Genomic DNA, 112,822 nt, shown 5'->3' on the forward strand with positions numbered 1-112,822 from the left:
CGCCAAGGTCTTCATCGTGGCTACCTTACCTCGAGGCCAACCGCGCGACAGCCATGGGCGCCCGCTTCCTCGCGGTGCGGGGCCGGGTGCAGCGCTCCGGGTCCGTCGTGCACTTGCTGGCGGAGCGGTTGGCCTCGAACACGTCGCGCCAGACGATGACGTTGGCGATGCCGGTCTCGTCCGCGCGGATGGCGGGCAAGCCAGGCGCGGACTCGCGGGTGTTTGTGACTGCCATAGTTGTCCAGGAGGACGTGGACGGGCTTAGCGGCAGGTACGGGGGTCTGGACGGGGTGGACGAGACGGATGAACGCGCCGTGGGGAGTAGGTTGCATGAAGCGGCCGAGCACGTTGCAGTCCAGTGCGTTGAGGGCCGCGAACACGGTCGAGGTGTCGTGCCGAGTATAGTCGTGGGTCTGAGCGGCTCGGTGGCCTGGACCGAGGGGATGGTCGGGGCGGGTGCGCTCCAGGGCCTGGATCTGGCTCTTCTCGTCGATGGACAGCACCACGGGGTGGGCGGGTCGGTGACCCGGTGGGGGCGGATGAGGGCGAGGAGGTAGTGCTTCGGGTCAGGTGGCGCCGGATGGGGGAGTTCCGCCAGGAAGGACTGGATCGGGAGGGCGGGCGGGAGGTGCGAGACCCACCTTCGCGGGCGGGGTCGACGGGCAGGTCGCCATCAATCGCTACATGGCCGGGCACAACCGTAGCCCAAGGCCCGTCAGCTGGACTAAACCCGCCTCTGCAATCTTCGACGCCCTCAGCCGAGCTCCTGAACCATCCGTCTGAGTCAGAGCACTAGGAACATATCGATTGATATGACTGACTTATGATTTAAGCGGAGTCTTATCAGAGCCTTTGCTGATGTGGACGACAGCGAACCGTGGTGGCTACGACCGGAACGTACTGCGGCACGAGAGCGACCTGACGGATGCGGAGGTGAACCTGAGCGCAGGAATCATCGACAGTCAGAGTGTCAAGGGCGTGGAAGAGATGGCGCTCGATCGATCTTCCCGGTTATGATACGGACAAAAAAGAGATGCACGCCTTGGTACATGGGACCGGCGTGCTGGACAGAGACGGCCAAGTCTTCGTGATCGCTACCCAGTTCGGGCTGTACCCCTTCCTGCGCAAGCTTTACACGACGCCGGATACCAAGAACCAGACTTCAAGCCGGACTGTGCCGCGCCTGCAGATGGATCCGAGTGGAGATCGTCAGGCGATCCGATGGCCCCATCAAAGGGCTTCACCGTCCTGCCCAACTGCTGCCAGCACCTCGCCAGGAAATGAAAATACCAGAGGTGAAAGACCTCCGCCTTCCTTTTATTGGACTTTCGTCCATCTTATGATCCAGGATCTATATAAATCCAGAAAATTAGCCTGAAGAGATACTAAGAAGTATCCCAAGCAGAATTTTACGAATTATGGGTTCTGCAAACTCTGGGCAAAATAATATGATACAAATATAGTTTTCCTATAATAGATTAGGATTTGATGATATTCCATTTAATAATCGCTGAAAGAATTTCTGAGCATAGATCAATGTAGCTATTTCTGGGATTTCGCTATTTGGAAACCTAGGAGCCATGGCAATTCTCTGATAATCTTCCTCATTTGACAAGAGAAACCGCATGTATTCAGATAATTCTTGTACCCCAGAGAATTTATCAACCTGAATAAAACACTCACTATTAATATCTTCTAATACACGTTCATTTCCCCAATACAACGGAATACTTGTAGAAAGCAAGGGCTCGATTAATTTTTCGGTGGTGTATCCGTCGTCCTTGGAATTTTCAAATGCTATTGTAAAGTTGAATCCTGATAGAAATTTTGCTTTCCCTTGAAATCCTGCGGGAACGCTGTCGGATGTATTGTGTAAACTGATTCCTGGACAAACAACCTCAAAATACTCCATCATTTCCAATGCAAACTTTTCACGATGCGGCACTTGATGAGAGTACAGAAAGTTGCAATCTCGCCGGTCAGCAATCGGCGGCACTAAATTGTCCTGCGATCTTGCAAGGTCATCTCCCGTCAATCCATTACCTCGTAAAGCAGCGACCCAGTAGGGTAATCTAAGGTGATTAGAGTGCGAGCAATACGAATGAGTGATCGCGTAATCACATAATGCCATATCCGGTAAAACGTTTTCGCCGCTCCAAAACAAATAGGCTTTACCTGGCAATCGCTCTATGGGCGGCATTACATGAAATCGACCAACAGCATAATCTTCCGAACTTGGACCTACTCCTGGAATATCATGCCAGACACTGAACACAACAAGCTCAGCATCGGATTCAGATGTTACCTCGACCATTTCAGAAAGAAATGGAAACAGCTGGAAGAAATAAGAAGAACTAAAGTTTGGAAAAAAATACTTGAATGCAACCTTCGTGCGTTGGGCAGGCGTTGTCATCTGTTTCTCCATACGCAAGCCAGGTATGTCGCCTGCAACGGTGGACCGTTGAGATAGCCGCCCTGAGCGCAGGCTGCAGCCAAAAATTTCGCGTTAGAATACGAAAATTGAATGGCTTTTGGCCGACCTCTGGATAAGCAAGGCACCTCTTGCCAGCCAGCCTCCCAATGTCAAGACCACCTCTTAAGTTTGGTTTGCTCGGCCCAAGCGAATGAAATTCGAACGCCTGCTATTCATCATAGTCACCGCCAAGCGAGTTCCAACGTAAAAAATCGGCGCTAATATATGTCGTTATATATGTCATTGCGAGCAGTAGGAGATCGGAAATTCCTCGTCGAATTTGAGCTGTTGGTCAGCGTAGTGTGGTTGCTTTTATATTATCCTGCCGAGTCGAATCGTAGAACGAGAGGGTGATCGATGTATTCTACGATGAAATTGATCTCTGCGGTCAGCACTGAATGCAAAATAGATCGACCTTAAATTGTCTCGAGATCGTTTCCTTTGTAGACTATTTTAGAACCACCCTAGAAATTTAGATGCATTTCATGACCGTTATAAGTATATAAATTTCGAAAGACGATCTGTTTATCTATTTGTGACATCACGGTCACGGTCAAAAATATCTGGCAAATCTCTATGATTTGATATTTATCTATTGACTAAATCAATTTTATATGAGTATACTACAGTAGTTGTAGTACGTATAGCAGCGCACACATCCTCACTATAGGCGAAACCATGAGTAAGATGATTACAATATGGGGGCACAGTCACATAGCAGCTATTTCTGCAGCATTGCAGTTAGTTGATCAGAAAAACCTTCGCTTACAATACCGGATTAAGAGTGGATTTGATTTCCGTTCTGATGGCTGGATTGTAGAACCAATTGATGGAAATTTCGAGACATATTGGTTAAATACAGAAATCGCGCAATGGCTTCGTAATAACGTAAATGAGGGTATCTTGGTCATTCAGATATCTGGAAGCGATTATCTTCCTTACGGAATTAGTGCGGCGCAGGCATTCGACGTCATTCTACCATTCGATAAGACAATTGATCAGTTGCCTAGTCTAACAATGATTCCGTATTTAGAATTAAAAAGCAAAATTAAAAATGTAATCCGGCATATCTTGCTTGGTATCCCACTTATTAAACAAGAAATTAACGTGCCGGTTATTTATTTAGAAACTCCGCCTCCAATCGGAGACAATGAATATATTCGGGCACACCCTAGCTGGGCTGCAGGGCTTATGAACGAGGGTATCGCAGATCCTCTTGTTCGTTACAAGCTCTGGCGCATACATTCTCAGTTGATCCAAGAAGCATGCGAAAAACATGGAGTCAGATTTATCTCGTTGCCTTCATCAGTTCTTGACGAGAGAGGATTTCTACACCCGTCTGCATACGACGGCGATGTGATGCATGCCAATGCATGGTATGGACACCAATTACTATCCCATCTTGATAGTGTTTTATAGTAATTCTTTGAAAATTACTATTCTAACTTGTTACATAAACATTGCTGAAATCGGTGATGTAGAATCTCTATAGATTAGAAAAAGGAGTAGTCAATTGTCTCATCCATTCAAGAAGGCACCGGACCGTAGTTTTTGGTCGCGCGCCGTCTCAGGACGTAGACTTGGTCCGAAGGATGATATCTCAAGAAGTTCGTTTAAAATTGCCCCATCAGATCGTGTCGCTACTGCTGGGAGTTGTTTCGCACAGCACGTCTCTCGATATCTTTCGACAATCGGTATTCAGCCATTTAGAACTGAAAGGCCACACCAATTAGTGGCAGACCAAGCTGATAGTTATCTTTACAACGTCTATCCTGCACGATTTGGAAACATTTATACTGCTCGGCAGTTAAAACAGTTATTGTTGAGGGCTTATGGTAATTTTAAGCCTGCCGAAAATATCTGGGTTAGTCCTGCTGGTCTTTATACTGACCCTTACCGACCGGGAATTCCAGAGGGATTTACAAGCGAAGAAGAGCTTTTACGAGATCAAGAACAGCATTTTCGATCCGTTCGAAAGATGTTTGAAGATCTTAACGTATTCGTTTTTACTTTGGGACTAACTGAGGGATGGATCTCACGAAAAGATGGAGCATGTTTCCCGTCTTGCCCTGGTACTATGGCCGGCCAGTTTAACGAAGACGAGCATGCCTTTATCAACTTTAGCGTAATAGAGGTTATCGAAGATCTTAAAGATTTCATTGACCGACTAAGAGATATAAATCCGGAGTGTCGCATTATTCTGACGGTTTCACCAGTGGCCCTGGTTGCAACTGCTACCGGCGAGCATGTTCTTGTCGCCAATACTTACTCGAAATCTGTGCTTCGCGTTGCCGCGCAGGAAATCTGTTTAAAATATAACCGAGTCGATTATTTTCCTTCTTTTGAAATCATAAATAATCCTTCAGCGCGTGGAGCTTATTTTACATCCGACAGCCGAGGAGTTACTGATGAAGGCGTGGCAGTTGTTATGTCCACGTTTAGTCACAGCTATGGTTTAGACTCAATCGACTTACCCCTACAAGAAGTACCATTTGGGAGCGATGCCATCAAGGCCCAAGACGAAATCGCGGAGGCCTCTCTTCAGATGAATATTGTTTGTGAGGAACTCAATAACGACTCCAATTTTGACTCAAAACCATAATAACAAGAGTTTTTATGTCGATATGTATCTATGTACAAATGATTGTTGAAAAACGACTCCGCTTGCACCAGTGACCTTGCACCATGGATTCCCCTGGTTGCGAAGCGAGGGCGCTGACTCAGACGGATGATTCAGGGGTACGGTTGAGGGCGTCGAGGATCGCGGCGGCGGGTTTGGTCCAGAGGAAGAGTCGGGCGCTGCGGCGTTTGATGGCAGACCGAAAGTCGGTGTCCGCCGGCCCGCGGTCTGGCGCTGGCCGCAGCGCTTTGCCGAGCCACTTTCTGCACGTTCAGGCGCTCGGCCCAAGGCAGGACGATCCGAATGGACAGGCTGTGCTTGAGAGGGTGGGATCGGTCAGCACCGATCCCAGAGCTGTGACGGCCGGGCGTCATCGCAGCGGACACAACCCCTCCGGTCGGGTCAGTGCAAGAGCGAACGTTTTCGGCCCGATCTACGTGAGCAATCCTGCTCCGGGCTGCTTAGGCAAAGGCTCGAATTCTCCGGCGAAGCCTGTATGGTCGCTTCAGCGCAGACCAGTTGGACGATCTGACTACGGGTTTTGGATCAATAGGGTGGATCTCTGGGACATCGTAAGCTCCTTGGGGGGAACGCACGAAGGGCACTACGAAAGTTAGATGGCATCGGTACTCATGACAGCCTCGCACGAGGCCAAACCCTTCATGCCCCCTCTCGCCCCGCGGAAGATTTGCTGTCCACGAGCCTGGGCCATTCCCTGATGTGTTCGGACATTCTTTCTGCAGAAATGCCCTCAATTTGCATACCTCCCTAAAATATAATAATCTTGGCAAATATAAATCACAGTATTTCAGGGAAGGATTTGCCTATGAGTATCGATAACAAAACCAATAGGTATCAAATCGTATCTGAATTATATAAATCTATCCTTTTTCGAGTTCCCGATCAAAACGAGATTGAACCGCATGTTGCGTTTCTAGATCAGGGGGGAGATTTCTATGAGCTATTTACGTCTATTTTTTACAGTATCGAAGCCGACAATGTCCGCAATAGTCCTGTCCATAGGACAAGTTTCGGTCCTCGCGACTTTATCACATTGCTTTACGAAGCAAAACTTGGAAGATGTCCAAGCGAACAAGAACTTGAATCTTGGCTCGATTCGGAAGGGAACGGTGATAAATTTACAAGCCTATATGACGCGATTTCTCGAAGCTCGGAAGCTGTAATATTTGCGAAAAGCAAAGACAATACCAATTTTATTACTTGCGGTGAGTCCTCTTCTGTTCATGAAGATATGTCGCAAGCAATAAAGAATTTGTATGTCGGCATTCTTAAAAGAACTCCAAAAATTGACGAAGTAAGTGCTTGGGCTAAAGCTATTGATAATGGTATGTCTATCGCCGATGTCATTTCAGAGCTCGTTCATTCCGATGAGGTTAAAATAAATCAGCAAACAAATTCGCTTCTGGATTTTCTATCCGATGGTGTTTTCATACAGAATGTTTATGAGATAATACTGGGTCGCGGAATAAGTAGCTTGGAACTGTCTATTCTAGAACAGAAAATCAGAGCACATGAAATCTCAAGAGACCAGATTGTTAAAAATTGTTTCCTCGAGAAATACAATATTGAAGCTACCAAAGCTCCCTACAACAACCCAAACGAAGTCACAATCCTTGGATCAAGGAGGACATCAAATCTTTCTGATTGGAATTCTCGCAAATCAAATGATTTAGAACAAAAATTCGAGCCCAATTATAATTGTCTCCCACTCAAAGCAAATATAAATCCTCGCGTCAGCGTGATAGTAAGTATGTATAATGGCTTACCATACATGGAAAGCTTTTTGAACAATATGTTAAGTCAGACCATATTCGAAGAATGCGAGATCATCATTATCGACGCGTGCTCACCTCAAGGAGAGTACGATAGTTTCCATCACATAATAGAGAAGCATAAAAACATCAAATATAACAGATTGAAATCACGAATTGGTATTTATGAGGCTTGGAATATAGGGATCGATATCGCGACTGCACCTTATATCACAAATGCAAACTTGGATGACCAAAGACATTCAAAGTCATTTCAAATCCAAGCGTCGATACTTGATAATATCCCGTTCGTAGACGTTGTATATCAGGATTTCTACTATACTTTTGAGCCTAATATAGATTTCAGGACAATTGCTAGGATTGGAATCAAGAGTCATCTTCCGATCATATCGAAAAACAACATCATGTCATTCAATTCACCTCATAATGCGCCTATGTGGCGACGCAATATCCATTTTGACATCGGAATGTTCGATGCGTCGTTCAAGTCCGCGGGAGATTATGATTTCTGGATCAGATGCCTCAACGCTGGTAAGACGTTCTATAAGATCAATGATCCTCACGTCGCTTATTACGTAAATCCTCTCGGGCTTTCTACCAGTCCAGATACCGTTGGCGTCAAAGAAGCAAATGTGATAAGCAAAAGAATGAATAAGCTTATTACATCTGAATATCAGACAATGCCGATAGAAGATTTTATCAAAATCCTTTCGAGAATTTCTGGTTTTGAATTAGATGGATATTCACGGGCTGATCAAAGATATAATTACGCACAAAATGTTATATCTAAGCTTTCGACGAAGTTAAAATGAACAGGAATTGCGAATGATTTTGGTTGTCGACGGGATTGCCTTCCAGTTGGGACATGGAGCCATTGTACGTCTCTGGCAATCACTGCTTCATGACCTTCAGTATAAAAAGGATTTAAAGATTATCGCGCTTGACCGAGGTAATTTACCGAAACTAGATAATGTCTTTGTGATACCTTTCCCGTCTTATACGCACACGATGACAGCAAATGACTCGATTTTGATACAAAAAATATGCGACCTGTATGAAGCAGATATGTTTGTTTCAACTTATTATACATCTCCGTTGACAACGCCGTCAGTCCTGAATTTGTATGATATATCGTCTGAAATATTTCAATTTGATTCGGATTACCGTATCTGGATGGAAAAGACTGTAGCCATTACTTGTGCTCAGCGATATATCTGCATATCTAAAGGTACAAAAGATGATCTACTAAATTCTTATCCGGCAATCGATGCGTCCAAGGTCACATATTCATATTATAGACCTGACATCGATGATTTCTACTGCAACAACAGCAATGGTTTGCATCTATTTTCAAATAATAAGACCGAAAAAAGCTATATCTTAATAAACGAACTGATCATCAATCAAAAATCTCCAATTTTCTATAAAAAATTCTTTGAGGTAATTTCGCACTTGAAGAATTTTGATTTTGACATCATTTGTTGTAATTCAGGCTTGCAGCAAATCGTCGAAGCAAAAGGACTTTTTGAGACGGATACAAATATCAAATTTGTTACTTGTTCAAATAAGGAGCTTGGCGATTATTATAGGGGTGCGTTTGCACTGCTTTGCCATGCCCCATCCGAAGATTATGCTATTTCTATTATTGAAGCTATGGCTTGTGGGTGCCCAATCATATCTTCCGACGCTAGATATATCTCCGAAATTTGCGGAGACGCTGCATATTATCTATCGGATCTTAGCAACAAAGAAATCGAAATCGCTATTCATCGATTGAATGATGAAAAAACGCGTTCCGCAATGAAGAGTTCGGGTTTGATACAGGCACACAAATTCCGAAATGTGGATTTGTCCGACGCATTGATTTCGTTGTTAAATTCCGGACTCATAGACTCTCAAAATGAAAGTAATATCGAATTCAGGAGTATTTTTTCATCGCTCAGAATTATCCAAAGCGATGTCGATACAGACGTATTTGTTGAATAATGTCATTTGACGGCCATTGTCTCATCCCTCCAGGCCGAGGCAATGACCACGGCGCTGATGGAAAGCTTTCACGCCGCAGGCAGCAGGGTCACCGGAAGCCGCACCTGCGTGCGCGGTGCTTCTCCCTCCCGACCGAGCAGCCGGAATCGTCCGCCTGCGGCGCGAACTCGAGGGGCCGGATCGCGGCAGCCGCTCCATCACCCCCGGGCACGCCGAACGGAACGCGAGTTGAACACCGGTCCGTGAAATCGGCGGAGGATCACATCGTAACCCGACAAACCGATGGAGAGGGCTCGTATGACATGGCCTCTCCACCGAAGGCTTACGCCGCGTCGATGATCGTTTGGATCTCGGTCAGGCGCGCCTGGTACCGCCTGCCGATGGCCGCGATGCTGAAGGCATCCTGGACGTTTCGGAACGCCGCGTCCGCGCGCGCCTTCGCCCCCTGGGGGTTTGAATAAACCTCCCGCAGCGCGGAGGCTGCCGAGGCCGTGGACGGGTCCGCCCAGCGGCTCCCACGTTCGACGAAGATGTACTCGTGAGGCATGGGTGCGACCAGTTCGTACTCCACGAGGAACGCGGTCTGGGCCGAACAGAAGTCCATGTTCCCGGAATAGCCGGTGGTCACAACCGGCAGGTTCAACTGCATGGCCTCGATCATGCCGAAACCCCAACCCTCGGAGCGGTGAAGCGAGACGTAGCAATCGCACGCACGCTTGAAGCCGAGCAGGTCACGGTAGCTCAGGGTCTGGTCGATGACGCGGATCCGCGGGTCGCGCGCGAGCACGTCGTCGATCGTCTGCCAGATCCGGACCTGATGCGGATCGCCGACCCGCGTCCGGTTCTGCGTCTTGAGGATCAGCGCGACGTTCTCGCTCGATCCGAGCGGGAAGGCCGCCTGGAACGCCGCCAGGACGCCCAGGGGGTTCTTGCGCTCGACGAAGGAGAACGAGTCGAAGGTCGATAGGAAGACGAAGGCGTCCTCCGCGATCCCCAGCTGCTGGCGCGACAACGGCGCCGCCTCGGGCAAAGGCTCGACGGCCATGCCGACGTTGTGCACGGGGATCTTTGCGAACCGCGAATAGATCTCACGATTGTACTCGGACGACACCCAGATCTCATCGAGCATATCAAGAGCAAGACGATGACACTTCGGTATCTCGTCGAGTTCCCAGAAAAAGTACCCGATATTATAGGATCTGCGATGCACCTCGTGATCGATGAAGGCAAAAGCGAGGGGGATCGACTCGGCGTTCAGGTGGATCAGATTGATCTGACGCGGAACACGCAGAGCTTTCGTCTTGTTCGATGTGGTGAAGCCGATCGGTGCCGGGTTGTCGAGCCCGAAATCATAGACCACGGGGTCCCGTTCGATATGCTTCAGGACGTCCACGGAGAGGCGTGTCGCCTGCCCCAATCCGGAGGTGGCGCGGGTCGGACCGATGATCGCGATGCCCTGCTCGAGACCTCGCGCGATCTGAGGATCACGATGGAGGCTCAAAGCGATGTTTCCCGCATGGGCACTGTTCGTGCTGCGGGTGGAACTCACGAAGGAAAAGCCGGAGGTCTTCAGATGGGCCTCGAGGCGGAGGCGAAGCTCGAGAGCCTCGCGATCCCCGATGGCTTTTGCCAAGATCTGCTCAAAGTTGCTCCTTTCGCCCGGGCGAGCCGACAGCAGTTCCGCCACAGAGGCTCGGGGCAGGAATTGCGCATAGAACGGCGTGTCGACACAACGCAGCATCAGGATGCAGACGAGTACCGCCCGGTCCAGGGCAGCCTCAAGATTGAGTTGTCGAAGGGAATCGTCCAGTTCCCAGGTTCGACGCGCAAAGTAGTTCAGTGGAAACTTACGACCGATGTCGCGATGATCGGTGTAGGTCAGGGCCCTGATCTGTGGGGGCGTAACCAATTCTCCATGGGGCGCGATCTTCGGCGCCCGCTGGATGCACCACCAGTATAGACTCTCGCGCAGGACGCTGTCGTCTTGAAGATTACGATTTAAACCTAGCTCGTTGGTGATGAAGCTGAAAGCCGCTATGCTGACGTCGAGCCCGAGACCGATGATCGGAACAGGTGCATTGAGGAAGTCGATCTGCTGTTTCGAAAGCGGCAGCGGTAAATTTCGGTGCGGACCGTACCCGGCAAGATACCAATGCAGAACCTTGAGACGTTCTGTCAGATTTCCGTTGATCGCAAACGAAAGATCCTGCTTGAACCGATAGAACTCGAACTCCAGATATCGGTTTACTAGACCTTCCGGATCGATATCCGGATTTGCGGCATCGAAAAGCTTTTGTAATTGCGCGCGCGTCCGGTACGCTTTGACGTTCCCGCTCATTGCTTCTTGATTCCTTTGAGCGCGAGAAAGGCGATCAGGGCTTCAGATTTCAGGCATTCCAGAACCTTTTCCTGGCTCGCATGCGTGATGAGCCCGATCATGTCCACCTGAGCCGGAGAACCGGCTAGGTCGAGTCCTGTCGCCACCACTTTGATATGCACGACGTCGCTCAGGTTCGACGTCGTGTTGAACCTCACCTCGAAGCCATGGCGGCCGTCGCCCTTGCCCGCATCGATGAGGTCTTGCCGCTCGATATTGGCGACCGTAACTTCGACCATGCTTCCTGAAGAGACCTGGATGAGCAGCCGGCGTCCGGGCGAAGCGGCGTCATAGGCCCAGCCGGCGACGCGCTCTCCGTCGATCAGGTCGACTTGCCCCTCGATGTCTCCCGGCTTCTCCGTGCCCCAACCAGGAAACTCCGCATCGGACAAGGGGGCATGAGCCGGGTCATTCTCGGCCGAGCCGGGTTGCATCTCGGGATCTTGGGGGGGAGGTACCATGGCTAGCCCTGTTCCGTTATGGCCAAAATTCTGGATCTGGCGTCGTCGAGCACGCTGGTGATCGAGTCGTCCCAAGAGACTTTTGGCCGCCAGCCGATCGCCGCGGTCAGGGCCGACGCATCCCCGCTCGCGGTGGGGATCTCGGACGGCCGCAGGCGGTCCCCGGCGATCCGGACCTGGAAGGGAACCCGCGCCTTCGACGTCAGGTAATCGAGGATGTCGGAGATGGGCCTCGCGAGGCCGGAGGCGATATTGAAGGTCGATCGATCCGGGAGGCCGTCCGACGCCTGCACCAGAGCGACGTAGGCCGCAACCACATCGGAGACGTCGAGGAAGTCGCGCTTGGCCGACAGGTCTCCGACCTCCACGACGGGGGGACTGAGGCCCGCCTCGATGCGCGCGACCTGACCGGCGAAGGATGGAACGACGAAGCGCTCGTCCTGGCCGGGGCCGATGTGGTTGAAGGGCCGGAGCGTCACCAGTTTGACGTCTGCCGACGCGAGTGTATCGACGAGCAAGTCCTCGCCGACGAGCTTCGTGCGGGAATAGGTGTTGGTGGGCCACGGCCGCGTGGTCTCGTCGACGGGCACGCCACAGAGAAAGGCCCGGCCGTAGACCTCTCCCGAGCTGACGAACAGAAACGTCGCGTCCTTCGCATGCGCCGCCACGGCTTCGGCGAGGTTCAGGAGCCCGAGGACGTTGGATCGCCAGGTCTCGACGGCAGATCCGATCGATTGCTGAACGGATGACAGCGCGGCGAGGTGGAGAATGTGCGTGGGGCGGAAATCGGCGATGAAGTTCGCGGTGGCCGAACCGTCAAGGAGATTGATGCGGCACAAGGCAACCTGGGCCTGAGAAGCCGGCGACAGGGAACTGCCGATACCGGCCAGCGCATCGCCCGGGCCGAGGCTCTGCGTGAAGGCGGCCATGGCATGACGCCCGACAAAGCCACCAGCTCCCGTGATGAGAATGCGAGGCACGGCGAGTGAGACAACCTTCTCTGATCAGGGGAGAACACTGCCTCGGCGAGGGTCGAAGCCACCGCTCGCCGTGCGCTGACAGCTGTGGAGCGGGCGCTAGGCCCGGCTCTTGAGCCGCGCGAGGTCCGCGTCGACCATCTCCTGGATCAGAGATTCCAGGCTGATCTCCGTCTTCCAGCCGAACGACGCCTCGGCCTTCGCCGGGTTGCCGAGCAGCACCTCGACCTCGGCCGGACGGAACAGCTTCTCGTCGATGATCAGATGGTCGCCGGACGACAGGCCGACATGCTTGAAGGCGATCTCGCACATGTCGCGCACGGTCACGGTGCGGCCCGTCGCAATGACGTAGTCGTCCGGCACGTCCTGCTGGAGCATCATCCACATGGCGCGGACATAGTCCTTCGCATGACCCCAGTCACGCTTGGCATCGATGTTGCCGAGCCTCAGCTCCTTGGCGAGACCGAGTTTGATCCGGGCCACGCCGTCTGTGACTTTCCGGGTGACGAACTCGACCCCACGGAGCGGGCTCTCGTGATTGAACAGGATCCCGTTCGATGCGTGCAGCCCGAAGCTCTCACGATAGTTGATGGTCATCCAATGGGCGTAGAGCTTGGCCACGCCGTAGGGAGAACGCGGATAGAAGGGCGTCGTCTCGCTCTGCACCTGCTCCTGAATCAGGCCGAACATCTCGGACGACGACGCCTGATAGTAGCGCGCATCGGGACGCAAGGTGCGCATGCATTCGAGAAGATTGACCGCTCCAATGCCTGTGACCTGTCCGGTCAGGATAGGCTGCTGCCACGACGCCGTCACGAAGGATTGAGCCGCGAGGTTGTAGATCTCGTCGGGCTGCACATCTTGAACAATGCGGGCAAGACTTGACAGATCGATCAAATTTCCATCAAACAGTGTTACTTGATCGGCAATGCCGAGCCACTTGAGGCGGTGATCGAAAACACCGGCATGGCTTGATCGGCGTACGACACCTGCGACTTCGTACCCCTTGTTCAGTAGCAACTGAGCAAGATAGGCGCCATCTTGTCCTGTGATGCCAGTGATAAGTGCGCGCTTGCTGCTCATATATAGCTCCGAAAGCGTCAATGTCTATTTGATAGGGATGAGGCTAAATTCATATATTCGCTATTGTCGCACCTTGTGACGCGACAGGCGCGTTAAGTCAATCCATGCAGAATTCAAAAAGTAACCACTCTGCTCCATGATGGCAGGGTTCAGGCGTCGACAGTTTCGAGGATGGCGCCAAGGCGGCACGCGCCTATGCCAACTCGGACAGTTCGTCTAATCCTGACGGTAACGACCGGGGCTGGTTGCGATTGTCCAGGACGTCTCTCGGGGGCATGTGGAGACCATGACGTCCGATCCTCGGTCGAGGGATCTGTCGCAAACGCGATCGGACCGACGTCGACTATACGGGCCGCATGGCGCCGCCTGAAACGGTAAGCCGCCCATCATCCTGTCCGCCATCGCCGCCAAGCCGCTCCAGTTCGATCCGACTCATATCCTGCGGCAGCGAAGCAGTCGGCGCCCCTGCGCAGCCATGCCTCGCGTTTGGAGAAGGCCATCCCGATGGGGGTGAAGTCCGGCCTGTCGGGCAGGAGGAACAGGAGCCCCACGCCTCGATCGCGGCCCCTTCTGGCTGCCGAGGCTGTCCATGCCGACGATGTCACCGGGAATGAGTCCGGGCATCAGAACGCGCTCGACGTAAGTCCCGAAGGCCGCGCGGTTGATCGGCCTGTCGAGCACGACGGGCACAGGGCCGCCACCAGGGTCGTGGGGCTCGCCGTGGGGAGCTCGTCCGCGCCGGCGGGCCATGTTGGCCGACGGAACACAGGGCGCACGGCCTTACGGGCGAACCGCCATCGTCCCGGTCGTCTCGTGAGCGCGGCTACCCGATCGAGGTCGCGATGCCGCCCCCCAAGCGCACCGCCGCTCGCCGACCACGAGGTCGTTGCGCCGGCGCCCTCAACCCGCTCGTTACGCTCGAAAACATCGATCGGCCCCGAGAGAACGACGTCGGACGCCGAAGGTGAGCGGCTTGTTTTACAATCCGAACTCATGCTCCAGTTGCTTTTCAATAACCGTTACATCGATGATGATCCTATTCCCCATATGAGGCGAGTGATCGCCTGTCACACAGATGTCAATATCTGGCTCTTGATCACAATCACCGGGAACAAATAGATTTACGCCGTTCGAACCGATGAGAACTCGAGAAAACTGATCATTGCCAATACTGATTGATGCCTCGAAAGGCGCTTTCAGTCGATCATTGATCGTTACTCTATATAGACGAAAATCCTCTTCGATAGATTTCCGTAATCTGATGCTGACGACATCACCTTCCACATTTACCGAAGAGACAAGTCCGTGGTGCAGCGTCTCACTCGACAAGAACTTCAAACCAAGTTCATCTGAGTCAAAAGCATATTCCCGATCGAATCCGACCTGATCTATTTCAATCCCTGCTTGACTGATGATCTTATCAAGATCGCTATGGTACTGCTGGATATCAAGCAAGTTTTCCGCAAGCAATTGTACCTTGCTTCTCACCATTTCGCGATATTGAGAGTCTTCAATGACGCGTCTGAGTTCTGTAGCGAATTCGACGTCGCTGTCAGCAAGATTCAAAAAATCGGCAGCTCTCGGCATTCCAGCAAAAGCTTTACGAGTCGCAACAACAGCAGAATGAGCCAGTACTGCGTCTAAACTTTTAATCGGAAGACCGGTCCCCTCGACGATAGGCAAGATTACAGCAGAAGCATGCTGCAATATCGGCAGCAGATGCGGGATGCGGCCGAAAAATTCGACGCCTGGAATCCCTTCGGGATAGGACTCGCCAATCGAGCCAAAGACGATAAATTCAAAAGCATTCTCAGAAAAATGCCTGACTAAAACTTCGCGTATGAACCAGTCTAAGGAGATTAAGTTCGAGAGGTGAGAAGACCCTCCCACAAAAACGATCCTGGGAACCGAACCGTTATCGTCCATGAATTGACTGAGCCGTTCGCGCTTTTCAGCGGGCACGGAATGAAAATTCTCCAACTTAAGCCTACTCATGTTGCTATGGTAAGTTTCTTTCTTTTGATAAGAACAAACAGGAAATGTCGTTATATTATTGCGAGACGACGGATTTTCTTGTTCGAATAGAACTTTTTCCGCTTCGTTGATGAAAATTATGCCGTCCGCACGCTTCATCCAAGCGAGTTCTGTATCCAACTCATTGTTTCCGCTCTGCTTTACACCAGATTCGATATCATACTGATGCGATCGCACGTCGAGTGAATCAAGAATGACCTTGCTGCCATTCGTTAAGCTAGCGAATGGCATATTGAACGCATAGTTGATCAGACTAAAGCAAACAGATGCGTTCGCGATAATCCTTGCCAGCAAATTGGGAACATTCGAGTCCAGCAACCACCGCGCCTCTTGGGCAAAGGATGGGACATTATGTCCTTCAGCGACGTGACTCGATTGCTCATTCAAACCGATCGAAAGCTCTCTTTGAAGATGGAAAGTGAAAAACGTGCTGTGATCGGAGGTACCATTAAATAATTTCTTGTAAAAATCTACTTCAGCCTCATTCGAAGACTCGGATGTGCCGACGACGATATCGATCACCCGAAATCCCCGGCTGACAAGATAATCCGTGTGGGCCCGGAAGACGTGTGATCCACCTTGGCCGAACCAATTCGGGAAAACGTGAAGGACTGTTTTTGGAACAGGCGATCGATCGCGCAGATCATATAGCTGAAGAATTTTTGATATAACCTCAGTCGGTTTACATGAGCGAGACCACTGCAACGAAGCTCTATATGATTCTGATTTCAATTGATCTTGATTTTGAAAAGCAAAAATAAATTGCTCGGAAACCGGTTTCTTATCGTCCCACGTCACCATGCCTGGCAGATCGGCTTCTTGTTCCATGGAAGTTCCGCGACGAACAAGGAAAGGCTTCGCTGACAGCACGGCATCATTAAAAACTGCTGACCCACGCAGTCCATATGATGCTGGATCGTGTAGCAGCACTATAAAGTCGGAGTATTCTATAAGATCTCTGTACTTTTCTGGCGAGAGGTGCGATTTGTGATATACGACTTTAGTCGATCCACCAATTGTATCTATTTCACTGTTGACTGAACTTACAAAGCTTTTTTCGGCTGGATCTATGGCGTTGGTGGCACATTGAACATTCAGCTCCACAGCTGTAAAAGCACTTAGATTATTCAGTCCTTTAAGGATCTGGGGAAGTAAATCGTAACCTTTCTCACGTCTTGCTTCACCTAAGAAAGTCACTTTAAACGGTTCGTTTTTAGCCGACGCTTTTCTTGCTGGTCCTGTCTGCGTCGCAAAGGCCGTGGCATGATGGAGCTGCGTAACAGGTAGACCGAGCCATCCGGAAAGGTACGACTCCATTGCCCGGGTCTCCGAGCAGAGAATTATCTTTCGCCCGACAAACCCTGAGTTCCGGAGTTTCTTGTACAACTGATCGATATACCATGCAGGGTAAGGGAACCCGCTCGGATCTGCCGCATACATAACTCTCACGAGAAAGCACGGTGTCTCTTCCTCCGGCTCTGCGAGCAGATAATCAATGATGTCGTTCAGCATACTCAGACTAGCAGAATGAAAAAACACCACCGTGCTGTTGCTGAATCGCGGCGAAATCGAAATCAAATCCCTGCTCAGAGTGGATATTGTTGGTCCCATGGCAGGACTCGCGGAGCGTCTCAGCCACCGAGGAGGGTCGTACGGTGAAAACGTAAAAGCTGGAATGGTCGGTAGACCGTAGTTGGATTCCCGGAAAAGCCGATGCGTCAGGATATGACACTCGATCCCCAGTTCGAGCGCACCATGACAAAGGTTGTTCGACAGGTCGGCGTTATGTCCGCGCGGTGACATAAAGCCGGGATCGGCAATGAACAAACGCTTCATTGATTCATTCACTATAAAGTTCGATCGAGAAGGATTCCATGAGCAATGTGAGCTCACGGGGCTCATTTGGTGGGACTTCACGTACCAAGGACGAAGATATTTCTAGCCGCCGATCCCCTCGAAAACTATTTTTTATCTCAAAATTTAGCTCAGTTCTATTATTTTCGATACCTCGAATTATCGGAACGACCAGCTTTTCATCAAGCTTGAATTTGACGTTGCCATCGATAGGAACGCTATGCGGGAATATGATTAATTTAAGTGTCCCTCTTAGGTAACCAGGAAACCGGATACTCGCATTTCGTGACATCCATCTCGCATCTGTTCCTGAAATTAACTCCAGATCATAAAATCCGAGCCAATATTCTTCCTGTGCAGCGCTAAATCGAACCCGTTCAGGACTTCTGGTCGATCGCTTCAGTGAAGCGGCCGTTAGCGTCAGGTGCCTACGACGAGCATAGTGAGACAAATACAAACTTATCGTATGAGGCAGCTTTAGATTCTGGGATTCAATTCCAGAAAATATTAGACCAGGACCCCGATCATCAATAGGAGACATAAGATTGTTATCCAATCTTAAGGCAATGTCTGCCTTCGAAGGTGACGAATTTTCTATTGATGTGTCTTGAATGTGAAGTACAATTTCTTCATTCGGCAAATTCAAAGGTGCCAGATCTAATCTGAAAATATCTGGCAGGTGAGCCTTTCTATCGAAAGGCCGTCTGACAAAGTTCAATAAATTGCGTTCCCCATGATCTTGCAAATCTGCCCCCCAAAGTCGCATCTTGGTCACATAGACAGATACCTCTCTTGCATCATTGGGAGCAGCTGGACGTTCAGGTACATTCGTATTTACGCAAACCCTGATAAGATTGGTATGCTCTTGTGGTACATCGATCTCGACGAAAAGACGTGCCCGCCCTATTTGACGATCCAACTCGATGACTTGCCAATATAGCGTGCTAATATCAGCTTCGATCGAGGAAATTAACGACTTCTCATCTAATAACAATATATTATATAGGTCGATTTCTAGAAAGTTTCGATATCCTGAGAGGCGTTTTTTGTCGATAGTAATCTGGAACTTCTGTTTTGCCCACCAATAAAATCCATCGCCAACTTGTTCAAGTTGATGATGACCGTAGTCAGTTGAATATGTACCTGGTATTAGATCGCCAACAAAGTATGGGCTTGCCTGTGGACCAAGCAAATTCGTAAGCCATTCATTGGATAGATCTTGATGCAATGACACCTTGATCGATTTTTCCACGCCGACCATGCTCACATGGCCGCTCCTGAAAAGAACCTTCAGGTCAACCGAAATCCTTCGTCCCCTTGTAAGTTGGACGAGATCGAATACTTTTACTTGATATTTTTGATTTCCTATTGACCTGACTTGAATATCGATTCCATCAAAACTTATCAGACAATCCGATACTTCCGGTATTTGAGATAAATCAAATCTAATGATCGTCGCGTCACTGAGTTCTGATGCATTCGGGAAAATTACGCTCGCGGAAAATACGTCGGCGGCCGAAGCGTTTTGAGTTCGATCTCGTGGAATTACGACAAATCTGTTTGAATATAATTCTCCTTGTTTATAAATATGATTGCTTTTGACAAGCCGATGATCATTTTTGCTCGTCAAACGTGGATTTTTATTGTAAAAATAAGGCCTTACGGCAGAAAATATGCTTTGTACGAGATCGGAATGATTGCTGGTGCCCTCATTGATCACGGACAACATATTGTAGTGGATCGATGGGGGCGGTACGTAGTCTTCTATTTTGCGCGAGGACAACCATTCATAAGCTGAGTAGGATTTTGTAGCTTCTTTTACATTACCACTTAAGATGCACGCGTATGCGTAAAAAGCTTGAAAAGATGCCGATAGCGGATCGATTGTTAAGGATGAATGGAGGTACGGTAAGGCTTCCTTGAACAGACCAGCTTCGAGCGAAATCAGCGCTAATTTTACAAATTTATCTCTGCTTTCGAGCGGATTAAATATATTATTTATATCGTCAAATATATTAATAGAACTTATGTCGACAGGTTTGATTTGTGATTTATCTATTCCGCTGGCAAATATAGGTTGATGATTATTTTCAATATCTCTAAAGAAAGTGTCCAATGATTGCGTTGATGTGCGCTCGAGATCCTCAAATGATCGACATGATTTGCTTGCAAGCTCCTCTATATCGACGTCGCCCCTAGCAACTTGCCATAGGGCAGCAACGAATGACTCTTCGTCTGTTAATTTGTGGAATTTGCAATCCGAGCGGATGCCCTCGAATCCGGCTTTACCCGAAATGATCGGCATTCCATGACGGATCGCGTCAATCGACTTGATCTTCGTTCCCGTCCCGATAAAGACCGGATTTATGAAAACGAAACCCTGTTGGGCCAATTTGGAAATATCGTTGATATAAGAAATCGTCTCTACATTCAGATCTGTGTTTCTAACATATTGACTACTTGACCCGACAACGACAAAGGACGCTGAGCCAGCAAATTCAGGTGCAATCCTGCGGATAAAGTTTACACTTTCTTCGTTCAGTGAGTTTGCCGATCCAAGAAAAACAAAAACAGTCTTGGATTGAGGAGTAAAGCAAAAATTTTTATCACCGACATGTGGTATAAAGTCGACTCTACGACCCGTAAGAGCTCTAAAATAGACTTGCTCTTTTTCAGTAATAGCCAATAATATGTCCGCACGCTCTGCTCCAATCCCTTCCTGGCGAAGGGATATATTGACCCATGTCGGGTCAATTCCACCAAGCTTGAGGAGACTGTGACGTTCCGCGAAGCGATCATGTGCATCGATGACCTTCACCGTACCTGTAGGCACAGCCTCGAAAACGGCCGACATCCATACATAATTCACCAGTACGACCGACGGCTTGAATTTGGCGCAGGCTTCTGAAACAGCGTCGATCATATCCTTCGTGATCAGCTTGCCATCGTCAATTTCTGCATAGTCCAGCGGTTCACTTGGCGCATTGACAAGCTGGAAATAATCCCAGTACGAACGCATTTCTTCAATTGATGACGCAGAACAATTTTCTAAATTGAGGCATATAAATACTATAGTATACCCCTTCTCTCGGAAACGGCGCCCTATTTCCAAGACTCGAGCACGATTTCCTGCAGTTGTTGGGTGTGACGGTGAGGGTGTTACGATTACAAGAGACTTGCTCATTTTGACCCGCTAAGTTTTATTTCAAGCTCTTTAGCCTAGCTCCGGGGCTTCGGCAAGGATTGCGTCACCCGACTCTGTCAGGATGTTGGGTCGTGCCATCGAGGCGTTATTTCATAGTCGTGTCACTTTTTGAGGCGGAATCCCTCGTTGAAGATGTCGAGTTGACCGGTATTTCGGTCCGAGCCAGTCCAGAGGCTACTTCATGGTAGCGGCCATGGGTAGCCAGAAGACCAGATCCAGGAATCGGCACTACCTGCCACGCGCCCGACCTCCGACCTCGCTTCATATCCAACTCCTCCGGTCCTGGCTGATCCGCTCAGTCAAAGCCGCCAGCCACGCGGTGACGCGAGCTTCAAGACGCTGGTCGATGCCGAGGATTCGTCTTGGCGCTGGCTGTCGTGCCGGCCAATGCGCGGGAGCGTGACACGCTGCCGGCCCTCGACGATGGCGAGACGGCGTCTTCACGGCCGAATGCTGCCAGCAATGGTTTCACCGCATCGTCGAGACCTCGCTGGATCATAACGGCTTCGTCGTGCTGTAGCGGCGCCGATTGGCCGAGCGGACCTTCGGCGGGCTCAGCCACAGGGGCGGCCTGCAGCGCGGGCGCGCGGGTCGCATCGCCAGGGCCAGCAACGTCCCGCCCGGGATGAGAGGCTCAAACAGGCTCCGAGCCGTGCACCAGAACAGGCTCACCGACCAACACTGAACAGTCGTGTCTATCGGACTGCGCGACTGGGCCTATCGGTCACGAACAGCGCGCGTTCGTATCAGACCGTTCCGCGGCGCAGGCCCTCGGCGAGCTGGAGGGCTTCGAGGACCGCCTTGCCGATCCGGTCCGCCTCGTCCTCCCCCGCCGCGTTCGCGAGGACGACGGCGACCTGGCGGGGAACGGACAAAGCGTCCGCGCTCACCGTGACCTGCAACTCGTCGCCATGGGGCGCCTCGATGCGGCGCAAGCCCACGCGCAGGCCGGCGACATCCCCGAACACGTGCTCCAGGCCGGCCAGGGCCTCGCGGCCGTTGCGAAAATCGCCGTTGATCACATCCGCCATCGGTCTACCGCCACGCGTCCACCCGCTCCGGCGCGGACCTCGCTCCCGGGCGCGAACCGGCCAGACTGATCTTCCTTACGGAGGTCGGGCGGGTTTCGCCATGGGTCGGCGGCGCGTAGCTTCGGCGCGACTGGGCATGGATGGCTTCCCCGAGGGGACCTTCGGCCGTCCGGAGGGCCGCGATCGTGCAGGCCGCCGCCACCTTCAGACCGAGTTCGTGCGTGTGGCTGCGGCCATAGAGGTAGGCCGCCAGGCGCGCCCGCCTCCGCTCCGGGATGTCGGCGATCAGGCGCGACAGCGTGTCGGCATCGGCTCGGTAGACCCGGCCGAGCAGGTCCAGGGGAACGGGGCAGGCCTCGGCCTCGAGGTCGATCGAACGATCCGTGATCACGATGATACCTGCTTCCCGCAAAAGACAGGCTGGTCAGGATATGGTTAACCGATCGTGCACGCCTCCGGCGCCCGAACCTGGCATGAACCGTCAAGCTATATCCCCTCCCCCTGCCCCGAGACGGTATGCATCCGAAGGCTCAATCGCCGCTCGATCGAAGCTGATCGACAGGATTGCAACCATGTGGTGTGGCAATTCAAGGCCGATGCGATCGGATTCTTTCTCTCGATGACGTAGCGATTTCGTTTACATCGGCCTGCGATGCTGGGCGTATGTTCGGGACGTTTCCCACTTCATCGATCGTTGCTCGCCTCGGGAACGACGAGCGCGGCGGCGTCGCGGTCATCTTCGCACTGACGCTGATTCCGCTCCTCACCCTCTCCGGCATGGCGATCGACCTCAGCGCCAACACCAACGCCCGCCGCAAAGCTCAGAACGCGGTCGACGCGGCCGCTCTCTCGCTCGCCAAGCTTCCCTCCGGGCTGACGGACGCGGACCTCGCCGACCGCGCCAAGCATCAGGTGACGGCCGCGATGGCGGGGAGCCAGGCGCTCGGCGTCGACGTCGCCACGCTCCGCTCGGGGGACACCATCCGGGTGACCCTGACCGGCAGGACGCCGACGACGCTGGCGCGCGTGGCGGGCTTCGACAGCCTGGCCTTGAACGTGTCCGGAACCGCGAAGCGCGGATCGGGCAACCTCGAAGTGGCCCTCGTCCTCGACAACACAGGCTCGATGGCCGGCGCCAAGCTCGTCAACCTGAAGGCGGCGGCCACCGACCTCGTCAACAACCTCTTCGAGGAGGTCGATCCGGCCAAGCCGAACGCCCTGAAGGTCGCCGTCGTCCCGTTCTCGATGACGGTGAATGTCGGGGCGGGCCGCGCCGGGGACGCCTTCATCGACAAGGACGGCTTGGCCTCCTACCATTCCCAGATCTTCGCCGCGAAGGCCAACCGCCTGACCCTCTTCACGAAGATGGGCGTCGCCTGGGGCGGATGCGTCGAGAGCCGGCCCGCGCCCTACGACGTCGACGACACCCCCGCGAGCCAGGGCACCCCCGACAGCCTGTTCGTGCCCTACTTCGCCCCGGACGAGTCGGACAAGGACGGCAACGCGGCGAACGACTACCTCGACGACTACAGCGATTTCCTCAGCCTGTACTTCGTCACCGGCGACCGCAAGCGCCAGGGTCAGACGGCCAAGTACGGCACCAGCTGGAAGGTTTCGCGGTCGGACAGGGGCGGGGCCGGCTACCTCTACGGCCCGAACGCGGGCTGCGAGCTCCAGCCCATCACCCCGCTGACCACCTCGAAGGCCACGGTCACCGCAGCCATCGCGAGCATGAGCGTGATCGGGGACACTAACGTCGCCCTCGGGCTCGCCTGGGGCTGGCACGTGCTCTCGCCGACGGGCCCCCTGGTCAGGGGCGCGCCCTACACGGACACCACCACGCGCAAGTTCGCCGTGGTGATGACGGACGGGCAGAACACCAGCGGCTACCGGAACAACAGCAACGAGTCGGTCTATTCGGGCATCGGCTACATCTGGGCCAATCGCCTCGGCACGACGTCGTCGGATACCGCGATCCGCACCCGCGCCATCGACGGGCGGCTCGCCCTGCTCTGCTCCAACATGAAGAGCGCCGGCATCCAGATCTTCGCGGTCCGGGTCGAGGTCAGCGACGGCACGAGCGACCTGCTGCGCAACTGCGCCAGCAACCCGTCCATGTTCTACGACGTGTCCGATTCCGGAAACCTGACGGCCACCTTCCGGGCGATCGGGGCCCAGATCAGCGAATTGAGGATTTCGCGGTGACGCGCGCCGTCACGGGGCGCCGTTTGCGTGGCGCCGTGCGCCGCTTCCGGTCACACCAGGACGGGGCCACCGCCGTGGAGTTCGCCATGGTGGGAATGCCCTTCTTCGCTCTCGTCTGCGCCCTGTTCGAGGCCGGCCTCCTGCTGCTCTCCCAGCAGACCCTCGACAACGCCCTCGACTATGCCGCCCGGACCGTGTTCACGGGCGCCTTCCAGGAGGGCTACGACGGAACACCGGCGGCGGACCGGCTGCGCAGGGCCGTCTGCTCCCAGGTCACGATCTTTCCCTGCGCGGATGTCCTGATCGACGTCGCGACCGCGTCGAGCTTCTCGGCCCGCTCCGTCGCCGGCCCCTACGATGCCGCGACGAAGAGCGTCGCGGCCGGCTTCGGGAAGACGTTCCAATGCCCATCGGGCAACGACGTCGTCACGGTGCGGGCGGCCGTCGTGGTGCCGCGCTATTTCGGGTTCCTCGACCCCGACGCCATGGCCATCGGCACGGCCGCGCGCCTCGTGGTCTCGACGGTGATCTTCCGGGCCGAGCCCTATGCCACAGGCCGGTGCTGAGCGTGGGCGAGGGCTAATCCCATGCGCATCCCGCTCCAGCGCCTCCGCAATGCGGACGGCATCGCCGCCGTCGAGTTCGCCCTTGTGGCGCCGTTCCTCATCCTGCTCCTCATGGGGACCGTCGAGTTTCCCCGCGCCTACGGCATCAGCCAGGGCCTGGAGAAAGCCGCGCGGACCATGGCGGACCTGATCTCGCGCGGCAGCCTCAACAGCGTGGACGACGTCTACGCCGCCGGCGCCGCCGTGACCTTCCCGTACGACACCTCGGCCGCCCGGATCGTCCTCACGGCCGTCGGCGTCTACGCCAAGGGCCAGGGCCTCGTGGCCCGCGTCTGCTCGACGGCCGCCCGGAACGACACGGCCGCCGCCGTGGATTCCGAACTCGGCGATCCGATCCCCTCCGAGGCCAAGGCGGGTGCGCGCTACGTTACGGCCCGGATCAGCTATCGCTACGTTCCCGCCTTCGGCATCTTCCCCGGGCTGGATCAGCTCACCTTCACCAAGACGGTCTCCTGGCCGGTGCGGGGCACCGGCGCCAATAGCCTCGCCGAGACGGTCCTGCCGGGCGGGAAGGCCTGCAAGGCCACCTGACGGAGGTAACCCCGCATTGTCGTAGTGGAGGACCGCATCCCCATAATGCTTTTGTGCTGTAGCATTGTAACATTATAGGATGAGCGATTCTCCGTAAGCCTCGTGCTTCATGACGGAATTTGCCGCGCGCCGGCAGGCGGTCCGGTCACCGGCGATCGAAGATCGGCGACCTCACCGCCGATGGGCATCGATGCCTGCAGCAGATCGGCACACACGCGATGATGATTGCTCCCGCCCGGAACCGGGACCGGGAGCGGAGGTTCTGGTTTCATGGCGCGACGCCGTGAAAGGCCTGCTGTGATGACCAAGCTTCTCCTCGGTACGACCCTGACCCTCGGTCTCATGCTGAGCATCAGCACGGCGACGATGGCGGCCCCCGGCGACGGTCTCGACCGTGATGCGGCCCGGACGGGCAACAGCAACATGGGCGAGATGCACCGCAACGCGGCGGGCGGCAGCATGATGGGCCGTTCCATGCGGAGCACCCGGATGATGAAGCACCGGCGTCATCATCGCCATCACCGCTGATCGCCCGCACGAGGAGGTACCGAGCGGCGCGAATGCGCGCTCGGATTGACGAAGATGGCGCCTCGGACCGCTTGGCGGCCGGGGTCTCGAGCGTCTGCGGGATGCCGTTCCGGTATGCGATCCCTCCGGGAGGTCGGATTGGCTGCGGAGCCCCTACTCGATGGAACAGCACGGCACGTCCCTCTTATTCGACAGCGAGCGGAGAGGCTCCTTCGGCCCTAAAACATTCTCCCCTCAGAATTTTTCGGACATAGCAGCATGAAAGCACTTTAGTGCCGCAATGTTTTAGTGCTACACCATCGTAGCTCCTAAGCGCTGTAGCGCTACAACGCTCTAACGTCACACCATGACAGTGTCTTCACACTGTCGTGCTTTCCCGCTACAGCAGGGCAGCACGACAGGATCGCGATGCGCACCATCACGCTTGTCACCCAGAAGGGTGGCGCCGGGAAAACCACGATTGCCGCCTCCCTGGCCGTCGCCGCCGCACAGGCCGGTGAAAGGGTGATCGCCCTCGACCTCGACCCGCAGGGGTCCCTCGCCGCCTGGGGCGATACGCGTTCCGCCGAAGAACCGGCCGTCGACCGGATCGGGCCGGACAACCTCGCGAACCTGGCGGCGATCCTGAAGGCCCTCGCGGCCGAGGGCTACACCCTGGCGATCCTCGACACGGCCGGTATCGCCTCGACCAGCGGCAACCTGGCGATGCAGGCGGCAGACCTGGCCCTGATCCCGGCGCGCCCGTCCCGGCTCGATCTTCAGGCCACCATGCCGACCATCGAGGCCCTGATGCGTCTGGAAATGCGCGAGCGCTTCGCCTTCATCCTGAATCAGTGCCCGGCCGGGCGCAGCTCCCGCGCCACGGAAGCCGCGAACGGTCTTGCGATGTTCGGCGTGCTGGCGGAACCGATGCTGACTCAGCGGGCCGATCACCAGGATGCCCTCGCGGCCGGGCAGGGCGTCACCGAGTATGCCCGCGACGGCAAGGCCGCCGACGAGATCCGAGCCCTTTGGGCCTGGGCCGCACGCAAGATGAAGGGCACCAAAGCATGATGGGCTTGCAGGCATGACCAAGCGTCCGTCCATCATCGGCGGCCTGAATCTTCCCGGAACCGAAGCCCGTGCGGCGATTGCCGACCGGGCTCCGGAGGCGGCGCCCGCCGCGACGCCGGCGTCGCGCAAGGCCCGGCCCGATATCGTCCATACTTCCGTCTACCTGCCCCGGGAGGTCCACCGCCGCCTGCGGGAGATCGCATTCACCCGCGATGTGAAGATCCACGACGTCATTATGGAGGGGATCGACGCCGCGCTACGGAAGCACGGACACCCCACCGTCGAGGCCCTCAAGGTCGGACGCAAGGCAGGGGACTAGGCCGCAGCGCTGCGGTGCAGTCGTGCTTTAGTGCTACAGCATGACAGTATTATAATCCGGTAACATGACGGTATTGTCATGCTGTCGTGCTAATATAAGCCTTTGCGGAAACACAGCTTTCTTGTTGGTCAGAGGCCCCCATAGGAGCGGTAGGGTCGAGCAGACAGTCGTCGTGAATGGGTCGCGCGGCTCCCACATCGTGCGCAGAGGCCTATCGCGCTTATCCGGCACCGGCACCAGGTCCGCGAAGACAGCGCTTGTCAGTCTCCCCGATACGATCACCCGCTCGCCTGACATGCTCGACTTCGTGAGCCACTTGCCGCCGTGCACGTGGCCTCGCGTCTCCGAAAACGCAGGAAAGACCGTCCTCTTCTTGAGCGAGCATCCACCCCGACAGCCAAAATCCCGAACAAGGCAGCGCATCAAACGCTCACGTGCATGCAGCTGCATGGCCTCAAATAAAATTCTAACCTCCGATAAGCGTTCTTCTCGAAAGTTTGACGGCTCCGAGGTCGCTCGTGTCTGAGGGCTTGGATGTTTCGGTTAGTGAGAGGAGGGGAGGCATGCGAACCACACCCGCAGCGTCGTCGCGGCCGGAAATCCGGCTGCGCAGTGCCGTGTTTCCCCGCTCTCCCGCCGCGCCGCCGGCACGTTAAAAGATCTGTTAAACAGTTAAAGACGCGCGCGCGTTGTTAAGGTTTTGCAAACCCCTGATTTGTCTGGCGAAATTCGGGGTGTTTATCCGCGGAGTGACGAAGTGCGTTATCCGCGGAGTGACGAATCTTTATCCGTAGAGTGACGAATCCAACATCCGCGGAGTGACGAATCCGGGTGCCCTGGAGCCGTCAATTATCCGCGGAGTGACGAATCCGCATCGGGAGTGGCTGCAAAACACCGGCTTGCCTGTCAAGAACGAACTGCTCAGTTCGAGTCCTGTTCCGTGAAAGTCGTTCGACGACAAGGCTTTGCGGTGATTTATCCGCGGAGTGACGAATCAATCGCCCTTCGTGACGGGTCGACGCACGGATTTGCGGCGCGTTCCTTTCGGCTTGAGCTTGGGAAGCGTCACCAGGTCGCTTTCCATGACTGCGAGCCCCCCTTCGCTGCGGCCGTAGAAGACCACGGAATCGTCGCTGTGCAGGAAGACGAGATGGTAGCCGGGCAGGGACCCCGCCTCGCCGATGCCGCGCACGGTCGCCCGGAACTTGAACAGGGGCTGGCGGCTGCCGACCTTCTTCTGCAGCAGATCGAGGCCGACCTTCCAGCGTCCCTGGTCACCGCAATGCTTCCGGGCGAGCTCGTACAACCGCTTCTCGGTGGCCTTCCGGAGCTTGAAGTAGTCCTGGTCGATGCTCAGCACCTCCAGCGCCATGGCGGCGTCGAAGGTGAACGCGCTGAGCGTGATGCGCAGCTCCTCGAGGCGGTTGTTCGGCCCCCGGGTGATCGTCTCCCAGGCATCGATCAGGCCAAAACCCTTGGTACGGCGCCGGGCCGGCTTACCCGTCGCGATCGAGGTCTTTATGCGGGTGCCGACGAGCCGCTCCAGGGCCTGCTCCAAAAGGTCGTAGCCGCGCCCCGACGTGCTGCGGTTGGTGAAGGTCAGGACGTCGTGCGCCTTGATGCTGACCGTGCGGGACACCGGTTCGCCGCGGTTCACGGCGTCGACCACCTTGGACACGCAGGTGAGGACGATGTCCTTGTCGTGGATGGTCGCCCGGCCCTTCACGGAGGGCGTCACCTCCAGGGTCACGCCGTTGTGCTCATAGGTCAGGATGCGCTGGTCGCCGTCCTCGATCGCGTAGACCGGGTGTTCCATGGTCGCCAGCTCGTCCTTGGGCGCCGCGGCCCGTCCGGTGGCGATGAACAGGTCGATCTGCTGCGTGAGGGCCTGGCTTGGGCCCTCAGGCGCGCCGGATTGGCCGCTGGCGGCCTTCGGCGCCGTCTCGAGGGGCTCGGCCTGGATCTGGGCTGCCGCCCCTCCTGAGGCGTCCTGACGCTTCCGTGCGCCCGTCCCGGCCTGGTCCGCCGAGGCCTGCTGGCGCTCGGCATCCGCCAGGACCTGCCTGCCGAGGCCCTCGAAGGCTTTGGCGAGGTTCGGATCGAGGTCGCCCAGGAGGTCGCCGAGCTGCTTTGGCTTGCCGCTCATCCCGCAATCTCCGGATGCCGGTCGAGCGCATCGCCAGACCCTGGAAGGCGCGCTTCGCGGTCGACGGGTGCGAGGTCCGGCGCGCATTCGGCCGGTGGACGGGACGGTGTCATGAATGGTTCTTACCCGCTCTTCCCGTCAAAACCGATGGGCACGCCGTGGTTCGAACCCGGCGCAGGCCTTGCCCGATGCCCCCGCCCCGGATTGCGCTGGCCGCTGCGCCGCGCCATTCTGGGACAGAGCCCGAGCCCGGCACGGAGATCGCGTGACCACCGCAACGATCTTTTCGCCGACCGCGGGGGGCGGGCCTCTCCCCGAACCCGGCACCGACCTCCCTTCCGAACTTGCCGCGGTCGTTCGGGCCTACCAGCGCGCGAGCAAGGCGGAGGCGACTTTGCGAGCCTATCGCGGTGACGCGGTGCTGTTCCAGGACTGGTGCGCCCTGTACGGGTTCGCCGCCCTGCCGGCCTCGCCCCGGGCCGTGGCCGGGTTCCTGACGCACGAGGCGGAGAGGGGACGAGCGGCCTCGACCATCGGCCGGCGCTGCGCCGCGATCCGCTACGCGCACAAGCTCGCCGGCCTGCCGGACCCGACCGACGACGCGGAGGTGCGGGCGACCATGAAGGGCATCCGGCGCACCATCGGCACGGCGCCGGTGCAGAAGGCCGCCGCCACCGTCGAGGTGCTCGCCGCTATGCTGATGCGCACCCCCGACACGATGACCGGCAAGCGGGATCGTGCCCTGCTCGGCCTCGGCTTCGCGGGGGCCTTCCGCCGCTCGGAGCTGGTCGCCCTCGATGTCGCCGACCTGCGCGAGGACCGGGACGGCCTGCGGGTCCGGGTGCGGCGCTCGAAGACGGATCAGGAGGGCCGCGGCTTCGAGAAGGCCATCCCGCACGGGCGCTTCATTCGGCCGGTTTTCCTGGTGAAGGACTGGCTCGCGGCCGGCGGGATCACGGAGGGGCCGGTGTTCCGCCCCGTCTCGCGGGCGGGGCGGGTGCGGGCCGGCGCGCCGCGCCTCACCACCCAGGCGGTGGCCGACATCGTCAAGCGCTACACCGGGGCCGCCGGCCTCGACGCCGCGACCTTCGCCGCCCACTCCCTGCGGGCCGGGTATATCACCACGGCCGCCGAGCGCGGCGCGGATCTGGCCCGGATCATGGACCAGTCGGGCCACCGCGATCCCCGCACGGTAGTGGGCTACATCCGCCGCGCCAACGCCTTCAAGGATCACTCGGGAAGCGGGTTCCTGTAGGGGCCGCCTCAAACGAGAACGGCCGGGGTTTCCCCCGGCCGCCCGTCGTCGTGAAGGCCGATCCGCTCAGCGGAGCAGTTGCAGGATGCCCTGCTGGGCCTGGTTGGCCAGCGAGAGGGCCGAGGTGGCGATGGAGTTGCGGGTCGACAGGGCCTGCGAGTTGGCGGCTTCCTCGTTGAGGTCCGCGTTCACGAGGTTGGCCGAGCCGATGTCGAGGATGTTGATCAGATTCTTCGAGAAGTCCTGACGGTTCTGCACCACCGAAAGGTTGGAGCCGAAGGTCGAGGATTGCGTACGGAGGTTGCTGGTTGCGGTGGTCAGCTTCTCGATGACGCTGTTGATCTCGGCGTCCGTCTGGAAGTTCCCGGACACTTCGTTCAGGCCGAGGCCCTCCGCATCGAACTTGACGCCCTGGATGTCGAGCGCCGACGAGTTCTTCTCGTTGAACGCGATATGCAGCGTGTTGTCCGCGACATTGCTGCTGGTCCGGTAGAGAAGGTTGACGCCGTTGTAGCTCGAGTCCTTGGCCTGCTGGGTAATCTGGGACAGCAGCGTATTGAACTGCTTGGCCAGGTTCTCGCGCACTGAGCTCGACCCCTTGCTACCGCCCACATCGGTACCGGTGCTCGTGATGAGCGCCGAGCTTGACGTACCAAAGCCGATGTTGTCGGTTCCGCTGGCCTGGATCGCGAGCTTCTGGTCGGCGCCAGCCGCCGTGGTCGAGATCTGCAGCTTGCCGTTGGTGAAGCTGGCCTTCACCTTCCCCGAGAGGCCAGTATCCGCTTCGATTTGGTCATTGATGGTCTTGACCAAGGTTGCGGCGGTAATGGTCGTGTTGGCGGCGGTGTTGACGTTGATCGTTTTGGCGTTGCCGGCACCGAGCTTGATACTGAACGACGCGTTGGTGGCTGCGACACCACCCAGGGCGGTGGTGGCACTGAGGGTTGTGGTACCTGCGACCAGGGCGGTGGACGAACCGTCGGTGGCGTCGGTGCCCGAGGAGGTGACGGGGGCGGCCACGCCCGTTGCAGTGCCGGCCACAGAGGTGCCGTTCACGGAGGCGGTTACACCGAGGCCAAGACCAGCGGTATCCTTGCTCGCAGTCAAGACCGCAGCGGCCCCGACACCGACGGCGTTCGAGGAAACGGTCAGCTTGTTACCGACGAAGGAGACCTTCGCGTTCACTGCCGCGGGCGTGGTGCCGTCGGCCGCGACACCAGCGCCAGCGCCGGTCCCGGTGCCCGTGCCGGTGGCGCGGAGCTTCTGATTGATCGCCTCGGCGATCTTGGCCTGCGTTGCGTTCTCGCCGATCGCGACGTTGTTGGCGTCCAAGCTCAGGGCGTTGATCGTGACGGCGGCGGTGTTGGTGCCGTCCCCGACGGTGAACTGGCTCGACTTTCCACCGGACAGATCGACGATCGGAGCGGCAGACCCGGCACCGGCAGCGGTCGCCCGCGTGCCGAAGCCGAGGCCGATGGTATCGGTCGTCGACGAGAAAGTCGGAGCCGCCGTGGCCGTGTTGACCCCGACGAAGGTGAGATGGTTGGTGCCATCGACGTAGGCCGAGACACCGGGGTTGGTGGTGGCGAGCTGCTTGTTGATCGCCTCCAGCACCTGCTTCTGGTTCGGGTTGGTGCCGATGGCGACGTTGGACGCGTCAGTGCTCGCAGCGCTCAGGGTGATCGCCGTGCCGCCGTTGACCTGGAACGAAGCGGATTGGCCGCTGCTCAGGTCGAACGAGGGCCCGAGTGTAGCGCCCAGCTGAGTTTTTGCGGGGGTACCGAAGAGGCCAATCTGGTCGCTGTTTCCAGCACCGGACGTCGTCACGACGGGAGAGGCCGTACCGGTGAAGGTCAGGACGCCGCCGGGCGCCGTCGCGGTCACGCCGGCATCGAGCTGCTCGTTCAGGGCATCGAGCAAGGCAGCTTGGTTGAATGACGAGGTGAGCTTGGTCCCGTCCGATTTCAGGGTATCAGCGTTGATGGTAACCTTCTGTCCACCGACATCGAACGTGGTCTGCTGTCCCTGACCCAGGGTGAAGGGGCCGGCTACCGTCGCCCCGGTGACTGCCGTGGTGGTTGCCGTCGGAGCCGTCGTCGCCGCGATCGTACCGGCCGTCGGCGTCGTACTGGCGGCGGGGGCGGCGCTGATAGTGTTGGCCGTGGCCGTGAAGGTGTTGAAGCCGATGCCAGTGGCGCCGCCGGCGGTGTTCGTGCCCGCGACGACGGAGAGCTGGGCATCGGGGCCGAGATCCGTCGAGGTGAAGACGAGGCTGCCAGTAGCGCCGCCCGAGAGGCTGACGCTGGCAGAAGAACCGTTGTCCTTTAACTGCTTGTTGATGGCGTCGCGAATGGCGGCCGGGGTCGCCGAGGTACCGAGGGTTCCGCCGAGGGTGTCGGTGGCCGAATCCTTGTTGAGGGTCACCACGACCGACTTCGCGCCATCCCCAACCGTAAGGCTGGTCGTCGCGTTGTTGGTGAAATCCGTGTTGGCGGAAAGGGCCGCCGAGGCGGTGACCGTCGCAGCGGTCCGGGCGGTCGAGGCGCCGAAGCCGATGTTGATGCCAGCATTGGCCGAGCCGGAGACCTGGACCTGCGCGGCCGAGCCCGTCGCGGTGGTCGAGAAGGTGATGCGGCCATCGGGGCTCGCGGCGGCCGTGAGCTTTCCGGCGAGGTTGCTGCTGCCGCTGATCTGGCCGTTGATGGCCGAGATGATCTGATCGGAAGTGACCTTGGTCAGGTCCGATGCCGAGGAGGCCAGCGTGGTAGAATCGAGGCGGATGGTCGTCTTGGTCAGTCCACCGTCGAGAGAGATGTCGAGGGAGGCATCCTTCGCGGGGTTCGACAGGTCGAAGGTGGTGACACCGTTCGCGGTCGTTCCGAGCGATGCGAGGGGCGCGGTGCCGGTGACCTTCGCCGCAACGGCCGCCGAGCCGCCAAGCACGCCGCCGCCGCCGCCGGTCTTGTCGGCGAGGGCCTGGCTGGCCGTGGACTTGGCGGTGTCGAGGAGCTTGGTGATCGAGGTGATGCCCTGGTTGGCGGCCTGGATCGTTTGGACACCGTTCGAGATGCCGTCGAGGAGCGCGCTCAGGTCACCCGAGCGAGCGGACAGGTTCTGAGAGGTGAAGAAATTCGTCGGGTTGTCGAGCGCGGAATTGACCTTTTTACCCGTCGACAGGCGGTTCTGCGTCGTGGAGAGCAGGTTGGCCGTATCCTGGAGGGACAGGAGGTTCTGGCGGGTTGCCGACGAGAGGGTAATGCCGGACGACATGACGGTTGATCCTTCTGATCAAGAACCCTCCTGTTTTCGAGGGCCCGTCACCCAAGGGCCGCAACCGCTAAGCGCCCGTTAAATCATTCCGGCCCAACCCCCTCCCCGTGCGGATTTTGTTCGTATGGTTGATGAAGCGTTAAGGGACGGGTGAAGCGAACGCTTCGGATCTCACGACGCCCGTCATCAACCCGTCCCGGAGGACGGCGCCGGGGACAGATCCCCTTCGAGGGGCCGAGACGGGGCGATCACGCGCGGGCGAACAACGTCGTTGCTGCTGGTATACCTCGTTTCGGACCAGGACTTTGAACGATCTGATCACTGGATTTCGTCAGAAAATCCGACAAAGCTGCGTCCGGTGCGGTCCTTAATCCCGCTCACCGTGTGTCGTGCGACACGTCGAGAATGAAAACGGCTTTCTATCTTTAGTTCAGACAGACAGAAACGGACCAGCCACTTGGTTCGTACGGAACTGGAGAGAAAAAGCCCTCATGAAGACCCGTATCGCCGCTCTTGCCACCGCCCTTGTCCTTGGCGTTGCTCCGATCTCGTCCGCGATGGCTTACGACAGCCCCTCCCGCTACACCGGCTTCGCGCCCTACGACGTCGAGACCACGGGCTCCTTCGAGCCCCGCCGCGCCGCCCCCCTGCGCAACCCCTACAGCTGCCCGATGAGCTCGGCCTCAGAGGGCAACGCCAACCAGCAGAACTTCCCCGTCCAGCAATACGGCCAGACCTCGGGCGGTAACCGCTGCTGATCGGACGGGAGACGGATTACCCGATGCTGCTGAAGGGCTTCTCCTACGCGATGATCGCCGCCTTCGCGGGCGGCCTCGCCTTCACGGTCCTGGGCTCGGCCAGCACCTTCTTCAGCCTGTAGGAACCGCAGACTCCGCCTCGGACCCGCCCGGCCCCCGGCCGCGGCGGGTCTTCTCGTGAGGGTTGCGGGCGTGCCGTAGGTACTGCTCACCAGGGATACCGAATCAAGACGTCTTCTGCGGCGGCGGCGCGAAACTTATTGAAGATCTTGGCCTCAACCTGGACGAGCGCCCGGACACATCCTCGATGCCCCTGGAAGGCCGACGCGAGATCTACACGGCCCATCTCTACACAGAATCCGAATTGCGCAGCGAGAGCCTGACCTTCGCGGCCGGCGATGAGACCGAAGCCCGCCGCGTCGCCGAGGACTGGGCGGCGGTCACGCAGCGGTCCCGATCCTTCTCGAACCTGGATCTGTACTTGGCGGAGACCCTGATCTATCGGCGCCCGCTGACGGGCGATCGCGATCCGTCCTGAGCCCGTTCGAGCGCATCGGCCGCCCACGGCATCGGAGAAACATGGATCGCCGGACGTGCGCCGTCCCTCTCCCGCCCTATGTCGTCGCGATGAGACGATGGCTCGCACACAGGCTCACGCGCACGGCGCTTCTGGGCACCCTCATCCTGGCCGCCCCGGCGGGCGTGCCGGCGGCCGAGGCGCCGTCCCGCATCCTGGTCGGCCTCGACGGTAAGACCTTCTTCGATCCGGAGGGCGGCCGGAACGGGCCGAACGGGCACGATGCGGTCGGGATCCTCGACGTCGGCGACGAGGCGCGCCCGCGCCTCGTCCACACCCTTCCCCTCGACAACTCGGTCTACGGGCCGCCGACCAACCTGCGCGTCACGCCGGACGGCCGCCTCGGGCTCGTGGCCAGTTCGGTCCTGATGCGCCCGGAGGGCACGGCCTGGTACGCGCAGCCCGACAACCGGCTCCACGTCATCGATCTCGCCGCCGAGCCGCCGCGCCTCGTCGAGACCCTGACGGTGGGGTCGCAGCCCTCCGGCCTCGCCATCAACCGGGCCGGTGACCTCGCCCTCGTCGCCAACCGCGAGGGGCGCAGCGTCACCGCCCTGACCATCCGCGGCACCGTCGTGCGCCCCATCGCGACGGTGGAGGTCGGCGACGAGGCCGCCGCGGTGGCGTTCGCGCCCGACGGCAAACGGGCCTTCGTCGCCAAGAACAAAGCCGGCCGGATCGGCGTCCTCGCCATCGACGGCACGGCCCTGCGCTACGATCCCGGCCTCGACATGCCGGTGGGGCCGGGGGTCTACGGGCTCGACGTGACGCCGGACGGACGCCTCGCCCTCACGGGCAATACCGGACCGGAACCGAGCGACGGCCATGCCGACACCGTGAGCGTGATCCGGGCCGATGCGGCCCGCCCGGTCGTGGTCGACCATCTGGGGATCGGCGACACGCCGGAGGCCCTGGCGATCGCGCCGGACGGCCGCCACGCGGCGGTCTCGGTGGTGCGGGGAGCGAGCGCGCCACGGAGCAGCCCGGGCTACACGCCGACCGGCGCGGTGGCGCTCCTGGCCATCGGGCCGGACGGCGTCCGGCGGGTTGCCGAGGCCGAGGCCGGGGCGGTGACCCAGGGCATCGTGTTCAGTCCCTCGGGAGCTTACGTCTATGTCGGCAATTATGTCGACCGGACCCTGGGCGTGTACCGCGTCGAGGGCGACGGCCTCGCCGACACCGGCTACCGCCTGCCGCTGCCGGGACAGCCCGCCTCCCTCGGTGGGCGGTGATCCCTTCGGAAGGATGCTCAGCCGAGATCGGCCTCGCCCATCCGGTCGTCATGCGCGGCAACGACCTGCCTCAGCAGGCGGATGAGGTGGGCCTGGTCCGCCTCGGAGAGGGCCTCCACCGTCCGGGCGTGCGCCTCCCGGGCCGCCGCCTCCATCGCCCCGTGAAGCGCCTCGCCCGCCGCCGTCAGGCGGCAGATCTGCGCGCGGCGATCGGTGGGCGAGGTCGCGCGGTCGACGAGTCCCCGCGCCGCCAGCCGCTTCAGGGCGCCCGTCGTCGTCGTGCGGTCGAGGGCGACGGCTTCGGCGATCGTGGTCTGGTCGGCTTGCCCTAGCTGCCGCAGCAGCGAGAGCAGGCTGTACTGCAGCGGCGTGACGCGAAAATCGGCACACCGCTCAGCAAAAAGGCTGACGTGGATCTGGTGCATCCGTCGCGCCAGAAATCCGGGCCGCTCCGAGAGCGGCCAAGGCGCTGCGCACTCTGGCCCGGCCCCCCGCTCCGGCGGTCCCTCCACGATACTCTCCGAGACCTGCTCCATCGACGCGTTTCCCAGAATGGCTCCGGACTTGGCACGCCCCGTGCAAAGCCGAGATACGAAGCATGCTTCGCTTTTGGTCGGGCAATTTTTGGCAAGAACGGGGCCGGGACCGACCGGCCGGGATCACGAGGTCGAGTGATGGTCGAATCCAACCCTGATCCGCGCCGCTACGATCTGCTCCTGCGCGGGGGCCGCGTCATCTGCCCCGCCTCCGGCATCGATGGCCTCCGCGACGTGGCGATCCGCGACGGGCGCATCGCCGCGGTGGAAGCGACGATCCTGCCCTCTTCCGCCGCCGAGACCGTGGACGTCTCGGGCAAGCTCGTGCTGCCGGGCATGATCGACACCCACGCCCACGTCTACCAGTACGTCACCGGCCGCTTCGGCCTGAACCCCGACATGGTCGGGGTGCGCTCGGGCGTCACCACCGTGGTGGACCAGGGCGGCCCGTCCTGCATGACCCTGCCGGGCTTCCGCCACTTCATCGCCGAGCGCGCCGACACGCAGGCGCTGGCTTTCCTGTCGGCCTACCTCGTCGGCGGCCTCGAGGGGCACTTCTACCCGAACCTCTACAGCCCGGACGGCGTCGACATCGACGCCACGGTGAAGTCGGCCACCGAGAACCGCGACCTCGTACGCGGCATCAAGGGCCATGCCGAGATCGGCGGTTTCGCCCGCTGGGGCATCCGCGTCATGGAGATGGCCGCCGAGATCAGCCGCCAGGCCGATCTCCCGCTCTACGTGCATTTCGGCCAGCTCTGGGGCCTGCCGGAATCCGGCGCCAACGGCGAGGACGCCGACACCATCGTCGAACGGGTGATTCCGCTGCTGCGCCCCGGCGACGTGCTGGCCCATCCCTTCACCCGCCATCCCGGCGGCTTCATCAACGAAGCCGGCGAGGTCCACCACATCATCCGCCGGGCGATGGATGCGGGGCTCAAGGTCGATGTCGGCCACGGCAGCCACTTCTCCTACCGGGTCGCCCGCGCCTCGCTGCCGGCCGGTGTGATCCCCTACACGCTCGGCGCCGACATGCACGGCTACAACACCGAGGTGCCCCAACCCGCCGGCACCCCGGACGAGCACCACGACGACGAGAACCACCCCTTCCTCGGCCAGGCCCGCTTCAGCCTCACCCAGGCGATGAGCTCGATGATGGCGCTGGGCATCCCGCTGGAGGAGGTGGTGCCGATGGTGACCTCGCACCCGGCCGAGATGCTGCGCATGAGCGACCGCATCGGCGCCCTGACGGTGGGGTTCGCGGCCGACGTCTCGGTGCTGCACGACGATCGCGGACGCTTCCTCCTGCGGGACAACGAGGACACCCGCGTCGTCGCCGACCGGCTCCTGCGCCCCGCCTTCTGCCTGCGGGCGGGCCGGCGCTTCGAGGCCGACTCGCCGATCCTGCCCCAGGCGATCGCGGCCTGAGGGAGTGTCCATGACCGCCTTCCGCCTCGACGACCCGACGCCCGCCGACCCGCGCCGCCGCTGGGGCGACCTCGACCGGGCGGCGCGCGGCGCCTGTTACGACAACAACGCGGGCGTGCCCGACTCCGCCGCGCAGGTCGCTGCCCGCAACGCCGCCTCGGCGGCCTACCGGGCGGCGCATGCCCGGCACCTCGACATCCCCTATGCGCAGGGCGAGCGCACCGCCTTCGACCTCTACCCGGCCGCGCAAGCCGGCGCGCCCTGCCTCGTCTTCGTCCATGGCGGCTACTGGCAGCGCAACGCGCGGGCCGACTTCGCCTGCTTCGCGGAAGGGCTCAACGCGGCCGGCTGGTCGGTGGCGATGCCGGGTTACACCCTGGCCCCGGAATCCAGTCTCGCGGGGATCGTCACCGAGATCGGCGCGGCCCTCGACTGGCTCGCCGCGCAGGGGGGCACGCACGGGATCGCCGGGCCCCTCGTCCTGTCCGGCTGGTCGGCCGGCGCCCAGCTCGCCGCGATGCAACTCGGCCACCCGGCCGTGGCGGCGGGCCTCGCGATCTCCGGCGTCTACGACCTCGCCCCGATCCGCGAGACCTACCTCGACGAGAAGCTCGGGCTCACGGATGCGGAAATCGAGACGCTCTCGCCCCTGCGGCGCCCCGTCGTCGACAAGCCCCTGACGATCGCCTACGGCAGCCGCGAGTTGCCCGCCCTCGTCCACGACGCGCGCAACCTCCACGCCCTGCGCGCCGCCGCGCACGCGCCCGGCGCCCTGCTGCCGGTGCCCGGCGCCGACCACTTCTCGATCCTCAACGAGTTCCGCCGGCCCGACGGCCTGCTGGTGCGCGCCGCGCAGGACCTCCTCGGAGGCGCCCGATGAGTGGCGCGGGCGCCAGCGCGGTTCCGCCGCGCCAGGAGGGCGTGGGCGCCCCCCTCCCCCGCAAGGAGGACGACCGGCTGATGCGCGGGCGCGGGCAGTTCGTCGGCGACATCCGTCTACCCGGGATGCAGGACGTGGCCTTCGTCCGCAGCCCCCTGGCGCATGCCCGCATCCGGGCCATCCACGTGCCGGAGGCCTATCGCGACCGCGTCTTCACGGCCGCCGACCTCGACGGCGTGCAGCCGATCCGGGCGGTCTCGGGCCTGCCGGGCTTCAAGGCCTCGGAGCAGCCGGTGCTCGCGACGGGCAAGGTCCGGCAGGTGGGCGAACTGGTCGCGATGTGCATCGCCCCGACCCGGGCCGAGGCCGAGGACATCGCCGCCGCCATCGTTCTCGATCTCGAGGAGTTGCCGGCGATCCACGACATGCTGGCCGCGCGCGAGCCCGGCTCCGCCCTCGTACACGAACACTGGGGCGACAACGTCTACCTGGAGACCCTGGTCGACATCGACATCGCCTCCGCGCTCGACGCGCCGATCAAGGTCAGCCGCACCATCGCGACGGGGCGCCAGTGCATGGCACCGATCGAGGGACGCGGCACCGTGGTGCATCTCGATCACCGCCTCGACCAGGTCGTCGTCCATACCGCGAGTCAGATGCCCCACATCGTGCGCAACGGGCTGGCGGAATGCTTGGGGCTCGAGCAGGGCCGCATCCGCATCGTTTCGCCCGACGTCGGCGGCGGCTTCGGCTACAAGGCGATCCTGCTCGCCGAGGACGTGGCGCTGACCTGGCTGGCGCTGCGCCTCGGCCATCCGGTGCGGTGGCTGGAGGACCGGCGCGAGCACCTCACGGCCAACGCCAATTGCCGCGAGCACCACTATCGCATCACCGCCTATGCGGAGCGCGACGGCAGGTTGCGGGGCATCGACTGCGAGGCGACCGTCGATTCCGGCGCCTACTCGGCCTATCCGTTCTCGGCCTGCCTGGAGGCAGCACAGGTCGCCAGCATCCTGCCGGGCCCCTACGATTTCCCGAGCTATCGCTGCCGCACCTGGTCGGTGGCCACCAACAAGTGCCCGATCCTGCCCTACCGGGGGGTCGCCCGCACCGGCGTCTGCTTCGCCCTCGAACTCGTGCTCGACGCGGTCGCCCGTGAAGCGGGCATCGCGCCCGAGGTCGTGCGTGAAAAAAATCTCGTCCGGCCCGAGCAGATGCCGTTCGAGAACATCACCCGAAAGCACTTCGACAGCGGCGACTATCCGCAGGCGCTCGCCCGCGCGCTGAGGGCCATCGACGTGGAGGGCGTCCGCGCCCGCCAACGCGCGTCCGAACCGGACGGGCGCCGGATCGGACTCGGCCTGTCGATCTACTGCGAGCAGGCGGCCCACGGCACCTCGGTCTATTCCGGCTGGGGCATTCCGATGGTGCCGGGCCACGAGCAGGCCTCCGCCCGGCTGACGCCGGATGGCGGCCTCGAACTCCGCATCGGCGCGCATTCCCACGGCCAGGGCCTGGAGACGACGCTGGCCCAGGTCGCGCACGAGATCCTGGGCGTGCCGGTGGCGCGCACCCGCCTCGTCCACGGCGACACCGCGATGACGCCGTACTCCACCGGCTCCTGGGGTTCGCGCGTGATGGTGATGGCCGGCGGCGCGGTGGCTGCGGCCTGCGAGACCCTGCGCGATCGGGCGGTGCGGATCGGCGCCTACCTGCTCCAGGCAAGCCCCGAGGCATGCCACTTCGCGGGCGGCCACGTGGTCGGTCCTTCCGGCGACATCTCCCTGGAGGCCATCGCCCGCACCTGGTACCGGCGCCCGCAGGACCTCGGCCCCGACACCGATCCGGGCGGCCTCGAGGTCACCGCCGGCTACAAGCCGCAGCGCGATTCCGGCACCTTCTCCTACGCGGCCCACGCGGTCGTGGTGGCGGTCGACCCCGATCTCGGCGCGGTCGAGATCCTCGATTACGTCATCGTCGAGGATGGCGGCACCCTGGTGAACCCCCTCGTGGTCGACGGCCAGATCTACGGCGGCCTCGCCCAGGGCATCGGCACCGCCCTCTACGAGGAGATGCGCTTTGACGCCCGCGGCCAGCCGCTAGCCTCGACGTTTGCCGACTACCTGCTGCCCGGCGCCGCCGAGGTGCCGATGGCCCGCATCGACCACATGGAGACCCCCTCGCCCTACACGCGCTTCGGCCAGAAGGGCATCGGCGAGGGCGGCGCCATCGCGCCGCCGGCCGCGCTCGCCAACGCGATCAACGACGCGCTGGCCCCACTCGGCGTCGAGATGCTGCATTCCCCCGTCACGCCCCGACGGATCGTGGAGGCGGTGCTGGCCGCCCGCACCGGCGCCGAGCCCGCACGGGAGGCCGCATGAAGCCCAGCCCCTTCGCCTGGGAGCGCCCGGCGAGCCTCGCCGCCCTGCTCGACCGCCTCGCGACGGCGCAGGGCGGCGTGAAGCTGATCGCGGGCGGACAGTCGCTGGGGCCGATGCTGGCCTTGCGCCTGGTCGAACCGGACCTGATCCTCGACATCACGGGGATCGACGAACTGCGTCAGGCCCGCGTCGCGGGCGAGACCCTCGTGCTCGGCGCCTGCGTGACCCACGCCGACATCGAGGACGGGCGCGTGCCCGACCTCACGGGGGGCGCCCTGCAGCGGGTGGCCTCGGCCATCGCCTACCGGCCCGTGCGCAACCGGGGCACCATCGGCGGCAGCCTCGTTCACGCCGACCCGGCCGCCGACTGGGTGAACGCGCTGATGGCGCTCGGCGCCGAGGTCGAGATCGCGGGGCCCACGGGCCGCCGCACCCTGCCGGTGGAGCGCTTCGTCACCGGCGCGCTCGAAGTCGCCCTGGGGCCGGCCGAGATCCTGATGGCGGTGCGCGTGCCGGCGCTGCCGCCGGGCGCGGCCTGGGGCTACGTCAAGCACTGCGCCAAGATCGGCGAGTTCGCCCACGCCATCGGGGCCGTGCGCCTGGAGCCGGGGGCCGGCCGGGGACGCGCGGTGATCGGCGCCGTCGAGGGGGCACCCGTGCTCCTCGCCGATGCCCGCCCGCTCTTCGGCGGCCGCATCGGTCCCGATTTCGCGGAGCGCTTCGAGCCCGGCGCGGCGCAGGCCGCCCTCGCCGCCGCCGGCATGGCGGACCCGGTCGAGCGCCACGTCCACGTCACGGTGCTGGCCCGCGCGGTGGCGCAGGCCGGAAAGCTCCCGCTCTCGCATGTCCCGGAGGCCGCATGAGCGCCGGATTGGCCGAGCCGGCCACGGGCCAGATCGCCCTCGGGCTGACGGTGAACGGGCGGTTCCTGCGCATCGAGGCCGAGCCGCGCAGCCATCTCGGCGACGTGCTGCGCGAGACCCTGAACCTGACGGGCACGCATCTCGGCTGCGAGCACGGCGTCTGCGGTGCCTGCACCGTGCTCCTCGACGGCGAACCGGCGCGCGCCTGCCTGACCTTCGCGGGCGCCTGCGTGGGGGCCGCCGTGACCACCATCGAGGGCCTGGACGACGACCCGGTCGCCACCGCGCTGCGCGCCGCCTTCAATCGCGAGCACGCGCTCCAGTGCGGCTACTGCACCCCCGGCATGCTGGTGGCCGCGCGCGACCTCGTCCTGCGCCTGCCCGAGGCCGACGAGCGGCGGATCCGAGTCGGCCTCTCGGGCAACCTCTGCCGCTGCACCGGCTACGCCGGCATCGTGCGGGCAGTGATGGCCGTCATCGCCGAGCGCCGCGCCCAAGGCATCCGGCCCGAGACCGGCGCCGCCCGCGCCCTCGGCCCCGTCGGCGCCCGCATCGGCGAGGCGGTTGCGGCCCGCCCGCAGGCCACGCGGACCACGGAGAACCGGATCGCGCCCGCCCGGGCTCCGACGCCGGCGACGACCTTCGCGCCCGCCCACCGCTTCACGCACTTCATCGACCTGTCCCATCCGCCGGACGCCGTCTTCGCCCTGCTGGGGGATATCGAGGCCGTGGCCGCCTGCCTGCCCGGCGCCGTCCTCACGGGCCGCCCGGAGCCCGACACGGTGGAGGGCGGCCTTCAGGTCCGGATCGGGCCGATCGCCGCGACCTTCCGGGGCAGCGCCCGCATCGCGCGGGACCCTGCCGCGCTCGCCGGTTCGGTCCGGGGTGCCGGCAGCGACGCGGGCGGGCGCTCGGCCACCGAGGGCGAACTGCGCTACCGGGTCGAGCCCGGTCCGGCGCCGGGCACGGCCCGGGTCACCCTGGAGGTCGGCTACACCCTGACCGGCCCCCTCGCGCAGTTCGGCCGTCCCGGCCTCGTGCGCGACCTCGCCGGCCGCATCGCGGGCGATTTCGCCCGCGCGGTCGATGGCCGCCTCTCCGGCGCCGAGGCCCCGGCGCCGGCCGGGCTCAACCCCTTGCGCCTCCTCCTCGGCCTTGCTCGGGCGCGCCTCGCGGCCTGGCTCGGCCGCGCCTGATCTGATTTCACCCCAGCCCCCCGCACCGGAGATACGCGCATGCGAAGCAGGTTCACCGTCACGACCGCGATTCTGCTGGCGCTGGCCGCCACGGGGGCGCGGGCGGACACGATCCGCATCGGTGTCAACGAGCCGCTGACCGGCCCCTTCGCGGCCTCCGGCACCTACGTGGTCAACGGCGCGAAGATCGCCGCCGACGAGATCAACGCCCGGGGCGGATTGCTGGGCAAAAAGATCGAGCTGATCGTCGAGGACAACAAGAGCAACCCGACGGAAGCGGCGGCGGTGGCGGAGAAGCTGATCACCAGCGACAAGACCCCGGTGTTGATGGGCGCCTGGGGCTCGAGCCTGACGCTGGCGGTGATGCCCAAGCTCATCGACTACGCGGTGCCGATGCTGGTCGAGACCTCCTCGTCCGGCAAGATCACCACCGCGGGCAATCCCTTCGTCTTCCGCATCTCGCCGCCCTCGGCCCTCGAGGCGGAGACCTTCGCCCCGATGGTGGCCAAGCTCGGCATGAAGAAGGCCGACTTCCTCGTGCTCAACAACGATTTCGGACGCGGAGCCGCCGCCGATTTCGGCAAGATGCTGAAGGACAAGGGCGTCCAGGTCGGCCTCGTCGAGACCATGGACCAGGGCGCGCAGGACATGAGCGCCCAGCTCTCCAAGCTCAAGGCCTCCGACAGCGACACCATCATGATCACGAGTGCGGTGGACCAGCTCGTGCTCCTGTTCAAGCAGATGGCGGCGCTCGGCCTCAAGAAGCGGGTCATCACCACCGGCGGCTCGCAGAACCCCGACCAGATCATCGCGCAGGCCGGCTCGGCCGCCGACGGCACGATGCACCTGACCACCTTCCTGCCCTGGCTGCCCGAGAAGACCCCGGACCCGAAGGCGACGGAGCGCTTCATCGCCGAGTGGAAGAAGCGCGGCTTCGCCTTCGCGGGCGTCACCGAGAGCTTCCGGGGCTACGACGGCATCCGGGCGATCGCCCACGCCATCGAGAAGGCGGGCTCCGCCGAGCCGGCGGCGATCACCAAGGCATTCTGGTCCGTCGACTTCACGGGGCTCAACGGCCCGATCCGCTTCGCCAAGACCGGCCCCGCCAGCAAGGAGAGCGGCCAGAGCAAGCCCGACGTCTACCTCATCGAGATCAAGGACGGCCGCGTCGTCGTGCCGACGCTCTGACACCCTCAAGGCCCTCCCGCGTGCGGGAGGGCGAACCCAAAAGCCGATCCACGATCATCCCGGGGCCGCCCATGGACCAGCTGATCCAGCACCTCGTCAACACGCTCATCCTGGGCGGCACCTACGCCCTCCTGGGGATCGGGCTGACCCTGATCTTCGGCATCATGAACGTGGTGAACTTCACCCACGGCGCGCTCTACACGGTGGGCGCCTACCTGATGTACCTCGCGGTTGCGGCCCTCGGGCTGAACTTCTTCCTGGCGCTGCCCGTGGCGATCCTCGGCGGACTCGTGTTCGGGGCGGCCATCGAGCGGCTGCTGCTGCGGCCCTTCCGGGGGGCCGACATCGACACCACCATGCTGGTGATGATCGGGGCCGGCATCGCCCTGCAATCGGCGACCCTGTGGATCTTCGGCGGGGTCGCCAAGGCGATCCCCTCCCCGTTTCCCGAGGCGCCGCTCCAGATCGGCCCGGTCTCGGTCTCCTGGCTGCGCCTGTTCGTGCTCGGGTCGGCGCTGGGCCTGATCGCGCTCACCTACGCGCTGATCAACGGCACGAAGCTCGGGCTCGCCATGCGGGCCGCCTTCCAGGACGCCGACACGGCGGCCCTGATGGGGGTCAACGTGCGCCTGATCGACACCGCCACCTTCGCGCTGGGTTCCTCCCTCGCGGCGGCGGCCGGTGCCCTGCTCGGGCCGGTCTACGTCGTGTTCCCGCAGATGGGGGGCCTGGCCGAACTCAAAGCCTTCGCCATCGTCATCCTGGGCGGGCTCGGCAACGTCACCGGGGCGGCCATCGGCGGCTTCATCCTGGCGCTCGCCGAGGAACTCGGCGCCGGCTACATCTCCTCCGGCTACCGGGACGCCATGGGCTTCCTCATCATCATCGCGGTGCTGCTGGTGAAGCCGACGGGCCTGTTCGCCAAGGCGGAGCGCATCGGATGAGCCGGCTGCTTCCCTTCGCGCTGCTCGCGGGCCTCGTCGTCCTGCCGCTGGGGCTGAGCGCGAGCCCCTACCTGCTCAACGCGCTGATCACCACGGGCATCCTGACCATCGGGGCCATGAGCCTGAACCTGCTGCTCGGCTTCACCGGGCAGCTCAGCCTCGGCCACATCGCCTTCTTCGGCATCGGCGCCTACGTGAGCGCGCTCACCAGCCTCGGCTTCGACGTGGAGGTCGGCTTCGGCACCCGCGTGGTCCACGAGCCCTGGCCGCCGGTCGTGGGCTTTCTGCTGGCGATCCTGGCGGCCGGCGCCTGCGGCTGGCTGATCGGGCGCCTCTCCTTCCGGGTGCGGGGCGCCTACTTCGTCATCGTGACGATCTCGTTCGCCGAGGTGGTGCGGCTGGTCGCCCTCAACTGGGTGGAGCTGACGCAAGGGCCTCTGGCGCTCACCGGCATTCCGGCGATCAGCCTCGGCCTGCCCGGCCTCGGCACTTGGACCCTGCGGACGAAGCTGCAGAACTACTACCTCGTGCTCGCCGTCGGCACCTTCTGCTACCTCGTCGTCGCCCGCCTCGTCGCCTCGCGCTTCGGCCGGACGATGCGGGGCCTGAAAGAGAACGAATCCCTGGCGCTCTCGGTAGGCATCAACGCCACCCGTACGCTGACCATCGCGACCGTCATCTCGGCCGCCATGGCGGGCGCGGCGGGCAGCCTCTACGCGCATTACCTGCGCATCATCGATCCCGACGTGTTCCTGTTCTCCACCACCGTCAGCATGGTCATCATGGTGGTGGCGGGCGGCAAGGGCACGCTGATGGGCCCGGTGATCGGCGGCCTGATCTTCGGCCTTCTGCCCGTGGGCCTGCGCCCCGTGATGGCGCCGGAAGCGCAGTGGATCGTCTACGGGATCGTGCTGATCGTGATCCTCTACGTGATGCCGCGCGGGATCGTGCCGGGACTGGCTAAGCTCTTCACCCGCGTCCGACCGGCCCGCCCCGTTCCCGTCCTCGACGCCAGCCCCATGGTGCCGCGATGAGCGCGATCCTCTCCGTCGACCATGTCGGCGTGCGCTTCGGCGGTCTCGTGGCCATCGCGGACCTGCACTTCGACGTGCAGGAGGGCGAGATCGTCAGCCTGATCGGCCCGAACGGGGCGGGCAAGACCACCGCCTTCAACGTGATGACGGGCTTCCTCAAGCCGAGCCAGGGCGAGGTCCGGTTCCGGGGCACCGGCCTGGCGGGCCTGCCGCCGCACGCGATCACGCGCCTCGGACTCGCCCGCACCTTCCAGCGCACCAGCGTCTTTCCCGACGACACGGTGTTCGACAACGTCATGATCGGCCTGCACCGCCAGGGGGCGGCCGCGCCGCGCGCGCGCCTCCTCGACACGCTGATCGGCCGCGCAGGCGCCGGCGAGCGGCGCCTGCGGGCGCGCGCCGAGGCGCTCCTCGACTGGGTCGGCCTCGCGGGACGCGCGCAGGAGAAGGCCGGGGCGCTGGCCTACGGCGAGCAGCGCCTCGTCGGGGTGGCGCTGGCACTCGCCACCGAGCCCGCCATGCTCCTCCTCGACGAGCCGGTCTCGGGCATGAACGCCTCGGAGACCCGGGTCTTCGTGCGCCTGATCCGGCAGATCCGGGAGCGCGGCGTCACCCTCCTGCTGGTCGAGCACGACATGCCGATGGTGATGGAGGTCTCCGACCGCATCGTCGTCCTCAATTACGGCCGGCTGATCGCCGAGGGGCCGCCCGAGGCGATCCGCAGCGACCCGGCCGTGATCGAGGCCTATCTCGGCCAGGGCAGCGCCGCCCGCCGGGCGATCGCCGAGGCCCAGCAATCGGCGGAGACTCGGGAGGCCGCGCATGCTTGAGATCCGCGACCTCGTCTGCGGCTATGGCCACGTCACCGCCCTGAAAGGGCTCACCATCGACGTGCGCGAAGGCCAGCTCGTGGCCCTGGTGGGCGCGAACGGCGCCGGCAAGTCGACCACCCTGCGGGCGATCTCGGGGCTGGTGCCGGCCCGCTCCGGCGCCATCCGGCTCGACGGACGCGACATCACGGGGGCCGAGCCCCGGCGTATCCTGGAGGCGGGCATCGCCCATTGCCCGGAGGGACGACGCGTCTTCCCGCAGATGAATGTCGCCGAGAACCTCGCCATGGGCGCCTATCTGCGCCGGGACCGCGCCGGCATCGCGGCGGACCTTCAGCGCATCTACGGCGAGTTCCCGCGCCTCGCCGAGCGCCGCCAGCAGGCCGCCGGCACCCTCTCGGGCGGGGAGCAGCAGATGCTGGCCATCGGTCGGGCCCTGATGGCGCGCCCGCGCCTCGTGCTCTTCGACGAGCCCTCCCTGGGGCTCGCCCCCAACATCGTCGAGCGGATGTTCGCCGTCATCCGCTCGATCTGCGACGCGGGCACCACCGTGCTGCTGGTGGAGCAGAACGCCTTCGCGGCCCTCGAACTCTGCGACCACGCCTACCTCCTGGAGACCGGCCGCATCGTCCTCGAGGGCACGGGCGAGGCCCTCATCGCCGACCCGCACGTGCGGGAAGCCTATCTGGGTGGCTGAGGCGCGGCCGGGCCCGACCTATCTGGGACCGGTGAGCCTCCTGACCGGCCGTGCCCTCATCCCGATCCGGGTCGGTGGGCGGCAGCTGATCCTGGTGCGGGACGGGACGCGGATCGTGGCCGCCGAGCGAGCCTGCCCGCACGAGGGGGCGGACCTGTCCCTCGGCCGCTGCGCGGCGGGCCGGCTGCACTGCCCCCGGCACCAGGCCTCCTTCGACCTCCGGGACGGCTCGGTCTCGCCGGGCTGGTCGTTTCGCGCGCTGCGCCTGTCGCCCGTCGCGGTGAGGCCGGACGGGCTCTGGCTTTGGCCGGAGTAAGGGGGGCGTCAAACGTCTTCCGGGCGATGGCTTCGGTCAGCCTGCGCGGGCCCGGTCCTCTTGGTCCCGCGAGCCCCGCGCCGAGATCCCGACCCGGGCCGACGCCGCCCCGGTAGCCGACAGGCGCCGGCTCGCGGAGAAGGGGGTGACCTACGGCACCACCCTGCAGGCCGAACCTCCGGCCTGAGGGCCGTGGCGGTCGTCGTCAGGCCGCGATCTTGCGGCACTCGGCGGTGCAGGTCTGGCAGGCCGACCGGCAGGCGCGGCAATCCGCGATCTCGGGGAATTTGGCGCACTCGGCCTCGCAGGCGGTGCAGATCTCGCCCACCGCCTTGGCCAGGACGCGCGTGTGCGGGGAATTGACCGCCGCGAGCGTCTCCAGGGCCACGCAGGCATGGACGAGGTCGTAGACCGACTTCATGCAGGCGACCATGCGGGTGTCGCTCATCGCCAGCATGCCGAAGCAGTGCCGCAGGCAATCGTTGCCGGTCGAGACGCAGCGCGCGCTGGACTCCTTGAGCGCGGCGAACTGGGGCGGATGGTCGTGGTCCCCATGCGCGTGTGCCCCGTGATCCTGCGTCCCGTGGCCTTCCCCGTGCGCGTGCGACGGTTCGGCGCCCTGCGCCAGGGCCGGCGTGGCGGCGGAGAGCGCGATGGCGGCTCCAAGCCCGGCGAAGAAGTCGCGGCGTTCCATGCTGATGCTCCCGCTCAGTCCGACCGCGTGTCCGGTCGTCGCCTCTGTCCGATGGCGGCCTCGCCCTGGCAATGGGGCCTGCGTGAAATTGATCGGAATCGCGTGGGCGCCTGCGGCACTTTGCCGATGAGCGGCACCGGTCACGGGCGTCCCGGCGCAGCGGAGGTGCGCGAACGAATAATGCGTCAAGTCTTGACCGGAACCTTGGCCGGTCGTCCGGCAGCATCGCGAACGATCTGAAGTAGACGCTGGCGCTCCTGAGGATCCGCGATGCTGGTAAACGCCGCGAACAGGGCCGAGCAGTCCCGGCTCATCGCGAAGGCTTCGCCCTGCGTTGATTCCAGCGCATCGGGTCCGCTCGGTCGGATGGTGTCCGCCTGATGAAACGCCGTCACGGGCAGCCCGAGAGTCTCGGCGATCTGCGCCTGAAGTTGCAGACTTCGCCGCCGCAAGTTGCTTGCTTCTTGCGAGCCATGGCGCGGCTCGCGATCATTTGATGGCTCGATGCCGGGTAGTCTCATCTTGAAGATCATTCCAATACTTGGCGTCAACGACGCGTCTCGAATTTTCCTTGAATTGTATCTAATCACATGTCGCAGGAAATCTCACCTTCCGGCGTTGTTTTCATTCCAGCACCTCGGTATTGCTCGCGTCGAAGGTTTCGAAGGCGCCAGGAACGTGCATGGGAGCGTATCGCGTGCGTGAGGCCGATGTCTCGCCACAAATGCTGCAAGAGGCGATCGATGCCACGGATGTGATCGGCCGGTGGGAATACGACGTTCCGAACGATCGGGTCTATACGGATACCCTCGTGGCCCTCGTGTTCAACGTCGATCCCGCCCTGGCGGAATCGGGCGCGCCGCTCGACGTCTTCCTCGCCGGTGTTCACCCCGAGGATCGCGCGAGAACCGCGCAGGAGATCCGGCGCAGCGCCGAGACGGGGCTCTGCTGCACGATCGAGTACCGCGTCTGCTCGGCGGACGGCGTCGTGCGGTGGGTGCTGGATCGCGGTCGGACCGTCCTCGACGAAGCCGGGCGTCCCCGGCGCGGGAGCGGCGTGGTGATCGACATGACCCGGACGCGGTGCCAGCGTGACGCCAGTCCACCGGATGGCCACGATCCGGACCGGAATCCCCTGGAGAACGCGGCCGAGCATTGTCTCGCGGCCCATAACGCCCTCCAGGCCGTTCCCGAGCCGCTGCTCCAGCGGATGAGCGACATGCTGCTGCTGGAAGTCGGGCGCTCCCTCGCCAGGCTCGTCGACGAACGCCGTCGCAGGGGCGTGGAGGCTGGCCGAGCCAGTCATTGACGCCTCCCGGCGGGGCCGGGATACATTCGGGCCGGCTCGGATCCGCGGGTCGCGGAGGAGCGGACATGCCGGACGGATTCCCGACCCCGTCCATCCTGAACCGCCTGGACCTCAAGACCCTGCGGTTGTTCGCGGCCATCTGCGAGGAGGGCACGCTGAACGGCGCGGCCCGGCGGGCGGCCATCGCGCCCTCGGCCGTCAGCAAGCGCCTCGCCGAACTGGAAGGCGCCCTGGGCTGCGCGCTCCTCACCCGCGAACCGCGTGGGATGCGCCCGACGCCGGCCGGGGAAACGCTGCTCCACCACACCCGCCGGATGCTGGCCAGCGCCGAGCAGATCAGCCTCGAACTCGCCGAACATGCTCGCGGCGTGCGCGGCTTCGTGCGGGTGCTCGCCAATCTCTCGGCGATCGTGCAGTTCCTGCCCGAGGATCTCCAGGCCTTCCTGGCCGTCCAGCCCGGAATCCGGGTCGATCTGGAGGAGCGGCCGAGCGGCGGGGTGGTGGCCGGCGTCGAGGAGGGCGTCGCCGATCTCGGCCTCTGCGCCGGCGGCACCGATGCCCGCTCCCTGCGCAGCTACCCCTATCGCCGCGACCGCCTCGTCCTCGTCATGCCCGCCGACCATCCGCTGGCCCGGCGCGAGGCGGTCGCCTTCGTCGAGACCCTCGCGCACGACCATGTCGGGATGCACCGCGAAAGCTCGATCTACATGACCCTGCGCGACGAGGCGCGTCGCCTCGGGCAGCCCCTGCGCCTGCGCATCCACGTGCCGAGCTTCGACGCGATCTGCCGGATGGCGCAGGCCGGCATGGGGCTCGGCGTGGTGCCCGCCCACGTTCATGCCCTTCTCGGCCCCCAGATGCACCTCGTGGCGGTGCCGCTCACGGATGCCTGGTCCCACCGCACTTTGAGCCTCGTGGTGCGGCCGGGCGCCCTGCCCCCGGCCGCCGGCCTGCTCCTTGAGCACCTGCGCACCGGCCTCTGATTTCAGCGTTCGTGTGAGGAGAACGCACGCTCGCGCATGACGTTTGGACTTCGGGCATTCGGCACAATATCGCTACCTCCAAGAACAATGGAGGAAACGCCAATGCCAAGCTCAGCCAAAGCTTCGGCCACCGGCCCGCTCAGTGGAATCAGAGTTCTCGAACTCGGCCAGCTCATCGCCGCGCCGTTCGCGACCAAGATCATGGCCGAGTTCGGCGCAGAGGTGATCAAGGTCGAGACGCCCGGCGACGGCGATCCCTTGCGCAAGTGGCGCAAGATGCACGAGGGCACCTCGCTCTGGTGGTACCTGCAGTCCCGCAACAAGAAGTCGATCGCGATCAATCTGAAGACGCCCGAGGGCCTGGAGATCGTCAAGGATCTCGCCCGCAGCGCCGACGTGGTGGTGGAGAACTTCCGGCCCGGCGGCCTGGAGAAGCTGGGCCTCGGCTGGGACGTGCTCTCGGCCCTCAACCCCAGCCTCGTGATGGTCCGCATCTCGGGCTACGGCCAGACCGGGCCCTACCGCGACCGGCCCGGTTTCGGCGCCATCGGCGAGTCGATGGGCGGCATCCGCTTCACCACCGGCAGCCCGGACAGCCCGCCCGCCCGCGTCGGCGTCAGCATCGGCGACACGCTGGCCTCGCTGCACGGTGTCATCGGCGCCCTCATGGCCCTCCTGCACGTCAAGACGAACGCCGGCGCGGGCCAGGTCATCGACGTCTCCCTCGTGGAGAGCGTGTTCAACGTCATGGAGAGCCTCGTGCCGGAATACGACCTCCTCGGCGAGGTCCGCACCCGCACGGGCGGCGCCCTGCCGGGCATCACGCCCTCCAACACCTATCCGACGAAGGACGGCGGTTTCGTCGTCATCGCGGGCAACTCGGACCCGATCTTCCGGCGCCTGATGGGCGTGATCGGCCGGCAGGATCTCGCCGACGATCCCGCCTTGCGCGGCAATGACGGCCGCTCGGCCGTGGCCGGCATGCTCGATGGGGTGATCGCGGACTGGTCGCGGGCGCGCAGCGTCGACGAGGCGCTCCAGGCCCTCGACGCGGCGGACGTGCCGGCGGGCCGGATCTATTCGGTGGCCGACATCGTGGCCGACCCGCACTACGCGGCCCGCGACATGATCCTGGAGGCCGAGCTGCCCGGGGGCACCCGGGTCAAGATGCCCGGCATCGTGCCCAAGATGTCCGGCACGCCGGGCGGCGTGCGCTGGCAGGGGCCGGCGCTGGGCGCCCACACCGACGACGTCCTGGCCGACCTCGGCCGGGATGCCGAGACCATCGAACGCCTGCGCCGCGCGGGAGCGATCCAATGACCGGGACCGCAACGAAGCCCAGCCCCCTGCTGATCCAGGAGGTCGCCACCCGCGACGGGTTCCAGATCGAGCCCGTCTTCGTGGCAACGCGCGACAAGATCGCGCTGATCGACGCGCTCTCGGGCGCGGGTTTCTCCCGCATCGAGGTCTCGTCCTTCGTCTCGCCCAAGGCCGTGCCGGCCCTGCGCGACGCGGCCGAGGTCTTCGCCGGCCTTAACCGCCGGCCCGGCACCGTCTACGTCGCGCTGGTGCCCAACCCGAAGGGCGCCGAGAGGGCGCTCGCGGCGCGGGTGGACGAGGTCAACCTCGTCGCCTCGGTGAGCGAGACCCACAACCGCGCCAACATGGGCATGTCGCCGGCCGCCTCGATCGAGGGGTTCTCCCGCATCATGGAGACGGTGCGCGGCTCGGGCATTTCCACCAACGCCACGGTGGCCACGGCCTTCGGCTGCCCCTTCGAGGGGGAGCAGCCAGCGGACAAGGTGATGCGCCAGGTCGAGCGCTACCTTGCCCTTGGGATAGAGGGCGTGACGCTGGCCGATACCACCGGCATGGCCAACCCCCGGCAGGTGGAGCGCCTCGTCGCCCGCGCCCTGACGATCGTGCCGGCCGAGCACCTGACCCTGCACTTCCACAACACTCGCGGGCTGGGGCTCGCCAACGTGCTGGCCGCCTACGGGGCGGGCGGGCGCCGCTTCGATGCGGCGCTGGGCGGCCTCGGCGGCTGCCCGTTCGCGCCCGGAGCCACGGGCAACATCTGCACCGAGGACCTCGTCAGCATGGCCTACGAGATGGGCATCGAGACGGGCCTCGACCTCGACGCCCTGATCGGCCTGTCCCGCGACCTGCCGCGCCTGATCGGCCACGACGTGCCGGGGCAGGTCGCCAAGGCCGGCCGGCCTTCCGACCTGCACCCGGTGCCGGCCGCGGCCTGATCACCGACTCCGTGACCTCGGCCGGCAAGCCCCCGCAGAAGGTGGCTCCGGCCGGACCCTGAGCGCCCGCCACGGCGGTCACCCCGGTGACCGCCGCAAGGCCGGCCCACGCCATCGCCCCAGGAGGAAACATGCCCATCGCCACCACCACCGCCCCGCTCGCGGGCGTGCAGGACGTCACCGAACGCAGCGTGGTCCGCAAGGCCGCGTGGCGGCTGATGCCGCTGATCATGGTCTGCTACATGTTCGCGTTCTTCGACCGGATCAACATCAGCTTCGCCAAGTTCCAGCTCCAGAGCGACCTCGGCTTCAGCAACGTCGCCTACGGGCTCGGCGCGAGCATGTTCGTGGTCGGCTACGTCATCTTCGAGGTGCCCTCGAACCTGTTCCTGTACCGGGTCGGGGCGCGCCGCTGGATCGCCCGCATCATGGTCTCGTGGGGCATCGCCACGGCGCTGATGGTCTTCATCACCACCGAGTGGCACTTCTACGTCCTGCGCTTCATCATCGGCGCCATGGAAGCCGGCTTCGCGCCGGGCATCCTGTACTACCTCACCCTGTGGTTCCCCGCCTCGTTCCGGGGCCGCGTGACGTCCTTCATGTTCGTGGCCTCGGCCTTCTCGGGCATCTTCGGGGCGCCCGTGGCGGGCCTGATCCTCGGCGGCCTCAACGGCGTCGCGGGGCTGGCCGGCTGGCAGTGGCTGTTCCTGGCCGGCGGCCTGCCCTGCCTGATCCTCGGTGCCCTGGTGTTCTTCCGCCTCGACGACCGGATCGAGGATGCGCGCTGGCTCTCGCGGGCCGAGAAGGACCTCCTCTCGGCCAAGATCGCCCATCACAACCGCGACATCGCCGACCATTCCCTCTGGGGGGCGATCAAGCAGCCGGGCTTCCTCCTGATCGCCCTCGTGTACTTCCTGCTCCAGGTCGGCTCCTACGGCCTGAACTTCTGGGGGCCGGACCTGATCAAGACCGCCAGCGGCGGCCAGGCCGCCTCCGTCGGGTTCCTCACGGCGATCCCCTACATCTGCGGCGCCATCAGCATGGTGGTGATCGGGCGTCTCTCGGACGCCTCCGGCGAGCGGCCGAAATTCGTGGCCGGCCTCGCGATCGCGGCGGCCCTCGGGTTCTTCGCCGCCGGCCTGTTCGACCGCCAGATCGTGCCCCTGATGATCGCGCTGGCCCTGGTGGGGTCCGGCATCGTCGCCTCGATCCCGACCTTCTGGACCCTTCCGGCCAAGCTCGTCACCGGAGCGGGCGCGGCCGGCGGCATCGCGCTCATCAACACGCTGGGCCAGTTCGGCGGCATCGTCAGCCCGGTGGCGGTGGGCTGGGTCAAGGACCTGACCGGGTCCACCACCCCGGCGCTCTACGGGATCGGAATCCTCTGCCTCGTGGCGGCCGGCCTCCTGATCTTCGCGATGCCGGAGAGCCTGCGCCGCAACGACCGCAACCCTTGAGCGACGCCGTCCGGGCGGCGCTCCGGCCCGTCCGGCGCGCCGCCCTCCTCCCCGAAACAGCCTGCCCGAAACAGCCTGGAAGACCGCCATGGCCCTCAACCTCACGCAGAAACTCGTCCAGGCCCACCTCGCCGAGGGCGACCTCACGCCGGGCAGCGACATCGCGCTGACGATCGACCAGACCCTGCTCCAGGACGTCCTCGGCGGCCTCGTCATGCTGGAACTCGAGGCGATGGGCGTCGAGCGCGTGAAGGTCGGTCTCGCGGCGCAGTACATCGACCACAACCTCGTGCAGAACGACCACCTCAACGCGGACGAGCACATGTTCCTGCGCTCGGCCTGCCGCCGCTTCGGGGTGTGGTACTCGCGCCCCGGCAACGGCATCAGCCATCCCGTGCACATGCAGAGCTTCGGCAAGCCGGGCCAGACGATGGTCGGCTCCGACAGCCACACTCCCGCCGCCGGGTCCCTCGGCATGCTCGCCTTCGGGGCGGGCGGCGTCGAGGTAGCGCTCGCCATGGCGGGCCAGCCCCTGAACCTGCGCATGCCCCGGGTCCGGGGCGTCCGGCTCACAGGGCGCCTGCCCGAGTGGGTCAGCGCCAAGGACGTGATCCTCACCCTGCTGGCGCGCCACGGCGTCGAGGGGGGCTTCGGCCGGATCATCGAGTATCACGGCCCCGGCCTCGAGCACCTGACGGCGATGGACCGACACGTGATCGCCAACATGGGCGCCGAGATGGGCGCGACCACGAGCGTCTTCCCCTCGGACGCGGTCACGCGGGCCTTCCTCGAAGGCGTCGGGCGCGGAGCAGACTGGATTCCCCTCGCCGCCGACGACGGGGCGACCTACGACGAATCCGAAGACCTCGACCTCTCGGCCCTGGTGCCGATGATCGCCAAGCCGTCGAGCCCCGGCAACGTCGTGCCGGTCTCCGAGGTGGCGGGCACGGAGATCTACCAGTCCTATGTCGGCTCCTCGGCCAATCCGGGGTTTCGCGACTTCGCGGTCGCCGCCGCGATCGTGAAGGGCCGCCAGGCGCACGACCGGGTCTCCTTCGACATCAACCCGTCGACCCGCGTCGTCCTCGAGACCTTGATCCGCGACGGGCAGCTCTCGGACCTGATCCACGCGGGCGCGCGGGTGCACCAGGCCGGCTGCAACGGCTGCATCGGCATGGGCCAGGCCCCGGCCTCGGGCCGCAACTCGCTCCGCACCGTGCCGCGCAACTTCCCCGGCCGCTCCGGCACCCGCGAAGACAGCGTGTTCCTGTGCAGCCCCGAGACCGCCGCCGCCTCGGCGCTGACCGGCGTCATCACCGATCCGCGCACCCTCGACATGCCCTATCCCCGGATCGAGTCCCCCCGGATGGTGGCGGCCAACGCCGCGATGCTGGTGGCCCCCCTGCCCGAGGACGAGGCGCGCGCGGTGGCGCTGGAGAAATCCGAGAACATCACGACGCTGCCCGAACTCGGCCGGCTCGGGGCCTCGATCCGCGTCCCCGTGATGCTCAAGACCGGCGACGACGTCTCCACCGACGACATCATGCCGGCCGGTGCGCGGGTGATGCCGTACTGGTCGAACATCCCCAAGACCTCGGAATTCACCTTCGAGCCCATCGACGACACCTATCCCAAGCGCGTCCGCCAGGGCGGCCGGGAGCGGGCCGGGCACGCCATCGTGGGCGGGTCGAACTACGGCCAGGGGTCGAGCCGCGAGAACGCCGCGCTGGCCCCGCGCTACCTCGGCCTGGAGACGGTGCTGGCCAAGAGCTTCGCCCGCATCCACTGGCAGAACCTCGTCAACTTCGGCGTCCTGCCGCTGACCTTCGCCGACCCGACCGACCACGACCGCCTGGAGATCGGGGACGTGATCGAGATCGCGGACGTGGCCGGGGCGCTCTCCGCCGGCCCCGAGATCGTGGCGCGGCTGGGCAGCGGGGGCGAGATCCGCCTGCGGCACGACCTCTCGCCCCACCAGATCGAGGTGCTCCTGGAAGGCGGCGTGATCAACTGGGTCCGCGCCCGTCTGGCGGCGTGAGGATCCCTCACGGGTCGCGCCCGGTCCTCGGGATGGGCAAGGCGCTCGGGATGGGCAAGGCGCTCGCGCGCTTGACCTGGCCGAGGGCGAAGCTCGACTCGATCGAGGCGACGCCGTCGAGGCGCGTGAGCTTGTCCTTGAGGAAGCGCTCGTAGGCCGCGAGGTCCTCCACCACGATGCGCAGCAGGTAATCGCGCTGCCCCGTCATCAGGTAGCAGTCGACCACCTCCGGCCAGCGAGCCACGGCCACGGCGAAGCGGTCGAGTTCCTCCTCGCGCTGACGTTCGAGCTTCACCGAGGCGAACACGCTGACCGGCAGCCCCACCGCGACCTGATCCACCACCGCCACGTAGGCCTTGATCACGCCGGCCGCCTCCAGGAGCCGGACGCGCCGCGCGCAGGGCGAGGCGGACAGCCCGACCCGCTCGGCGAGTTGCTGCACCGTCAGGCGGGCATCCTCCTGGAGCGCCACGAGGATGCGGCGGTCGATGGCGTCGAGGTCCGATCTTGGCACGAAGGCCTCGTGTCAGTGGGTCAGAGAGCCGATCTGAGCCAGAAGAGACGCGTACGGCAAGGGACTTTGGCCACTTTCACCCCAAAACCTGGATTAACGTTCCTTCATGAGCGATCCGCGACTGCCCTACCTCGCCGCCCTGGCCGCCAAGAGCCTCTGGCTCTCGACCTGGACGATCCACAACGCCAACCACCTGCGCGCCTCCGCCGACGGGCTGAAGGTGGGCGGGCACCAGGCCTCCTCGGCCTCCCTCTGCGCCATCATGACGGCGCTCTACGGCGCGGTGCTGCGGCCCGAGGACCGGGTCGCGGTCAAGCCCCATGCGAGCCCGATCTTCCACGCCCTGCAATACCTGTTCGGCCACCAGACCCGGGAGAAGCTGGAGAACTTCCGGGCTTTCGGCGGCGCCCAGTCCTATCCCTCGCGCACGAAGGACGTGGACGACGTCGACTTCTCCACGGGCTCGGTCGGCCTCGGCGTGGCGCAGACCCTCTTCGCGTCGCTGACGCAGGACTACGTGCGCGCCAAGGGCTGGGGCGCCGACCGGCCCGAGGGCAAGATGGTGGCGCTCATCGGCGACGCCGAGATGGACGAGGGCAACATCTTCGAGGCCCTGCTGGAGGGCTGGAAGCACGGCCTGCGCAACACCTGGTGGATCGTCGATTACAACCGCCAGAGCCTCGACGCGGTGGTGCGCGAGGGATTGTGGGCGAAGTTCGAGGCGATGTTCGCCAATTTCGGCTGGGACGTGGTCGTGCTGCGCCACGGCACGCTCCAGCAGGCCGCCTTCGCGGAGCCGGGCGGGGCGCGCCTGAAGGACTGGATCGAGGCCTGCCCGAATCAGACCTACTCAGCCCTGGCCTTCCAGGGCGGCGCGGCCTGGCGCCGGCGCCTGACCGAGGAACTCGGCGACCAGGGCGCGGTCTCGGCCCTGATCGACCGGCGCTCGGACGCCGAACTCGCAGCCCTGATGGGCAATCTCGGCGGCCACGACCTACCCATGCTGCTGGAGGCCTTCGAGGCCGCCCGCGCCCACGACCGTCCGGTCTGCTTCATCGCCTACACGATCAAGGGCCACGGCCTGCCCCTCGCCGGCCACAAGGACAACCACGCCGGCCTGCTGACCCCGACCCAGGTCGCGGGCTTCCAGGCCGAGATGGGAATCCGGCCGGGCCACGAATGGGAGCCCTTCGAAGGTCTCGACGTGGAGCCCGACGCCATGCGGCGCTTCCTCGCCGAGGTGCCCTTCGTGCAGCGCGGCCGCCGCCGCTACGAGGCGCCGGTCGTACCCGTGCCCGAACGCCTGGCGGCCCCGAAGCAGGCCCTGCTCTCGACGCAGGCCGGGTTCGGGATGCTGATGCACGAGATCGCCAAGACCGACGGCGAATTCGCGGCGCGCATCGTCACCACCTCCCCCGACGTCACGGTCTCGACCAATCTCGGCGCCTGGGTGAACCGGCGCGGCCTCTTCGCCAAAGAAGCGATGGCCGACCTCTTCCGCAAGGAGCGCATCCCCTCGACCTTCAACTGGACCTTCGCGCCCTCCGGCCAGCACCTCGAGCTCGGCATCGCCGAATCGAACCTGTTCACCGCCCTCTCGGCGCTGGGCCTGTCGCATTCGATCTTCGGCGAGCGCCTGCTGCCGGTGGGCACCCTCTACGATCCCTTCATCGAGCGCGGTCTCGATGCCCTGAACTACGCCTGCTACCAGGATGCGCGCTTCCTCCTGGTGGCGACGCCGGCGGGCGTCACCCTCGCGCCCGAGGGGGGCGCCCACCAGTCGATCAAGACGCCGCTGATCGGCATGGGCCAGGACGGGCTCTCGGCCTTCGAGCCCGCCTTCGTGGACGAACTCGCCGTGCTGCTGCGCTTCGCTTTCGCGCACATGCAGCGCTCCGGCCCGGCCGAACCGGACCCGGTGACCTGCCTGCCCGATGCGGCCGGCGGCTCGGTCTATTTCCGGCTCTCGACGCGGAGCCTGGAGCAGCCGGCCCGGGAGATCGGCCCGGATCTCGCCGCCGACATGGTGGCGGGCGCCTACTGGCTGCGCCGGCCCGGCCCGAACGCCGAGGTGGTCGTCGCCTACCAGGGCGCCATCGCCCCCGAGGCGATCGCCGCCACGGGGCTGATGGCCGAGGACCGGCGCGACGTCGGCCTCCTCGCCGTTACCTCCGCCGACCGGCTCCAGGCCGGCTGGACCGCCGCGCAAGGGTTGCGCGAGCGGGGTCGCCCGGAGGCGTCGAGCCATATCGAGCGCCTGCTCGCCGACGTGCCGGCCCATTGCGGTCTCGTCACCGTCCTCGACGGCCATCCGGCCACCCTCGGCTGGCTCGGATCGGTGCAGGGCCACCGAACTCGCGCGCTCGGGGTCTCGCAGTTCGGCCAGACCGGCACGATCGCGGACCTGCACCGGCATTTCGGCATCGACGCGCGCGGCATCGCCACGGCGGCCCAGGCCATCGCCCCGGGCCGGCAGATCCGGCACCTCCGGCTGGCGTGAGACCGGGCCGGATTGCTCAGCACTCCGGCAGGTTCACCGCCAGCCCGGCCAAGCTGGTCTCCTTGTACTTGTGGCTCATCTCCTCGCCGGTCTGGCGCATCGCCGCGATGCAGTTGTCGAGCGGCATGAAGTGCGAGCCGTCGCCGCGCAGAGCCAGGGAGGCGGCCGCCACCGCCTTGGTGGCGCCGATGCCGTTGCGCTCGATGCAGGGCACCTGCACGAGGCCGGCGACGGGGTCGCAGGTCATGCCGAGATGGTGCTCCAGGGCGATCTCGGCCGCGTTCTCGACCTGGGCCGGGGTTCCGCCGAGCACGGCGCAGAGCCCGGCCGCCGCCATGGCGCTCGCCGACCCCACCTCCCCCTGGCAGCCGGCCTCGGCACCCGAGATCGAGGCGTTGTGCTTGATCAGCCCGCCGATGGCGGCTGCGGTGAGGAGGAAATCGGGAACCCGGGCCGGATCGGCGCCGACACAATGGTCGAGGTAGTACCGGATCACGGCCGGGACGACGCCGGCCGCCCCGTTGGTCGGCGCGGTCACGACCTTGCCGCCGGCCGCGTTCTCCTCGTTGACCGCCATGGCGTAGACGCTGAGCCAGTCCGAGACCGCGTGCGGCTGGGCCGTGTTCGAGCCGCGCTCGCGCACGAGCTGATCGCGGATGTGCTTGGCCCGGCGCTTGACACGAAGCCCCCCGGGCAACTCGCCCTCGTGCGCGAGGCCGCGCTCGATGCAGCCGTTCATGACGCCCCAGATGCGGGCGAGGCCGTCGTCGAACTCCGTCTCCGAGCGATCGACCACCTCGTTGGCGCGCTTCATGGCGGCGATCGACAGGCCGCTCTCGCGGGCCATGCGCAGCATGGTGACCGCGGTGTCGAAGGGGTAGGGCCAGAGCCGCGGATCGGCCCCTTCCGAGGGTGGCGGCTCGGCGGCCGCGCGCTGCGCCGCCGTGACGATGAAGCCGCCGCCGATCGAGTAATAGGTCTCCGACAGGACGACCGAGCGCTCCGCGTCGAGGGCCGTCACGACGAGGCCGTTGGCGTGCCCCGGCAGCGCCGGGCCGAAATCGAACACGATTCCGGTCATCGGGTCGAAGGCCAGTTCCGGCAGGCCGGGGGGAGCGAGGCGCTTGCGGACGCGCAACTCCGCGAGACCGCCCTCGGCAGCATCCATCTCGACGTCGGCCGGCCGGAAGCCCAGGAGGCCGAGGGCCACTGCCCGGTCGGTCGCGTGACCCTTGCCCGTGAAGGCGAGAGAGCCGTGCAGGCTCACCCGGATCGCGGCGGCGGCATCCCTGTCCGGATGGGCGCGCAGGAGGTCCAGGAAGTCGGCCGCCGCCGTCATCGGCCCCATCGTGTGGGACGAGGAGGGACCGATGCCCGGCTTGAACACGTCGAACACGCTGAGGAACATCGGTGGGTCCGCTTCGGCAGCGCCGCCCCGGCCGAATGGGCGGCCCGTGCCAGTCTTCCAAGAGGGGCCTGGCGCCGGAGCAGGGTTCCGGCCGCCAGGGGTCCTAGCACATCCGGTGTGCACCCGCCGGCCCATGGAAGAAACGCGCCAGTTCCGGGTCGGCGGGGTCAGGGCGTGCCGGCGGCCGCGCGCTCCAGGGCGGTGACATCGAGCCGGACCATGGTCTGCATGGCCGCAAAGACGCGGTCGGCCACGGCGGGGTCTGGATCGGCGAGGAGGCGAGGCAGGATCGCGGGCACGATCTGCCAGGGCACGCCCCAGCGGTCGCGGAGCCAGCCGCACTGGATCTCCGAGCCGCCGTTCGCGACCAGCCCGTCCCAGAGCCGGTCGACCTCGGCCTGATCGGTGCAAGACACCGAGATCGAGGCGGCCGTGCCGTAATCGGCCGCCACGCCGCCGTTGAGGGCCTGGAAGCTCTGTCCGCCGAGGACGAACGTCATCATGATGACGTCGCCGGGCTCTCCGCCGGGCCATGGGCCGGGCGCCCGCTGGACGTGCCCGATGCGGGACTCCGGCACCAGGGAGACGTAGAGGCTGACCGCCGCCTCCGCGTCCCGCTCGAACCACAGGCAGGTGCTGACCTTCGACATCGCGTTGCTCCCTCGTGGGTTGGGTCGAACAGGGTCCGCGCCGCTACAGGTTGGCGGCGAGCTCAGCGAGTTGGTCGGCGCAGCGGCCCCAGCCGTCATGGAAGCCCATGGCCTCGTGCGCCGCGCAATCCTCCCGCGACCAGTGCAGCACGCGCGCGGTGTAGCGGGTGGCGCCGGCCTCCGGCTCGAAGGTGACGATGCCGGTGAAGAAGGGCTTGGCCGAGGGCTCCCAGGCCCGGACATAGGCGTCCGTGAAGACGATGCGGGCGTTCTCGACGAGTTCGAGATAGACGCCCTGGCTCGGGAATTCGGTCCCGTCGGGCCCCCGCATGACGATGCGGGTGGTGCCCCCGACCCGCAGGTCCGTCTCGGCCTCGGCGACCGCGAAGGGTTTCGGCGCGAACCAGCGTTTCAGGAGTTCCGGATCGGTCCAGGCCCGGTAGAGGGCGGCGGCCGGTGCGGGGATGAGGCGGGTGAGGACGAGTTCGCGTCCGGTCGTGTCGGTCATGGCGGCGCTCCGCGTCGGGCTTGGTGGCAAGGGCTTGGTGGCAAGGGTGTTGGCGGGAACGGTGACGGAGAATGGGACGCGCTCAGCGCTTGGCCTGGTTCATCGCCCAGAGGACGCCGAAGGGGTCGCGCAGCTGGCCGTAGCGGTCCCCCCAGAACATGTCGGCGGGCGGCATCAGGGCGGTCGCGCCCGCCTCGACCGCCCGCGCGTAGCGCTCGTCGATCCCCTCGACCATCAGGGTCAGGTTGAAGGCCTGGGGCGCCTGCAGCGCGTGCCCGTGTTCCGGGTAAGCGTCACCCAGCATCAGCGACGAGCCGTTCACGTGGAGGTGCACGTGCATGGTCCGGCCCTGCTCGTCGGGCGGTATGGCGCCAACGATCTCGGCGCCGAAGGCGCGGACGTAGAACTCCGCCGCCTTCATGGCGCCGTCCACCGTCAGGTATGCGACGAGGCCGCCCTTCACGGGGGCGGGGGTCGCGGGTCGATCCGTGCTGCTCATGTCCGGTCCTCTCCTCTGGGGCCGTGTTCCGTGTGCACCAGGCCTCGTCACAAGGACGTGTCGGCGGGGCGGCTCCCGACAGGTCCGGCGGATTTTTTTTCGCGTCCCATCCCGTCGCCGCTCAGGCGGTCGAGCTGGAGGCGGATCTGCGCGGCCTCGGCCGGCGTGCCCGCCAGCGCGATGGCCCGGCCCATCGCCTCCCGCGCCTCGCCCGTGCGCCCGAGCTGCAGGAGGAATGCCCCGCGCAGGCCGTGGAAGTAGAAGTAGCTGTCCAGCGACCCGGCCAGGGGATCGGCCAGGGCGAGCCCCGCCGCGGGCCCCTCGGCCTTCCCCACGGCGGAGGCGCGGTTCAGGCTCACCACCGGCGAGGGCTGCATCCGCTCCAGCGCTTCGTACAGGCGGGCGATGCCGGCCCAGTCGGTGTCCTCGGGGCGCGCCGCGCGGGCGTGGAGGGCAGCGATGGCGGCCTGGATCTGATAGGGGCCGGGGCTCCGGTGCCGCATCGCCTTGTCGACGAGGGCGAGGCCCTCCGCGATCAGCGGGCCGCGCCAGAGCGTCCGGTCCTGGTCGTCGAGGGGGACGATCCCGCCCTCCCCGTCGAAGCGCGCGGGGGTGCGGGCGTGCTGGAGGAGCATGAGGGCGAGGAGCCCCATCATCTCCGGCTCGGTGCCGAACAGGCGCAGCAGCAGGCGCGCGAGGCGCACCGCCTCGTCGCAGAGTTCCGCCCGCTCCGCGTGCGTGCCGGCCGAGTAGCCGGCGTTGAAGACGAGGTAGACCATCGCGGCGACGGCGGAGAGGCGCGCCGCGCGCTCGGCCGCGCCGGGTGCTTCGTAGGGCACGGCGCTGCGGGCGATGCGCGCCTTGGCGCGGGTGATGCGCTGCTCCATCGCCGCCTCGCTGACGAGGAAGGCGCGGGCGATGCGCGGGACGCCGAGCCCCGAGACGATCCGCAGGGCGAGCGCGATCTGCTGCGTGGCCGGAAGCTCCGGATGGCAGCAGATGAACAGCAGACGCAGGATGTCGTCGCGGTAGGAGCCGGCATCGATCGCCTCGGCGAGCGGCGCCTCGGCGTCGCCGAGGTCGGACAGCGCCTCCTCCGGCGGCAGGGGGGCGAGGCGGGCAACGCGCCGCTTGCCGTCGAGGGTGGCGTTCCGGCCGACGAGGATCATCCAGGCGGCGACGTCCCGGGGCGGACCGTTGCGCGGCCAGGTCCTGAGAGCCCGCAGGGTCGCGTCCTGGAATGCCTCCTCGGCGGTGTCGAGGTCGCGGAATACCCGGAGCAGCGCGGCCAGGACCTGCGGACGCGCCGCCGTGAGGGCCGCCGCGATCCAGGCGGCGTCGGGATCGGGGGCGCTCATCGCTCAGCCCGTCCCCCGCGCCGCCCCCCGCGGATCGGGATTGTAGAGCAGGACGGGCCGCAATTCGTAGGCGCCGCCCGGGTTGGCGGCCGCGAGGTCGCGGGCGATCGCGAGCGCCTCGTCGAGATCGGCGACGTCGACGACGTAGAAACCGAGGAGCTGCTCCTTGGTCTCGGCGAAGGGCCCGTCGATCACCAGGGGCGGCTCGCCGGCCTTGCGCAGGGTCGTGGCGGCGGTGGTCGGCAGGAGCCGCAGGGAGGGCCCGAGCTTGCCCGCCCGCGCGAGCCCCTCGTGCACGCGTTCGAGGCGGCCCATGACGGCGGCGTCCTCCTCCGCGCTCCAGGCGGTGACGACGTCCTCGTCCTTGTAGCAGAGGATGGTGTAGAGCATGGCGTCTCCTTCGCATCAGAGGACGCGCGACGCGGCCTCCCGCCGACACCAGGCGGCGGATTTCGCGCTCCCGTGCGATCCGGCCTGCGATCCCAAGCAGATTTCGCCAAAGCGGCCGCCGGTTTCGCGACGAGGATCTGCGACGCGACAACAACCGAAGCAGACTTGCATTGGCACATGAACGCAAGTCTGCTCAGCCGGCGCACGCCGTCCGGTCAGGCCGCCCTGGCGGCGCTCCCTGCGATGGAGCCGGGCAGGATGCCGGCAGGTTTCGCGCCGCGAGAGAAAGGCCGGCGGAACCGGCGTCGCTCTCAGGACCGGGGCAGGCGCTTCTCCCGGGCGGCCGGTTGAAGCCTCGCCCGGGCATGGCGAGCGGTGAGCGCCGTCGGGCCCGATCCCCCGAGGCGCATGTCGCCGTAATAGTCGTTCCCGCTCGGGCCGAAGGAGCCGCCCCGGACCACGCCCGGCGCGTCGGGAGCGCCCGTGAAGAAATCCAGCGGTCCCGCGGAGGCGGCCGGGGCGCAGAGGATGAAGGCGAGGGCAAGGGCGTGGCGCATGCAGATCACTTTAAGCCGATATGCTGGACGAGGCCTTAACGGCGTCCCGAGCGTGCCGGTGCGTCGGGATATTCGCCGCAGGAACCGGCCCTGACAAACCGGATTGACTGTCAACGCGAGACATCAAGCCAAGATTTCAGGATCCGCCATGAAGACCTCATCCATCCTGGCGAGCGCCGCCGCGCTCGCATTGCTGACGACCCTGCCGGCCGCCGCGCAGGGCCTGTCCCCCTACGAGGGACGGCGCGGCGTCATCGTCCAGAACCAGCCGAACACCACCGGCAACAGCGGTGACCTCGTCATCTCCTACGGCGCCACGGGAGCCGACACGGTGACCACCAACTCCGCCGCGGGCGGCAATGCGAGCCGACCCGAACAGGCCTTCCCCAACGGCAGCGCCAATGGCGGCCCCGGAGGCCGCTGAGGCACCTGCCACAGGATGGAAACGGCCGGGCGCGGGGGACCTCGCGCCCGGTGAAACTCAGTGGTGCCCGGCCATGTGGCGGCCGATGGCCTGGGCGTCGGCCTGGGCCGCGTCCACCTCGTGCACGATGCGTCCATCCGACATCACCACGATGCGGTCGGAGAGTTCGAGGATCTCGTCGAGGTCCTCGCTGATCAGCAGGACCGCCGCCCCGGCATTGCGCGCGGCCACGATACGGCCCCGGATCTCGGACACCGCCGAGAAATCGAGGCCGAAGCACGGGTTGGCGACGACGAGCAGGTTGACCGGACCGGTGAGTTCCCGCGCCAGGACGGCGCGCTGCACGTTGCCGCCGGACAGGGTCGCGATCGGCGCCTCGGAGGACGCGGTCCGGACCCCGAAGCGGGCGATCAGCGCACCCGCCCGCCGCCGCATCGCGCCGGTGTCGAGCCAGACGGTCGGCCGGGCCGGAACGTCCTCATCCATGCGGGCGGCACGCCGGTCGAAGGCGCGGAAGGCGAGGTTCTCGCTCACCGACATACGCGGGGCGCAGGCGTTGCGCAGGGGCTCCTCCGGGATGAAGCGCACCCGGTGCGCGCGGCTCTGCGCGCGGCGCCCGTCATAGGCCTCGCCCTCCACCAGCACGCGACCGCCCTCCGCCGGACTCTGGCCGCCGAGCACGTCCGCCAGCACCTTCTGGCCGTTGCCCGAGACGCCCGCGATGCCGACGATCTCGCCGGCGCGGACGCTGAGACCGTCGACCGCGATCGGGCGCAGGCCCGACGCGTCATTGGCGCGCAGGCCCTCGATGCGCAGCACGTCGCGGGTTCCGTCCGGGGTCCGGGTCCGGTCCGCCACCGTGCGCACCGGGCGCGCGCCCATCATCATGGCCGCCATCGCGTCCCGGGTCAGCGCGCCCACCTGCCCGCTCCCCGCGAGCGCGCCGCGCCGCAGGACCGCGACGGTGCGGGCGAAGGCCTCGACCTCCCGGAACTTGTGGCTGATCATCAGCACGGTGAGTTCGCCCCGGTCCGCCATGGCCCGCAGGAGGCCCAGCACCTCCTCGGCTTCGCCCGGCGTGAGCACGGAGGTCGGCTCGTCCAGGATGAGGAAGCGGGCCTTGAGGTAAAGCTGCTTGATGATCTCGAGCTTCTGCTTCTCGCCGGCCGCGAGTTCCGCCACAGGCCGGTCGAGGTTCAGCCGGAACGGCATCCGCTCCATGAAGGCGGCGAGCACGGCCCGCTCCGCGCGCCAGTCGATCACAGGCGGCACGTGCGGCCGGGCGATGACGAGGTTCTCGGCCCCCGTCAGCGAGGGCACCAGGGTGAAGTGCTGGTAGACCATGCCGAGGCCGCGTGCCTGGGCGCCCTTCGGGTTGGTGATCGCCACCTCGCGCCCGTCCACCAGCACGCTGCCGCGCGTGGGCGCATAGAAGCCCATGATGCACTTCACGAAGGTCGACTTGCCGGCGCCGTTCTCGCCCAGCAGCGCGTGGAAGCCGCCGGCCTCGATCTTCATCGAGACCTCGTCGAGGGCGGTGAAGGCGCCGAAGCGCTTCGTCATGCCGATCGTCTCGATGGCGATCGCGCCTGCGGGGGATGCCTCAGCCGACACGGACCTCATTCCATCGCCGCCAGGATCGCGTCCGCCGTCGCCACGGCGCCGAAGACGCCGCCCTGCATCGTGACCATCTTGAGGGCGGCCGCGTGGTTGCCCGGGTCGGTGGCCGCGCAGGCATCCGAGACGATGACGCATTCGAAGCCCCGATCGTTGGCCTCGCGCATCGTGGTGTGGACGCAGACATCCGTGGTGATCCCGGTGAGGATCAGGTTGCGGATGCCGCGCCGCCCCAGGATCAGCTCCAGGTCGGTGGCGCAGAACGAGCCCTTGCCGGGCTTGTCGATGACGGGCTCGCCGGGCACGGGCGCGAGCTCGGGGATGATCTCCCAGCCGGGCTCGCCGCGCACCAGCACGCGCCCGCAAGGCCCTGGATCGCCGATGCCGGCCCCGATCCGGCGCGAGCGCCAGCGCTTGTTCTCGGGCAGGTCCGCGAGGTCCGGGCGGTGGCCCTCGCGGGTGTGGATGACGTGGTAGCCGAGGCGGCGCGCGGCCGCGAGCAGGCGCCCGATCGGCCCGATCGGCGCCCGGGTCAGGCCGATATCGTAGCCCATGGCGTCGACGTAGCCGCCGGGGCCGCAGAAATCGATCTGCATGTCGATGATGACCAGCGCCGTGTTGTCGGGCCGGAGCCGTCCGTCGAAGGGCCAGGGATAGGGCTCGGCGGCGGCGTGGCGCTCGCCGCTGGCGGAGGGTATGGGGATGACACTCATGCGGCTTGTCCCGGATGGCTTGCGGAACGGATTTGTCGTAACAATTTCGTTGTGACGACGCGCTTCGAATGGGACCCGGCCAAGGCGGCTTCGAACCTGCGCAAGCACGGCATCGGCTTCGAATCCGCGGTCCGCGTCTTCGCCGATCCGTTTCTCCTCACGGCGCCCGACCGGGTCGAGGGCGGGGAGCTGCGCTGGAAGGCGATCGGCTCCATCGGTGACATCGCGGTGCTGCTGGTTGTCCACACGATCACCGAGAGGGACGAGGATGGCAGGGAAATCGAGATCGTCCGCATCATCTCGGCCCGACGTGCCGACCGCACCGAGCGGCGACGCTACGAACGGGAATCGCGTCCGTTTCGACGTTGATCTGGCGAACCTTCCGCCGCTCACCGAAGCGCACAAGGCCGAACGCGACGCGCTCGCGGGCATGCCCGACGCGGCGATCGATTACAGCGACATCCCGCCCCTCACGGAGGAATTCTGGGCCAGCGCCGCGCGCGGGCGGTTCTTCCGCCCGACCAAAACCTCGACGACGGTGCGCATCGATTCCGACGTGCTGGCCTGGCTGCGCGGGCAGGGCCGCGGCTACCAGACGCGCCTCAACGCGATTCTGCGCCGCGAGATGCTCGCGGCGCTGAAGAAGCAGGGCTGAGGCCTGCCTCACTCTGCCGCCTCCCGCGCGTCCGGGGTTTGGCCGGCGCCGTAGGAGCGGGTGGGCGCGGCGAACCCGCAGGAGGTGCCGTCGACGACCTTGACGGCGTCCTCCCAGGGCAGGCGATAGCGGCCGGCGGCCAGATCCCGCATGTAGGTGTAGGGGCAGTCTCCGGCCCCGCCCTTCACGGCCGTGTAGCCGCGGTGGCCGAACTGGTAGATGTTGTTCTCCACGCCCCAGTGGATGCGGGCTTCGCGCACGAGGTCGGGCCGCACCTCCGCGGTGATGATCTCGTCGACGCGGCCCGTGGTGCCGTGGGCGATGATCTGCCCGTCGAAGTTGACGATCATGCCCTCGCCCATGGAATCGAACGCGCCGTCCGAGCCGCACATGCAGACGTTGGCGGTGACCATGAGGTTGCAGAAGGCGTTCGCCTGGTTGGTGAAGCGCCAGGACTCGCGGATCGGCGCGGTGTAGCCCGCCGTGCGGATCATGATCTCGGCGCCCTTGTAGGCGCATTCGCGGGCCATCTCGGGGAACATCCCGTCGTGGCAGATGATGAGGGCGATCTTGGCGCCCCTCGGCCCCTCGATCACCGGGATGCCGATGTCGCCGGGCTCCCAGGGCTCGACCGGCACCCAGGGGTGCATCTTGCGATAGTAGAGCTTCACCGCGCCGGTATCGTCGATGATGATGCCGGTGTTGTACGGGTTTCCGTGTGGGCTGAACTCCATGATGGAGAAGCAACCCCAGATCCGGTTGTCGATGCAGGCCTTGGCGAAGGCCGCGACCTCGGGGCCGTCCATCCGGCACAGGATGTCCGGGTTGGTGTCCATGGACAGCCCGTGGAGGGCGTATTCGGGGAAGACCACGAGGTCCATGGTGGCGAGGTTGCGCCGAGCCTTGCCGACCATCGCGACGATGCGCTGCGTCTGCGCGGCGAGGTCCGCCTTGGTCACCACGGTCGGCAACTGGAGCTGGACCAGCCCGAGCACCACGCCGTTCGGGGATTTGTTGAGGCCGCCAAGTCCGTTCATTCGGAATACCCGTTTGCTGAGGCTTACTTCGCTTGGCCGAGTTCGCCCGGCGCTCCGGCCAGGGCGTGGTTCGGCGACGAGGTGGCGATGAGGACGCCGAGGGTGAGCACGTAGGGGGCGGCGTAGAACAGGTAGTACCCTTGGGAGACGCCCACCGACTGCAGCGCCGGCCCCAGCGCTCCGGCTCCGCCGAACAGGAGCGCCGCACCGAAGCAGGCGAGCGGGTTCCAGCGGGCGAACACGACGAGGGCCACCGCCATCAGGCCCTGACCGGAGGAGATGCCCTCGTTCCAGGAGCCCGGATAGTACAGCGACAGGTAAGCCCCGCCGATGCCCGCCAGCACCCCGCCGGCCCCGGTGGCCAGCAGCCGCACCCGGTCGACGTCGTAGCCCATGGCGCGGGCCGCATCGGTGCTGTCGCCGACGATGCGGACCACGAGCCCGATCCGGGTGTTGCGCAACGCCCACCACAGGAAGACGCTGAGCGCCGCCCCGATGAGGAACAGGACGTTGATCTGGAGGGCCGCCCGCACCTGGGCGAGGTCGGACCAATTGCCGAAGGGAATCGCCGGCAGCTGGGGCGCCGAGGGCTGGATGAAGGCCTTGCCGAAGAAGAAGGCGAGGCCCGAGCCGAACAGCATCAGGGCGATGCCGAGCGCCACGTCGTTGACCCGGGGCAGCCGGCAGATCCAGCCGTGCAGGAGCCCGAACAGACCGCCCGCGAGGCCCGCCACGGCGACGCCGGCCCAGGCCGAGCCGGTGAGCACCGCCGTGGCGTAGGCCGACATCGCCCCGAACACCAGGGTGCCCTCGAGGCCGAGGTTGATCCTCCCCGAGCGCTCCGTGATGGTCTCGCCGAGGCTGACGAAGAGGAACGGCGTCGAGACCCGGATGGCCCCGCCGATCACCGCGAGGAGCACGCTCCAGAGGCCGAGGTCGCCCGGCAGGTCGAGGCCGCTCATGGTGCCGGCGCTCCCGAAGGCTTGAGGCCCGCGGCGGCCTGCTTGTCGCCCCACAGGTGGGGGCTGAACACCTTGAAGCGGCCGTACAGGGTCTCCCCCATGAGGACGAGGAGGAAGAGCAGCCCTTCGAGGACCAGGATGGTGGCGTCCGGCACGTGCAGGCGGCGCTGGATCAGGCCGCTCGACGCCTCGATCCCGCCGAGCAGGAAGGCGACGGGGGGGATCGCCAGGGGGTTCTGGCGGGCGAGGAACGCGATGAGGATGCCGGTATAGCCATAGCCGGCCACCAGCGAGCCGTTGGCGTTGCCGTGGACGGCCGCCACCTCGAAGAACCCGGCGAGCGCCGCCAGCGCCCCGCCCAGCGCGGTGAAACCGGTGATGAGGCGACCCACGGGCAGGCCCTGGATCTGGGCCGCGCGCACGTTGCCCCCGGCGATGCGGGCGGCGAAGCCCAGGGTGGTGCGCTCGGTCAGGACCCAGGCGAGGAGGCAGGCCACGAGGCCGACGGCGAGGCCCCAATGCACCTCCAGCCCCGGTAGCGGGCCGACCCGGAACGCCTCGTCGAGGGTTCGGGTCGAGGGCTTGTTGAGGCTGGCCGGGTCGCGCAGCCAGCCCTCGATCAGGTGGTTGGCGAGCGCGATGGCGATGTAGGACATCAGCAGGCTGGCGATGGTCTCGTTGACGCCGCGCCAGGCCCTCAGGGCGCCCACCGCGCCGAGCCAGAGCGCCCCGGTCAGCAGGGCCGCCAGGGCCATGAGGGCGATACCGAGGCCCCCCGGCGCCCCGGACAGGGGCGTCGCGACGGCTGCCGCCGCGAGGCCGCCGAGCACGATGGCCCCCTCGCCTCCGATCACCACGAGGCCGAGGCGGGCGGGGAGCGCCACGCAGAGGGCCGCGAACAGCAGGGGCGCCGCCCGCTGGAGGCTGTTCTGCAGAGCGAAGGACGAGCCGAAGCCGCCCCGGTAGACGAGGTCGAGGAAGGCGGCCGGCGACTTGCCGAGGCTCGCGAGGAAGAGGCTGAACAGCCCGAGCCCGAGGGCCAGCGCCCCGAGGGGGATGACCGCGGCCTCCGCCCGCCGCGCCGCCCAGGCGCGAAGCTGGAGGCCGGCCGGCGCACGCGGGGCGGCGACCGCGCTGTCCGCCGAGGCGGCATCCGTCGTTGCGGTGTCGGCGACCATCGCGGCGTCTCCGCGAGCGCCCGTCAGGCCGAGCCCCGGACGCCCTCGACGAGGTAGCCCGTGCTCTCGAGTTCGGGCGCGTTCTCGGGCAGACCCTTGCCGGCGGCGGCGATCTCGTTGCCCTTGTTGTCTTTCAGCGGCCCCCGGATGATGGCGAAACCGCCCTTCATCATCTCGGCCTTGACCGCGTCGGCGTTCCTGCGCGCCGCCTCGGAGACAGCAGGGCCGTAGGCGCTCATCTTCACGAAGCCATCGGCGAGGCCGCCGCGCAAAAAGTTCGGGGGCGCCTTGCCGGCCTGCATGCCGGTGACGAAGCCCTTGTAGATCGGGGCCCAGTCCCATTCCGCGCCGGTGAGGTACTTGTCCTTGGCCAGGGCCGACTGGTCGGCGTGGTAGCCGCAGACGAAGGCGCCGCGCCGGGCGGCGGTCTCCACCGTCACCTTGGGGCTGTCCACGTGGCAGGTGATGACGTCGGCGCCCCCGTCGATGAGCGCGTTGGTGGCCTCGGCCTCCTTGACCGCGAGCGACCACTCCCCGGTGAAGATGACCTGGCAGGTGATCGCCGGGTCGACGCTGCGGGCGCCCATCAGGAAGCCGTTGATGTTGTTGAGCACCTGCGGGATCGGCTTGGCGGCCACGAAGCCGAGCTTCTTCGACTTCGTGGCGTGCGCGGCCACGATGCCGTTCAGGTACTGGCCCTGCGCGATGTAGCCGAAATACGAGCCGGCGTTCTTCGGGTTCGCCTCCGTCCAGAGGCCGCCGCAATGGCGGAACTGCACCTTCGGGTTCTTCTTGGCCTCGATGAGCACGTGGGGATCGAAGTAGCCGAAGGAGGTGGGCAGGATGAGGCTCGCCCCATCCATGTTGATCATGCTCTCCATGGTCTTCTGGACGTCGGTCGTCTCGCGGACGTTCTCCTCTTCCACGACCTCGATTCCGGGCAGGCCCTTCAGGGCGGCGGCGCCCTTGGCGTGGGCCTGGTTGTACCCGTAATCGTCCTTCGGCCCCACGTAGATGACGCCGACGGTCATCGGCCCGGCCGCCAGCGCGCCCCGCGCGGAGAGGGCCGAGAGCCCCAGAACGGCCGTGCCGCCCAGAAGGGTCCTGCGCGAGATCGAATGATGGGCCACGGTGCCTCCCGTTCTTCGGCGATTGCTGCCGGCGCCCTTGCAAAGTCCAGGCCGCGCGGAACGCGGGCGCCTGCGTCGATCCCGGTCCGCGCTGTGCCACCGAGCCCTCGATCGCACCGGCGGCCGGGCGATGCGGACCAGCCAGACCCGGCGGACCTTCGCGGCCGGACGCGCTATGAGACGCGCTCCGAATCATCGCGAACCGGCGCGGCCGCGGGCCGCCCCCTCCAGGAGACCGCCGATGCCTCGCCCGACCCCCGCAGCCGCCCGATGACCGCCCTCCTCGATGCCCTCCGCCGGGGCGATTGCGCGGGCGCGCGGGAGCTGCGCTTCCCCCCGGGCCTCACCGAATTCCCGCGCGAGATCCTCGCTCTCGGCGACACCCTCGAACTGCTCGACCTGAGCAACAGCGCCCTCGATGCGCTGCCGGAGGATTTCGGCCGCCTCCGGCACCTGCGCGTGCTGTTCTGCTCGGGCAACCGTTTCACGCGCCTGCCACCGGTGCTGGGCGACTGCCAGGCCCTGAGCCAGGTCGGCTTCCGGGCCACCGGCCTCGTGGAGGTCCCGGGCGAGGCCCTGCCCCCGGCCCTGCGCTGGCTCACCCTCACGGACAACCGCATCGCCCACCTGCCCGAGGCGCTCGGCGCGCGGCCCGCGCTGCAGAAGCTGATGCTCTCGGGCAACGCCCTGCGGACCCTGCCCGAGAGCCTCGCGGGGGCGCCCAACCTCGAACTGGTGCGGCTGGCTGCCAACGCCCTGGACGCCCTGCCGCCCTGGCTGACGGACCTGTCGCGCCTCGCCTGGACCTCGTTCGCCGGCAATCCCTTCGAGGGCGCACCCCTGCCGCCGGCGGTGCCCCACGTGCGCTGGGGGGACATCGAGCCCGGCGCGCTGCTGGGCGAGGGCGCTTCCGGGCGGGTCCATCGCGCGGTCTGGCGGCGGGACGGGGCGACGCCCGAGGCCGTGGCGCTGAAGCTCTTCAAGGGTGCGATGACCAGCGACGGCCTGCCCGAGCGCGAGATGGCGGCCTGCCTCGCCGCCGGCACGCACCCGAACCTGACCGGCGCCCTCGGGCGCATCACCGGCCACCCGGAGGGGGCCGAGGGGCTGGTGATGCGGCTGCTGCCGGCGGACTGGCGGGTGCTCGCCGGCCCGCCGAGCCTCGCGAGCTGCAGCCGCGACGTCTACGATCCCGCACTGGTGCTGACGCCGGAGGCGGCGCTGCGCCTCGCGCAGGCCGCGGCGCAGGCCTGCCTGCACCTGCATGGCCGAGGCATCCTGCACGGCGACCTCTACGGCCACAACATCCTCTGGGACGGGACGGCGGGGGCGGCGGTGGTGAGCGATTTCGGCGCCGCCTCCACCCTGCCCGACGGCGCGGCCGGCGCGGCCCTGCGTCAGGTCGAGATGCGGGCCTGGGGAATTCTACTCGGCGAGCTGCTCACCCTGGCGGGCATCGGCGACGGGCCCCTGCGCGCCCTCGAAGCCGCCTGCACCCAGCCCGACCACGCCGCACGCCCGAGCTTTCCGGAGGTGGTCGAGATTCTTCGGCCGCTCGTGCCCTCGTGAGTCGAGTGGACGCCGCATGGGTCACTCCGTGCGGCGCGGGGAGCACAGCCCCTTCGTTTCGCGGGCGGTTCGGCCAATACAGCGGACATCCGCGCAGGTTCGGCCCAGATTTCGTCACGGTGGCTCGCCAGGGATCGCCCCTGAATTCAGGGATCGGGCGACCATCATGAAGAAACTCACCTACGCTGCACTGCTCGTCGGGGCGCTGTCGGCGCCGCAGGCCGCCGAGGCCGCGAGCAAGACCACGGTGGGCGTCGGCACGGGCGTCGTCGCCGGCGCCCTGGTCGGCGGTCCCGTGGGCGCGGTGGTGGGCGGCATCGTCGGCGGCTATATCGGGTCCACCGCCGAGAGCCCACGCCCGCGCCGCCGCCGGGTGCGCGCCGTCCGCCGGGCATCGCCCGCGCCGGCCCGCAAGCTGCGCGTCGCGCAGGAGCCCGCTCTCCCGGTTCGGGCGGTTCCGGCCGCCACGGGCAGCCTGCCGGCGGTGACGGCCGCTCCGGCGGCTCCCAAACCCGCGCCAGCCGCCACGGCACCCCGCACGACCTGGCAAAACCCGCGCTGAAATAGGCGTCAGGCGCCGCCACACCGCATGGTCAGGCCGCCATCGACCACCAGCGCGTGGCCGGTGACGTCATCGGCCTCCACCAAGCCGGCGGCTGTTCCGGCGGGTCGGGATCACGATCGGCATCAGCCCTCGCCTGCGACCTCGATGCGGGCGCCCAGGATGGCGATGAGGGCCGCGTCGCGGCGCGCCGCCAGCGCCTCGACCGAGCGCCCGCCGGCCTCGTCCGCGATGCCCGCCACGATCCGGTCCTTGACGTCCTCCGTCAGGTCCGGATTGCCGAGGCTCGCCCAGCGCCGCACCTGGCTCGGGCCGAGATGGTCGAGATAGTGCCGGATGCCGCCCGCCCCGCCGCCGAGATGATAGGTCATGTGCGGGCCCATCGCCGCCCAGCGCAGGCCGGGGCCGTTGCAGAGCGCCGCGTCGATGTCGGCGACGCTCGCCACCCCCTCCGCCACGAGGTTCACGGCCTCCCGGTAGAGGGCCGAGGCGAGTCGGTTGGCGATGTGACCCGGCATCTCGCGGTTGAGCACCACGGGCCGGCGCCCCAGGCGCGCGTAGAAGGCGCAGGCCCGCGCCGCGACCGCGGGGCCGTCGGCCACGATCTCCACCAGGGGCACGAGGTGGGGCGGGTGGAACGGATGCGCCACCAGCACCCGCTCGGGCCGGGCGCAATCCGCCACGATGGCGCTGCGCAACATGGCCGACGTGCTCGACGCGATGAGGATCGCGGGCGGCAGCAGGCGGTCGGCCTCGGCCAGCAGCGCGCGCTTGACCGCCTCGTTCTCCGGCGCGTTCTCCTGGACGAAGTCCGCCCCCGCGAGCGCGTCCGCCAGCGTCGCGTGAAACCGGAGCGTGCCCGCCCCGCTCAGGCCGAGTTCGGCGAGTTGCGCGCGTGCCGCCTCCACCGCCGCGGCGGTGCGCGCCGCGAAGCCGGGGGCCGGATCGTAGGCCGCCACGTCGAGCCCGTGGGCGAGGAACAGGGCCGCCCAGCTCGCGCCCAGGGTGCCGCAGCCCAGCACGGTGACCCGTTGGATTTCATCCGTTTCAATGGCTGTCAAAACTCTCTCCCCGGCGGGTTTACTTTCGAACTCAGAATACGCTTATTCAAGCCCGTACTGACCGTTTTCGCGGCGGACGAAGCGGGCGACATGACCCGTGCCCGGAGGACAAAGATGTTCACGCGCCACGCCACCACGCGCGCAGCCCTGTTCGTTCTCGCGACCCTGGGAGCCCTCGGCTCCGCCCGGGCCGACGACGTGGTGCGCCTCGGCAACCTGAAATTCGCCCATTACGGCGCCATCTCCTACATGAAGGAGATCGCCCCGAAATTCGGTCTGAAGATCGACGAGAAGCAGTTCGCCAAGGGCGCCGACATCTATCCCGCCATGGCGGTGGACCAGATCGACATCTCGGCCTCTGGCGCCGACGGCGCGGTGGCGGCGCGGGGCAACGGCGTGAAGCTCTACGTGGTGGCGGGCTTCGCCAATGGCGGCGTGCGCATCCTGCGCCGGCCCGACCTCGACACGATCAAGACCCTGAAGGACGTGAAGGGCCTGAAAGTGGCCACCGTCCGCGGCGGCACCCAGGACCTGATGCTGCTGGCCGAACTCGACAAGTACGGGATGACCTGGTCGGAGCGGCCCGGCAAGGACGTGCAGCTGATCTACTTTAACAACTACGCCGACCTGAATCAGGCGCTCGCGCAGAAATACGTCGACGTGATCTGCCAGAGCGAGCCGCAATCGACGCAGGCCATCAGCGCCGGCTACGCCACCGAGGTGGTCAAGCCCTACGACACCCCCATCGGCGTGCCGGTGCGCCCGCTGGTGATGACCGAGAAGATGTACAACGAGCGCCCCGAGGTCGCCGCCCGGGTGCTCAAGCTGTTCGTGGCCGCCACCAAGGCCTTCATCGACGATCCCGCGCTCGCCGAGAAGTACGTCCGCGAGAGCGTGTTCAAGGGCCAGCTCTCGAGCCAGGATTTTCGCGACGGCATGGCCAACGCGAAGTACACCTACGACGTCCCGGCCGGACACATGCAGACCACGACGGACTACATGATTAAGTACGGTCTCGGTAAGATGGTGAACCCGCCGAAATCCGACGCCGAGTGGGTGAAGACCGACCTCCTGGAAAAGGCCAAGGCCGAACTGAAGACGAACTGAGCGGCACGATGAACCGGTTCCGCGGCGCCATCGTCCCCATCGCGCTCCTGATCCTGTGGGAGATCCTCAGCCGGGTGGGGGTGTTCTCCCCCATCGTGCTGCCGCCGCCGAGCGCGGTGGCGGTGAAGTGGTATTCGGGCCTCCTCCCCGGCCTGCCCTACGACCCGGCCACCGAGAGCTACTGGCACTGGATGTTCTCCGGCGAGATGCCGCACGACGCCATCGCGAGCCTCGGCCGCGTGCTCATGGGTTTCTGCGTCGGCGCCGGCCTCGCCGTGCCGGTCGGGCTCCTGCTCGGCACCAGCGACCGGCTCTACGCGCTGTTCAACCCCCTGCTGCAGATCCTGCGGCCGATCCCGCCCATCGCCTACATCCCGCTGGCCATCGTCTGGTTCGGGCTGGGCAACCCGCCCGCCCTGTTCCTGATCGCGCTCGGCACCTTCTTCCCCGTCTTGGTCAACACCATCGCGGGGGTGCGGCAGGTGGATTCGATCTACATCCGGGCGGCCCGCAACCTCGGGGCCGGGTCCTGGACGATGTTCCGGCGGGTGATCCTGCCGGCGGCGAGCCCCTTCGTGCTCGCGGGCATGCGGATCGGCATCGGCACCGCCTTCATCGTGGTCATCGTCGCCGAGATGATCGCGGTCTCGGACGGGCTCGGATACCGCATCCTGGAGGCCCGCGAATACATGTGGTCCGACAAGATCATCGGCGGCATGCTGACCATCGGCATCCTCGGCCTCATCATCGACGGGGCGATGTCGCGCCTCAACGACCACCTCCTGCGCTGGCATCGCGGCCTTGAACGCTGAACCGGGACGCCTCATCATGTCGGCGCAGATCGAGATCGCCCAGGCCAGCAAGGTGTTCGGGACGGGCACCGGCGCCGTGCCGGCGCTCGACGGTATTACCGCGACGGTGCCGGAGGGACAGTTCCTCTGTCTGCTCGGACCGTCCGGCTGCGGCAAGTCCACCCTGCTCAACGCCATCGCGGGCTTCACCCCCCTCAGTGCCGGACGGATCACCATGGGTGGGCGCCCGGTGACCGAGCCGGGGCCGGACCGGGGCATGGTCTTCCAGGAATACGCGCTGTTCCCCTGGATGAACGTGGAGGACAACGTCCGCTTCGGCCTCGACATCCGGGGCGTGCCGCGGGCCGACGCCACCGTGACGGTGGACCGCATCGTGGCGACGCTGGGCCTGTCGGATTTCCGCAAGCGCTACCCGAAGGACCTCTCCGGCGGCATGCGCCAGCGCGTGGCCATCGCGCGCATCCTGGCCCTCGACCCGCCGGTGATGCTGATGGACGAGCCCTTCGGTGCGCTGGACGCCCTGACCCGGCGCACCCTGCAGGACGAGCTGCTGCGGATCTGGGCCGAGTATCGCAAGACGGTGATCTTCGTCACCCACTCCATCGAGGAGGCGATCTACCTGGCCGACCGCATTCTGGTGATGACCTACCGTCCCGGCCGCATTAAGCGCGATCTCACCGTGGAGATCCCGCGCCCGCGCGACACGGCGTCGGGCGAGTTCAACGCCCTCAAGCGCGAACTCGCCGGCCTCGTCATGGCCGAGCAGCAGCGCTTCACCACGGCTGAGTTGCACGGGTCGGCGGTCGACTGAGCGCCCGCCGGCTCTGCCGCCGCCTCACACCGGCAGGAGCGTGAACCCCAGCGTCTGGCCCGCGAAGCGGGCCGTGACAATGCCCGGTCCCGTCAGGTCGAAGGGCACCGACAGCGTCCCGGTGGAGACGATGCTGCCGGCCGGAATGGTCATGCCGCGCTCGCGGGCCACCGCCATCAGGTCGGTGAGCGCCGCCAGCGGATCGGTCGCGTCCTCGCCCGTCACCGCGCGGACCCGCGCGACCCCGTCGACCTCGACCACGAGGCTGCGCGCCACCTCCGGGAGTTCCTCGGGCGCGACCGCCGGACCGAGCACCAGGGCCTGGAAGGCGGAATTGTCGGCGGCGAAGCTCGGCCAGCCCACCGCGCGGCGGTCGAAGAAGCGCGACAGCACGAGTTCGAAGGCCACGCGGGTCTCGGCCACGACGTGCGCGGCCTCGACGGCGGGGGCGCCGGGATCGATGTCCCGGGCGATGACATAGGCGATCTCGAACTCGATCGTCACCGGCCCCGCATGGGGCATCCGGAGCGCCGCGCCGGGCTCGTGGAACTGGCTCCGCAGCACGCGACCCGCGATGGAGCGCCCGACGCCCGATGTGCGCTTGCCCTTGACGCTGCCGATGGCGAGCTTCCAGCCGGCGCAAGTCTCGCCCAGGGCCGCGAACAGCCGGTCCTGGATGTCGTAGCCCTCCGCCATGGTGCGTGGGCGGATGGCTTCCGGCAGTTCGGCGTGTTGCCGGCCGTCACGATAGGCCGCCAGCAGGAAGTCGGCGGCGGGTCGGGGATCGAAGGCGTCGGGCATCGCGGCTCTCGGATCGGAACGGGGTTCCCGGCTCTAGCGGATTTCGGCGGGCGGGGCAGCGCCGCCCGTGCCCATTCCGGTTTCAGGCGGCGCCGGTCCGACCGGCTTCAGGAGGCCACGCGGGCGCGGGGATCGACGCGGGCGATGCGCGACAGGAGGTAGTCGACCTCCGCCTTGCCTTGCGCCGACAGATTCGCGGCCGGCTTGCGCTGGGCGTCCGAGGCGAAGATCCCGCGCTTCTGGAAGACGTACTTGCGCACCGCCAGCCCGAGGGGACCCTGCTGCTGCTCGTAGCGCAGATAGGGCAGGTGCGCGTCGAAGAGGTCGTGGGCCGCGTCGCGCATCCCCGCCTTCGACAGGCGCACCACGTCCACCAGCATCTCCGGAAAGGCGTAGCCGGTGTTGGCGCCGTCCGCCCCGCGCTCCATCTCGAAGTCGAGGAACAGCCCGCCATTGCCCGTGAGGATCGCGATGTGGCGCATGGAGCCGTCGGCTTCGAAGCCGCGCAGGGTCGTGATCTTATCGAGCCCCGGCCAGTCCTCGTGCTTGAGCATGACGCAGGACGGGTTCTCCGTGACGATCCGGCGGATCACGGCGGGCGTCATTACCACTGAGAAGGTCAGGGGATAGTCCTGGATCACGAAGGGCACGTCGGGGCCGATCGCCTCGGCGGCATTCCGGTAATAGGCCACCACCTGGTCGTCCGTGCGCAGGGTGTTGGGCGGGCCGATCATGACGCCGGCCGCCCCCAGGTCCATCACCTCGCGGGCGAGGGCGCGCATGGCGGCGAAGCCCGGGGCCGAGACGCCGACGAGGACGGGCACGTCCATGCGCCCGACGACCCGCCGGGCGATGGCGACCGCCTCGGCGTGATCGAGCTTGGGCGCCTCGCCGAGCTGGCCCAGGATGGTGAGGCCGTCGATCCCGGCACCGGAGAAGAAGTCCGACATCCGGTCGAGGGAGGTCTCGTCGACGCGGCCGTCGGGATGGAAGGGCGTCGGGGCGATGGGGATCACGCCCTTGATCGCGCTGGTGAGAGCCATGGTGTCCTCCTCGGAATCTTCGTTGAGCCGGCGCGCTCAGCGATGCGCCAGGGCGGGCGGGTTGACGAGGTTGTGCGGGCGTTCGCCGGCGAGGATGCGGATCATTTCCTCGGCGGCGCCCAGGCCCATCACCCGCAGGCTGTCGGCGCTGGTGCCGGCCACGTGCGGGGTCAGCAGCAGGTTCGGGCAGGCGCGGTAGGGGTGGTCGTCGGGCAGCGGCTGGACCTCGAACACGTCGAGCGCCGCGCCCCCGATCGCCCCCGCCCGCAGGGCGGCGGCCAGCGCCTCGGCCTGTACGATGGGCCCGCGCGCCACGTTGATCAGCACCGCGTCCGGCCGCATCCGGCCGATGAGGCCGGCATCGACGAGGCCCCGCGTCTCCGGCGTCAGCGGGCAGGCCACCACCACCGCGTCGCTTTCTGCAAACAGCGTCTCGCGATCCACGGCCTCGAACAGGCCATCATCGGACGCCTGTCCCCGGTGGCGGGCGCTGCGGGAATGGCCGAGCACCCGCATGCCGAAGCCGTCCCGCGCCACCCGCGCGACGCGGCGCCCGATCTCCCCGGTGCCGAGGATGCCGATCGTGGTGCCGCCGATCTCGCCGAGATCGCTGGCCAGGGTCTTGGCCGCGAGCCAGCCGGCCCCCCGCAGGGTGCCGTCGAGGTGTCCGAGACGGCGGCGCAGGTGGAACAGGGCCGCGAAGACGTATTCGGCCACGGCGCCGGTGTTGCTACCCGGCAGGTTGGCCACCGGGATGCCCCGCGCGGTGGCCGCCTCCAGGGGCACGAAGTCGAGCCCGACCCCGTGGCGGACGATGCCGCGCAGGTATGGGGCGTGGTCGAGGATGTCGTCGGGCAGCTGCGCCCGCACGATCAGCCCCGCCGCCTCGCCCGCGAGCGCCCGCAGGGTGTCGGGGGTCGTATCCCCGGCGGTGACGACCCGCGCGTGCGGCGTCAGGAGGGCCATCGCCTCCGCGTGGATCGGATTGGTGAGGACGACGAGGGGCAGGGTCGGGTCTGCTGCGCTCACGGGGAGAGGCCTCGCTCAAGGTCGGGACGTGGCGCCGGGGCGGGCTCCGCTGGAGCGGCCCGCCCCGGGGGCGGCGGTCTCAGGTGATTACGCTCGGCTCGGACCGGCCCGTGAGCGCGGCGATGTCGGCCAGATCGTTGGCGACCGTCACCACCGGGGCCAGCACCTCCGCCACCGGTAGTTCGAGCCGGTCGGGGGCGGATTCGTAGCGCTCGATATAGACCCGCAGGGTCGCGCCCGCCGTGCCGGTGCCGGAGAGTCGGTAGACCACCCGCGCATCCTCCGCGAAGGTGATGCGCACGCCCTGCTGTTCGGTGACGGAGCCGTCGACGGGGTCGACGTAGCGGAAGTCGTCCGCCGCCGCGACGGTGAGGTCGCCGAGCTTGGTGCCAGGCAGGCCGGCGAGCTTGGCGCGCAGGCCCTCCATCAGGCGCTTGGCGGCCTCCGCGTCGATCTCCTCGTAATCGTGCCGGGTGTAGTAGTCGCGCCCGAAGTGGGCCCAGTGGTCCCGCACCACATCTTGAGCCGGCTTGCCCGTGACCGCCAGGATGTTGAGCCAGATCAGCACGGCCCAGAGCCCGTCCTTCTCGCGGACGTGGTTCGAGCCGGTGCCGGCGCTCTCCTCGCCGCAGAGGGTGATCAGGCCGGCATCGAGCAGGTTGCCGAAGAACTTCCAGCCGGTGGGGGTCTCGTAGGCGGGGATGCCCAGCGACGCCGCCACCCGGTCCAGCGCCCGGCTCGTCGGCATGGAGCGGGCGACGCCAGCGAGCCCCTTGGCGTAGCCGGGGGCGAGGTGGGCGTGCGCGGCGAGGATCGCCAGGCTGTCGCTCGGGGTCACGAACAGGCCGGGCGCCACGATCATGTTGCGGTCGCCGTCGCCGTCGGAGGCAGCGCCCAGGTTCGGCGCCGCCTTGCTCAGCATGAGTTCGTAGAGGTCGTGGGCGTGGACGGGGTTCGGGTCCGGATGGTGCCCGCCGAAATCCTCCCGAGGCGTGCCGTTGAGGACGGTGCCGGCCTCAGCCCCGAACACGCCCTCCAGGATGGCGTGGGCGTAGGGGCCGGTGACCGCGCTCATGGCGTCGAAGCGCATGCGGAAGCCGCCTCCGAACAGGCGCGTGATCGCGTCGAAATCGATGAGGTCGCGCATCAGCGCGAGGTAGTCCGCCACGGGGTCGATCACCGCGACGGTCATGTCGCCGATCCGGGTCTCGCCGATCGTGTCGAGGTCGATGTCGGGTCCCTCGACGATGCGGTATTCGGTCAGCGCCTTGGTGCGCGCGTAGATCGCAGCGGTGACGGTCTCGGGGGCCGGGCCGCCGTTGCCGGTGTTGAACTTGATGCCGAAATCGCCTTCCGGCCCACCCGGGTTGTGGCTCGCCGACAGGATGATGCCGCCGATGGCGCCGTGCTTGCGGATGACGCAGGAGGCCGCCGGCGTCGAGAGCAGGCCGCCCTGGCCCACCAGCACCCGGGCGAAGCCGTTGGCGGCGGCGATCCTGAGCGTGGTCTGCACCACCTCGCGGTTCAGGAAGCGGCCGTCGCCGCCGAGCACCAGGGTTGCGCCCGCCCGGTCGGGAATGCAGTCGATGATCGCCTGGACGAAGTTCTCGACGTAGCGCGCCTGCTGGAAGACCGGCACCTTCTTGCGCAGGCCGGACGTGCCCGGCTTCTGGTCGTCGTAGGGCGTCGTCGGCACGGACGTTGCGGGCATCGTTCAGGCACTCCGGAATCGCGTGGCTCAAGCTTCGCGCCCAAGAACGCCGTTTGCCGACGCGGGTCAATCACCGATGGCCCGGCGCGCGCGCCGGCCCAAGGTGCCGCTCGCGCCCACCAAGGACATCCGAGCATCGTGGGTAGGCGCGCGCAGAGAAATACAAGATCTTAACAAATTCTTTCCTGACATTCCCGCCACGAGACAAATCGATCGCGGTCTAGTCATCCATCGGACAACACTTGCGGACCGGCTCCATTCATGCTTCATAGACCTCGGCCAGGTGGGTGAGGGTTGAGCCAAGATCCCCGCAAGGATCTGCACGTCCGGTTCAAATCCGGACCCCGGCCTCCAAGCACGGATTTGCCGTCCTGCTTCGGCATCCGAATGCTGGATGCGCGACCCGCGTGACGATGGCCGACGGCGCCACCCGCAAGCTTGTGGAACGCGACGACCGCTTCACAGCGCAAATCCTTTCACATCCGGGTCATCGATTCACGCTGAGCGGATGAAACGCCGCGCTGGGACGTAACGCCCCGGGAACGAACGCAAATGGCCAAGGTTTGTCCATCACTGATCCGCGAGCGAGGAACCGGTCATGGAATGTCCGCAGGGTGTCAGCCCGCGCACGAGCGAGGGTAGAGACGCTTCGGCGGCGGAGGCCGAGGACATCCTGCTGGCGCCGCTGGCCGACATCCCCCGCATCAACCTGCGCGAGGCGGGCGAGCCCTGGGACAAGCGCCGCCATGCCGGCAAGGCCCTGCGCGAGGTCGTGCCGCACGCCTCCCACGCGGCCTGGACGCCGCCCGGCAATCGGCCGGACCCGGTCTCCCTGATCGAGGCGGCCCATGCCGGGCGCCAGGAACACCTGATTCCCCTGCGGGTCGCCCGTATGGCGAGTTCGCCATTCGCCTTCCTGCGGGGCGCGGCCCACGTCATGGCCTGGGATCTCGCCCACACCCCGCGCAGCGGCATCGCGGTGGTGATGAACGGCGACGCGCATCTCGCCAATTTCGGCCTGTTCGGCACGCCCCAGCGCGACATCGTCCTCGACCTCAACGATTTCGACGAGGTCACGATCGGCCCGTGGGAATGGGACCTGAAGCGGCTCGTCGCCAGCATCGAGGTGGCGGCCCGCACGGACGGGGTCGGCAAGGGCGAGCGCCGCGAGGCGACCCTCGCGGCGGTGGCGGGCTACCAGCACACCATGACGGAACTGGCGCCGCAGGGGCCCCTCGACGTCTGGCATCAGGCGGCCCGGGCCGACCGGCTCGATTTCGCCGGCCTCACCATCGACGAGGATTCGAAGGCGGTCATCGCCAAGGCGGTGGAGAAGGCCCGCAAGAAGCACAACAAGAGCCTGCTCGCCCGGGTCGGCGAGCGCCGGACCGACGGTGGCTGGCGTTTCAAGGCGGAGGCGCCGATCCTCACCGGCGTGGATGCCGAGACCCGCGAGGCGGTGATCGGCGGGCTGGAGCACTATGCCGAGACCCTGCCGCGCGAGCGCCGGTTCATGCTGAGCCGCTACCACGTGGTCGACGTCGCCCACCGGGTCGTCGGCGTCGGCAGCGTCGGCACCCGGGCCTACGTCGCGCTCCTGTGCGGCAACTCCGATCAGGACGTGCTCTTCCTCCAGGTCAAGGAGGCGGTGACGCCAGCCCACGCCCCCTACCTCGCCGGTATGCCCGACGCCTACGGCGACCACGAGGGCGAGCGGGTGATCTACGGCCAGCGCCTGCTCCAGGCGGTGGGCGATCCTCTGCTCGGCTGGACCACCATCGACGATCGCCCCTTCTACGTGCGCCAGATGAAGAACATGAAGGGCGACATCCCCGTGGCCGGGCTCACCGGCCAGCCGCTGATCTATTTCTCCTGGGCCTACGGTGCCCTGCTGGCCCGGGCGCATGCCCGCACCGGGGATGCCGCGGCCATCGCGGGCTATTGCGGCCGCGACCGGCACTGCGACCTGCGCGAGGCCCTGGCCGACTGGGCCTTCGCCTACGGCGACCAGAACGAGGCCGATTTCGCGGCCTTCCAGGCGGCCATCGCGCAGGGACTCCTGGAGGCGGCGCCCGACCCGGAGATGTGATCCACAGGGCCTGCGACAAACTGGGGACGGACGCGGAAAACGCGGAGCCCGAAACCCGCCGGCCGCGTTTCCGGACTGAGTTTCCTCAAGCCGGGCAGCGCACACACCAGATGGCAAAACGCAGGACTGCGTCGTCTCCCGCCCCGACCGCGCCGGTCAAACCGGCCGCCCGCAAAGTGTCGCCCAAGGCCGCCGCGAAGGGGACGGGGAAGGCCGCAGGAAAGGCCGAGCGCCTCGCTGCCGAGCCGGCGCCCGCCCCCGAGATCGCCGCCCCCCTCGTGCCCACCGGCGCCCTCGCGGTGGCCCTCCTGGGGCTGAGGGAATGCGGAAAACCCCTGGTCCACATGGCCCGCGAGGGCCATCGCCTCGACGTCATCGCCCAAATCCTGCGGGCGCTCTCGCCCGAGCGCAAGGTGGCGATCTACCCGGAATGGGACTGCCTGCCCTACGACCGCGCATCGCCCTCGCGGGGGGTGATGGGCGCGCGCGCCGGCGTTCTGCGCTGGCTGACGGACACGGCCTCCCTGCCCGACATCGTGCTCACCACCGCCCCGGCCCTGATCCAGCGGGTGCCCCCGGCTGGGACCTGGGCCGACGCGCGGCTGGAGGTCCGGGTCGGCGACCCCCTCGATCCCTCGGCCGTCTCCGCCTTCCTGCAGCGCCTCGGCTACATCCTCGACGACCGGGTCGACGAACCCGGCGAGGTGGCGGTCTGGGGCCGGACCGTGGACGTCTTCCCGGCCGCCGCCGACCGGCCCTGCCGCATCGAGTACGACGGGGCCCGTGTCACCGCGATCCGCTCCTACGATCCGGTCTCGCAGCGCTCCCTGGCCGATGTCGACGTGCTCGTCATCGACCCAGCCACCGAGATCCTGCTGCCGGACGGTTCGGAGAGCCGGCTCGAACCCTTCACGGGCCAGGAGCACGCCCTCGCCCGATTCTACCCGTCCCTCGACACCGTGCTCGATCAGGTGCCCGACGCGCGCCTCGTGGTCGAGGACGGGGCGGAGGAGCGGGCGCAGGCCTTCTTCGAGCAGATCGCGGAAGGCCGCGAGGCCGCGGCCCGGTCACGGCGTGGCGGGGCCGACGACGGCGGCCTCTACCTCAGCTCCGAGGACTGGGCGGCCCAACGCGACGCGCGCCGCATCGCCGGGGCCCATGCGGACGGAGCCGACGACCTCGCCATGCCGTCCTTCGTGCGGAAAGCCCGGCCGAACACGGCGCTGGCCGAGACCCTGCGCGAGCGCCTGAAAGCGGGCGACCGCATCCTCCTCACGGGGCCCGCCGAGCCGCTGGCCCGGCTCGCGCGCATCGCCGAGCGCGCCCTGGGGCGCAAGGTCCGGGCTATCCGGGCCTGGGCGGAGGCCGTCTCGGCGAAACCCGGGGCGCTCCTCAGCCTGGAAGCCCCGATCGAGGCGGGTTTCCGCGTGCCGGACAGGGGCGTGGCGGTGATCGCCGCTGCAGACCTCTTCGGGGCGCGCGCCGCCACCGTGGCGGCCGGGGGCCCCAGCGCCATCCTGCCCATCGGCGAGGTCGAACTGCGCATCGGCGACGTCGCCGTCGACCGCGACAACGGGCTCTGCGTGTTCGAGGGGCTGGAATCGGTCGGGACCGGGGACGGGGGCAGCGAGGACGCCCTGCGCCTGCGCTTTGCCGGCGACGGCATCCTGATGGTGCCGGTCTCTCAGGCCGACCGGATCTGGCGCTACGGCTCCGAGGTCGAGGCCGTGACCCTCGACAAGCTCGAGGGCGGAAGTTGGGGGCGCCGCCGCCTGGAGGCGGAGGCCTGCATGGCCCGGGCCGCCCGGGTGATGCTGGCGGATGCCGAGAAGCGCCGGGCGATCCGGGCGCCAGTTCTGGTGCCGCGGGAGCGCGAGATGGAGCGCTTCGCCGCCGGCTTCGGCTTCGCGCTCACCGCCGACCAGGCGAGCGCCGTCACCGGCGTCATGGCCGACCTCGCCTCGGGCCGGCCGATGGACTGCCTCGTCTGCGGCGATGTCGGCTTCGGCAAGACCGAGGTGGCCCTGCGCGCCGCCGCGGCGGCCGTGTTCGCCGGCAAGCAGGTGGCGATCGTCGCCCCCACCACCGTGCTGGCGCGCCAGCACGTGCAGACCTTCACCCGGCGCTTCGCCCGCTTCGGTATTGAGGTCGCGCACCTGTCGCGCCTCGTGTCTCCGGCCGAGGCCAAGCGGGTGAAGGCGGGTCTGGCGGACGGGTCCATCCGCCTCGTGGTGGGCACCCACTGTCTCGCGGCCAAGGGCGTGTCCTTCGCCGATCTCGGCCTGATGGTCATCGACGAGGAGCAGCGCTTCGGCGCCCGGATCAAGCAGGGCCTGCGCGACGCGGCCGGCGACGGGCACGTGCTCACGCTCACCGCGACCCCGATCCCCCGCACCCTCCAGAGCGCGCTGGTCGGGCTCCAGAGCCTCAGCGTCATCGCCACGCCCCCCGCCGTGCGCCAGCCCATCCGCACCGTGATCGCGCCCTTCGAGGACGAGGCGATGCGCGACGCCCTCACGCGCGAGCACCGGCGCGGCGGCCAGAGCTTCGTCGTCTGCCCGCGCATCGAGGACATCGCCCCCATGGCGGCGCGCCTCGCCACGCTGGTTCCGGACCTGCGCACCATGGTGGCCCACGGCGAGATGAAGGCCGCCGAGATGGACGACGTGATGGTGCGCTTCGCCGATGGCGAGGGCGACGTGCTGCTCGCCACCAGCATCATCGAGAGCGGGCTCGACGTGCCGCGCGCCAACACCATGCTGGTCTGGGACGCCGAGCGCTTCGGCCTGTCGCAGTTGCACCAGCTGCGCGGCCGGGTCGGGCGCGGCCAGCGCCGCGGCGTGGTCTACCTCCTCAGCCGGCCGGACCGGCCGCTGACGCCCGCCACCGAGAAGCGCCTGCGGACGCTGGAGGCCCTCGACCGCCTCGGCGCGGGCTTCGCCATCAGCGCCCGGGACCTCGATCTGCGCGGCGCCGGCGACCTCGTCGGCGAGAACCAGGCCGGGCACGTCAAGCTCATCGGCCTGGGGCTCTACCAGCACCTGCTCCACCTGGCGCTGCGCGCCGCCAAGGGCGAGCCGGCCGAGGACTGGAACCCGGAGATCCGCCTCGGCCTCTGCGGCGCCGTGCCGGCCGACTACGTGCCCGAGCCGGAGGTGCGGCTCAGCCTCTACACCCGCACCCTGCGCCTCACGAACCCGGAGGAGGTCGAGGCCCTGCGCAGCGAGGTGGTGGACCGCTTCGGCCCGCCGCCTGCGCCCTTCGAGGAGTTGATCGCCCTCGCCCGGCTCCGGGTCGGCTGCCTGGCGCTCGGCATCCACCGCCTCAGCGGCGGGCCGCAGGGGCTGGCCGCCGACCTGCGGCCGAACGCGCCGCCCCTGCACGTTCCGGCCCACGCTCACATCGTGCGCAAGGACAACCGGGTGCTGCTGCGCCAGGGCAGCGACGACCCGGCGACGCGCGGGCGCCTCGCCGCCGCCTTCCTGGAGCGCCTGGGGGCACAGAGCGAGCGCCCGGCGGCCCCCGTCGAGGCGGCGGCGTGACGGAGGTCCGCACGAGGCCGTGAGGCACGGAACGGCGGTCCATGGGGTCGATTGAGGAAGGGCGACGGGGCGCCCAGGGGCGTCCCCGGACCCCACACGAGACCCGATGCCCATGACGGACCTGTCCCGCCGAAGCCTCCTCGCCGCCACCGCCGCCGGGGGATCGCTCCTCACCCTGGCCGGGGCACAAGGTCAGCCCGCGCCGCAGAGCCCGATCCGGGGCAAGGACGGCGCCTCGATCCTCGGCCCGCGCAACCCGGCGCGGGAGGCGCAGGCCCCCTTCACCCTGCGCCCGCCCCGGACCGACCACGGCACGATGCCGAACCTGAAATGGTCCTTCGCCGACAGTCACATGCGCCTCGAGGAGGGCGGCTGGGCCCGGCAGACGACGGTCCGGGAACTGCCCGTCTCAAAGGCCATGGCAGGGGTGAACATGCGGCTCGGCGCCGGCGTGGTGCGCGAGATGCACTGGCACAAGGAGGCCGAGTGGGCCTACATGCTGAAGGGCCGGGCCCGGATCACCGCGGTGGACGCGCAGGGCCGGACCTTCGCGGACGACGTCGGCGAGGGCGACCTCTGGTACTTCCCCTCCGGCATCCCGCATTCCATCCAGGGTCTGTCGGCCGACGGGATCGACGGCTGCGAGTTCCTCTTGGTCTTCGACGACGGTGGGTTCTCGGAGGATTCCACCTTCCTCCTGACCGACTGGCTGGCGCATACGCCGAGGGACATCCTGGCCAAGAACTTCGGTCTGCCGGAGAGCGCCTTCGCGGGTGTGCCGGAGAAGGAACTCTACATCTTCCCCGGACCCACGCCCGGCCCCCTCGCGGCGGACCGGATGGGCGGCGCCGGCCCGGTGCCGGAGCCCTTCAGTCACCGGATGCTGGCCCAGGCGCCGCTGAGCCTGCCGGGCGGGACCGTGCGCATCACCGATTCCTCGGTGTTCAAGGCCTCGAAGACCATCGCGGCCGCCCTGGTGGAACTGGAGCCCGGGGGCCTGCGCGAGTTGCACTGGCACCCGAACGGCGACGAGTGGCAGTTCTACATCGCGGGCCAGGGCCGCATGACGGTGTTCGGCTCGGAATCGAAGGCCCGCACCTTCGACTACCAGGCCGGCGACGTCGGCTACGTGCCCTTCGCCATGGGCCACTACATCGAGAACACCGGCACGACGCCGCTGACCTTCCTGGAAATGTTCCGCAGCCCGAGCTACGCCGACATCTCCCTGCGCCAGTGGCTCGCCCTCACCCCGCACGCCCTGGTGACGGCGCACACCCACCTGAGCCCGGCCGACCTCGACCGCCTGCCGGGGGTGAAAGCGCCGGTTCTGCCGGGCTGAGCCCGTCCCTCAGCTTCCGGGCTTGCGCACCGCCGAGGCGACATCGAGGGGCTTGGGCAACAGACCGAGGCGGTGGAAGGTGTCGGCGACGCGCTGCTGGTCGGCGGTGGTCTCGGCGTTTAGCGGCGTGACCCCGTAGGTGAGGCGGCGCAGGGCCACGGTGAGGATCGGCGCCGGGATGCCCACCGAAGGGGCGAGCTCGGCCGCCACCGCGTCGGTGTTCTCCTTGGCCCAGGCGTCGATCTCGCCGATGGCGGCGAGCGTCGCGTCGAGGGCCGGGCCGTGGGCGGCGGCGAAGGCGCGGGTCGAGAGGTAGAACTGGCGGTTCGGCACGAGATCAGTGCCGTCGGCGAGGATGCGCCCGCCGGTGCTGCGCTCGCCGGACGCCAGGTAGGGGTCCCAGATCGCCCAGGCGTCGACGGCACCCCGCGCGAAGGCGGCGGCCCCGTCGGCGGGTGCGAGGAAGGTCGGGGTCACCGCCTCGTAGGGCACGCCCGCCTGTTCGAGGGCGCGAACCAGGAAGTAGTGGACATTCGAGCCCTTGTTCAGGGCGATCTTCTTGCCGCGCAGGTCCGCGACCGTCCGGATCGGGCTGTCCTTGGCCACCAGGATCGCCTCGCCCTTGGGGGCTGCCGGCTCGTGGCCGACATAGAGCAGGTCCGGGTTGGCGGCCTGGGCGAAGATCGGGGGCGCTTCACCGGCCGAGCCGAGATCGACGGCCCCGGCGTTCAGCGCCTCCATCAGGGGCGGCCCCGAGGGGAACTCGGCCCAGGTCACGCGGTAGCCGAGCGGCTTCAGGCGCTGCTCAAGCAGGCCCTTGCCCTTGAGGAGGACCAGGGTGCCGTATTTCTGGTAGCCGATCCGGATCACCCGCTCGTCCGCGCGGGCGTGCAGGACGCCGAGGGTCAGCAGCGCCAGGGCCGTGAGGAGGATCCAGGCGCGGCGGGTGCCGGCGGGGCGGAGCGCCAGGGCGCGGGTGGCGGCGGGCATGGGGGCTCTTTCTGGGTAACGAACGGTCGGCGGAAGGGGATTCCCCTCTCCCCGCGTGTGGGAAGAGGGTCACGGGCACCCCGTCGTGCCTGTGACGAGCGGAGCGAGGGTGAGGGGGCGAAACCGGATGAGGCTCCTTCGACGTCGCCCCCTCACCTTCGGCTGCCGCCTCGCCGCGATGACGGCAAGGTCATCGCGGCCCTCTCCCCGCAAGTGGGGCGAGGGGATGCTTGACGACAGCGAGCGGTGTTTTCCTCAATGCGCCGCGATGCGGCGGCTCGGCACGATGTCGTTGGCGATGACCTCGCCGAACGGGCCGTTGTTGCGGGCGTTGCTCGGCGCGACGCCGGTGGTGGCGCGCAAGGGAAGCTTGGGGAAGATCAGCTCGGCGAAGCGGTAGGCCTCCTCCAGGTGCGGGTAGCCCGAGAGGATGAAGCGGTCGATGCCCAGATCGATGTACTCCTTCATCCGGTCGGCCACTTGGGTTGCCGAGCCGACCAGGGCGGTGCCGGCGCCGCCGCGCACGAGGCCCACACCCGCCCAGAGGTTCGGCGAGACCTCGAGCTTGGTGCGGTCGCCCCCGTGCAGGGCCATCATGCGGCTCTGGCCTACGGAATCCTGGCGCTTCAGGGTGGCCTGGGCCTTGGCGATGGTCTCGTCGTCGAGGCGCGAGATCAGGTTCTCGGCCGCCGCCCAAGCCTCCCCTTCCGTCTCGCGCACGATGACATGCAGGCGGATGCCGTAGGAGAAGGTCTTGCCCTTGCGGTCGGCGGCCTCCCGGGCCTTGGCGATCTTCTCCGCGACGCCGGCCGGGGGCTCGCCCCAGGTCAGGTAGACCTCGCAATGCTCGGCCGCGACCTCGATGCCGGCCGGCGACGAGCCGCCGAAATAGAGCGGCGGATAGGGCTTCTGCACGGGCTGGAAGATCACCCGGCCCTCTTCCACCTTGAGGTGCTTGCCTTCGTAGCTGACCGTCTCGCCCGACATCAGCCCGCGCCAGATGTGCAGGAACTCGTCGGTGACGACATACCGCTCGTCGTGGTCGAGGAACACGCCGTCGCCGCGCAGCTCGACGGGGTCGCCGCCCGTGACGACGTTGATGAGCAGGCGCCCGTCCGAGACCCGGTCGAGGGTCGCGGCCATGCGGGCGGCCATGGACGGCTCCTGGAGGCCGGGGCGCACAGCCACGAGGAAGCGCAGGCGCTTCGTGAGCGGCGCCAGCGCCGAGGCCACCACCCAGGAATCCTCGCAGGAGCGGCCGGTAGGCAGGAGCACGCCGTAATAGCCGAGCTCGTCGGCGGCCTGGGCGATCTGGCGCAGATACGCGATCGAGACGTCGCGGGCGCCTTCCTGGGCGCCGAGGTAGCGGCCGTCGCCGTGGGTGGGGAGGAACCAGAGAACGTCGGTCTGTCCGGTCATGGGAAAACTCTCACGGGGTTGGAGGCGGCGGCACTCAGGCCGGCGCGCGCTCGGACAACAGGTGGTCGAGGATGCGGCCTTCGAGGGCCGCGAGGTCGGCGTCACCCCGGCGGCGGGGCCGGGGCACGTCCACCGCGACGTCGAGGGCGATGCGGCCGGCCTCCACCACGAGGATGCGGTCGGCCATCGCCACGGCCTCGGCGACGTCGTGGGTGACGAGGATCGCGGTGAACCCCTGCGCCCGCCAGATCCGCTCGATCATCGCCTGCATGTCGATGCGGGTGAGCGCGTCGAGGGCGCCCAGCGGCTCGTCGAGGGCGAGCAGCCCCGGTCGGCTGACGAGGGCGCGGGCGAGCGCCACCCGCTGGCGCTGGCCGCCCGAGAGGGTCGCGGGCCAGTTGCCGGATTTCTCGGAGAGTCCGACCTCGGCCAGCGCCGCCTGGGCCTTGGCGCGGCGCTCCGCCTTGCGGCCGCCCTCGCCGAGGCCCACCGCCACGTTGTCGACGACGCGGGCCCAGGGCAGCAGGCGCGGCTCCTGGAACATGATGCGCTTCGGGGGCGTGCGCGGACCCTGCGATTCGAGGGCGATCCGGCCGGCGCTCGGCTGCTCCAGGCCGAGGATCAGGCGCAGCAGGGTGCTCTTGCCGCAGCCCGAGCGCCCGACCACGGCCACGAACTGCCCGGCCGGGATGTGGAGGTCGAGGCCCTCGATCACCGTGTGGCCGTCGAAATCCTTCCGCAGGTCGCGGATCGTGACGCCGATGCCGGTGGCTGACGGCGCGGGCGCAGTCCGGGCCGGCGCCTTCGGGGCGGCGACCCCGCGGGGTTTCGGGTCTCGGATCTGGCTGTCCTCGGGGACGCGGAAGGCGGTGGCGAGCATGGGGCGGACCGTCGAAGGGGAGATGGGTTTGGGAAAGAAGCCGCGGGGCGTCGAGGTTCGGGCGCGCCCTCCCCGCAAGGGGGAGGAGAGCCGCCGCCGCGTCACGCGTTCCGGTAGGCCGGGTTCCAGGCCAGGAACCGGCGCTCCAGCAGCCGGGTCACCGCGTCGGCGGCCTTGCCGAGGCCGGCATAGATCACGATCGCCAGCACCACGACGTCCACCAGCATGAACTCGCGGGCCTGCATCGCCATGTAGCCGAGGCCGGAGGAGGCCGAGATCGTCTCGGCGACGATGAGCGTCAGCCACATGATGCCGAGCGCGTAGCGCAGACCCACGAAGATCGAGGGCAGCGCGCCGGGCAGGACCACGCGCAGGAACAGGGTGGTGGGCGACATGCCGTAGACCCGGCCCATCTCGACGAGTTGCGGGTCCACCGAGCGGATGCCGTGCAGGGTGTTGGCGTAGACGGGGAAGAACACCCCGATGGCCACGAGGAAGAGCTTGGCCTCCTCGTCGATGCCGAACCACAGGATCACCAGGGGGATCAGCGACAGGTGCGGGATGTTGCGGATCATCTGCAGCGTGGTGTCGGTGAGCCGCTCTGAGAGCCGCGACAGGCCGTTGGCGAGGCCGAGCGCGAAACCGATGCCGCCGCCGATGAGGAAGCCGACGGCCGCCCGGGCGAAGCTGATCGAGAGGTTGGTCCAGAGTTCGCCGCTCCGGGCCGCCTGCCAGCCGGCCGCGATGACCCCCGAGGGGGCCGGCATGAAGCGGGTGGAGACGAGGCCGGTGGAGGCGGCGACCTGCCAGCCGAGGAGGATCGCGGCGGGCACGAGCCAGGGCGTCAGGCGCTCCAGGGTACGGGTGCTGAAGGAGGTCGTCATGGGGTTCAGCCCTTGCTCGCCGGAGGAGCCGGCGGCGTCCACACGGCATCGCGGACGCGGATGGGATTGGCGATCAGGCCCAGCGCCTGGAAGCGGTCGGCCACGCGCTGCTGGCCGGCGACGACCGTCTCGCTGAGCGGGGCGATGACGTAGACGCTGCGGTCGACGGCGCGCCGGGTCGCGTCGAGGGGCACGCCGGTGCCCTTCGACAGCAGGGCGGCGACCTCCGGGCGGTGCGCCTCGCACCAGACCGCGACGTCACCGAGGGCGGAGACCACCGCCTGAACCACGGCGGCGTTGGCTTGCGTGAAGTCCCGGTTGCCGAGGAAGAAGTTGGTGGGCTTCTCGATCTCGGCGGCGCTGGCCAGGATGCGGATGCCGGGCTGGCGCTCGGCGATGGCGAAGTACGGGTCCCAGATCGCCCAGGCGTCGACGGCGCCCCGCGCGAAGGCGGCGGCCGCATCCGCGGGCGCCAAGGTCACGGGCTCGATGTCGGCATAGGCCAGCCCGGCCTTCTCCAGGGCGCGGACGACGAGGTAATGCGCGCTCGACCCCTTGGCGAAGGCGACGCGTCGGCCCTTGAGATCGGCGAGCGTCGTCAGGGGCGAGCCCGGCGGCACCAGGATCGCCTCGCCCGAGCCGCCCGCATCCTGGGCCGCGACGTACAGGAGGGTGTTGCCGGCGGCCTGGGCGAAGACCGGGGGCGGCGCGCCGGTCTGGCCGAAATCGATGGCGCCGACCCCGAGGGCCTCGAGGACCGGGGGGCCGAACGAGAACTCGGTCCAGCGCACGGAGACGCCGAGGGGCTTCAGCGCCTGCTCGATCGCGCCCTGCTGCTTGGCGACGACGAGGATGCCGTTCTTCTGATAGCCGATCCGGAAGGTGCCGCCCTCGGCGCGGGCCGGCTGGATGGCCTGGCCGGGCAAGGCCGCCGCCAGGGCACCCGCGAGGAGGTTGCGTCGGGAGAGCATCGCCGGGCGCGCCTCAGCCGGCGCTGGCGAACGTCGAGACCGGCGCACCGGCCTCCGGCAAGGCGCTGCGGGCGGCCCGGCCCCCGAGGAGTTCCGCGAGCTGACCCGCGGCATCGGCGATGCGGGCCTTCACGCCCGGATCGACGAGGACGCCGTCGCGAAAATCCGCGTCCGAGCCGTAGACCGCGCTGGGGATGGTGTGGGCGCTGAAGAACCCGAAGAGGGGCCGGAGGGAATGCTCGACCACGAGGGCGTGGCGCGGGCCGCCGCCGGTGGCCGACAGGATCACGGGCTTGCCCACCAGGGCCGCCGGGTCGACGAAATCGAACAGGTGCTTGAACAGGCCCGTGTAGGCGCCCTTGTAGACCGGGGAGCCCACGATCAGCGCGTCGGCGCCCTCGATGGCCTCGACGATGCGGCGGGCCGGCAGCGGCAGCAGGTCCCGCGACCAGGCGGCGCCGAGGCCGGTGCCGGCATCCAGCATGTCGAACAGGCGGATGTCGGCCCGCAGGTGCGCGCCGACCGCTTCGGCGAGGGATTCGGCGAGCGCCCGGGTCTTGGACGGGCGTTGGAGGTTGGCGGTGAAGCCGACGATGCGGGGCAGCGACATGAAAGGACTCTCGCTCGGCGACAAGACCTCGGGACGCGAGCGTGCCATCGCTCAAGACGAGCGCTGGTCCACATCGGCGTTTTCCAAGATCTTGGCTCAGTCGAAGGGCTCGGCTCACGAGGCTTTTCGTGATGCCGTTCTGAGGAAAACGTGCCCGCTACGGACGCGAGAATCAATGAAACGTTCTTTTGAAAGCATCCGGCCCCGGAGAGAAACGCTCCGGATATCGCGAGCCTGGGAGAGAATCGCTTTCGAGGGGCATTATCCTGCCGGGATTTCGACATCCGGCCCGGATTTCCGGTCCGGCGGGCCCGGCCGCTCTCACGCCACCGCGGCGTCGGGGATGGCCTGCAGCACGAGGCGCTCGAAGGCGCGCAGGAGGTCGGCGTCGAGCCGGGGGACCATGTCCAGCATCAGGGCGTGGGCCTCCCGGTGCGGGAGCGGGTCGCGGTAGGGCCGCCGCTCGGTGAGCGCCGAGTGGATGTCGCAGATCGTGACGAGTCGTACGAGGTCGGGGATCGCCGCGCCCGCGAGCCCGTCGGGATAGCCCGAGCCGTCGAGCATCTCGTGGTGGTGGCGCACCACCTGAAGGGTCTGCGCATCGAATCCCTCCTGGTCGCGCAGGAGGTCGGCGCCGATGGCCGGGTGGGTCTGCATCACCGCCATCTCGGCCGGGGTGAGCCGGCCCGGCTTGTTCAGGATCTCCAGGGGAATCCGGGCCTTGCCGAGGTCGTGCAGCAGGGCCGCCCGGGCCAGGCGCATCCGGTCGGCGCGGGGAAGGCCGAGGCCGGTTCCGAACGCGGCCGCGTAGCCGGCGACACTGAGGGAATGCTGATAGAGTTGCTGGTCATGGCGCTCGATGGCCTCCAACCAGGTCCGGATTCCGCATTCCGAGACCGCCTCGAGGATGACCTCCGTCCCGGCATCGGTCTCGGCCGGGGTCAGGGCGCGGCCCGCTCCGGCGGCCTCGAAGACGCGGGTAACCATGGCGTCGGCGACCCGCGCCAGGCTCTCGGCCCGCGCCGCCGTCGCGGCGCTCGGGACCGACGGCTCCCCCGGGACCGGGCGCTCCCCTGTCCGGCGCGAATCGATGAGGTTGAACAGGGTGGCGAGCACGACCGTCCGGGGGGCGTCGGCCCGCAGCGTCCGGGTGGCCGAGACCGTGCGGCCGATGGCGGCGGCCTGGTTGGTGAGCTGCAGGGTCGCGATGCGGGAGGCGTGCAGCCGCGCCACCCAGGCGCGCGCCAGGGTGGCGTTCCGGCTGACGTCCACCACGGCGACGGCCGGCAGAGCGGCGGGCAGCGACGCGCCGGGCTCGATGCAGCGGCAGGCGACCACGTTCTCGACGGCGCGGGCGAGCAGGGCCGCGAGTTGCGGCCGGTCCGAGACGATGAGAACCGTGTTGGTCTGGGTCACGGGCGGATCCGGTCAAACAGGCGCGTGGTCAGGCCTCTCGCCCGACCACCAACATTTGACAGAAAATCTTTAGCGAACGCTTCACGATAAATCATCCCGAATTCATCGGATGCCGACGGCGGGCCACACGCGAGGCTCGCCGCCGCCGGCGTCACCCGACGCGCCTCTCCCCCACGCGCCGTCCGCGTATGCCTTGCCCGGCCCGGTCCCCGCATGCGACATGCCCCGCGTCGCGCGTGACGGTCGTCGCCCGGGCACCCGGGGCGAGACCCTGGCGGAGGATCTTTCAGGCATGGAACGTCTTTTCGAGCAGGCCCTGTTCGCGAGCCGCTGGCTCCTGGCGCCATTCTATGGAGCCCTGGCCATCGGCATCCTGGTGCTGCTGGTCAAGCTGCTGCAGGAACTCGCCCACTTCGTGCCCCACATGTGGGATGCCACCGAATCGCAGGTCGTGCTCGGCGTGCTGACCATGGTGGACCTCTCGCTGACCGCCTCGCTGCTCATCATCGTGATGTTCTCCGGTTACGAGAACTTCGTCTCCAAGATCGACCATGCCGACCACAAGGACTGGCCGGCCTGGATGGGGACGATCGACTTCACCGGCCTCAAGCTGAAGCTCGTCTCGTCCATCGTCGCCATCTCGGCGATCTCGCTCCTGAAGGCCTTCATGGACGTGAAGGCCATGAGCGACCGGGATCTGGCCTGGCTGGTGGGCATCCATATGGTCTTCGTGGTCTCGGGCCTCCTGATGGCGCTCACCGACCGCCTGATCGCGGGGCACCACGACCGCTGACCCCGAAGAAAGCCGAAGCGACCCGGGCGATGGGAGACATGCGATGAACCGGCGGGAGGCGGTCGCGGCGGCGCTGGCGCAACTCGCCCCGCGCCTGCCCGAATTCGAGAGCGAGGCGGTGACCGACCGGGCCCTGGCGAGCCCCGGCCTGCGCAACGCGCGGCCGGACAACGCGGCCTGGCTCGCCCTCGTGGCCTATGCCCGCCACGTCTTCACCGAGTACGACGACCTGCTGGCGGAGGGCTACGACCGCGACAGCGCCCGCCACTTCGTCCTCGACGACCTCAACGACGCCCTCGCCGAATGGGGCTCGCGCCGCCGGGTCTCGGAGGAGAGCGCGCCGGAGGACGACGCGGCGCCGTGAGGGATCACGGTCTCGCGGGCGCCGGTGCTGGGTTGCATCCGGACGGCTTGCACCGCGCCGGTCCGGACGGCATCGTCCCGCCGCGTCGACCCCCATCCGGGCCGGCCCAACGCAAGGGAATCCATCGTCATGAAGATCAGCGCGCGCAACGTCCTCAAGGGCAAGGTCGTCTCGGTGGAGAAGGGGGCCACCACGGCCCATGTGAAGATCGAGATCGCCGGCGGCCAGCTGGTCACCGCCTCGATCACCAACGAATCCGTCGACAGCCTTAAGCTGACCGTGGGCGGAGAGGCCTACGCCGTGGTCAAGTCCTCCGACGTGCTGGTCGCGGTGGATTGAGGGCGATGCGCCGGCTCGCCGCGACCGCGTTCCTCGCCCTGTCGGCCACCTGTGCGGCTCCCCTCGCGGGAGCCCAGGAGCGGCCCTCCGGCGGTTTGCCGGCCGCGGACCCGGCGGCCTGCACGCAGTTCGACTGGTCGCTCCTGCGCGAGCAGGCCTGGTTCTCGGCCTCCAGCCTGCCGCGGGTCGAATCCGGCGGCACCCTGGCGGCCGCGATGCCGGCCGCCATCCTCGTCCTGAAGCCGCAGGACGCGGTCGCCCCGCCCTTCGCGCCCTCGCGGGAGCCCAGGCCCGGTGCCCGTGGCGGCGTGCTGCACCTCGCGGCGCCGCTCGCCCCCGGCGCCTACCAGGTCACCCTGTCGGACCGGGCCTGGATCGATGTGAGCCAGGACGACCGGACCACCCGGCCCCCGACCGCGAGCACGATGCGGCCCGGCTGCCCGATGCTCGCGAAAAGCGTGCGGTTCCAGCTCGGCACCGCGCCGATCACCCTCCTGGTGAGCGATGCGGCCGTCGACACGATCCGGATCGCCGTGGCGCCGGTGGAGTAGGGCGACGCCGCGGACCCTCGACGGGGCGATCCCCGATGGACTAGCGTGGCCCCGAGACCTCGATCCCTCGCCCACAGAAGATCCTCGGCGCCCCGCCCGGCGGGGACGCGATCCCGGGAGCCCTCCGCTGACCCTTCGCCTTCGCCTCGCGACGCTCGCGCTCCTCGGCTCCTGCCTCGGCCTGCCGGCCGCAGCCCAGGACCGGGGCAGCGTCAACCCGAAGCCCCTGCCGCCGCTCGCCAACCCGGACGCGCCGGACACGCCCGCCAAGGCCCTGTTCGGCCGCGCCCTCACCCCGGCGCCGGGCCCCGCCCATGCCTACGGGTCCTATGCCAAGGGCTGCTTCTCGGGAGGCGAGGCCCTGGCCGTCGACGGCCCGAACTGGCAGGTGATGCGCCTGTCGCGCAACCGGATGTGGGGCACCCCGCCGCTGGTGGAGTTCCTGGAGCGTCTGGCCGCCAAGGCGCCCCGCATCGGCTGGAACGGCCTCCTCGTCGGCGACATGTCGCAGCCCCGCGGCGGCCCGATGCTTACCGGACACGCCTCGCACCAGCTCGGCCTCGACGCCGACATCTGGCTGACCCCGATGCCCGACCACCGCATGAGCCGGGTCGAGCGCGAGGAGACCTCCGCCACCAACGTGGTCCGGCCCGACCGCCTCGACATCGACCCGCAGGTCTGGACGCCGGAGCACCTCAAGCTGATCCGCATGACGGCGCAGGAGCGCGAGGTGGCGCGCATCTTCGTCAACCCGGCGATCAAGAAGGCCCTGTGCCGCGAGGCCGGCGGCGACCGCGCCTGGCTCTCCAAGGTGCGGCCGATGTACGGGCACAACTACCACTACCATATCCGCCTCGCCTGCCCGGCGGGCCAGGACCAGTGCGGCGACCAGGCCCCGCCGCCCTCCGGCGACGGCTGCGGCGAGGAGCTGGCCTACTGGTTCAGCGACGCGATCATGAACCCGAAGCCCGCGACCAAGCCGCCGCGCCCGAAGCCGCCGATGACCATGGCGGCGCTTCCCCCCGCCTGCCGGGCGGTGCTGAAGGCGCGCTGAGGACCTCTTCCGCCGGCCCGCGAGGGACGGCCAGCCGGACGACAGGACGCGAGATGGGCGAACGGATCACGATCACGGCCGGCGACGGCACGCAGGCGGTCATCGACGCCGACGGGGCCGAGCCCGTCTCCTGGCAGGTCGGGGGCCGCGCGTATCTCTGGAGCGGCGACCCGGCGCACTGGAACCGGCACGCGCCATGGCTCTTCCCGGTGGTCGGCGCCTCCAGCGGCGGCACGGTCCATGTGGGGGACCAGGCCTACCCCATGCCGCAGCACGGCTTTGCCCGCGACCTGCCCTTCACGGTGATCGAGCGGTCCGACGACAGCGTGAGCCTGCGCCTCACCGACAGCGCGGAGACCCGGGCGCACTACCCTTATGCCTTCCGCCTCGACATCGTCGCGCGGGTCGGGCCCGGGCTCCTCGATTTCGAGATCTGGATCGAGAACACCGACACGGTGCCCCTGCCCTACGGGCTCGGCTTCCACCCGGCCTTCCCCTGGCCCTTCGCCGGGGGCACCCGCGCCGCCGGGGGCGGCTACGCGGTCCGCTTCGAGCACCCGGAGCGCCCCTTCGTGCCGGAAGTCGGCGCGGGCGGCGTCCTCCTGCGCGACGAGCGGCCGATCCCCCTCCAGGGCGACACCCTGCCCCTCGATCCGGCGCTCTTCACCGAGGCCCTCGTCTTCCGGGACGCGGCGAGCGGCTGGATGCGCTTCACCGGCCCCGACGGCACGGCGATCCGCCTCGCGGTCTCGGACTTCCCCCATCTGGCGGTCTGGACCAAGCCGACGGCCCCGTTCCTCTCGCTGGAATGCTGGACCGGGCACGCCGACTGGGCCGGCTTCGAAGGCGACCTCACGGGCCGGGATTCGCAGCGCCTGCTGGCACCGGGCGGTCGTGCCCGCCACGGCGTCACCCTGTCCTTCGAGCGGGAAAGCCGGGCATGACCGACACCGTTTCGTCCCAAGCCTTTTCAGCACAGGCCTGGGCGCGCAACGCGGAGGCCTACGAGGCGATCCGCACCATGCCGTTCAACGCCGAGCTCGCCGCCGGCACCCTGACCCGGGCGCGCTTCGTCCACTACATCGTGCAGGACGCGCACTACCTCGTGGGCTTCGGACGCGCCCTGGCGCTGGCCGCCGCCAAGGCGCCGAACCCCGACCGGATGGTGCAGTTCGCCCGGGCGGCCGAGACCGCCATCGTGGTGGAGCGCTCGCTCCACGGCGGCTTCTTCCGCGATTACGGCATCGACGCCGCGGCCTTCGCGGGCACGCCGCTCTCGCCCCCGTGCGACCACTACGTCTCCTACCTCCTCGCCACCGCCTATGCGGAGCCCTACGAGGTGGTGCTCGGCGCGCTGCTGCCCTGTTTCTGGATCTATGCCGAGATCGGCCGGGATATCTTCTCCCGCGCGCGGGCCGACAACCCGTACCGCGCCTGGATCGACACCTACGCGGGCGAGGACTTCGCCCGGGCGGTGGCCGAGATGATCGCCGCCACCGACGAGGCGGCCGCAGGCGCCTCGCCGGATGTCCGAGCGCGGATGCACCATGCCTACGCGCAGGCCACCCGCCTCGAATACCTGTTCTGGGACGGGGCCTACCGCGAGGCGCGCTGGCTGGTCTGATACGTCATCCGCTTGATCAAAGCGGACGACGTATCAGCAAGCCCGCGCGGCGCCTGAGCAAAGCCCAAATCCGCCATCCCTTCCGGCAATCCGACAGGGATCGCCGGAAGGGATCAAACGGATTTGGTCTGATACGAGCGGCCAGCGCGCCGCAGCGATCACACGGCCTGGAGGCGGCTCTCCCGCGCGCCGATCCGATTGCGGAAGCGGTCGCGCGCCGCGCGCGCCGCCTGCTCGACGCTGCGGAAGACCGCGCCGTCGAGGGGGTCGAAGTCGCGGTTCGACGAGAAGAAGCGCACGCCGCCGGGCTCCGGCACGGCGATGCCGGCGGCGATCTCGCCGATCTCGATGATCCGGGTCGGCGCGGGCTCGACATGCAGGCGGTTGCGGGCGCGCTCCGCCCGGTGATCCGCGAAGCCGGGGGCCGCGTGCAGGCGATTCAGCGCCCGCTCGGCCTCGATCTGAAGATGGGACATGACAAGGACTCCGGTGGCCGGCGCAAGGCCGGCGGACAACGAACGGTGGGACGCGACGGAGAGGTCAGCGTCGACAGCAGCCGCGTTGGGACCGGGAAGCCGAGGACCGGAGGAGCGAGGTATCGCCCTGCCGGAGGATTGCGTTGCAGACAGTCACGGCAAGTCATCCTTTCCGAGAAGGACCACGAGGCGCGCACGCATCGCGGTGCTTTAGCGTTTGATGACGCGGCGCAAGCTACACACTTCAAATCACCGCGGCCCGGCGACACGCTTGGGCGTCGCCGAACGTCTTCAAAATGCTCATTCCGCTGCGTTTCGTCAACGGATCGATCTTCCGAATGCAGCACAGTCCGTGGCAGAAACGGCCCCGCTCTGGTCCTGGCGGGGATGCTTCCTTCGCGAACCCCTCAGGCGGCCGCGAGCACGGCCGCAAGGTCGCGGTAATCGCAAAAAATCCGGGCCGCCCCGGCCCGCGTCAGGTCGGCGGCGGCCGGGTCGTGCTTCCAGTGGCCGCCGCCGCTGAAGCCGACGACGCGCATGCCGGCGGCGCGGGCCGCCGTGACGCCGGGCACGCTGTCCTCGATGACGAGGCAGGCGTCGGGCGCCACGCCCATCGTGGCGGCGGCATGGAGGAACAGGTCCGGCGCCGGCTTGCCCCGCGCCACCATGGTGGAGGAGAAGATCCGCCCCTCGAACAGCGGCAGCAGCCCGGTCAGGCCCAGCGAATGGCGCAGGCGGACGGGATCGCTGCTGGAGGCCACGCAGGAGGGCAGGCCGAGGGCGGCCACCGCCTCGGCGACGCCCGCGACGGCGCGCAGCTCCGCGTCGAAGGCGCGCAGGGTATCCACCTTCACCGCCTCGACGAAGCCGTCCGGCGTCCCGATCCCGTAATCGCGCGCGATGTGCTCCATGATGGAGGCCATCGAGGTTCCGGCGAAGCGCGCCCGCACGGTCTCGACGTCGATGGGCACGCCGATGCGGTTGAGGCCGGCCGTGAGCCGCGCCAGGCTGATCGGCTCGCTGTCGACGAGCACCCCGTCGCAATCGAAGATCACCAGCCCGAGGGGCGGTGCGGTCTCGCCGGGCGCGGGCAGCGGATCGAGGAGCGTCGAGGCGTCGGGCATGGGTCTGGGTCGGGTCTCGGGTTGCGGCCGGGCCCCGCGCGCCGCGCGGCCCCGTGCCCGCATATGGCGCGCTCGCCATCCGGCGCAAACCGCGGTGCCAGCGCTTGGACGACCGCTTGAACAACCGCCCGGGCAGCGGTGGCTTGCGCCCGTCGGCCCGCCCTCCTACTCAGCCTCAACGGCCGGCGCGGATGCCGGCGGGTGCGATCGGGTGCGATGGTCCGTTTCCTCAGCCGCTTCCTCGGCCTCGTCTTCCTCGCGGGCGGCTTCGTCTGCCTCGTCTACGACGGCGCCCGCTCCATCGCGAATAACGGCCTGCGCGTCACCAGCGTCAGCGACCTCGCCTTCACCCTGTTCAAGGACCGGGCGAGCGCCCTGCAGGGCACGGTGGAGGGGGTGGCCCCTTGGCTCTGGCAGATCCTCGTGCTGCCCCTGACCCTGGCGCCCGCCGCCCTGCTCGGCCTCGTGATCGGCGCCGTCCTGCTCTGGATCGGCCAGCCGGCCCGCGAGCGCATCGGTTTCCTCAGCGGCCCCTGAGACGACGTCGGGCCGTCCCGAGCAATCCGGCGAGACGATCCGCGTTCGCGCGTGCCGTTTGGCACCCCGCCGGACCTTCGCGCGTCGCGGACAATGGCCGAGGCGCCTTAATTGTTTACCGTTGTCGGTCGTAGACAAGGCAGAAGAGCGGGCCGCGGCGACGCGCCCGCCCCATACGCGACCTTCGAAACCTGTCAGGGATTGTCCTCCTCATGTCCCGCATCGCCGCCGTCTGCGCCCTGATCCTCCTGCTCGGCGCCGCCCCGTCCCTGGCGCAGCCGAATTCCGGAGCGCCGGGCCCTGCCCCGCGCAACATCACCGCGACCGGCGTCACGAAGCCGCCGAGCGGCGGCGGTGGAACGAAGGCCCCCTACACCCGCGCCTCCACGGAGGCCGACATGGCCAAGGCCCAGCGCGCGGCGGCCGCCCGCGACAAGGCCTGGGACACCAAGATGCGCACCACCATGGGCTCGATCTGCAAGGGCTGCTGAGGCGAGGGCTGCTGAGGCGAGGCCGGACCGCGCCGTGATCCGCCTGGAGGGGGTGAGCAAGCGCTTTCCGGGCGCCGAGCGCCCCGCCGTCGACGATGTCGACCTCGCCGTGGAGGAAGGCAGCGTCTGCGCCCTGATCGGCCCCTCCGGCTGCGGCAAGTCCACCACCCTGCGCATGGTGAACCGGCTGGTGGAGCCGGATGCGGGCCGGGTCCTGGTGGCGGGCGAGGACGTGACGCGGGGTGACCCCGTCGCCTTGCGCCGGCGCATCGGCTACGTGCTCCAGGGCGTCGGCCTGTTCCCCCATCGCAGCGTCGCCGAGAACGTCGCCACCGTGCCGGGCCTGCTGGGCTGGAAGCGGGCGCGGATCGCCGAACGCGTCGACGCGATGCTCGACCTCGTGGGCCTCGATCCGGCCGAGTATCGGGCACGCCGCCCGCACGAACTCTCCGGCGGCCAGCGCCAGCGCGTGGGCGTGGCCCGGGCGCTCGCCGCCGATCCGCCGGTCCTCCTCATGGACGAGCCCTTCGGCGCGGTGGACCCCCTCGCCCGCGACCGGCTCCAGGGCGAGATCCGCGCCATCCTGCGTCGCTTGCGCAAGACCGTGCTGATCGTCACCCACGACATCGACGAGGCCATGCGGATGGGCGACCGCGTCGTGCTCATGCGCGCGGGCCGCATCGTCCAGGCCGATGCGCCGGAGCGCCTGCTCGCCGCCCCGGCGGACGCCTTCGCGGCCGGGTTCGTGGGCCAGGACCGCGCCCTGCGCCGGCTCGCGCTGATGGCCGCCGGCACCCTGGGCAGCCCCGGCGCCGTGCCGGGCGCCCCCGCGATCGCGGCGTCGGCCTCGCTGCGGGAGGCGCTGTCCCTCCTCCTCGCCACCGGCGCCGACGGGCTGAACCTCACCGGCGACGGCCCGCCGGTCCATCTCACCCTCGCGGCGATCCGCGCCGAGGCGGCACGGGCGGGCGACGCGGCGGATCCGGCGTAGGGCGGCCTACTTGCACTCCTCGCGGGCGCGCTTCATCGCCTCGCCGAAGCCCGCCAGGGCGTACTCGTCGCTGGTGGGGTTGCCGCGCAGCGAGGTGGTCTTGACCTGGAGCTTCGGGGTCCGGGTCATCTCGGTGACCACGCGGGTCTCCTCGGCCGGGTTCTGGAGCCAGGCGTTGTTGTCCTTCGTCACGAGGCCGTAGCGGGTCGCGCCGAGGTTGAGGGCCGGGTCGGTGGCGGCGGGGCCCGCATTGGCCTTGGCCTGGCTGCTCGCCGGCTTGGCGGGGAAGCCCAGCATCACCGCGACCTCGTTGGCCACGTTCTCGGCCTTGCGCACGGTGACGAACAGGTAGGCCGTGTCGCGCTTCAGGGTCTTCGGGGAGCGCGTCTGGGGCTGGGCGATGGCGTAGCAGACGCGGGTCTTGCCCTGGCCGTTGGCGAAGACGTTCCAGTCGCCGAAGATCGCCACCGGCGTCGCCTGCTGCATGCCGGGGGCCGTCACCGGCGCCTTCTTCTCGCGCCCGCGTCGGCGCTTCTTGCCCGGGGCCTCCGGTTCCTCCGGGGCGGCCTCTTGAGCGAGAGCCGGCGTCGCGCCGAGGGTATGGGGCAGCGGCACGAAGGGCGCCACGGCGGTCAGGACGATCATGGCGGCTCCGAACCGGAGACCGCGCCACAGAACAGGAATCATGAAGGACCCTTGGAAGGACGCCGCCGGGCCGAGAGACCCTGACATTCGTCCGAAATTGCGTCCGAAATTGCGGCGCCCGCGCGCGCCGGTTTCATGCGGAGGCCTGCGAACGACCGCGCCTCAGACGGCGTGGGCCTCGCCCGCGAAGCCCGCCGGCATCGGGATGGCCGCGAGCGCGGCGGCCAGGACGGTTCCGAGGCTCCCGTCCGCCCCGGGCGCACCCGCCGGCAGCGCCTGCTCGGGGGCCGTCTTCTCGACCTCCGGGATGCGTGGCAGCGGACGCGGCTCCGGATCGTTGTAGGGCGTGTTGTAGCACTTGCGCACCGAGGCCCAGAAGGCGTCCCGGTCGGTGTCGGTCAGGCGGCCGAGGGCCGCGTCGATCCGCTGAATGGCTTCGGCCGCGAGGGCGGGGACGTCGTCGGGCGCGATCCAGCTGTCGGCGGGCATGGGAGATCTCCGAAGGGCTCGGGGCAGGTCCTACACAGCATCACATAGCTGAGCCGTGAACGCACCTGCCCGGTGCGTGGTTCTTCAGGCCGGCCGGGTCAGGCGGTCCCGAGGGTGCCGAGCCAGCGGCTCGCCTGCGCGCGCACATTGTCGGGGGCCGTGCCGCCGTAGCTGGTGCGGCTCGACACCGAGTTCTCGACGCCGAGGACCGCGTAGACGGCTTGCGTGATGCGCGGCTCGGCCTCCTGCATCTCGGCCAGCGAGAGCGCCTCCAGCCCGACATCGCGGGCGGAGGCCACGCCGACGAGGCGGCCGGTGACGTGGTGGGCCTCGCGGAACGGCAGACCGAGCTCGCGCACCAGCCAGTCGGCGAGATCGGTGGCCGTGGCGTAGCCGGAGCCGGCGGCCCGCGCCAGGACGGGCGCGTTGGGTTCGAGGTCGCGCACCATGCCGGTCATGGCGGCCAGACACAGGGAGAGGGCCTGGAGGGCGTCGAAGGTGCCCTCCTTGTCCTCCTGCATGTCCTTCGAATAGGCGAGCGGCAGGCCCTTCATCACGATGAGCAGGCCCGTGAGCGCGCCGATGACGCGGCCGGACTTCGCCCGCACCAGTTCGGCGGCGTCCGGGTTTCGCTTCTGGGGCATGATCGACGAGCCGGTGGTGTAGCCGTCCGACAGCCTGACGAAGTTGAACTGCGCCGAGGTCCAGACCACGAGCTCCTCGGCGAAGCGCGAGAGGTGAACCGCACAGATCGAGGCGGCGGCGAGGGATTCGAGGGCGAAGTCGCGGTCGGCCACCGAATCGAGGGAATTCGCGGTGGGGCGGTCGAAGCCGAGCGCGGCGGCGGTGGCGTGCCGGTCGATGGGGAAGGAGGTGCCGGCCAGCGCCGCGGCTCCCAGAGGACACTCGTTGAGGCGCGCGCGGGCGTCGCGGAAGCGGCCACGGTCGCGGGCCAGCATCTCCACGTAGGCGAGGCAATGGTGCCCGAAGGTGACGGGCTGGGCCGATTGCAGGTGGGTGAAGCCCGGCATCACCGTGGCCGCGTGCGCCAGCGCCTTCTCGGCCAGCGCCCGCTGGAGATCGGCGGCCTGGGCGTCCAGGCTGTCCAGGGTGTCGCGCACCCAGAGCTTCATGTCAGTGGCGACCTGGTCGTTGCGCGAGCGCGCGGTGTGCAGGCGCCCGGCCGCCGGGCCGACGATCTCAGTCAGCCGGCTCTCGACCGACATGTGGATGTCCTCGAGCTCGCGGCGGAACACGAAGCCGCCCGACTCGATTTCGTCGCGCACGGCCTTGAGACCGTCCTGGATCGCGGCCACATCGGCGGATGGCAGGATGCCGGCCTCGCCCAGCATCGCCACATGCGCCAGCGAGCCGCGGATGTCCTGGGGCGCGAGGCGCTTGTCGAACCCGATGGAGGCGTTGATCTCCTCCATGATCTCGGCGGGGCCGCTCGCGAAGCGCCCGCCCCACATCCGGTTGCTCATGCTCTCAATGACCCTTCCCGCCCTTCGCCCTGCCCACTCGGGCAAGCAACGATGATGCCCGGCATCCGTGCGACCCTCGCCGGCGGAGCCGTCCTCGTCGCCGTCCTCGGCACGTGGCTTGCCGTATACGGGACGGGCTCGACCGGCGGCAACTCCGCCCCTTGCGCGGATTCCGCAGCGGCGGCGGCCCGGATCGCGCCCCTGGCGCGGGGCGAGGTCGCGGCCCTCCAGGTCGCGGTCCCGCCGGTGCCGGCGCCCGCCCTCGCCTTCCGGGGCCCGGAGGGGGTCGACACCACCCTGGCGGGCGTGACGGGCCTGCGCCTCGTGAACCTGTGGGCGACCTGGTGCGCCCCCTGCAAGGCCGAGATGCCAGCCCTCGACCGGCTCCAGGCCCGGCTCGGCGGGCCGGATTTCACGGTGGTGGCGATCAACGTCGACACCCGCAACCTCGACGCGCCCGCCGCCTGGCTCAAGCAGAACGGCATCGCGCGGCTCGCTTACTACGCCGACCCGGGCGGGCGCGTGCTGCCGGCGATCCAGAAGGCCACCGGGTCGCTGGGCCTGCCCACGACCCTGCTGGTGGACGGGCGGGGCTGCACCCTCGGCGTCATGAAAGGGCCGGCGGAGTGGGACAGCGCCGATGGGATCAGGCTGATCGAGACCGCCCTCGGCCGGTCCTGACCCACGGAACGGCTCGGTCGAATCCCGCAAAGATTGCCACTAGGACAGAACACCCGCCGCGCGTTCATCGACAGTCGCGAAAAGGGAGATAAACCTGTTTTCGAGTACAAAATCTAAAGTTTTTAGTTGTCATATATTCCTGTCGCGATCATGATTGCTCGACATCGAATCGACGCGAGTGTCTCTACGCCTGTTCTCAGACGGAGGCTTGATCATCATGTCACGACATTGGGTCTTTCTGTCCGCAGCCGTGCTGGCCGCGCCCTTCGCGCACGCCGCCGAATTGCCACGCAGTGGCACCGACAGCTACTCGACCACCTACGTCACCTCCTCCTTCCTCACGATGAAGCTCGGGGAGCGCACGGTGACGACCTACGACAGCTCCGGGATCACCCGGAACGACGCCGGCGGCCCGATGTTCAACAACATGGGCACCCGCTGCATCGGGATGCGCGAGGTCGTCGGCAGCGAGGCGCTGAACCGCGGCTCCTGCATCGACAGCGACGCCGACGGCGATCAGATCTTCTCCACCTACGAGGCCAAGGGCATCAAGGGCACACATGTCTTCATTGGCGGCACGGGCAAGTACGCCGGGATTTCGGGGACGGCGGATTATACGAGCCAGTCGGTGAAAAGCCCGGACGGACGTGGAATGACGCTGGTCATTCATCAGTCGAACTGGAAATTATCACCTTGACTATTCAGTCTAAGATGCCCGTGCAGGATGGTCACTCGCGGTGAACTTCGCCCTCGCCAGGCGAATGCGGGGGAATTTTTAACGCCTCTGAAGAATGATGCGAGGCCTTCCTCCAGACGGGCTCCTCGCCGCATGTCCCTCCGCGCGCTCTCCATCCGAACGAAGCTGTTCCTCGGCTTCGGCCTCGTCTTCCTCCTCGTGGCAGGGATCGGCGGCTCGGCGCTGATGCAGCTGCACGCGGTGAACGGGGTCGCGCGGGAGATGCGCGAGGAGCGGCTTCCGAACGTGCAGCTGCTGGGCAAGATGCAGGTTCTGGTGCTGCGCACCCGGACCAACGGCGCGCGCCTGATCACCGCCGACACTCCCGAACTGCGCAACGAGGTCTCGGCCACCCTGGTCAAGCGCGAGGCCGAGATGAACGGCGTCCAGACCGCCTTCGCGGCGCGGCCGAAATCGCCGGAGGCCGCCGCCCTCTACGAGGACTTCCAAAAGAACTGGACCGCCTACAAGGGGCTGCAGGAATCCGTGATCGCGCGGGTGAAGGCCGGCGACACCGCGGGCGGCCAGCGCATCTACAACACCGACATGTCGACGGGGGTGAACGCGGTGCTCGGCCCGCTCCAGAAGCTCGTCGACTACGAGGAGCGCAGTGCCGCCGCCAGCGGCGCGCACGCGCAGGACACCTACGACACCGCCCTCCTCACCACCACCGTCCTGATCGGGATCGCCCTGCTGATCGCGGCCGGCGCCGCCATCGGCCTGACCCTCGGCGTCAGCCGCCCCCTGCGCCACATGACCGACGCCATGGGCCGCCTCGCCGACGGCGACGCCAGCATCGCCGTGCCGGGAACCGGGCGCGGCGACGAGATCGGCGCGATGGCGGGCGCCGTCCAGGTCTTCAAGGACAACATCATCCGCACCCGCGCCCTCGAAGCCGAGACCGAGGCGGCCCGGGCGGGCGCCGAGGCCCTGCGCCGGCAGACGATGCACACCCTCGCCGACCGGTTCGAGGCTGCGGTGGGCGGCGTCGTGGCCCAGGTCGGCACGGCGGCGGCGCAGCTCCAGGCCACGGCCGGCAGCATGTCGGCCAATGCCGGCGAGACCGCGCAGCGCTCCGTCACCGTGGCGGCGGCCGCCGAGGAGGCCTCCTCCAACGTCACCACGGTGGCGGCGGCGGCCGAGGAGCTCGGCTCCTCCGTGGTCGAGATCGGCCGCCAGGTCCAGGGCTCGGCCACCCTCGCCCGCGAGGCGGTGACCGAGGCCGGCCAGACCGCGACCTTCGTGCGCGACCTCAGCGAGGCGGCCCAGCGCATCGGCGACGTCGTGGCGATGATCTCGACGATCGCGGGCCAGACCAACCTGCTGGCGCTCAACGCCACCATCGAGGCGGCGCGCGCCGGCGAGGCAGGCCGTGGCTTCGCGGTGGTGGCGGCGGAGGTCAAGGAACTCGCCAACCAGACGGCCCGGGCCACCGACGAGATCACGGGCCAGATCGCCCGCATCCAGGCCTCCACGGGCCAGGCGGTGGAGGCCATCGGCGGCATCACCGGCCGCATCCGCGAGATCAGCGATGTCGCGACCTCGATCGCGGCCGCCGTCGAGGAGCAGGGCGCGGCCACCCAGGAGATCGTGCGCAACGTCGCCCAGGCCTCGGTCGGGACCGGCGAGGTCACCCAGAACGTCGCGGGCGTGGCCGGGGCCGCCGAGGAGACGGGGGCCGCGGCCGCCCAGGTGCTGGCCTCGGCCTCCGCCCTCGCGCGCCAGTCCGACGCCCTCGGAGGTCAGGTCGCCCACTTCCTCGCCACCATCCGGGCGGCTTAAGGGCCGCAGTTCGGGCGGCCTAAGGGCCGCAGTTCAGGCGGCCTAAGGGCCGCAGTTCGGGAGGCCAAAGCGCCGCTCCGGGCAGCCCTCAGAGCAGGGCGTCGAGGCTGCCGATCACCCGGTCGGGCGGGTGATCCGGGTACTCCTCGGGCAACCCCTTGCGGTTGACCCAGACCGGCCGGAACCCGAAGGCGGCAGCCCCCGCCACGTCCCAGCGGTTCGAGGAGCAGAACAGCACGGCGCCGGGGGCGGCGCCGAACTGCTCCGTGGCGAGGCGGTAGGCGGCCGGGGCGGTCTTGAAGGTCCGGGCGGCCTCCACCGAGAGCACCGCGTCGAGGTCGTCCGCCAGCCCGGCGGAGGCCACCGCCCGCTCCAGCATGCCGGCATCGCCGTTGGACAGGATCGCGGTGCGCCAGCCCGCCGCGCGTAAGGCCCGGAGCGTGCCGAGCACCTCCGGATAGGCATCGAGGTCGCGATAGGCGTCGAGGAGCG

The 112,822-nt window shown here is 66.8% G+C and carries 103 protein-coding genes, 1 tRNA gene and 1 pseudogene (1 of these 105 cut by a window edge); 59 read left to right on the forward strand and 46 right to left on the reverse strand.

From position 1 onward, the window contains the following. Positions 1-557, forward strand: a pseudogene (locus tag MKK58_RS27085) (hypothetical protein); the annotation flags it as partial. A gap of 301 nt (positions 558-858) precedes the next feature. Further along, positions 859-1,017 (forward strand): hypothetical protein, encoded by a 159-nt coding sequence (locus tag MKK58_RS03225; protein ID WP_243910728.1) that lies wholly within the window; start codon positions 859-861, stop codon positions 1,015-1,017. Positions 1,018-1,468: 451 nt separating this feature from the next. On the opposite strand, the gene MKK58_RS03230 is transcribed toward MKK58_RS03225, so the two are convergent. Then, positions 1,469-2,413, reverse strand: a complete 945-nt coding sequence (locus MKK58_RS03230) for a glycosyltransferase family 10 domain-containing protein (RefSeq protein WP_243910729.1) — start codon at positions 2,411-2,413, stop codon at positions 1,469-1,471. 738 nt (positions 2,414-3,151) lie between these two features. Between MKK58_RS03230 and MKK58_RS03235 the strand changes: the two genes are divergently transcribed. The 4 genes from MKK58_RS03235 (at position 3,152) to MKK58_RS03250 (ending at position 8,872) form a co-directional block, all read left to right on the forward strand. Next, positions 3,152-3,892 (forward strand): hypothetical protein, encoded by a 741-nt coding sequence (locus MKK58_RS03235; protein WP_243910730.1) that lies wholly within the window; start codon positions 3,152-3,154, stop codon positions 3,890-3,892. Positions 3,893-3,986: 94 nt separating this feature from the next. Beyond that, complete coding sequence (locus tag MKK58_RS03240) at positions 3,987-5,075, forward strand: GSCFA domain-containing protein (RefSeq protein WP_243910731.1); 1,089 nt, start codon at positions 3,987-3,989, stop codon at positions 5,073-5,075. A gap of 844 nt (positions 5,076-5,919) precedes the next feature. Continuing rightward, positions 5,920-7,698: a DUF4214 domain-containing protein gene (locus tag MKK58_RS03245; protein ID WP_243910732.1), complete on the forward strand. Its 1,779-nt coding sequence runs from the start codon at positions 5,920-5,922 to the stop codon at positions 7,696-7,698. Between the two features lie 13 nt (positions 7,699-7,711). Further along, positions 7,712-8,872, forward strand: a complete 1,161-nt coding sequence (locus MKK58_RS03250) for a glycosyltransferase (RefSeq protein ID WP_243910733.1) — start codon at positions 7,712-7,714, stop codon at positions 8,870-8,872. Positions 8,873-9,194: 322 nt separating this feature from the next. Here MKK58_RS03250 and MKK58_RS03255 read toward each other — a convergent pair whose 3' ends face one another. From MKK58_RS03255 to MKK58_RS03295, 8 genes are all read right to left on the reverse strand, one after another. Next, on the reverse strand, positions 9,195-11,210 hold the full coding sequence (locus tag MKK58_RS03255; RefSeq protein ID WP_243910734.1) for a glycosyltransferase: 2,016 nt from the start codon (positions 11,208-11,210) through the stop codon (positions 9,195-9,197). Next, positions 11,207-11,683, reverse strand: a complete 477-nt coding sequence (locus MKK58_RS03260; RefSeq protein ID WP_243910735.1) for a hypothetical protein — start codon at positions 11,681-11,683, stop codon at positions 11,207-11,209. The genes MKK58_RS03255 and MKK58_RS03260 overlap by 4 nt, the downstream gene beginning before the upstream one ends. 29 nt (positions 11,684-11,712) lie before the next feature. Continuing rightward, on the reverse strand, positions 11,713-12,690 hold the full coding sequence (locus MKK58_RS03265) for a GDP-mannose 4,6-dehydratase (protein WP_313899265.1): 978 nt from the start codon (positions 12,688-12,690) through the stop codon (positions 11,713-11,715). Positions 12,691-12,786: 96 nt separating this feature from the next. After that, positions 12,787-13,770, reverse strand: coding sequence for a GDP-mannose 4,6-dehydratase (gene gmd, locus MKK58_RS03270; protein WP_243910737.1), 984 nt, complete (start codon positions 13,768-13,770; stop codon positions 12,787-12,789). A 978-nt stretch (positions 13,771-14,748) separates the two neighbouring features. Beyond that, positions 14,749-17,640, reverse strand: coding sequence for a glycosyltransferase (locus tag MKK58_RS03280; RefSeq protein WP_243910738.1), 2,892 nt, complete (start codon positions 17,638-17,640; stop codon positions 14,749-14,751). Positions 17,641-17,644: 4 nt separating this feature from the next. After that, complete coding sequence (locus tag MKK58_RS03285; RefSeq protein ID WP_243910739.1) at positions 17,645-20,842, reverse strand: glycosyltransferase; 3,198 nt, start codon at positions 20,840-20,842, stop codon at positions 17,645-17,647. A 767-nt stretch (positions 20,843-21,609) separates the two neighbouring features. Further along, positions 21,610-21,894: a hypothetical protein gene (locus MKK58_RS03290; RefSeq protein WP_243910740.1), complete on the reverse strand. Its 285-nt coding sequence runs from the start codon at positions 21,892-21,894 to the stop codon at positions 21,610-21,612. Positions 21,895-21,898: 4 nt separating this feature from the next. Further along, entirely contained in the window at positions 21,899-22,285 is a 387-nt protein-coding gene (locus MKK58_RS03295; protein ID WP_243910741.1) for a hypothetical protein, read from the reverse strand. A gap of 272 nt (positions 22,286-22,557) precedes the next feature. Between MKK58_RS03295 and MKK58_RS03300 the strand changes: the two genes are divergently transcribed. From MKK58_RS03300 to MKK58_RS03325, 6 genes are all read left to right on the forward strand, one after another. Further along, positions 22,558-24,099: a TadE/TadG family type IV pilus assembly protein gene (locus tag MKK58_RS03300; protein WP_243910742.1), complete on the forward strand. Its 1,542-nt coding sequence runs from the start codon at positions 22,558-22,560 to the stop codon at positions 24,097-24,099. After that, positions 24,096-24,665, forward strand: coding sequence for a TadE/TadG family type IV pilus assembly protein (locus MKK58_RS03305; RefSeq protein ID WP_243910743.1), 570 nt, complete (start codon positions 24,096-24,098; stop codon positions 24,663-24,665). The genes MKK58_RS03300 and MKK58_RS03305 overlap by 4 nt, the downstream gene beginning before the upstream one ends. A 21-nt stretch (positions 24,666-24,686) precedes the next feature. Beyond that, positions 24,687-25,256, forward strand: coding sequence for a TadE/TadG family type IV pilus assembly protein (locus MKK58_RS03310; RefSeq protein ID WP_243910744.1), 570 nt, complete (start codon positions 24,687-24,689; stop codon positions 25,254-25,256). A gap of 300 nt (positions 25,257-25,556) precedes the next feature. Beyond that, positions 25,557-25,784: a hypothetical protein gene (locus MKK58_RS03315; RefSeq protein WP_243910745.1), complete on the forward strand. Its 228-nt coding sequence runs from the start codon at positions 25,557-25,559 to the stop codon at positions 25,782-25,784. Between the two features lie 408 nt (positions 25,785-26,192). Then, positions 26,193-26,837 carry an AAA family ATPase gene (locus MKK58_RS03320; protein ID WP_243910746.1) on the forward strand — a complete coding sequence of 215 codons (645 nt, stop codon included), beginning with the start codon at positions 26,193-26,195 and terminating at the stop codon, positions 26,835-26,837. Positions 26,838-26,850: 13 nt separating this feature from the next. Beyond that, a complete protein-coding gene (locus MKK58_RS03325) occupies positions 26,851-27,156 on the forward strand; it encodes a hypothetical protein (RefSeq protein ID WP_243910747.1) in 306 nt (101 codons plus the stop codon). Between the two features lie 994 nt (positions 27,157-28,150). On the opposite strand, the gene MKK58_RS03330 is transcribed toward MKK58_RS03325, so the two are convergent. Continuing rightward, entirely contained in the window at positions 28,151-29,302 is a 1,152-nt protein-coding gene (locus MKK58_RS03330; protein ID WP_243910748.1) for a replication initiator protein A, read from the reverse strand. Between the two features lie 265 nt (positions 29,303-29,567). Between MKK58_RS03330 and MKK58_RS03335 the strand changes: the two genes are divergently transcribed. Then, positions 29,568-30,557: a site-specific integrase gene (locus tag MKK58_RS03335; protein WP_243910749.1), complete on the forward strand. Its 990-nt coding sequence runs from the start codon at positions 29,568-29,570 to the stop codon at positions 30,555-30,557. A 66-nt stretch (positions 30,558-30,623) separates the two neighbouring features. On the opposite strand, the gene MKK58_RS26795 is transcribed toward MKK58_RS03335, so the two are convergent. After that, positions 30,624-33,827, reverse strand: a complete 3,204-nt coding sequence (locus tag MKK58_RS26795) for a flagellin (RefSeq protein WP_279578206.1) — start codon at positions 33,825-33,827, stop codon at positions 30,624-30,626. A 491-nt stretch (positions 33,828-34,318) separates the two neighbouring features. Between MKK58_RS26795 and MKK58_RS03355 the strand changes: the two genes are divergently transcribed. The 3 genes from MKK58_RS03355 (at position 34,319) to MKK58_RS03365 (ending at position 36,394) form a co-directional block, all read left to right on the forward strand. Further along, positions 34,319-34,585: a hypothetical protein gene (locus MKK58_RS03355; RefSeq protein WP_243910750.1), complete on the forward strand. Its 267-nt coding sequence runs from the start codon at positions 34,319-34,321 to the stop codon at positions 34,583-34,585. 307 nt (positions 34,586-34,892) lie between these two features. Continuing rightward, positions 34,893-35,123: a hypothetical protein gene (locus tag MKK58_RS03360; protein WP_243910751.1), complete on the forward strand. Its 231-nt coding sequence runs from the start codon at positions 34,893-34,895 to the stop codon at positions 35,121-35,123. A gap of 89 nt (positions 35,124-35,212) precedes the next feature. Further along, positions 35,213-36,394, forward strand: a complete 1,182-nt coding sequence (locus tag MKK58_RS03365; RefSeq protein ID WP_243910752.1) for a YncE family protein — start codon at positions 35,213-35,215, stop codon at positions 36,392-36,394. A gap of 17 nt (positions 36,395-36,411) precedes the next feature. Here the strand turns inward: MKK58_RS03365 and MKK58_RS03370 are convergent, their stop codons facing one another. Beyond that, the gene (locus tag MKK58_RS03370; RefSeq protein WP_243910753.1) at positions 36,412-36,819 is read right to left on the reverse strand and encodes a MarR family winged helix-turn-helix transcriptional regulator; all 408 of its coding nucleotides are present in this window, start codon (positions 36,817-36,819) and stop codon (positions 36,412-36,414) included. Positions 36,820-37,068: 249 nt separating this feature from the next. On the opposite strand from MKK58_RS03370, the gene MKK58_RS03375 reads away from it, so the two are divergent. From MKK58_RS03375 to MKK58_RS03425, 11 genes are all read left to right on the forward strand, one after another. Then, positions 37,069-38,358, forward strand: a complete 1,290-nt coding sequence (locus MKK58_RS03375; RefSeq protein WP_243910754.1) for an amidohydrolase/deacetylase family metallohydrolase — start codon at positions 37,069-37,071, stop codon at positions 38,356-38,358. Positions 38,359-38,368: 10 nt separating this feature from the next. Beyond that, a complete protein-coding gene (locus MKK58_RS03380) occupies positions 38,369-39,238 on the forward strand; it encodes an alpha/beta hydrolase (protein ID WP_243910755.1) in 870 nt (289 codons plus the stop codon). Further along, positions 39,235-41,619: a xanthine dehydrogenase family protein molybdopterin-binding subunit gene (locus tag MKK58_RS03385; RefSeq protein WP_243910756.1), complete on the forward strand. Its 2,385-nt coding sequence runs from the start codon at positions 39,235-39,237 to the stop codon at positions 41,617-41,619. The genes MKK58_RS03380 and MKK58_RS03385 overlap by 4 nt, the downstream gene beginning before the upstream one ends. Next, entirely contained in the window at positions 41,616-42,482 is an 867-nt protein-coding gene (locus tag MKK58_RS03390; protein ID WP_243910757.1) for an FAD binding domain-containing protein, read from the forward strand. Before MKK58_RS03385 ends, MKK58_RS03390 begins: the two co-directional genes overlap by 4 nt. Next, positions 42,479-43,678 carry a xanthine dehydrogenase family Fe-S subunit gene (locus tag MKK58_RS03395; protein WP_243910758.1) on the forward strand — a complete coding sequence of 400 codons (1,200 nt, stop codon included), beginning with the start codon at positions 42,479-42,481 and terminating at the stop codon, positions 43,676-43,678. Before MKK58_RS03390 ends, MKK58_RS03395 begins: the two co-directional genes overlap by 4 nt. A 39-nt stretch (positions 43,679-43,717) precedes the next feature. Further along, complete coding sequence (locus MKK58_RS03400) at positions 43,718-44,866, forward strand: ABC transporter substrate-binding protein (RefSeq protein WP_243910759.1); 1,149 nt, start codon at positions 43,718-43,720, stop codon at positions 44,864-44,866. A gap of 71 nt (positions 44,867-44,937) precedes the next feature. Beyond that, positions 44,938-45,810 carry a branched-chain amino acid ABC transporter permease gene (locus tag MKK58_RS03405; protein WP_243910760.1) on the forward strand — a complete coding sequence of 291 codons (873 nt, stop codon included), beginning with the start codon at positions 44,938-44,940 and terminating at the stop codon, positions 45,808-45,810. Next, a complete protein-coding gene (locus MKK58_RS03410; protein ID WP_243910761.1) occupies positions 45,807-46,844 on the forward strand; it encodes a branched-chain amino acid ABC transporter permease in 1,038 nt (345 codons plus the stop codon). Before MKK58_RS03405 ends, MKK58_RS03410 begins: the two co-directional genes overlap by 4 nt. Further along, positions 46,841-47,674, forward strand: a complete 834-nt coding sequence (locus MKK58_RS03415; protein ID WP_243910762.1) for an ABC transporter ATP-binding protein — start codon at positions 46,841-46,843, stop codon at positions 47,672-47,674. Before MKK58_RS03410 ends, MKK58_RS03415 begins: the two co-directional genes overlap by 4 nt. Further along, positions 47,667-48,371, forward strand: a complete 705-nt coding sequence (locus tag MKK58_RS03420; RefSeq protein WP_243910763.1) for an ABC transporter ATP-binding protein — start codon at positions 47,667-47,669, stop codon at positions 48,369-48,371. Before MKK58_RS03415 ends, MKK58_RS03420 begins: the two co-directional genes overlap by 8 nt. Then, positions 48,364-48,687, forward strand: a complete 324-nt coding sequence (locus MKK58_RS03425) for a Rieske (2Fe-2S) protein (protein WP_243910764.1) — start codon at positions 48,364-48,366, stop codon at positions 48,685-48,687. Before MKK58_RS03420 ends, MKK58_RS03425 begins: the two co-directional genes overlap by 8 nt. Positions 48,688-48,892: 205 nt before the next feature. Here the strand turns inward: MKK58_RS03425 and MKK58_RS03430 are convergent, their stop codons facing one another. Both MKK58_RS03430 and MKK58_RS03435 read right to left on the reverse strand, forming a co-directional pair. After that, a complete protein-coding gene (locus MKK58_RS03430) occupies positions 48,893-49,381 on the reverse strand; it encodes a four-helix bundle copper-binding protein (RefSeq protein WP_243910765.1) in 489 nt (162 codons plus the stop codon). A 185-nt stretch (positions 49,382-49,566) separates the two neighbouring features. Then, a complete protein-coding gene (locus tag MKK58_RS03435; protein ID WP_243910766.1) occupies positions 49,567-49,914 on the reverse strand; it encodes a hypothetical protein in 348 nt (115 codons plus the stop codon). A gap of 164 nt (positions 49,915-50,078) precedes the next feature. On the opposite strand from MKK58_RS03435, the gene MKK58_RS03440 reads away from it, so the two are divergent. The 6 genes from MKK58_RS03440 to MKK58_RS03465 all read left to right on the forward strand — a co-directional run bounded on the left by MKK58_RS03440 (position 50,079) and on the right by MKK58_RS03465 (position 57,423). Then, a complete protein-coding gene (locus MKK58_RS03440; RefSeq protein WP_243910767.1) occupies positions 50,079-50,690 on the forward strand; it encodes a PAS domain-containing protein in 612 nt (203 codons plus the stop codon). Between the two features lie 65 nt (positions 50,691-50,755). Further along, entirely contained in the window at positions 50,756-51,673 is a 918-nt protein-coding gene (locus MKK58_RS03445; protein WP_243910768.1) for a LysR family transcriptional regulator, read from the forward strand. Between the two features lie 102 nt (positions 51,674-51,775). Next, on the forward strand, positions 51,776-52,993 hold the full coding sequence (locus MKK58_RS03450; RefSeq protein ID WP_243910769.1) for a CaiB/BaiF CoA transferase family protein: 1,218 nt from the start codon (positions 51,776-51,778) through the stop codon (positions 52,991-52,993). Beyond that, on the forward strand, positions 52,990-53,928 hold the full coding sequence (locus MKK58_RS03455) for a hydroxymethylglutaryl-CoA lyase (protein WP_243910770.1): 939 nt from the start codon (positions 52,990-52,992) through the stop codon (positions 53,926-53,928). Before MKK58_RS03450 ends, MKK58_RS03455 begins: the two co-directional genes overlap by 4 nt. A 131-nt stretch (positions 53,929-54,059) precedes the next feature. Then, positions 54,060-55,385, forward strand: a complete 1,326-nt coding sequence (locus MKK58_RS03460; protein WP_243910771.1) for an MFS transporter — start codon at positions 54,060-54,062, stop codon at positions 55,383-55,385. 88 nt (positions 55,386-55,473) lie between these two features. Then, the gene (locus tag MKK58_RS03465) at positions 55,474-57,423 is read left to right on the forward strand and encodes an aconitate hydratase (protein ID WP_243910772.1); all 1,950 of its coding nucleotides are present in this window, start codon (positions 55,474-55,476) and stop codon (positions 57,421-57,423) included. A gap of 7 nt (positions 57,424-57,430) precedes the next feature. On the opposite strand, the gene MKK58_RS03470 is transcribed toward MKK58_RS03465, so the two are convergent. Then, entirely contained in the window at positions 57,431-57,937 is a 507-nt protein-coding gene (locus MKK58_RS03470) for an Lrp/AsnC family transcriptional regulator (RefSeq protein WP_243910773.1), read from the reverse strand. Between the two features lie 106 nt (positions 57,938-58,043). Between MKK58_RS03470 and MKK58_RS03475 the strand changes: the two genes are divergently transcribed. Next, positions 58,044-60,437 (forward strand): transketolase, encoded by a 2,394-nt coding sequence (locus MKK58_RS03475; protein WP_243910774.1) that lies wholly within the window; start codon positions 58,044-58,046, stop codon positions 60,435-60,437. 16 nt (positions 60,438-60,453) lie between these two features. On the opposite strand, the gene MKK58_RS03480 is transcribed toward MKK58_RS03475, so the two are convergent. From MKK58_RS03480 to MKK58_RS03510, 7 genes are all read right to left on the reverse strand, one after another. After that, the gene (locus MKK58_RS03480) at positions 60,454-61,845 is read right to left on the reverse strand and encodes an L-serine ammonia-lyase (RefSeq protein ID WP_243910775.1); all 1,392 of its coding nucleotides are present in this window, start codon (positions 61,843-61,845) and stop codon (positions 60,454-60,456) included. Between the two features lie 167 nt (positions 61,846-62,012). Next, positions 62,013-62,495, reverse strand: coding sequence for a VOC family protein (locus MKK58_RS03485; protein WP_243910776.1), 483 nt, complete (start codon positions 62,493-62,495; stop codon positions 62,013-62,015). A gap of 43 nt (positions 62,496-62,538) precedes the next feature. Then, positions 62,539-63,003, reverse strand: a complete 465-nt coding sequence (locus tag MKK58_RS03490) for an SRPBCC family protein (protein WP_243910777.1) — start codon at positions 63,001-63,003, stop codon at positions 62,539-62,541. Between the two features lie 82 nt (positions 63,004-63,085). Further along, on the reverse strand, positions 63,086-63,502 hold the full coding sequence (locus MKK58_RS03495; protein WP_243910778.1) for a VOC family protein: 417 nt from the start codon (positions 63,500-63,502) through the stop codon (positions 63,086-63,088). A gap of 47 nt (positions 63,503-63,549) precedes the next feature. Further along, entirely contained in the window at positions 63,550-64,860 is a 1,311-nt protein-coding gene (locus tag MKK58_RS03500; RefSeq protein ID WP_243910779.1) for an RNA polymerase sigma factor, read from the reverse strand. Positions 64,861-64,863: 3 nt separating this feature from the next. After that, positions 64,864-65,250, reverse strand: coding sequence for a YciI family protein (locus MKK58_RS03505; protein WP_243910780.1), 387 nt, complete (start codon positions 65,248-65,250; stop codon positions 64,864-64,866). Positions 65,251-65,561: 311 nt separating this feature from the next. Continuing rightward, positions 65,562-65,807: a hypothetical protein gene (locus tag MKK58_RS03510; RefSeq protein WP_243910781.1), complete on the reverse strand. Its 246-nt coding sequence runs from the start codon at positions 65,805-65,807 to the stop codon at positions 65,562-65,564. Between the two features lie 148 nt (positions 65,808-65,955). On the opposite strand from MKK58_RS03510, the gene MKK58_RS03515 reads away from it, so the two are divergent. Then, positions 65,956-66,231, forward strand: coding sequence for a hypothetical protein (locus MKK58_RS03515; RefSeq protein WP_243910782.1), 276 nt, complete (start codon positions 65,956-65,958; stop codon positions 66,229-66,231). A 57-nt stretch (positions 66,232-66,288) separates the two neighbouring features. Here the strand turns inward: MKK58_RS03515 and MKK58_RS03520 are convergent, their stop codons facing one another. Both MKK58_RS03520 and MKK58_RS03525 read right to left on the reverse strand, forming a co-directional pair. Beyond that, on the reverse strand, positions 66,289-67,854 hold the full coding sequence (locus MKK58_RS03520) for an ABC transporter ATP-binding protein (protein ID WP_243910783.1): 1,566 nt from the start codon (positions 67,852-67,854) through the stop codon (positions 66,289-66,291). Beyond that, complete coding sequence (locus MKK58_RS03525; RefSeq protein ID WP_243910784.1) at positions 67,851-68,561, reverse strand: cysteine hydrolase family protein; 711 nt, start codon at positions 68,559-68,561, stop codon at positions 67,851-67,853. Before MKK58_RS03525 ends, MKK58_RS03520 begins: the two co-directional genes overlap by 4 nt. Here MKK58_RS03525 and MKK58_RS03530 point away from each other — a divergent pair. Both MKK58_RS03530 and MKK58_RS03535 read left to right on the forward strand, forming a co-directional pair. Continuing rightward, positions 68,520-68,930: a BrnT family toxin gene (locus MKK58_RS03530; protein WP_313899266.1), complete on the forward strand. Its 411-nt coding sequence runs from the start codon at positions 68,520-68,522 to the stop codon at positions 68,928-68,930. The two genes, MKK58_RS03525 and MKK58_RS03530, sit on opposite strands and share 42 nt — an antisense overlap. 61 nt (positions 68,931-68,991) lie before the next feature. Then, complete coding sequence (locus MKK58_RS03535; protein ID WP_243910785.1) at positions 68,992-69,216, forward strand: BrnA antitoxin family protein; 225 nt, start codon at positions 68,992-68,994, stop codon at positions 69,214-69,216. Between the two features lie 8 nt (positions 69,217-69,224). On the opposite strand, the gene MKK58_RS03540 is transcribed toward MKK58_RS03535, so the two are convergent. Genes MKK58_RS03540 through MKK58_RS03555 form a run of 4 tightly spaced genes read right to left on the reverse strand, consistent with a single transcriptional unit; the run spans position 69,225 to position 73,523 of the window. Beyond that, the gene (locus tag MKK58_RS03540) at positions 69,225-70,253 is read right to left on the reverse strand and encodes a formamidase (RefSeq protein ID WP_243910786.1); all 1,029 of its coding nucleotides are present in this window, start codon (positions 70,251-70,253) and stop codon (positions 69,225-69,227) included. A 23-nt stretch (positions 70,254-70,276) separates the two neighbouring features. Further along, complete coding sequence (locus tag MKK58_RS03545) at positions 70,277-71,215, reverse strand: ABC transporter permease (protein WP_243910787.1); 939 nt, start codon at positions 71,213-71,215, stop codon at positions 70,277-70,279. Then, the gene (locus MKK58_RS03550) at positions 71,212-72,393 is read right to left on the reverse strand and encodes an ABC transporter permease (RefSeq protein ID WP_243910788.1); all 1,182 of its coding nucleotides are present in this window, start codon (positions 72,391-72,393) and stop codon (positions 71,212-71,214) included. Before MKK58_RS03550 ends, MKK58_RS03545 begins: the two co-directional genes overlap by 4 nt. A 23-nt stretch (positions 72,394-72,416) precedes the next feature. Further along, positions 72,417-73,523 (reverse strand): BMP family ABC transporter substrate-binding protein, encoded by a 1,107-nt coding sequence (locus tag MKK58_RS03555; protein ID WP_409565180.1) that lies wholly within the window; start codon positions 73,521-73,523, stop codon positions 72,417-72,419. Positions 73,524-73,793: 270 nt separating this feature from the next. Between MKK58_RS03555 and MKK58_RS03560 the strand changes: the two genes are divergently transcribed. Together MKK58_RS03560 and MKK58_RS03565 are read left to right on the forward strand one after the other, a co-directional pair. After that, positions 73,794-75,092, forward strand: a complete 1,299-nt coding sequence (locus MKK58_RS03560) for a leucine-rich repeat-containing protein kinase family protein (RefSeq protein WP_243910789.1) — start codon at positions 73,794-73,796, stop codon at positions 75,090-75,092. A gap of 166 nt (positions 75,093-75,258) precedes the next feature. Then, on the forward strand, positions 75,259-75,654 hold the full coding sequence (locus tag MKK58_RS03565) for a hypothetical protein (RefSeq protein WP_243910790.1): 396 nt from the start codon (positions 75,259-75,261) through the stop codon (positions 75,652-75,654). A gap of 125 nt (positions 75,655-75,779) precedes the next feature. On the opposite strand, the gene MKK58_RS03570 is transcribed toward MKK58_RS03565, so the two are convergent. Then, the gene (locus tag MKK58_RS03570) at positions 75,780-76,715 is read right to left on the reverse strand and encodes a 3-hydroxyacyl-CoA dehydrogenase NAD-binding domain-containing protein (protein ID WP_243910791.1); all 936 of its coding nucleotides are present in this window, start codon (positions 76,713-76,715) and stop codon (positions 75,780-75,782) included. A gap of 114 nt (positions 76,716-76,829) precedes the next feature. On the opposite strand from MKK58_RS03570, the gene MKK58_RS03575 reads away from it, so the two are divergent. The 3 genes from MKK58_RS03575 to MKK58_RS03585 are packed head-to-tail and all read left to right on the forward strand — an operon-like array spanning position 76,830 to position 79,445. After that, a complete protein-coding gene (locus MKK58_RS03575) occupies positions 76,830-77,822 on the forward strand; it encodes an ABC transporter substrate-binding protein (protein WP_243910792.1) in 993 nt (330 codons plus the stop codon). Positions 77,823-77,830: 8 nt separating this feature from the next. Beyond that, positions 77,831-78,634, forward strand: coding sequence for an ABC transporter permease (locus tag MKK58_RS03580; protein ID WP_238275033.1), 804 nt, complete (start codon positions 77,831-77,833; stop codon positions 78,632-78,634). A 16-nt stretch (positions 78,635-78,650) separates the two neighbouring features. Further along, a complete protein-coding gene (locus tag MKK58_RS03585; RefSeq protein ID WP_243910793.1) occupies positions 78,651-79,445 on the forward strand; it encodes an ABC transporter ATP-binding protein in 795 nt (264 codons plus the stop codon). Positions 79,446-79,469: 24 nt separating this feature from the next. On the opposite strand, the gene MKK58_RS03590 is transcribed toward MKK58_RS03585, so the two are convergent. The 4 genes from MKK58_RS03590 to MKK58_RS03605 form a co-directional block, all read right to left on the reverse strand. Beyond that, positions 79,470-80,246 carry a fumarylacetoacetate hydrolase family protein gene (locus MKK58_RS03590; protein ID WP_243910794.1) on the reverse strand — a complete coding sequence of 259 codons (777 nt, stop codon included), beginning with the start codon at positions 80,244-80,246 and terminating at the stop codon, positions 79,470-79,472. Between the two features lie 107 nt (positions 80,247-80,353). Next, on the reverse strand, positions 80,354-81,289 hold the full coding sequence (locus MKK58_RS03595) for a dihydrodipicolinate synthase family protein (RefSeq protein WP_243910795.1): 936 nt from the start codon (positions 81,287-81,289) through the stop codon (positions 80,354-80,356). Positions 81,290-81,325: 36 nt separating this feature from the next. Beyond that, positions 81,326-82,318, reverse strand: a complete 993-nt coding sequence (locus MKK58_RS03600; RefSeq protein ID WP_243910796.1) for an NAD(P)-dependent oxidoreductase — start codon at positions 82,316-82,318, stop codon at positions 81,326-81,328. 79 nt (positions 82,319-82,397) lie between these two features. After that, the gene (locus tag MKK58_RS03605) at positions 82,398-84,029 is read right to left on the reverse strand and encodes an alpha-D-glucose phosphate-specific phosphoglucomutase (protein WP_243910797.1); all 1,632 of its coding nucleotides are present in this window, start codon (positions 84,027-84,029) and stop codon (positions 82,398-82,400) included. Positions 84,030-84,306: 277 nt separating this feature from the next. Here MKK58_RS03605 and MKK58_RS03610 point away from each other — a divergent pair. From MKK58_RS03610 to MKK58_RS03625, 4 genes are all read left to right on the forward strand, one after another. Then, positions 84,307-84,383: transfer RNA gene (locus MKK58_RS03610), tRNA-Ala, on the forward strand. A 244-nt stretch (positions 84,384-84,627) separates the two neighbouring features. Then, complete coding sequence (locus tag MKK58_RS03615) at positions 84,628-86,118, forward strand: DUF2252 domain-containing protein (RefSeq protein ID WP_243910798.1); 1,491 nt, start codon at positions 84,628-84,630, stop codon at positions 86,116-86,118. 299 nt (positions 86,119-86,417) lie between these two features. Further along, positions 86,418-89,660, forward strand: a complete 3,243-nt coding sequence (locus MKK58_RS03620; RefSeq protein ID WP_243910854.1) for a helicase-related protein — start codon at positions 86,418-86,420, stop codon at positions 89,658-89,660. A gap of 112 nt (positions 89,661-89,772) precedes the next feature. Further along, the gene (locus MKK58_RS03625) at positions 89,773-90,999 is read left to right on the forward strand and encodes an oxalate decarboxylase family bicupin (RefSeq protein WP_243910799.1); all 1,227 of its coding nucleotides are present in this window, start codon (positions 89,773-89,775) and stop codon (positions 90,997-90,999) included. 9 nt (positions 91,000-91,008) lie between these two features. On the opposite strand, the gene MKK58_RS03630 is transcribed toward MKK58_RS03625, so the two are convergent. The 7 genes from MKK58_RS03630 to MKK58_RS03660 form a co-directional block, all read right to left on the reverse strand. Continuing rightward, positions 91,009-91,989 (reverse strand): sulfonate ABC transporter substrate-binding protein, encoded by a 981-nt coding sequence (locus tag MKK58_RS03630; protein ID WP_243910800.1) that lies wholly within the window; start codon positions 91,987-91,989, stop codon positions 91,009-91,011. 255 nt (positions 91,990-92,244) lie between these two features. Next, positions 92,245-93,408 (reverse strand): FMNH2-dependent alkanesulfonate monooxygenase, encoded by a 1,164-nt coding sequence (gene ssuD, locus MKK58_RS03635; protein ID WP_243910801.1) that lies wholly within the window; start codon positions 93,406-93,408, stop codon positions 92,245-92,247. Positions 93,409-93,442: 34 nt separating this feature from the next. After that, complete coding sequence (locus MKK58_RS03640; protein WP_243910802.1) at positions 93,443-94,288, reverse strand: ATP-binding cassette domain-containing protein; 846 nt, start codon at positions 94,286-94,288, stop codon at positions 93,443-93,445. A 101-nt stretch (positions 94,289-94,389) separates the two neighbouring features. After that, positions 94,390-95,172 (reverse strand): aliphatic sulfonate ABC transporter permease SsuC, encoded by a 783-nt coding sequence (gene ssuC / locus MKK58_RS03645; RefSeq protein WP_243910803.1) that lies wholly within the window; start codon positions 95,170-95,172, stop codon positions 94,390-94,392. A 5-nt stretch (positions 95,173-95,177) separates the two neighbouring features. Then, positions 95,178-96,143 carry an aliphatic sulfonate ABC transporter substrate-binding protein gene (locus MKK58_RS03650; RefSeq protein WP_243910804.1) on the reverse strand — a complete coding sequence of 322 codons (966 nt, stop codon included), beginning with the start codon at positions 96,141-96,143 and terminating at the stop codon, positions 95,178-95,180. A 13-nt stretch (positions 96,144-96,156) separates the two neighbouring features. After that, a complete protein-coding gene (gene msuE, locus MKK58_RS03655; RefSeq protein WP_243910805.1) occupies positions 96,157-96,753 on the reverse strand; it encodes an FMN reductase in 597 nt (198 codons plus the stop codon). Between the two features lie 321 nt (positions 96,754-97,074). After that, positions 97,075-98,169 carry an HD-GYP domain-containing protein gene (locus MKK58_RS03660; protein WP_243910806.1) on the reverse strand — a complete coding sequence of 365 codons (1,095 nt, stop codon included), beginning with the start codon at positions 98,167-98,169 and terminating at the stop codon, positions 97,075-97,077. A 292-nt stretch (positions 98,170-98,461) separates the two neighbouring features. Here MKK58_RS03660 and MKK58_RS03665 point away from each other — a divergent pair, with 292 nt between their 5' ends. The 7 genes from MKK58_RS03665 to MKK58_RS03695 all read left to right on the forward strand — a co-directional run bounded on the left by MKK58_RS03665 (position 98,462) and on the right by MKK58_RS03695 (position 102,894). Beyond that, positions 98,462-98,962, forward strand: coding sequence for a TIGR00645 family protein (locus MKK58_RS03665; protein ID WP_243910807.1), 501 nt, complete (start codon positions 98,462-98,464; stop codon positions 98,960-98,962). Between the two features lie 43 nt (positions 98,963-99,005). Further along, the gene (locus tag MKK58_RS03670; RefSeq protein WP_243910808.1) at positions 99,006-99,326 is read left to right on the forward strand and encodes a DUF2293 domain-containing protein; all 321 of its coding nucleotides are present in this window, start codon (positions 99,006-99,008) and stop codon (positions 99,324-99,326) included. Between the two features lie 129 nt (positions 99,327-99,455). After that, entirely contained in the window at positions 99,456-99,665 is a 210-nt protein-coding gene (locus MKK58_RS03675; protein ID WP_055948660.1) for a molybdopterin-binding protein, read from the forward strand. Positions 99,666-99,670: 5 nt separating this feature from the next. Continuing rightward, positions 99,671-100,216: a hypothetical protein gene (locus MKK58_RS03680; protein WP_243910809.1), complete on the forward strand. Its 546-nt coding sequence runs from the start codon at positions 99,671-99,673 to the stop codon at positions 100,214-100,216. Further along, on the forward strand, positions 100,170-101,270 hold the full coding sequence (gene mepA, locus MKK58_RS03685; protein ID WP_243910810.1) for a penicillin-insensitive murein endopeptidase: 1,101 nt from the start codon (positions 100,170-100,172) through the stop codon (positions 101,268-101,270). The genes MKK58_RS03680 and mepA overlap by 47 nt, the downstream gene beginning before the upstream one ends. A 53-nt stretch (positions 101,271-101,323) precedes the next feature. After that, positions 101,324-102,214, forward strand: a complete 891-nt coding sequence (locus tag MKK58_RS03690) for an aldose 1-epimerase family protein (RefSeq protein WP_243910811.1) — start codon at positions 101,324-101,326, stop codon at positions 102,212-102,214. Beyond that, positions 102,211-102,894 carry a TenA family protein gene (locus MKK58_RS03695; RefSeq protein ID WP_243910812.1) on the forward strand — a complete coding sequence of 228 codons (684 nt, stop codon included), beginning with the start codon at positions 102,211-102,213 and terminating at the stop codon, positions 102,892-102,894. Before MKK58_RS03690 ends, MKK58_RS03695 begins: the two co-directional genes overlap by 4 nt. A 158-nt stretch (positions 102,895-103,052) precedes the next feature. Here MKK58_RS03695 and MKK58_RS03700 read toward each other — a convergent pair whose 3' ends face one another. Together MKK58_RS03700 and MKK58_RS03705 are read right to left on the reverse strand one after the other, a co-directional pair. Further along, positions 103,053-103,370: a hypothetical protein gene (locus MKK58_RS03700; RefSeq protein WP_243910813.1), complete on the reverse strand. Its 318-nt coding sequence runs from the start codon at positions 103,368-103,370 to the stop codon at positions 103,053-103,055. Between the two features lie 407 nt (positions 103,371-103,777). Then, positions 103,778-104,494, reverse strand: coding sequence for an HAD family hydrolase (locus tag MKK58_RS03705; RefSeq protein ID WP_243910814.1), 717 nt, complete (start codon positions 104,492-104,494; stop codon positions 103,778-103,780). 216 nt (positions 104,495-104,710) lie between these two features. Here MKK58_RS03705 and MKK58_RS03710 point away from each other — a divergent pair, with 216 nt between their 5' ends. The 3 genes from MKK58_RS03710 (at position 104,711) to MKK58_RS03720 (ending at position 106,513) form a co-directional block, all read left to right on the forward strand. Beyond that, positions 104,711-105,031, forward strand: a complete 321-nt coding sequence (locus tag MKK58_RS03710; RefSeq protein WP_243910815.1) for a PetM family of cytochrome b6f complex subunit 7 — start codon at positions 104,711-104,713, stop codon at positions 105,029-105,031. A gap of 212 nt (positions 105,032-105,243) precedes the next feature. Next, on the forward strand, positions 105,244-105,522 hold the full coding sequence (locus MKK58_RS03715; RefSeq protein ID WP_243910816.1) for a hypothetical protein: 279 nt from the start codon (positions 105,244-105,246) through the stop codon (positions 105,520-105,522). 34 nt (positions 105,523-105,556) lie between these two features. Further along, entirely contained in the window at positions 105,557-106,513 is a 957-nt protein-coding gene (locus tag MKK58_RS03720) for an ABC transporter ATP-binding protein (protein ID WP_243910817.1), read from the forward strand. A 6-nt stretch (positions 106,514-106,519) separates the two neighbouring features. On the opposite strand, the gene MKK58_RS03725 is transcribed toward MKK58_RS03720, so the two are convergent. The 3 genes from MKK58_RS03725 to argH all read right to left on the reverse strand — a co-directional run bounded on the left by MKK58_RS03725 (position 106,520) and on the right by argH (position 109,131). Continuing rightward, the gene (locus MKK58_RS03725) at positions 106,520-107,158 is read right to left on the reverse strand and encodes an invasion associated locus b family protein (protein WP_243910818.1); all 639 of its coding nucleotides are present in this window, start codon (positions 107,156-107,158) and stop codon (positions 106,520-106,522) included. 162 nt (positions 107,159-107,320) lie between these two features. Then, positions 107,321-107,647, reverse strand: coding sequence for a hypothetical protein (locus MKK58_RS03730; protein WP_243910819.1), 327 nt, complete (start codon positions 107,645-107,647; stop codon positions 107,321-107,323). A gap of 98 nt (positions 107,648-107,745) precedes the next feature. After that, entirely contained in the window at positions 107,746-109,131 is a 1,386-nt protein-coding gene (gene argH / locus MKK58_RS03735) for an argininosuccinate lyase (protein ID WP_243910820.1), read from the reverse strand. A 54-nt stretch (positions 109,132-109,185) separates the two neighbouring features. On the opposite strand from argH, the gene tlpA reads away from it, so the two are divergent. The 3 genes from tlpA (at position 109,186) to MKK58_RS03750 (ending at position 112,330) form a co-directional block, all read left to right on the forward strand. After that, positions 109,186-109,812 (forward strand): thiol:disulfide interchange protein TlpA, encoded by a 627-nt coding sequence (gene tlpA, locus MKK58_RS03740; protein WP_243910855.1) that lies wholly within the window; start codon positions 109,186-109,188, stop codon positions 109,810-109,812. Positions 109,813-109,966: 154 nt separating this feature from the next. Continuing rightward, entirely contained in the window at positions 109,967-110,509 is a 543-nt protein-coding gene (locus tag MKK58_RS03745) for a hypothetical protein (protein ID WP_243910821.1), read from the forward strand. A gap of 132 nt (positions 110,510-110,641) precedes the next feature. Beyond that, the gene (locus MKK58_RS03750) at positions 110,642-112,330 is read left to right on the forward strand and encodes a methyl-accepting chemotaxis protein (RefSeq protein WP_243910822.1); all 1,689 of its coding nucleotides are present in this window, start codon (positions 110,642-110,644) and stop codon (positions 112,328-112,330) included. An 88-nt stretch (positions 112,331-112,418) separates the two neighbouring features. Here MKK58_RS03750 and MKK58_RS03755 read toward each other — a convergent pair whose 3' ends face one another. After that, on the reverse strand, positions 112,419-112,822 hold the 3' portion of the coding sequence (locus MKK58_RS03755; protein ID WP_243910823.1) for a haloacid dehalogenase type II. The gene runs 274 nt beyond the window's last position; the window shows 404 of its 678 coding nt (coding positions 275-678); the start codon falls outside the window, past its right edge; the stop codon is at positions 112,419-112,421.

This window comes from Methylobacterium sp. J-078 (assembly GCF_022829285.1).
Taxonomy (GTDB): Bacteria; Pseudomonadota; Alphaproteobacteria; order Rhizobiales; family Beijerinckiaceae; genus Methylobacterium.

Bases quoted from the DNA above. Each gene is read 5' to 3' on its own strand.
- MKK58_RS03225 (WP_243910728.1), top strand. From the start codon at position 859: ATGTGGACGACAGCGAACCGTGGTGGCTACGACCGGAACGTACTGCGG.
- MKK58_RS03230 (WP_243910729.1), bottom strand. From the start codon at position 2,413: ATGACAACGCCTGCCCAACGCACGAAGGTTGCATTCAAGTATTTTTTT.
- MKK58_RS03235 (WP_243910730.1), top strand. From the start codon at position 3,152: ATGAGTAAGATGATTACAATATGGGGGCACAGTCACATAGCAGCTATT.
- MKK58_RS03245 (WP_243910732.1), top strand. From the start codon at position 5,920: ATGAGTATCGATAACAAAACCAATAGGTATCAAATCGTATCTGAATTA.
- MKK58_RS03250 (WP_243910733.1), top strand. From the start codon at position 7,712: ATGATTTTGGTTGTCGACGGGATTGCCTTCCAGTTGGGACATGGAGCC.
- MKK58_RS03255 (WP_243910734.1), bottom strand. From the start codon at position 11,210: ATGAGCGGGAACGTCAAAGCGTACCGGACGCGCGCGCAATTACAAAAG.
- MKK58_RS03260 (WP_243910735.1), bottom strand. From the start codon at position 11,683: ATGCAACCCGGCTCGGCCGAGAATGACCCGGCTCATGCCCCCTTGTCC.
- gmd (WP_243910737.1), bottom strand. From the start codon at position 13,770: ATGAGCAGCAAGCGCGCACTTATCACTGGCATCACAGGACAAGATGGC.
- MKK58_RS03280 (WP_243910738.1), bottom strand. From the start codon at position 17,640: ATGAAGCGTTTGTTCATTGCCGATCCCGGCTTTATGTCACCGCGCGGA.
- MKK58_RS03285 (WP_243910739.1), bottom strand. From the start codon at position 20,842: ATGAGCAAGTCTCTTGTAATCGTAACACCCTCACCGTCACACCCAACA.
- MKK58_RS03290 (WP_243910740.1), bottom strand. From the start codon at position 21,894: ATGGCGGATGTGATCAACGGCGATTTTCGCAACGGCCGCGAGGCCCTG.
- MKK58_RS03300 (WP_243910742.1), top strand. From the start codon at position 22,558: ATGTTCGGGACGTTTCCCACTTCATCGATCGTTGCTCGCCTCGGGAAC.
- MKK58_RS03310 (WP_243910744.1), top strand. From the start codon at position 24,687: ATGCGCATCCCGCTCCAGCGCCTCCGCAATGCGGACGGCATCGCCGCC.
- MKK58_RS03315 (WP_243910745.1), top strand. From the start codon at position 25,557: ATGACCAAGCTTCTCCTCGGTACGACCCTGACCCTCGGTCTCATGCTG.
- MKK58_RS03320 (WP_243910746.1), top strand. From the start codon at position 26,193: ATGCGCACCATCACGCTTGTCACCCAGAAGGGTGGCGCCGGGAAAACC.
- MKK58_RS03325 (WP_243910747.1), top strand. From the start codon at position 26,851: ATGACCAAGCGTCCGTCCATCATCGGCGGCCTGAATCTTCCCGGAACC.
- MKK58_RS03330 (WP_243910748.1), bottom strand. From the start codon at position 29,302: ATGAGCGGCAAGCCAAAGCAGCTCGGCGACCTCCTGGGCGACCTCGAT.
- MKK58_RS26795 (WP_279578206.1), bottom strand. From the start codon at position 33,827: ATGTCGTCCGGCATTACCCTCTCGTCGGCAACCCGCCAGAACCTCCTG.
- MKK58_RS03355 (WP_243910750.1), top strand. From the start codon at position 34,319: ATGAAGACCCGTATCGCCGCTCTTGCCACCGCCCTTGTCCTTGGCGTT.
- MKK58_RS03360 (WP_243910751.1), top strand. From the start codon at position 34,893: ATGCCCCTGGAAGGCCGACGCGAGATCTACACGGCCCATCTCTACACA.
- MKK58_RS03365 (WP_243910752.1), top strand. From the start codon at position 35,213: ATGAGACGATGGCTCGCACACAGGCTCACGCGCACGGCGCTTCTGGGC.
- MKK58_RS03370 (WP_243910753.1), bottom strand. From the start codon at position 36,819: ATGCACCAGATCCACGTCAGCCTTTTTGCTGAGCGGTGTGCCGATTTT.
- MKK58_RS03375 (WP_243910754.1), top strand. From the start codon at position 37,069: ATGGTCGAATCCAACCCTGATCCGCGCCGCTACGATCTGCTCCTGCGC.
- MKK58_RS03380 (WP_243910755.1), top strand. From the start codon at position 38,369: ATGACCGCCTTCCGCCTCGACGACCCGACGCCCGCCGACCCGCGCCGC.
- MKK58_RS03385 (WP_243910756.1), top strand. From the start codon at position 39,235: ATGAGTGGCGCGGGCGCCAGCGCGGTTCCGCCGCGCCAGGAGGGCGTG.
- MKK58_RS03390 (WP_243910757.1), top strand. From the start codon at position 41,616: ATGAAGCCCAGCCCCTTCGCCTGGGAGCGCCCGGCGAGCCTCGCCGCC.
- MKK58_RS03395 (WP_243910758.1), top strand. From the start codon at position 42,479: ATGAGCGCCGGATTGGCCGAGCCGGCCACGGGCCAGATCGCCCTCGGG.
- MKK58_RS03400 (WP_243910759.1), top strand. From the start codon at position 43,718: ATGCGAAGCAGGTTCACCGTCACGACCGCGATTCTGCTGGCGCTGGCC.
- MKK58_RS03405 (WP_243910760.1), top strand. From the start codon at position 44,938: ATGGACCAGCTGATCCAGCACCTCGTCAACACGCTCATCCTGGGCGGC.
- MKK58_RS03410 (WP_243910761.1), top strand. From the start codon at position 45,807: ATGAGCCGGCTGCTTCCCTTCGCGCTGCTCGCGGGCCTCGTCGTCCTG.
- MKK58_RS03415 (WP_243910762.1), top strand. From the start codon at position 46,841: ATGAGCGCGATCCTCTCCGTCGACCATGTCGGCGTGCGCTTCGGCGGT.
- MKK58_RS03420 (WP_243910763.1), top strand. From the start codon at position 47,667: ATGCTTGAGATCCGCGACCTCGTCTGCGGCTATGGCCACGTCACCGCC.
- MKK58_RS03430 (WP_243910765.1), bottom strand. From the start codon at position 49,381: ATGGAACGCCGCGACTTCTTCGCCGGGCTTGGAGCCGCCATCGCGCTC.
- MKK58_RS03435 (WP_243910766.1), bottom strand. From the start codon at position 49,914: ATGATCTTCAAGATGAGACTACCCGGCATCGAGCCATCAAATGATCGC.
- MKK58_RS03445 (WP_243910768.1), top strand. From the start codon at position 50,756: ATGCCGGACGGATTCCCGACCCCGTCCATCCTGAACCGCCTGGACCTC.
- MKK58_RS03450 (WP_243910769.1), top strand. From the start codon at position 51,776: ATGCCAAGCTCAGCCAAAGCTTCGGCCACCGGCCCGCTCAGTGGAATC.
- MKK58_RS03455 (WP_243910770.1), top strand. From the start codon at position 52,990: ATGACCGGGACCGCAACGAAGCCCAGCCCCCTGCTGATCCAGGAGGTC.
- MKK58_RS03460 (WP_243910771.1), top strand. From the start codon at position 54,060: ATGCCCATCGCCACCACCACCGCCCCGCTCGCGGGCGTGCAGGACGTC.
- MKK58_RS03465 (WP_243910772.1), top strand. From the start codon at position 55,474: ATGGCCCTCAACCTCACGCAGAAACTCGTCCAGGCCCACCTCGCCGAG.
- MKK58_RS03475 (WP_243910774.1), top strand. From the start codon at position 58,044: ATGAGCGATCCGCGACTGCCCTACCTCGCCGCCCTGGCCGCCAAGAGC.
- MKK58_RS03480 (WP_243910775.1), bottom strand. From the start codon at position 61,845: ATGTTCCTCAGCGTGTTCGACGTGTTCAAGCCGGGCATCGGTCCCTCC.
- MKK58_RS03485 (WP_243910776.1), bottom strand. From the start codon at position 62,495: ATGTCGAAGGTCAGCACCTGCCTGTGGTTCGAGCGGGACGCGGAGGCG.
- MKK58_RS03490 (WP_243910777.1), bottom strand. From the start codon at position 63,003: ATGACCGACACGACCGGACGCGAACTCGTCCTCACCCGCCTCATCCCC.
- MKK58_RS03495 (WP_243910778.1), bottom strand. From the start codon at position 63,502: ATGAGCAGCACGGATCGACCCGCGACCCCCGCCCCCGTGAAGGGCGGC.
- MKK58_RS03500 (WP_243910779.1), bottom strand. From the start codon at position 64,860: ATGAGCGCCCCCGATCCCGACGCCGCCTGGATCGCGGCGGCCCTCACG.
- MKK58_RS03505 (WP_243910780.1), bottom strand. From the start codon at position 65,250: ATGCTCTACACCATCCTCTGCTACAAGGACGAGGACGTCGTCACCGCC.
- MKK58_RS03510 (WP_243910781.1), bottom strand. From the start codon at position 65,807: ATGCGCCACGCCCTTGCCCTCGCCTTCATCCTCTGCGCCCCGGCCGCC.
- MKK58_RS03515 (WP_243910782.1), top strand. From the start codon at position 65,956: ATGAAGACCTCATCCATCCTGGCGAGCGCCGCCGCGCTCGCATTGCTG.
- MKK58_RS03520 (WP_243910783.1), bottom strand. From the start codon at position 67,854: ATGAGGTCCGTGTCGGCTGAGGCATCCCCCGCAGGCGCGATCGCCATC.
- MKK58_RS03525 (WP_243910784.1), bottom strand. From the start codon at position 68,561: ATGAGTGTCATCCCCATACCCTCCGCCAGCGGCGAGCGCCACGCCGCC.
- MKK58_RS03535 (WP_243910785.1), top strand. From the start codon at position 68,992: ATGCCCGACGCGGCGATCGATTACAGCGACATCCCGCCCCTCACGGAG.
- MKK58_RS03540 (WP_243910786.1), bottom strand. From the start codon at position 70,253: ATGAACGGACTTGGCGGCCTCAACAAATCCCCGAACGGCGTGGTGCTC.
- MKK58_RS03545 (WP_243910787.1), bottom strand. From the start codon at position 71,215: ATGAGCGGCCTCGACCTGCCGGGCGACCTCGGCCTCTGGAGCGTGCTC.
- MKK58_RS03550 (WP_243910788.1), bottom strand. From the start codon at position 72,393: ATGGTCGCCGACACCGCAACGACGGATGCCGCCTCGGCGGACAGCGCG.
- MKK58_RS03560 (WP_243910789.1), top strand. From the start codon at position 73,794: ATGACCGCCCTCCTCGATGCCCTCCGCCGGGGCGATTGCGCGGGCGCG.
- MKK58_RS03565 (WP_243910790.1), top strand. From the start codon at position 75,259: ATGAAGAAACTCACCTACGCTGCACTGCTCGTCGGGGCGCTGTCGGCG.
- MKK58_RS03575 (WP_243910792.1), top strand. From the start codon at position 76,830: ATGTTCACGCGCCACGCCACCACGCGCGCAGCCCTGTTCGTTCTCGCG.
- MKK58_RS03580 (WP_238275033.1), top strand. From the start codon at position 77,831: ATGAACCGGTTCCGCGGCGCCATCGTCCCCATCGCGCTCCTGATCCTG.
- MKK58_RS03585 (WP_243910793.1), top strand. From the start codon at position 78,651: ATGTCGGCGCAGATCGAGATCGCCCAGGCCAGCAAGGTGTTCGGGACG.
- MKK58_RS03590 (WP_243910794.1), bottom strand. From the start codon at position 80,246: ATGCCCGACGCCTTCGATCCCCGACCCGCCGCCGACTTCCTGCTGGCG.
- MKK58_RS03595 (WP_243910795.1), bottom strand. From the start codon at position 81,289: ATGGCTCTCACCAGCGCGATCAAGGGCGTGATCCCCATCGCCCCGACG.
- MKK58_RS03605 (WP_243910797.1), bottom strand. From the start codon at position 84,029: ATGCCCGCAACGTCCGTGCCGACGACGCCCTACGACGACCAGAAGCCG.
- MKK58_RS03615 (WP_243910798.1), top strand. From the start codon at position 84,628: ATGGAATGTCCGCAGGGTGTCAGCCCGCGCACGAGCGAGGGTAGAGAC.
- MKK58_RS03625 (WP_243910799.1), top strand. From the start codon at position 89,773: ATGACGGACCTGTCCCGCCGAAGCCTCCTCGCCGCCACCGCCGCCGGG.
- MKK58_RS03630 (WP_243910800.1), bottom strand. From the start codon at position 91,989: ATGCCCGCCGCCACCCGCGCCCTGGCGCTCCGCCCCGCCGGCACCCGC.
- ssuD (WP_243910801.1), bottom strand. From the start codon at position 93,408: ATGACCGGACAGACCGACGTTCTCTGGTTCCTCCCCACCCACGGCGAC.
- MKK58_RS03640 (WP_243910802.1), bottom strand. From the start codon at position 94,288: ATGCTCGCCACCGCCTTCCGCGTCCCCGAGGACAGCCAGATCCGAGAC.
- ssuC (WP_243910803.1), bottom strand. From the start codon at position 95,172: ATGACGACCTCCTTCAGCACCCGTACCCTGGAGCGCCTGACGCCCTGG.
- MKK58_RS03650 (WP_243910804.1), bottom strand. From the start codon at position 96,143: ATGCTCTCCCGACGCAACCTCCTCGCGGGTGCCCTGGCGGCGGCCTTG.
- msuE (WP_243910805.1), bottom strand. From the start codon at position 96,753: ATGTCGCTGCCCCGCATCGTCGGCTTCACCGCCAACCTCCAACGCCCG.
- MKK58_RS03665 (WP_243910807.1), top strand. From the start codon at position 98,462: ATGGAACGTCTTTTCGAGCAGGCCCTGTTCGCGAGCCGCTGGCTCCTG.
- MKK58_RS03670 (WP_243910808.1), top strand. From the start codon at position 99,006: ATGAACCGGCGGGAGGCGGTCGCGGCGGCGCTGGCGCAACTCGCCCCG.
- MKK58_RS03675 (WP_055948660.1), top strand. From the start codon at position 99,456: ATGAAGATCAGCGCGCGCAACGTCCTCAAGGGCAAGGTCGTCTCGGTG.
- MKK58_RS03680 (WP_243910809.1), top strand. From the start codon at position 99,671: ATGCGCCGGCTCGCCGCGACCGCGTTCCTCGCCCTGTCGGCCACCTGT.
- mepA (WP_243910810.1), top strand. From the start codon at position 100,170: ATGCGGCCGTCGACACGATCCGGATCGCCGTGGCGCCGGTGGAGTAGG.
- MKK58_RS03690 (WP_243910811.1), top strand. From the start codon at position 101,324: ATGGGCGAACGGATCACGATCACGGCCGGCGACGGCACGCAGGCGGTC.
- MKK58_RS03695 (WP_243910812.1), top strand. From the start codon at position 102,211: ATGACCGACACCGTTTCGTCCCAAGCCTTTTCAGCACAGGCCTGGGCG.
- MKK58_RS03700 (WP_243910813.1), bottom strand. From the start codon at position 103,370: ATGTCCCATCTTCAGATCGAGGCCGAGCGGGCGCTGAATCGCCTGCAC.
- MKK58_RS03705 (WP_243910814.1), bottom strand. From the start codon at position 104,494: ATGCCCGACGCCTCGACGCTCCTCGATCCGCTGCCCGCGCCCGGCGAG.
- MKK58_RS03710 (WP_243910815.1), top strand. From the start codon at position 104,711: ATGGTCCGTTTCCTCAGCCGCTTCCTCGGCCTCGTCTTCCTCGCGGGC.
- MKK58_RS03715 (WP_243910816.1), top strand. From the start codon at position 105,244: ATGTCCCGCATCGCCGCCGTCTGCGCCCTGATCCTCCTGCTCGGCGCC.
- MKK58_RS03725 (WP_243910818.1), bottom strand. From the start codon at position 107,158: ATGATCGTCCTGACCGCCGTGGCGCCCTTCGTGCCGCTGCCCCATACC.
- MKK58_RS03730 (WP_243910819.1), bottom strand. From the start codon at position 107,647: ATGCCCGCCGACAGCTGGATCGCGCCCGACGACGTCCCCGCCCTCGCG.
- argH (WP_243910820.1), bottom strand. From the start codon at position 109,131: ATGAGCAACCGGATGTGGGGCGGGCGCTTCGCGAGCGGCCCCGCCGAG.
- tlpA (WP_243910855.1), top strand. From the start codon at position 109,186: ATGCCCGGCATCCGTGCGACCCTCGCCGGCGGAGCCGTCCTCGTCGCC.
- MKK58_RS03750 (WP_243910822.1), top strand. From the start codon at position 110,642: ATGTCCCTCCGCGCGCTCTCCATCCGAACGAAGCTGTTCCTCGGCTTC.